Below are 81,115 nucleotides of genomic sequence, written 5' to 3' on the forward strand. Positions count from 1 at the left end.
CTCGTGGTCCGGCAACAGCTGGAGCGGAAACTCGTGGTCCGGCAACAGCTGGAGCGGAAACTCGTGGTCCGGCAACAGCTGGAGCACGGGGGGTTGGTACTAGGACACGGTGAGCAGGCGACAGCCTTGCGACGCTTGCAGGCCCAGCTGGGCGCTTGGACGAGGCGCCAGCTCCTCCGTGGTCCTGGCGGTGCGAGGACAATTGGGATCTCGGTAAGCGGCGGACGCACCCGTAGGCTGCGGTCCATGTCACGGCAGCTTCGGGTTTGGGTTCTTGTTCTCGCGATCGATGCCGCTGCGCTTGGCCTGGCGGCTCTGGTCCTCCCGCGGCTGACGGCTGTGGACGGGACCTGGCAGCTGCCATGGTTCGTCTTGGCCGTGGGTTTCTGGGCCGCCGAAGCGCGTGTCATCCATTTCCACTTCCGGCGTGGCGCCCACACGTTCTCGTTGAACGAACTGCCGTTGGTGATCGGGATGTTTCTCGCTGCGCCACTGGATGTCGTGATCGCCCAAGCGATCGGGTCTGCCGTGGCCCTGACCCTTCACCGACGCCAGCCGCCGGTGAAGCTCGCCTTCAACATCGGTTCATTTGCGCTGTCCTCGAGCGTTGGGCTTGGGGTCTTCCATCTCGTCGGCTCGGGCCCCTTGACCGACCCGGCTTGGTGGTTCGCCGCGTTCCTCGGCGCGGGTATCGCGAACCTCGTCGGCGTGTTCGCGGTGGCCGCCGCTCTCACCGTTTCGGAGGGCAGCCTGGGATTCCGCAAGCTGCGGCAGATGTTGGGCGTTTCATCGGTCGTCGCCGCCACGAATACGAGCGTTGCCTTACTGGGGGTCATCATCGTCATTGCCGAACCACGAGCGGCGTGGCTTCTGGTGGTCCCCGTCGCGACGCTCTTCTTTGGTTACCGCGCCTTCATTGGAGCGCGACAGCAGCACGAATCATTGGAGCTGCTCTACGAGTCGACCCGCATCCTGCAACGCACCCCGGAGCTTGACTCGGCGCTCGTTCAGCTCCTGTACCACAGTCGAACCATGTTCCGCGCAGAGCGAGCGGAAATCGTCATCTTCCCGTCGGATCCATCGGACGAGTATCTCGTCACGTCGGTGGCAGATGACCGGACGGCCATCATGGCCCCGGGCGATCCATCGATCTGGAAACCACTGCACCGGCACCTGGCAGATGATGGAAAGGCGTTCCTCCTCAACTCAACCGCCCTCGAATTGGGCGAAGGACGGGAGGTCCGGGACGCCATGATCGCACCTCTCGGCGCCGATGGCGGCATTGTCGGCGCTATGGTGGTGACCAACCGGCTGGGTGACGTCACCACCTTCACGGCCGAGGATCTTCGTCTGTATGCCACCGTAGCCAGCCATGCCGGAACGGCATTGGAGAACGGGCAGCTGGAGCGCTCGCTGACGAAGCTCTCCGTGCTCCAGGACGAGCTCAAGCACCAGGCGTTCCATGACGGCTTGACGAAGCTGGCTAACCGTAGTCTTTTCCGAGAGAACGTCGATGCGCGGCTGGCGGCGACCGTCCACGGCGGGCGGTCCGTGGTGATGTTCGTGGACCTGGACGACTTCAAGTTCGTGAACGACACGTACGGCCACGAAGCGGGGGATGCCATGCTCATCGAGGTCGCGAGGAGGCTCAATCTGTGCACGCGCGGGTCCGATCTCACTGCCCGCCTCGGGGGGGATGAGTTCGCCATCCTGGTGGACGACGGCGCTGCCCTGTCGAACGCCGAGCGGGTTGCGCAGAGGATTGCAGACTCCATCGGGCAGCCGTTCGTGCTGGGAGACATCCAGACGCATATGACCGCGAGCATCGGCATCGCGGCGGGATCGCAGGGCGACTCCGCTGAGGATCTCCTGCGCCAGGCCGACGTGGCCATGTACAGCGCCAAAGCGGCGGGCAAGGGTCGCTGGGCGATTTACAAGGCCTCGATGCTGAAGAGTGTTCGTTCGCGGCACGACGCTGGGAAGGAGCTCCGCCGTGCGGTCGACCTTGGGGAGTTCGAGCTACGTTATCAGCCCGTCGTCTCCTTGGAGTCTGGTGCGATCCTCGGCGCCGAGGCGTTGCTCCGATGGAATCACCCGACGCGAGGCGAGGTCGAGCCTGACGATTTCATCGCGGCCGCAGAGGAAGGCGCGATCATTGTGCCAATCGGGCGATGGGTGCTCGATGAAGCTTGCCGGCAAGCCGCGCGCTGGGGATCCAGCGATGAATCCGCGGCACCTTGGATTGCCGTCAACCTGTCCGCACGGCAGCTTCTGCATCCTACGCTGCCTGATGACGTACGCGGCGCAATCGCCAGATCCGGTTTGATGCCCGACCGTCTGGTACTGGAGGTTACTGAGAGCGTCCTGCTCCACGACGCGGAAGCCGCCATTGCGGTCATCGGCGAACTGCGGGCACTCGGGATCCGGGTGGCCCTTGACGACTTTGGTACCGGATACTCATCGCTCAGCTATCTGCACCGTTTCCCGATCGACATCCTGAAGATCGCATCGGGTTTCGTCGGTGTGGGCGACCCCAGCGACGCGCGCTGGATCCTGACTGAGGCGATCATTTCGCTCGGCAAGGCACTCGGCCTCCAGGTGGTCGCGGAAGGTGTCGAGCGTCGCGACCAAGTCCAACGCTTGAAGGCCGCTGGCTGCGAGCTGGCCCAGGGTTTCTTCTTCGCGCGACCGCTTCATCCGGACACCCTCGCAACGCAGTTCGCGCGTGATCTGGCTCAGCGCCTTGGCTCAGACCGCATGGAGCAATCCATAGCACCCAGCGCCGCATAGGACCGACAGGCCCAGCGGGATTCTCGCGAGGGAGGCCATGGGGCTACCCTGTGTCGGCCATGCGTTTCGCCCTCATGACCGAGCCCCAGCAGGGGCTCAGCTACGCCGACATCCTGGCCGCGGCCCGCGCGGCGGAGTCGGCGGGCCTGGAAGCCTTCTTCCGCTCGGACCACTACCGCGGCTTCCCCGGCCCGCCCGACCAGCCGAGCACCGACGCGTGGGCCACGCTGGCCGGACTCGCCCGCGAGACGACGACCATCCGGATCGGCGCGCTCGTGTCCCCGGTCACCTTCCGTGTCCCTGGCAACCTTGCCAAGGTCGTGGCCACCGTGGACGAGATGAGCGGCGGGCGGCTCGACGTCGGCATCGGGGCCGGCTGGAACGCGGAGGAGCACGCCGCGCTCGGCATTCCGTTTCCGTCCCTGCGCGAGCGCTACGACCGTCTGGAGGAGGCGCTTGCCATCGTCCACGGCCTGTGGACCGAGCCGGACGGCTGGGGATTCGACGGCCGTCACTGGCAAGTCCGCGACGCCCTGTTCCGCCCGCGCCCCACGTTCTCGGGACGGCGCCATCCCCATCTCATCCTGGGCGGCGACGGCGGGCCGCGCCAGGCGCGCCTGGTGGCAACCTACGCCGACGAGTTCAACCGGTCGTCCGCGACGCCGGAGCGGGTGCGGGACTCGTTCGGCCGCGTCCGCGCCGCCTGCGCGGCCATCGGTCGCGACCCGGACGAGGTCGTGTACTCAGCCATGGTCGGCGTGCTGGTGGCCGAGTCGGAGGGCGAGCTGCGCGAACGCGTGGCCGCTCAACTGGCGGCCTTCGGTGCGGATGCCGGCGCCGATGCCACGGCCTGGCTGGCCGAGCGGCGCGATCGGTGGATTCTCGGGACGCCGGACCAGGCGGCCGCGCGAATCCGCGAGCTGGAGGTCGCCGGGGCCCAGCGGATCATGCTCCAGGACTTCCTCCCCCGTGACCTGGACATGATCGCGCTCCTGGGACGCCTCGCTTCGGCCTGACCGGCCCGGGGACCGGGGCGCCGAGTTGGAGTACAGTACCCGCCACCGATCGACAGACCGCGGTCCGTCATCGGTCTGATGACAGCAATCAACGGGCGCGCCAGGGCAGCGCCAGCCCGAGAACGAGCTCTTGACAGGAGGAGTCGATGCCCGACTCCATGGCCGTGGGCGCCATTGCGCTCATCGCCGGCATCCTCGGCTTGATCGCCGGCTACGTCGTGCGTCGCCTGCTGACGGCCACCAAGGTCCGAAACGCGGAGTCGTACGCCGAGCGCCTGGTCGCCGACGCGCGGACCAAGCAGAAGGAGATCATCCTCGAGGGCAAGGACGAAGTGCTCCAGGTCCAGCGGGCGGCCGAGGAGGAAGCCCGCCAGCGGCGAACCGATCTGCAGCGCCAGGAACGGCTCTTGCTGGACCGATCCGAGGGCGTGGATCGCAAGGCCGAGTCCCTCGAGCGCCGCGAGGCGCAGGCCGAGGAGCGGGTTGGGGAGCTGGACGCCGAGAAGGTCCGCCTGGCGGCCCTCCGCGCCCAGCAGCTGACGTCGCTGGAGCACATTGGCGGCCTGTCCGCCTCCGAGGCCCGACAGGCGCTGATCCGCGACATCGAGGAGGAAGCGCAGGCCGAGGCCGCCCATCGCGTTCGGGAGATCGAGCGACACGCCACCGAGGACGGTGAAGAGCGGTCGCGGCGGATCCTGACCACCGTCATGCAGCGCATGGCGGCCGACCACACCTCGGAAGCGACCGTGACCGTCGTCCATCTCCCCAACGACGAGATGAAGGGCCGCATCATCGGCCGCGAGGGCCGCAACATCCGGGCCCTGGAGCAGGCCACCGGGGTCGACCTCATCATCGACGACACCCCCGAGGCGGTTGTCCTGTCCGGCTTCGACCCGGTGCGCCGGGAAGTGGCCCGCATGGCGCTCGCTAAGCTCATTGCCGACGGCCGGATCCACCCCGGTCGGATCGAGGAGACCGTCGCCAAGTGTCGCCTGGAGATCGAGGTCGTCATGCGCCAGGCCGGGGAGCAGGCCGCCTACGACGCGGCCGTGCCGGGCCTGCATGCCGAGCTCATCCGCCTCCTCGGCCGCCTGAAATACCGGACCAGCTACGGCCAGAACGTCCTGAACCACTGCATCGAGACCTCGCGCCTGGCCGCGATGCTGGCCGCCGAGCTGGGCGCCAACGTGGCCGAGGCCAAGAAGGGCGGCCTGCTGCACGACATCGGCAAGGCGGTCGACCACGAGGTCGAGGGGCCGCATGCGCAGATCGGCGCCGACATCGCGGCGCGCTTCGGCGTCCTGGCGACGGTCTGCAACGCTATCGCCGCCCACCACCAGGAGGTCGAGCAGGAGTCGATCGAGGCCACCGTGGTCCAGATCGCGGACGCCATCAGCGCTTCCCGCCCCGGGGCCCGAGGCGAGGCCCTGGACAGCTACATCAAGCGCCTCGACGACCTCCAGCAGATCGCGCTCAGCTTCCCGGGGGTCGAGCGCTGCTATGCCATCCAGGCCGGTCGCGAGGTGCGCATCCTGGTCCATCCCGGCGAAATCGACGACAGCGCCTCGTCGCGGCTGGCGCGAGATGTGGTGCGCAAGATCGAGGAGCAGCTCCAGTACCCCGGCCAGATCAAGGTCACCGTCATCCGCGAGACGCGCGCCGTGGATTACGCCCGATGACCGATCGCGCCGCGCGGATGCGGTGCCTGGTCATCGGCGACATCATCGGCAAGCCCGGCCGGCTGGCCATCGAGCACGCCCTGCCGGACCTCCGCGCTGAGCTGGACCTGGACATGGTCATCGCGAATGGCGAGAACGTGGCCGCCGGCGCCGGGCTGACCCCGTCCCTGGCCGAAGAGCTGCTGAGCTCGGGGATCGACGTCCTGACCAGTGGCAACCACATCTGGGACAAGCGCGAGATCTACGATTACCTCGACACCGATCGGCCCGTGCTGCGCCCGGCCAACTACCCCGACGACGCGCCGGGACGGGGCTGGCTGATCCACCGCCTGGCGGACGGGGAGCCGGTGGCGGTCATCAACCTCATGGGCCGGGTATTCATGAACCAGCTCGACTCGCCGTTCACCCTGGCCGACGCTCTCCTGGATGGGGCGGCCGAGCCGCTGCCGGCCCTGCGCTTCGTCGACTTCCACTGCGAGATCACCTCCGAAAAGAACGCCATGGGCTGGCACCTCGACGGGCGCGTCACGGCCGTGGTCGGCACCCACACCCACGTCCCGACCGCCGATGCGCGGGTCCTGCCCGAGGGCACCGCCTACATCAGCGACGTCGGCATGACCGGTCCCCGCGACTCGGTCATCGGCTTCCGGCTGGACACCGTCCTGCCTCGCTTCCTCCGCCACCTGCCCACTCGGTTCGAGGTCGCGGAGGGCCCGGTGAGCCTCAACGCGGCCCTGATCGAGGCCGATCGGCAGACCGGTAAGGCGATCAGCATCAGCCTTGTCCAGCGCCTGGTCGAGGTCTGACCGATCTGACCGATGGGCAAGCTCATCTACTCCCTGAACGTGTCGCTCGACGGGTACGTTGAAACGCCCGACCACAGCCTGGACTGGGCGTCCGTCGATGATGAGCTCCACGCGTGGTTCAACGATCTCGCTCGGGAACTCGATGCATCCCTCTACGGTCGACGGATGTACGAGCTGATGGCGGGGTATTGGCCGACCGCGGGATCCGACCCAGCGGCAACCGAGGTCGAGCGCGACTTCGCCCGGATCTGGATCGAGACGCCGAAGGTCGTCTTCTCGTCCACCCTTCCTTCGGTCGAGTGGAACAGCCGGCTTGTGCGCGGGGACGTTGGCGACGAGCTCGCGCGGCTCCGTACCGAGTTTGACCGCGATCTCGACGTCGGCGGCCCGACCCTGGCCTCGGCGTTCATCCGGCGAGGGCTGGTCGACGAGTATCGGCTGCTCGTCCACCCGGTCATCCTTGGCGCTGGCACGCCGTTCTTCCCGGCGCTCGAGGACCCGATCCGCCTCCGGCTGACCGAAACACGGACATTCGAATCGGGCGTCATCTACCTGGGCTACGCCGCGGCGTAGCACCTGGAAAACCGATCACGGCACGCCCCACCAAGCGACGGAGGCCGCCGCAGCCGCTTGCCGCGGTGGTGGGACCGACCGCAGCGGGCAAGACCGATCTATCTCTCGCCCTCGCCGACCGGGTGAGCTGCGAGATCCTCGTCGCCGACTCGCGCCAGGTGTACCGCGGCATGGATGTCGGGACGGCGAAGGTCGGCGAGGCGGGTCGGCGGCGCGTGCCGCACCACCTCTTGGACCTCGTCGATCCGTCCGAGCCATTCACCGTCGCGCAGTGGGCGGAGCGAGCCCGGACCCTGATTCCGGAGATCGCCGCTCGCGGCCGGCTCCCGCTGGTCGTCGGCGGCACCGGTCTGTACGTGATGGCGCTGGTCGATGGCTTCGACTTCGCCAGCCAGCCCTGGAGCCCCGAGGTCCGTCGCAGGCTCGCTGATGAGCTCGAGGCCGAGGGTCTGAGGGTGCTGGCCCAACGGCTGGGCCGCCTGGACCCGGCCAGCGCGGCTCGGACCGACCTGCGCAACCCGCGCCGGGTGCTCCGGGCCCTGGAACGGGCCGAGCTCGCAGGTGCGGCCGCCGCCGACACGGTCGGGGCGGACCCATACCCGGGAATGACGGCTCTGCTCGGCCTCCGGCGACCGCTGACCATCCTGGACCGACGGATCGGGGAGCGGGCGTCGGCCATGTTCCAGGCCGGTCTGCTGGACGAGACCCGGGCTTTGCTGGAGCGTGGCCTCGACCCTGCCTTGCCCGCGCTCACCGGCCACGGCTACGCCGAGGCGGCCCGCCACCTGGCGGGGGAGTGGAGCCTGGAGCTGGCGATCGAGACCACGGCCCGGCGTGTCCGACGCTACGCCCGCCGCCAGCTCAGCTGGTTCCGGCGCGATCGCCGCGTGCTGTGGATGGATGCCGGGGATCAGCCCGCCGACGATCCGGAGCTGGTTCGGCAGGGGAGCGAGCTCCTGAATCGGCTCCTCGTCGGCTAGGATGGCCGCCAGATGATCGCCGCCTGGACTCGATGAGCCGATCCGCCACGCGCACGGTGGAGGTCGCCCCGCCCATCGAGCGCGCCTTCCTGGTCGCCCTCGAGTCTCCGGCTGCCGAACGCTGGCCGGTCGAGCGTCGCCTGTCGGAGCTGGGCGGCCTGGCCGTGGCCGCGGGGGCCGAGGTGGTGGGCAGCACCAGCCAGCGCCGCACGCGCCCCGACCCTGCCTGGTACCTCGGGAAGGGGCGAGCCGCCGATCTGGCCGATGAGAAGGCGATGACCGGATTCAGCGTGCTCGTCGTCGACGATGAGCTGAGCCCCGCCCAGCAGCGGAATCTGGAGACGCTCCTGGACGGCAAGGTCCTGGATCGCAGCGCCCTGATCCTGGACATCTTTGCCCGCCACGCGCGGACCCGGGAGGGCCGCCTCCAGGTGGAGCTGGCTCAGCTCGAGTACCACCTGCCCCGGCTGACCCGCCTGTGGACCCACCTGTCGCGGACCGGCGGCGGGATCGGGACCCGGGGTCCAGGGGAAAGCCAGCTCGAGACCGACCGCCGGCGCATTCGGGAGAAGATCCATCGGCTCCGCGGCGAGATCGGTGCGGTCAAGCGCCACCGGGCCACTGCGGCTCGGCGGCGGGACCGGTCGGAGATCCCGGTCGTGGCCCTGGTGGGGTATACGAATGCGGGCAAGTCAACCCTCCTGAACACGCTGGCCGATGCCGATGCGTTCGTGGCCGACATGCCGTTCGCGACCCTGGATCCGACCTCGCGTCGGATCAGCCTGGATTCGGGACGCCACGTGGTCCTGACCGATACCGTTGGTTTCATCAACAAGCTACCGCACGACCTGATCGACGCGTTCCGGGCCACGCTGGAGGAGGTCCTGCGTGCCGACCTGCTGCTCGAGGTGGTGGACGCCTCGGACCCCGACTTCATCGCCCAGCAGGCGACAGTTGGCGCCGTCCTGGCGGAATTGGGCGCCGGCGACAAGCCCCGCATCCGGGTCTTCAACAAGCTCGACCGCCTCAATGGAGCGGTGGAGCGTGCCGGCCCCCAGCCATCCGACGAGGACGTGGCCTACGTGAGTGCCCTGACGGGGGAGGGCTTGGCGGCGCTGCGCGAGCGGATCGCGACCGCCCTTCGGGGCCCGCTAGTTGATGTGGATGCGGTTGTGCCCTATCCGCGTGCGGAGCTGGTGGCTCGCGCCCGTCAGGCAGGCGAGGTGACCGAACGATTCACTGACGACGGCGTGCGCATCGCCGGGCGGCTGCCGGCCACACTGGCGGGCGAGGTTCGGGCCGCGGCTATCGCACGGCCTCGAGCGCGGAGGAAAACCCCCGTCAGCGGCTGACGGCGCCCTGCTGGTTCGGGGTGATGCGATTCGCTGCCAGGGCCTGGGATAGCCGCTGCTGGTGGCGATTCAGGAGCTCCACACCGGCCACGGTCCAGGCACCGGTGATGGCCAAACCCAGGCCGTAGCCTCCCGCCAGGTCCGCCCAGTCGAGGTCGGTCGCAATCGCCAGCACCACGCTGGCGACGCCCCAGACGAGGGCCAGCCAGCCGCCGACTCGCATGACGTCACGTCGCTTGCTCATTTGCCAGCAGGCTAGGTCCGGCCGTGGATCGCGACCATGACCCGGTTGGCCTAGTACGGGAGGACCCTTAGTCCTCTCTTCTACCGCTTCCGCAAAGAGAGGTTATGTTGCGTTGACCTCGCACGAGGTGGCCCTTACTCGCCGTTGGGGATCTGGACGCCGAGGGTAATCGCCGCGGCAATGGCTGCGACGGCTAGGGCCAACGATTCGGTCGGGTCAATTGCCGCGTCGCCGCCGAGGGCTTGGAAGATTGGCCATGGCAGTGCACCGAAGATGACTGGAGCGACGGTCCAGGCCATGACCAGGGACGTTGGCGCCACCGCTCCGGGAAGATTCAGGGCGCGGGTGGCAACGCCGGTGAGGAGGCCGAGGAACGCGGCGAGCAGCAGGATGAGGATCACGGCAGGCTCGGGGGCCGCACCGGAGCCTTGAACGAGGCGCACCAGGCCCTGCTGGATGACCGCCACCAGCCCAGCCAGCAGGATGGTCAGCAGGACCGCTCGGGCTCCTCTCATGACGTCTCCCCCGCCGGGCGAGCGTTCAGAGAAGCGGCTATTTCAGCGGCAATCTTGTAGCTGGTTCCAATCCCCAAGGTGATCACGGCGTCCCCCGAACGCACATGGTCGGAAACGTATCCAGCGGTCTCGTGGGTATCCCCCGTCGCGATGGCGGGCACCGCTGACCGTTCCTCGATGGCATCGGCCAACTCCTCGGAGCTCACGATGGTGATGTCCGGATCGCGGGCCGCAAAGACATCGGCCACCACGACCTCGTCCGCGGATCGAAAGGCCTCTGCGTAGTCATCGAACATCGCCCGCGTGCGGGCGAAGGTGTGGGGCTCGATCACGGCCCACAGCCGCCGGCCACCCACCCGCTGCCGCGCCCCGGCGAGCGCGGCCCGCACCTCGGTCGGATGGTGGGCGTAGTCGTCGAAAACGAGCACCCCGGCAGTATCCGCGATCAGCTCAAGGCGCCGAGAGGCCCCGCTGAAGCCCTCCAGACCGCTTTTGAGGGCCTCTGGGTCGATTCCCAGCTCGCGGGCCATCACGAGCGCACCAACCGCATTCAGGACGTTGTGCGCGCCGGCCAGGCGCGATCGGTACCGAAGGCCGAAGAGGTCGAAGCTGGTGCCGTCCCGATCGAAGCCGACGTCGGTTGCCGCGTTATCGGTTCCGGCGCCGTATTGAATCAGGCGGCCGTCCCAGCCGTCCAGGTGTTCCAGCACCGCATCGGTCCCTCGATCCTCCGCCAAGGCCACCAGGAGCCGTCCCCCAGCCCGCTCGTCGGTGCTCATGCCTCCCAGGAAGCGTGCGAACATCTCGAACACCGCCTCCTCGTCGGCAAAGACGTCGGGGTGATCCATCTCGATGGTCGTCAGCAGGACTGCGGCGGGGTGCAGGTGGAGGAAGTTGCCGTCATATTCGTCGGCCTCGGCCACGAACTCCGCTCCCCCACCGGCCAGCGCCGAGGCGCCCCAGGCCGGCACCAGGGCGCCAACTTCGACCGTCGGATCGCGTCCGGCGTCGACCAGCAGGTGACCGAGGAGTGCGGTGGCGGTGGACTTGCCATGGGTGCCGGCCACGGCCACCCCGAGGCGACCCCGCTCCCCCATCAGCTCCCCAAGGATGGCCTGCCAGGGGACGACCGGGATGTCGCGATCGCCGGCGGCGATGAGCTCGGGCAGGTCGGGCTGGAGGCGGAGCGCGGCGCTCACGGCCACTCGGTCGACTCCCTCCAGGTGAGCCGGATCGTGCCCGGTCGCAACCGCCACGCCGAGTGCGGTCAGTGGCTCCGTGTAGGCCGAGGGGCCAGCAGCATCGCAGCCGTCAACCTGCGCCTTGGCGTGCGCCGCGAGCAGGGCCGTCCCTGCGGCCCCGGCGCCGGAGATGCCAATGACGTGGATCCGCTCGCCGGGCCGAACCATCAGCCGGCTTCGATCTCTCGTATCGCCAGCTCCAGGGCGGCCAATGCTGCCTCGGCCTTGTTGCCCTCGCGGTCGCGGGTGTACACGTGACGCTCCACGGTGGCCGGATGACCGCGCCGGCACGCGGCCACGAAATGGAGGCCGATCGGCTTGGCCGAGCCGTCGGCATCCGGGCCGGCGATGCCGGTCACGGCCACGGCCAAGTCGGTATCGAATCGGCTCCGCACACCTTCCGCCATGGCCTCCGCCACCTCGGCGCTCACCGCGCCATGGGCGGCGATCAGGTCCTCCGGGATCCCCAGCTGCAACGACTTGGCCAGGTTCGAATAGGCGATCACCCCGCCCACGTAGTAGCGGCTGGCGCCCTGAACCATCGTGATGGCGTGACCGATGAGCCCCCCCGTGGACGACTCCGCGCTGCTGAGCGTCCATTCCCCGGCCACGAGCGCCGCGGCCAGGCGGTTGGCAGCTGCGGCGAGGTCACGGTCTTCAGGTGCAGTCATCGGGCCTCAGTCATCGGTAGTTGATGAACTGGAGGGCGACCGGGTAGTCCAGCGCGCGCAGGTCAGCGATCACGGCCTGGAGCAGGTCCTTCTTGGGCGCCGACACCCGGAGCGCGTCACCCTGGATCGAGACCTTGACCTTGGGGAACTGCTCGCGCACGTGCCGCGAGAGCTCGCGGCCCTGGTCGGCGTTCAACCCTTTTCGAAGGCCGATGACCTGGCGCACGGTGCCCCCCGCGGCAGGCTCCAGCTTGCCCCAGTCGAAGATCTTCAGTGAGAGTCCGCGCCGGACGGCCTTGGTCTGCACCAGGTCCTTGACCGCCGCCGCCCGGAACTCGTCATCCGCGACCAGCGTGACCTCGGCCTTGCCCAGCTCGAGGGTGGATTTGCTTCCCTTGAAGTCGTACCGGGTCGCGATCTCGCGCCGGACCTGGTCGAGCGCGTTGACCAGCTCCTGCTGGTCGAAGTCGCTCACCACGTCGAACGAGAAGTCGGCCATGCGTCGTTATCTTGCCGTATCGGTTCGGTGCTTATGGGGCCGGCGGCGACGGCGAACCGAGGCCTGGACTGCCGCTGGGCGCCGGTGACTGGGGGTCCAGGGTGACCGTGATGGTGCGGCGCACCTGGTCCGACGATCGCCCGGTGACAGGATCGGTTGCGACCAAGGTGATCACGTTCGAGCCGGGCACAAGCTTGACCCGGATCGTGAACAATCCGCTGGCGGACGCGGTGGAAGTGGGGTTCTCGCGCAGCCCATCCACCGCGATCTGCGCGTCGGGAACGGTCTCCCCGCGTACCACGTACGAGGTGCCGGCGTAGGCGGCCAGGTCAGTAGCCGGATCGGTCACGGTCAAATCCGGCGTGGCGGCGAAGGTCAGGAACTGGTAGGCCAGGTAGCCCACGAATGCGACCACGAGCACAATCAGGCCGGCCGTGGCTATCCGGGTGGGGGTGAGGATCAGGGCGCCGCCGCGACGGACATCGATCGGGCGAAGCGGGGTGATAGCCGCCCGCGGGGCATCCTCCGAGGTGGCCTCCAGCCGGTAGAGGTCAAGGCACAGCTCGGGGTTCAGGCCAAGGTATAGGGCGTAGTTGCGGACGAAGCCGCGGGTGTAGACGGGGCTCGGGAGGTCCCGATAGTCACCCTGCTCCAGGGCAATCAGGTAGCGGGTCCGGATCCGTGTCTCGCGCTCGGCGCGGGCCAGGTCCCAGCGCTTGGCCTCGCGGGCCGCCCGGAGCATGTGCCCCAGGGTGCGGCCGCCGTGGGTCATGCCTCATCCTCACCCGGCCCGATCTCCCCGCCCCACCCGTCGGGCGTCATGAGCACCTCGCGGAAACGGCTGCCGTCAGCCGGACCCACGATGCCCCGATCCTCCATCTGGTCCAGGATGCGGGCCGCTCGGGCGTATCCGACCCGCAGCCGACGCTGGAGCAGCGAGGCCGACGCCTTGTCCGAGCGGCGGACGACGTCGATCGCCTGCCGCAGCAGCGGGTCGGCATCGGCGTCCTCGCCCGCTCCATCGGCGCTCCGGCCATCTCGCTTGGCGGCCGTGATCTCGGTCCGGTAGCGGGGCGCGCCCTGGGCCCGCCAGAAGCGGGCCAGCTTCTCGATCTCGGGATCGGTGACCAGGACGCCCTGGAGTCGCACGCCACGCGGCGAGTCGATCGGCAGATACAGCATGTCGCCGCGGCCCAGCAGGTCCTCGGCGCCGACCGCGTCCAGGATGGTGCGGCTGTCCACGCCGCTGGTCATGGCGAACGCGATGCGCGACGGGATGTTGGCCTTGATCAATCCGGTGACGACCTGGACCGATGGGCGCTGGGTGGCGACCACCAGGTGGATGCCGGTCGCCCGCGCCAGCTGGGCGATGCGGGTGACGGTGGCCTCGACCTCGTAGGCGCTCATCATCATCAGGTCGGCCAGCTCGTCGATGATCACGATGATGTACGGCATCCGCGCCTCGTCGGCGCGCAGCTCGGCGTTGTAGCCGGCGATGTTGCGCACCCCGCGCTGGGCGAACTCGTGGTAGCGGCTCTCCATCGTCCCGACCGTCCACTTCAGGGCGTTGACCGCCTTGTCGGTGTCGACGATGACCTCGGTCAGCAGGTGCGGCAGACCGCGGTACTGCGCCAGCTCGACGCGCTTGGGGTCGATGAGGATGAGCTTCACCTCGTCAGGTCGGTTGCGCATGACGAGGGAGCAGATCAGCGCGTTGACGCACACGCTCTTGCCCGATCCGGTGGCTCCGGCGATGAGCAGGTGCGGCATGCGCGACAGGTCCGCGGCCACCGGCTGGCCGGCCACGTCCTGGCCCAACGCGAAGGCCAGGTCGCCCTCGCTGGCGATCTGCTGGAACGCCTTCGAGCCGAGGACCTCCTTGAGGGTCACCAGGTCGAAGGCCGCGTTCGGGATCTCGACCCCCACGTAGGGTTCGCCGGGGATGGGCGCCTCGATCCGGATCGAGCGGGCGGACAGGGCGAGTGCCAGGTTGTCGGCCAGCCCCTGGATCCGCGACAGCTTGATCCCCGGCTCCACGTCCAGTGCGTACTGGGTCACGACGGGGCCTTCCTGGATGCGGGCGACCTTTACGCCGATATCGAAGCTGGACAGCGTTTGGCGGATGAGCTGTCCCTTGGCCGTGAGGTCCATCTGCGCCGGACCGTTGCCCGGCGCATCGGCCAGCAAGCCCAAGTCGGGCAGGATCCAGCTCTGGGCCGCCCGTTCGAGTGCCGCGTCGGCCGCCTCCCGCTCCCCCACCTCGGCCAGGTGGGCGGTCTCGCCGGATTCCAGCTCACCGTGGGTCAGACTCTCGTCGTCCAGCACCGCCACGCCCCCGCCGGGCAGCGCGCCCGCCCCGGCCGTGGCAAGTGCCGGCTCGGGACGTTGTCGCCGGAGGATGACGGGCGGCTCGTCCGGCGCCGAGCTCCGCGCGGGAGGCGACATGCCCGGCCCCGTGGCTGCCCGGGCGCTCGCGGCCGCGGCGGCCGCCGGTCCGACCTCCCGACCATGCGACCAGGCCGCGAACACGTCCCCGATGGTCATGTTGAAGAACAGGAGGAAGCCCACCACCAGGAGCAGGAACAGGACGATGGCCGCGCCCGCGCTGCCGAGCAGCACGACGAGCGGGGCACAAACCAGGGTCCCGATGACGCCTCCCCCATCCCCCGTCGGGACGACGGCGCCGGGGCCGCCTACCGCAAGCTGGAAGATCCCCTGCAGCGACAGGGTGACGAGGACCACGCCGAGGGCCGAGATGATGCGTTCGGTGGGCACCGAGCGCATCCAGAGCATCAGCGCGAAGAGCAGCAGCAGCGCGGGCGCGAAGAAGAACCCCCACCCGAGCAGGGTCTTCAGGAAGTCGCGCCACAGGGTCACCCCGGCCGCCGCGTCCGGCGTGGCCAGGGCCAGGAGCGACACCAGCGCCAACACGACGAGGGCCAGAGCGCCCACCTCGCGAACGACCCGGCGGCTGATGCGGAGGCCTGTGTTGGCGGCCCGTCGAGCCCGTTTCTGGCGGCGAGACCGCGACCTCGATCGTGCCTTGACCATCGGGGCTCAGACCTCCAGCACGATGGGTAGGATCATGGGGCGGCGGTGCGTCTTCTCGTAGAAGAAGCGGCTCAGGACGTCGTGGATCTTGGTCTTCAGGTAGCCCGGCTCCGCCCCATGCCCGTCTCCCCCCTTGTTCAGCTCCGCGGCCAGATGTGCCCGAGCCTCCTCCAGCAGCGGATCATCCGCATCAGGCAGGAAGCCGCGACCGATGAGGTCCGGGCCGCCGACCGTGCGTCCGGTGGCCGTGGCCACCGTCAGCGCGACCATGACAACCCCGTCGCTGGCCAGTGCCCGGCGGTCGCGGAGGATGACCCCGTCCACGCCATCCACCGCTGCCAGGCCGTCCACCAGCACTGCACCCGCCGTCACGCTCCCCGCCAGGCGGGCCACGCGACCGTCGAATTCGACCACCTGGCCATTCTGCAGGACGAAGATGCGGTCCACCGCCACGCCGGCTCCCTCTGCCAGCAGGGCGTGCTGGACGAGCATCCGGTACTCACCGTGGATCGGGATGAAGTGGCGTGGTTTGGCAAGGCCGAGCATGAGCTTCAGCTCCTCGCGCGAGCCGTGGCCCGACACGTGGCAGTGGGTGACAGGCTCGTAATGGACCATCGCCCCTTCCTTGAAGAGGTTGTCGATGGTCCGGGCCACCGCTTCCTCGTTGCCGGGGATGGGCGAGGCGGACACGATCACCGTGTCGCCGGGCACGATCGTGATGCTCCGATGGTCGCGGCTGCTCATCCGCGTCAGCCCGGACATCGGTTCGCCCTGGGAGCCGGTGGTCACCACCACCAGCTGCGATGGATCGATGCGCTCCAGCTGGTTCTTGGCGACCACCGTCCCGTCCCGCCCATCGAGATACCCCAGCTCGGTGGCGATGGCGGCGTTCTGCTCCATGCTGCGCCCCAGCAGGACGACCTTGCGTCCGTGCTCGGCCGCGGCGTCGATGGCCTGCTGGACCCGCCCGATGTTCGAGGCGAAGGTGGCCATTATGACCCGCCCCTCGGCCGCCCCGATCAACTGGCGCAGGGACTCACCGACGGTCGCCTCCGACAGCGTGTAGCCGTCACGCTCGGCGCGGGTCGAGTCGGACAGCAGGAAGTCGACCCCCTGGCGCCCCCATTCGGCGATCAGGCCCAGGTCGGCGCGCGTCCCGTCGGGCGGGGTGTGGTCGAACTTGAAGTCCCCGGTATGGATGATCGTGCCCCGCGCGTGGCGGATCGCGAAGCCGACCCCACCCGGGATCGAGTGGTTGACGCGGAACGGCGTCACCCGGAAGGCGCCGACCGCGAACTCCGTTCCGGGCTCCACCTCATGCAGGGTGGTGGCGCCCATGAGCTTGTGCTCGCGCAGCTTCCCGGTGACCAGGCCGATGGTGAGCTTGGTGGCAAAGATCGGGGTGCCGGACAGGCGAGGCAGGACGTAGGGCAGGCCGCCGGTATGGTCCTCGTGGCCGTGGGTCAGCAGGATGCCGCGCACCGCGTCGCGCCGCTCGGCCAGGTACGTCGCATCGGGGACCACGAGGTCGATCCCGAGCATCTCGGGCTCGGGGAAGGCCAGCCCGCAGTCGACGACCACGATCTCGTCATCGGCTTCGATGGCGGTGATGTTCTTGCCCACCTCGCCGACCCCACCCAGGGGAATGATTCGGAGCGTGCCTGGCATCGCGTCCTCTAGAACAGTGTCATCTGTCGGTCATCGTCAACTCGGCTGAGCACCGGCGGTTGGGCCGAGGCCCTGGGAGCACTCTCTTCCCGCTCCGCCGCGAGAGCGTCGCGGGCTGCCAGCAGCGCCGCCGGCAGGCCACGGAAGTCGCGCGCCAGCGTCTCTCGGAGGGCGGACGACCGCAACGCGGCAGCCGGATGGTACATCGGCAATACGAACCGACCGCCCGCCCGCCGCAGCCGCCCATGCGCCTCGGAGATGCGCGCCCCGGGCAGATAGCGCTGCAGGGAGTGCCGGCCAAGCGTCACCACCAGAACCGGGTCCAGGGCGTGCTCCTGGCGGTCGAGATAGGGCGAGCAGGCTTCGATCTCCGACGGCTCCGGGTCTCGGTTTCCCGGCGGCCGGCACTTCACCACGTTGGTGATGAACACGTCACTCCGCTGCCAGCCAATCGCGTGCAGCAGCTCTTCGAGCAGCTGCCCGGCCGGGCCCACGAAGGGCCGCCCCGTGGCGTCCTCGCGCTGGCCCGGACCCTCCCCCACCAACAACACGTCGCTGATCGCGTTCCCCTCGCCGGGAACGGCGAGCGTGCGCCCGGTCGCCAGCGGACAGCGGGTGCAGGCCCGGACCTCGGCCGCTACCGCGGCGAGATCGGCCTCCCCGCTCATCGGGGACGCCGGTGCCTACGAACGCTCCGTGTCCGCACCGGCGCCGGCAGGAACGCCCGAGCGTGCCATGTGCCGCTCCATTGCCGCTCGGCGGCTCAGGTTGACGCGGCCCATGCGGTCGATCTCGGTGACCACCACCATCAGCTCGTCGCCGATGGCCACCACGTCCTCGACCCGCGCGACGCGGAAATCGGCCAGCTGGCTGATGTGGACCAGGCCCTCCTTGCCGGGCAGGATCTCGACGAAGGCCCCGAAGTTCATGATCCGGGTCACCTTGCCCAGGTATTCCTTCCCGACCTCGACGTCGCGGGTCAGGCCCTCGATCCAGCGGACCGCCTTCTCGCCGGCCTCGCTTGAGACGGCGGCAATCTGGATCGTGCCGTCGTCCTCGACGTTGATCTGGGTCCCCGTCTCGGCGGTGATCTGGCGGATCACCTTGCCGCCGGCGCCGATGACGTCGCGGATCTTGTCGACCGGGATCTTGATGGTCGTGATTCGCGGCGCGTACGGGCTCAGCTCGGATCGGCTGGCGCTGATGACGGCCGTCATCTTGTCCAGGATGAACAGCCGCGCGGTGCGGGCCTGTTCCAGGGCATCGCGCAGGATCTCGGTGGTGATGCCCTGCACCTTGATATCCATCTGCAGGGCGGTGACGCCCTCCGCGGTGCCGGCCACCTTGAAGTCCATATCACCGAACATATCCTCCTTGCCGGTGATGTCGGTGAGGACCGCGTAGCGGTTGGTGTCCGGATCGGTGATCAGGCCCATGGCCGCCCCGGCCACGGGGGCCGAGATCGGCACACCTGCGTCCATCAGGGCCAGGGTGCTGCCACACGTGCTGGCCATGCTGGTCGAGCCATTCGAGGACACGACTTCGCTGACCACCCGGATCACGTACGGGAACTCGTCGACCGGCGGCAGGACCGGCAGCAGGGCGCGCTCGGCGAGGGCACCATGACCGATCTCGCGCCGGCCGGGGCCCCGCATCGGCTTGGACTCGCCGACCGAGTACGGCGGCATGTTGTAGTGATGCAGGTATCGCTTCTCCGTCTCCGGCGAGATGGTGTCCAGGCGTTGGACGTCGCTGGACGGACCCAGGGTCGCGATCGTGAGGGCCTGTGTCTGGCCCCGGGTGAACAGGCCCGACCCGTGGGTCCGGGGCAGGATGCCGACCTCCACCGAGATGGGCCGGATGGTGGTCGTGTCGCGTCCGTCGATGCGGATGTTCTCCGACAGCACCAGCTCCCGGACGGTGGCCTTGGTGAGCACGTCCATCAAGGGTGAGCCGATGCCGTGGCGGCGCCGGAGGTCCTCCAGGGCCTGGCCCTGCTCGGCCCGGTTGTAGGCCTCGCGACCGCGGCGCACCTCGGCCGCGATGTCGGCCCGAATGGCGTCCAGCCGTTCGACGAGGCCGGTGGTCAGGCTGATGAACAGCTCGGCCGTGGCCTCCGCGTCGGGCATCGCCCGATGAGCGGCACCGTGGTCCTTGCCGAAGATGAATCGCATGAGGTCCGCCAGCTTGTAGCTCCCCGCGTCGGGGTACAGCTGGTAGGCCAGCTCCAGCGTGTCATAGACAGCGCTTGGCTCCCAATGGACGTCGTTGGGGAGATGGCGCAGCACGAACGGCAGGTCGAAGCTCACGTTGTGGGCCACGACCGGCGCGTTGCCGACCCATTCGACGAAGCGCGGCAGCACCTCGGCCGCGGTGGGGGCCTTGGCCACGTCCTCGTCGGTCAGGCCGTGGACCTGATGGCCGATGATCGAACGACCGGGGTTGACCAGTGATTCGAACCGATCGACGACCGCTCCGTCGCGAACCCGCAGGGCGGCGACGTCGACGATGTAGCCGTGCTCCGGCTTCATCGAAGTGGTCTCGAGGTCGAGGATCACGAACTCGGTGCCCGGGCGGGCAAGCGCGCTTCCGAGCTTTGGGATGGACTCCGCGCGCGGGCCGAAGAATGGCGTGCGCTTGGGCGCGCCGGCGCTCGACACCAGCTTGTCCTGGAGCTCGATCGACTTCTGGAGCTCGGCGTGCCCCCAGGTGATGGCCTCGAGCATGGTGGCTTCGGGCAGGATCTTCGCGCCGGCCTCGACCATCATGATCGCGTCGCGCGTGCCGGCCACGACCAGGTCGAGCGTGCTGTTCTCGAGCTGGCTGTTGGTCGGGTTGGCCACGAACTGGCCATCGATGTATCCCACCCGGACCGCTCCGACGGGCCCCATGAATGGGATCGGGCTGACCGACAGGGCCGCCGAAGCGCCGTTCACGGCCAGGATGTCGGGGTCGTTTTCCTGGTCAGCCGACAGGACGGTGAGGACGACCTGAACGTCGTTCTTGTAGCCCTTCGGGAAGAGAGGGCGAATCGGGCGGTCCGTCAGCCGCATGGCCAGGATGGCGGCCTCGGACGGGCGCGACTCGCGCTTGATGAACCCGCCGGGGATCTTGCCCGCGGCGTACATCCGCTCCTCGAAGTCCACGGTGAGCGGGAAGAAGTCGATCCCCTCGCGGGGCTCGGCCGAGACGGCGGTGGCCAGCAGCACGGTGTCTCCGTAGCGGACCAGGACCGCTCCATCGGCCTGCTCGGCAAGCTTGCCCGTCTCCAGTGAGAAGGTTTGCCCGCCGATCTCTGTTTCAACCTTGATAGCCAAGGAAATCCTCCAATATGGTGACGTGTCCGGCGCGGCCAACCCAACCTGGGTGGCGCGGCTCGGAGGGGGTGCGTCGCGTCCGACGCGAGAGTGGGTCGACCCGGCGTGGCCGGGTCACGGGGTGAATGACGACGTTACCGGCGCAGGCCGAGACGGCCGATCACCGCGCGGTAGCGATCCACGTCCGTGCGGACGAGATACGCGAGCAGGCGGCGGCGCTGGCCGACGAGCTTGAGCAGCCCGCGGCGCGAGGCGTTGTCCTTGGGATAGCTGCGCAAATGCTCCGTCAGTGACTTGATCCGCTCGGTCAGGAGCGCGACCTGCACTTCGGGAGACCCGGTGTCGCCATCATGCGTTGCATAGTCGGTGGCGACGGCGACCTTCGTAGCCGGGTCGAGCGGCAAATGTTCCTCCACTTTCAATCTGTCGGTTCGTTGCATCGTATCAGACGATCCCGGCCAGCGCCGCCCGGGCCGCGACCTCGTCGCGCTGCATCTGGACTGTGAGCGCCGCCGCGGAATCAAACCGCTGCTCGTCGCGGAGCCGTGTCACGAGCTCGAGGCGTAGTTCTTGGCCGTAGAGATCGCCGTCCCAATCGAGGAGGTGCGCTTCGACGACAACATCGCCCTGGTCGTGGAACGTAGGCCGACGCCCGACGCTAACCAGCGCGCCCGTCGGGCTTGGGCCGGTCGGGCCGGCTGCCACGCCGGCGTAGATGCCGAGCGAAGGGAGCGCAGGGCGGTACCCGAACGCCAGGTTCGCGGTTGGATAGCCCATGGCTCGCCCCCGCCCGTCGCCGCGAACGACCTCACCGGTCAGGGCAGGGCGGCGCCCGAGCAACCGGGTGGCGTCCCGAACATTGCCTTCGGCCAGGACGCGGCGGATTCGACTCGACGAGATTGGTCCGTCATCCATCTCCGGCTCGATCACGACGACGTCGAACCCATGGTCGGGGCCGATCTCCATCAGCCGCTGGGGGGTGCCGGCCCGGTCGCGGCCGAACGCCGTGTCGGGGGTCATCACGAGGGCCACCGTCCGCAATCCCGGCGCAAGGGCGTCAAGGAATGCTTCGGGCGGCATATCCCGAACCGATGCATCGAACCGGATGAGGATGGCCTCCACACCCGCATGCCGGATGCGACTCAGGTTCTCGGACAGTGGCGCCAACCAGTCCACGGCGTGGCCGGGGCGGATGACTTCGATCGGTGGTGGGTCGAAGACCAGCGCCACCGGCCCGGCGCCCCGAGCGGCGGCGGCCTCCCGCACGGCCGAGAGCAGAGCCCGATGTCCACGGTGTACGCCATCGAACACACCCAGCGCCAGGGCCACTGGGCCGGTTGAGTCCCGAGCCGCGACGTCGGCGAGCGTCAATACCCGGTCGGCTGAAGGGTCAGTCATGCCGACGGCTCGGCCAGGACCTTCTGGGGGTGCAGGACCCCGTCGGCGAGAAGGCCCACGCCCAATACGCCCGATGGGCCGCGGACCAATACTCGCCCATCTCCGGACCACGGCAGCTCGCCGCCATTCCCGAACCGGCGGGCCTGCTCCTCGTCCAGCGCGAGTTGAGGCAGGTCCACGAGCTGCTCGAGGGGAACCAGCGCCTGGTCGAGCCGGCCCTCGCGCGCCAGTGTCTCCAGCTCCGAGGGTGTCCGGGCGTCACTCGCCGCAAGCCCGGCCGCTTCGGTGCGCCGCAACGCACGCAGGTAGCCGCCGCACCCCAGCTGCTCACCGAGGTCGCGGGCAATCGAACGCACGTAGGTTCCCGGGCCAGTCTGCAAGTCGAGGTGGAGGTCGAGCCACCCGTCCCCCGCCGTGACATCGAGGAGGCGCAGGGCATGCACCGTCACCTCCCGCGTTGGCAGATCCAGGGCGCTTCCGCGACGGGCCGCGCGGTGGGCCGTTCGGCCACCCTGCTTGCGGGCGGAGAAGGCGGGCGGGCGCTGCTGGAACGTGCCCACGAACGCACCCAGTGCGGCTTCAGCCGCGTCCACGCCGGGCGGAGGCCCGCCCGCCTCGAGAGGCCCCTCCCCGTCATCGGTCCGCGACCGGAACCCCAGCCGCACGACGGCGTCATAGCGCTTGGGCCCAGCCGTCAGCTCCTGGCTCAGCCGGGTGGCGCCGCCGACCAGGATCGGGAGCACTCCCGAGGCCAACGGATCCAGCGTACCGGCGTGACCGATGCGTTGCATCCCGCTCAGGCGGCGGACCAGGCCGACCATGTCGTGGGATGTGGGCCCGACCGGCTTGTCGAGGTTAAGGACGCCGATCATCGGCGCGTTTCAGCTCACGCTCGCATTCCGCCAGCACGCGGTCTCGGGCCACGCCCAACGGCGCGTCGACCGTGCAGCCGGCGGCGCGCGCATGCCCACCACCCCCGAATGCGGCTGCGACCGCCACCGCATCGGCCCGTGCCGAGGTCCGGATGCTGACCCGGGTGACGGCTGGTCCCTGCTCCTTGAACAGGAGGACGATGTCCGTGTCGCGGGCCAGTCCCAGCAGGTCGATGAATCCTTCGCTCGCGTCGAGCGAGGTGCCGGTCTCGGCCATCATGGCCGCGGTCAGGGCGGCATGGACCACCCGCCCCTCGCTGGCCGTCGCGACGCCGGCCAGTGCACGGCCCCATAGGGTCAGCGTCGTGAACGGTTTCTCGGCGTAGATGGCCCGGTGGATGGCCGCCAGCGATGCCCCGGCTTCGACCAGCGATGCCGCCACGCGTAGCGTGCGTGGGGTGACGTTGGGGTGGGCAAACGTGTGGGTGTCATTGACGACCCCGGCCAGCAGGACCGTTGCCAGCTCCGGATCCAGCTCGACGCCGAGATCGGGCAGCAGGAGCGTCACCATCTCACAGGTCGAGGCCGCGCCCGGGTCGACCATGTTGACCGCGCCGAACCCGGGGTTGCTCACGTGATGGTCGATGTTCACGATCCGCGCCCGCGCGAGCCAGTCGGCGTGGTCGGTCGAGATCCGTCCGACCCGAGCCAGGTCCCCGGCGTCCACGATCACCGCCACGTCCGGTTCGAGCGCGGGCGCGGTCCGCACCTCCGCCACGCGCGGCAGGAACTGGAGGTAGGGCGGCACCGGGTCGGCCATCACGACCTCGGTCGGGATGCCGTATCGCTCCCCCACCATGCGGATCGCCAGCGCGGCTCCCAGCGTGTCGGCGTCCGGGTTCTCATGACCGATGGCCGTGATCCGCTGCGCGCCGCGCAGGGCGGCGACGACCTCCTTCATCGGTCTTTGTCCTCGGCGGCGTCCAGGTCGCGGAGCAGCTTGAGGACCCGATCGCCGTCCGCGATCGATTCATCGGCCCGGAACACGAGACGCGGGATATGCCGGATGGTGAGGCGTTCCCCCAGCCGGTGCCGAAGCCAGCCGGCGGCATCGGTCAGGGCGGTCAGGGTCTTCGCCTGGTCCTGGTCAGGCCCGTACACCGAGACCCACACGCGCGCCTGGGTGAGGTCCGGCGCGGTGTCGACCCGGGTCACGGTGGCGAACCCGACTCGCGGGTCGTTCATCTCGCGCTGCAGGATCTGCATCAGCTCGGCGCGAATCTGGCTGTCCAGGCGGTCGGTGCGCTGACTCACCGGGTTCCCGTCCCCTTCCTCAGGCTCAGGCGGACGCCTCCGACACCATCTGGAAGCACTCGATCACGTCGCCCTCGGCGATCTCCGGCGATCCTGCCAGCCCGATCCCACACTCGAATCCGGCCGCCACCTCGCGGATGTCGTCCTTGAACCGCCGCAGCGACTCGATCCGCGTCTCGGTGACAAGCTGGCCGCCCCGCATGAGTCGAGCCTCGGCGCCGCGCAGGATCCGGCCGTCGAGGACGTACGAGCCGGCCACCTGGCCCGCCTTGCCTGCCTTGATCACCTGCCGCACCTCGGCGTGACCCTCGATCTGCTCGACCTGCTTGGGGGTCAGGAGCCCCTGGAGGGCCAGGCTGATGTCATCGGTCAGCTTGTAGATGACCTCGTACAGGCGGACGTCGACGCCGGAGGCCTCCACCGCCCGCTCGGCACCGGGGTCCAGCTTGGTGTTGAAGCCGACCACCACCGCGCTCGACGCGGCGCCCAGCACGACGTCGGACTCGTTGATGTCCCCGGCCCCCTCGCTCAGGATGTTGATTCGGACCTCCCCGGTGCTGAGCCGATCCAGCGCGTGGCGGATGGCCCCCAGCGAGCCCTGGACATCGGTCTTCAGGATCACGCGCAGCTCCTTGACCTCGGCGGCCTGGATCTGGGCGCTGATGTCCTCGAGGCTGGTCGGGCCGCGTCCGTCGCCGCCGGGTCCGTGGCGCTCCACGACCTCGGCAGCGTCGCGGGCCGCCTTTTCGTCGGCGACCACCCGCAACTGGTCGCCGGCCTCGGGCAGGTCCTGGAGCCCGAGGATCTCCACCGCGGTGGCGGGCTCGGCCTGGCGAACGCGGCGCCCGGCTGCGTTTTGGAGGGCCCTCACGCGTCCATACGTCTTACCCACGGTCACCACGTCGCCGACCTTGATTGTGCCGTTCTGGACCAGCACGGTGGCGACGTTGCCCCGGCCCTTGTCGACCTTGGACTCGATGATCGTGCCGTACGCCTCACGATTCGGGTTGGCCTTCAGGTTCTGGAGGTCGGCGACCAGGCCGATCATCTCCAGCAGGTGATCCAGCCCGGTCCCCTGCTTGGCCGAAACCGGGACCGCGATCACGTCGCCGCCGTACTCCTCGATCAAGACTCCGATGTCGGCCAGCTCCTGCTTGACCCGATCCGGGTTGGCATCCGGCTTGTCGATCTTGTTGATGGCCACGATCATCGGCACCCGGGCGGCACGGACGTGGTCGATGGCCTCGCGAGTCTGGGGCATGACGCCGTCGTCGGCGGCCACCACGATCACCGCGATATCGGTGACCTGTGCGCCCCGGGCGCGCATGGCCGTGAAGGCCTCGTGGCCCGGCGTGTCGAGGAACACGATGCGCCGGTCGCCGTGGACTGCCTCCGAAGCGCCGATGTGCTGGGTGATGCCGCCGGCCTCGCGAGCGACCACCGCCGTGCTGCGGATGGCGTCCAGCAGGCTCGTCTTGCCGTGGTCGACGTGACCCATGACGGTCACGATCGGGGCGCGGGTGACCAGGTCGTCGGGGGCGTCCTCGCCCCAGGGCGTAATCCGAACACCGTCCTCGGCGGCGGCGCCCGGCGCGACGAGCTCCTGGGCATCGGCCGCGGTCTTCTCGGCGGCTCCCCGCTCGACCAGCTCGTAGCCCAGCTCGGCCGCCACGAGTGACGCGGTGTCGTAGTCGATGGACTGATTGATGGTGGCGAAGATCCCGTTGCGGATGAGCTCGCTGATCACCGCCGCGGTGCTGATGCCGAGCGCCTCGGCCAGGTCCTGGACCACGATCGAGGTGCCGATCTCCACCGGCCCGCTGGGGCGCGGCAGAGTCGGGGTTTCGACGCTGGCGCTCGTCGACTCGCGACGGCGCGGGGGCCGTGGGCCGCGGCGCTGCTGGGTATACCTACGAGGCGGCATGGGCTCCGCCGCTCAATCCGAGGGCGCGGGCAATGGCCTGGTCCCGTCCCGCGCTCGCCTGGCAGGCGGGATCGGCGCAGACGTACGTTCCCCGCCCTGGCATGCGGCCCGACGGGTCGGTCACCGCCAGCCCGTCCGCGGTGCGCACGACGCGCTGCATCTCACGCTTGGTCCGCACCTGGCGGCACACGGCGCAGGTCCGCTGCGGCTGACGGTCAGGCCGTCGCTTTGGCATCTTCGTGGCCTTCCGTGGCCTCCGCACCCGCCGCGCCTTCGGTGCCGTCCGCAGATGACGGAGCGACGCGCGCTCCGCCGGCGCCGGCCGCCGCCACGCCCGCGTCGGAGCGGATGTCGATCCGCCAGCCCGTCAGCTTGGCCGCCAATCGGGCATTCTGGCCTTCGCGGCCAATGGCCAGCGACAGCTGGCGCTCGGGGACGATGACGTTGGCGATCCGGTGCTCCTCGTCGATCCGCACCTCAATGACCTCGGCCGGAGACAGCGCCTCGGCCACGAACTGCGACGGGTCCTCGTTCCACAGCACGACGTCGACCTTCTCGCCGTTCAGCTCGGCCACGATGGCCTGGATCCGGGTCCCGCGCTGCCCCACCGCCGCGCCCTTGGCATCCACGCCCGGCTGGCGGCTTTCGACCGCTACCTTGGATCGACTCCCGGCCTCGCGCGCGATGCCGCGGATCACCACTGATCCGTTGTAGATCTCGGGGATCTCCATCTCCATCAGTCGGCGCAGGAACCCTCGGTGCGTGCGGCTGGCGACCAGCACCGGGCCTCGCGTCGTGCGGCGCACCTCGAGAACGAACACCTTGAGGTGCTGTCCGATCCTGTAATGCTCGCCCGGGAGCTGCTCGCTGACGGAGAGCACGGCCTCCACCCCCCGGCCCATGTCGAGGACGACGGCCGATTCAGTGGTGCGCGTCACCACCCCGGTCAGGATCTCGCCCTCGCGGCTCACGTACTGGTGGTAGACCACGTCTCGCTCCGCCTCGCGCAGGCGCTGGCGATACACCTGGCCCGCGGTCTGGGCCGCGATCCGGCCCAGCTGGGCCTGGGTCACGTTCTCGGGGATCCGAACGCGCCCGCCCACGCCGACTCCAGGCTCGATCTCGATCGCCTCGGACACGGTCTTCTGAAGCTCGGGATCGGTCACCTCGGTGTCGCCGGCGACCACCTCGTACTCGCGGTAGACGCTGATCTCTCCGGTCTCAGGGTCGATCTTGACCACCACGTTCTCGGGTGCTTCCGCGTTGCGCCGGTAGGCAGATTCGATCGCCTGCTCAAGCGTCTGGAGCAGGATGTCCTGGGGGACGCCCTTCTCGGCATTGAGCTGCAGCAGGGCGCCGATGAAGTCGCGGTTCACGCTGGCACCTCCCTGCCGGGCGAAAAACAGGACGTGGGCTCGCAGACCGACCCACGTCCTAAATAAACAGCTGTATCGGTTTGGTCCGCACCGGTCGCAAGACCGTCAGCGAGTATACCAGCGCCCTCGTGGGACGCCAATTCCGCAGGCCTCTAGCGGAAGATCAGGTATAGGGCGATTCCCACGACCAACGTCAGCCCGATCGCGCCCACGATCAGACGGCCCGCCCACTTGGAACGTCTGAGCACGGCTCCCTCCCAGGCCCGAAAGGGCCCCGTAACCGACTGGTGAGTGGCCTGGCTCTACGTTACCCGCGCGACCCGGCCGGGCGTTCTTGTACATCGCAACTCGAGGGGAGTCCATCCTGTGAACCGAGTCATCCCGTTCGCACGTCCATTCCTGCGGAGGCTGCCGCTCGTCATCGCGAGCGCGGTCATCCTGATCGTCATCCTTCCCATCCTGGCGCTTACCGCGGCCGGTGGCCTCGGGGGAAGCATCGAGAGCGTGATCCGATGAAGCGCCTCATCCGGCTCCTCCTGTTGGCGTCGCTGGCGTCCTCCATCGTCATCGTGGGGCCAACCTATGCGGCCGAGGCCACGCAGGGCACAGCGCGCCGTAGCGGCATGGACCGCGCAGCCTGTCGCGACCTGATCGACAGCGTCTTGAGGTCAGATACGCGAGACGACATCAAGCAGGCGGTCCGCAAAGCCAGGGACAGTGACTGCTGGACTGAGCTATCCAGCAGCTGGGCGCAGGTGAGCGCCATTGGAGTCCCGGCGGTTGCCGCGGCGATCACCTGCGGGACTTTTCAGGGCAACTTCGGTGTTGGCATCGCTGGCATCCAGGTGGCCACCAGCCGGACACGGATCGGGGTCTGTTCGGACGGCTACCGATTCACGAGCATCCCGGAGCCGCCCTACTGCTACGTCACATCAATTCCGGCTTATTTCGGCGGCGCTCAGCCACCGGATGGGTGGTGCGGCTACTGGTATCACAGCAGCGCCAGGACGGTGATGACTACGGGCAACAACTTCTGGGTTTCGGCCTACGCGATCCCGTGGTGGAAGCGCTTCGGCTGGATGCGCTTCGACCTCAGGGCAGCTCCGCTGTCTGCCTACTACCTTCGTGGGTTCTGCTGCTATTAGGGCTCGATCGCTCCCGACCTGGCTCAGCGGGAAAGGGGCCGCCGGCCATCCGTCGGCGGCCTCATTCCGTGCTCAGATCAGCTTCCCCGGAGGCGGGAGATGTCCTGGATCGAGACTCGGACCAGCCGCGCTCAGGATGCGGGGTTGAGCGTCCACCAGCGTCCACCTGTACCACCTGAATCCCAGCGCTCGGTGGTACAGCGGTTGGTACGCGCAGACCTCCGTGACGATACCCGTTCCGTCAGCGAGGACGATCGTCCCGCGCCAGGACCCGCTTGCGCATCCGAATCGCGCTGGGGGTCACCTCGACCAGCTCGTCCGCGGCGATGAACTCGATAGCCGACTCCAGGGTCATCGGCCGTGGAGGCGTCAGCCGCAGCGAGTCCTCGGGGCCGTGGGAACGGACATTGGAGAGCTTCTTCTCCTTGGTGGCGTTGACGTCCATGTCGCCGCTCCGGGCGTTCTCGCCCACGATCATCCCTTCGTAGACCTCCTCCCCCGCGCCGATGAGGAGCTCCGAGCGCTCCTGGAGGTTGAACAGCGCGTAGGCGGTCGACGAGCCGGATCGGTCGGCCACCAGCACGCCGTTGGTGCGGTGGGTCACCTCTCCGGCCCACGGTCCGTAGCCCTCCCCGATCTGGTGCAGGAGCGCGGTTCCCCGCGTCTCGGTCAGCAGCTGTCCGCGATACCCGATCAGGCCGCGGGTCGGGATGATGTACTCGAGGCGGACGCGGGCGTCCGCGTCGGTGGTCATCTGCTCCAGGCGGGCCTGGCGGGCAGCCAGCGCGGTCTGCACCGCACCGATGTAGTCGGGCGGAATGTCGACGGTGATGCGCTCGTAAGGCTCCTCGGTCTCCCCCTCGACCGTGCGGAGGATGACTTCTGGGCGGCTCACGGTCAGCTCGTAGCCCTCGCGCCGCATCTGCTCGATCAGGACCGCCAGCTGCAGCTCACCGCGGCCTCGGACCTCGAACACGTCCTCGGTGGCGGTCGGCGCGAATTCGATCGAGACGTTGCCCAGCACCTCCTTCTCGAGGCGGGAACGGATGTGTCGCGTGGTCAGCAGCTTGCCGTCACGGCCTGCGAGCGGCGAGGTATTCACCCCGAAGGTCACTCGCAGCGTCGGGGCGTCCACGTCAAGCCGCGGGAGGGGCCGCGGGTCGGCCGGATCGGTCAGGGTGTCGCCGATGGTGACCTCTGGCAGGCCTGCCACCGACACGATGTCGCCCGGTCCGGCCTGGGCGATGTCAACCCGGTAGATCCCGTGTGCCGTCTGGAGGGCGGTCACCGAGCCGGTGAGGGTGACGATCCGGCCGGGCTCGACCGCGCCGGCGGTATCGGCGGCTTCTTCGCGGACGACGGTGATCCGCTGGCCGATTCGAATCGTCCCGTTGCGGATGCGGCCGACAGCCATCCGTCCGACGTAGTCATTGGCCGACAGGTTGGTCACGAGCAGCTGGAGCGGATGCCCATCGGTGTAGATCGGTGGTGGAGTGACCTCGGTCAGCACGTCAAGGAGCGGCCGCAGGTCCGTCCCAGCTTGGGATAGATCACGCGTGGCGGTGCCAGCCTTGGCGTTGGTGTACACCACGGGGAACTCGATCTGGTGCTCATCGGCCCCCAGGTCCATGAACAGCTCGTACACGTCGTCGAGCACCTGCGCTGGCCGTGCATCGGCGCGGTCGATCTTGTTGAGGTCCACGATGACCGGCAGGTGGCGCTCCATCGCCTTGCGCAGCACGTAGCGGGTCTGGGGCAGCGGGCCCTCTGAGGCGTCGACGAGGAGCAGGACCGCGTCCACCATCAGGAGGGATCGCTCGACCTCGCCGCCGAAGTCGGCGTGGCCGGGAGTGTCCACGATGTTCAGACGGACTCCCTGGTAGTCAACCGTCGTCTGCTTAGCCATGATCGTGATCCCGCGCTCACGCTCGAGATCCATCGAATCCATGACCCGGTCCACGAGCGTCTGGTTGGCGCGGAACGTCCCCGTCTGGCGCAGCATGGCGTCGACCAGGGTGGTCTTGCCGTGGTCGACGTGGGCGATGATCGCGACGTTGCGCAGGTCGCTGCGCACCGAGGTGGCCGGGAGCTCAGTGGTCAGGGGCACGCCCGAAGCCTACCCGGTCCCCGATAGATCCGATGAGCGACCTTCAGACCAGGCCTGCGGCTCCCTAGGAGCGGCTCCCGACGCCCTGAGCGGACTGCAGGTCAGCGGACCGGGCTCTTTTCGTTGGTCGGATCAGCTCCCCGGAAGGCGGGAGATGTCCTGGATCGAGATCAGGATGACCAGGGCGATGAGCACCACGAACCCAGTGAAATAGATCAGGGCCTCCCGTTCGGCTGACAGCCGGCGGCGGCGGACGGCCTCGATCAAGACGATCATCACCCGCCCGCCATCCAGGGGCGGGAAGGGCAGGACGTTCAGGACGGCCAGGTTGACCGACAGCAGGCCGATGAAGAACAGCTGGCTGACCAACGGGGCATCCAGAAGCCGCCCGGTCTGCTGGGCGATGCCGATCGGGCCGGCCACGTCGCCGGTCGACGGAGCGAGGCCGAGCATGCCGGCGATAGCCCGCGCCAGTCCACCCGGTATCTCGGCCGCCACGCGGCCCGCGGTGATCGTGCCCTGGGTGAGGGCATCGATCGGCCCATCGGCGGCTGGTGCGCCCATCCGGACGTCATCGGCCTCCCATGCGAACCCAACCGCGCCTTCCCCGGCCCGCTGCTGCTCCTCGGTAAGCACGCGTGGCGTGACCTCGAGGTCGATGGCCTCGCCGTCACGGGTGACCTGCAGGATGACCGGCTCGCCTGCATGGCTGCGGACGTACGCGGTGAGCTCAGTGGACAGCTCGAACGTGCGCCCGTCCACGCCGGTTATTACGTCCCCCTCCTCCAGCACGCCGTCTCCGGGGCTGCCGGCCTGGACGCTGGTTACGGTCAGCGGTCCGTGGTATTCGGGAGTCGGCTGGCTGAAGGCCAGCGCGAACAGCAGCGCTCCGGCCACGAAGTTCATCAGGACCCCGGCCAGGAGCACCGCCAGCCGAGTCGGGATCCGTTTCCGGCTCAGCGCGCCCTGCATGACCTTCTCGATGGCCGCCTCGGACAGGCCGCGCTGCCGAAGCCGCTCAACCTCGATCTCGCCGTCCTCGCCGAGGAGGCGGACGAAGCCGCCGAGCGGGATCCAGTTCAACGAGTAACGAGTGCCTCGGAACACGACCGAGGCGATGCGAGGCGGAAACCCGACGCCGAACTCCTGGACCGCCACGCCGGCCCACTTGGCAACCGCGAAGTGGCCGACCTCGTGGACCAGGACCAGGACGACGATCAGCGCCAGGAAGGCGAGCAGGGTGGGCAGGAAGTCCATTTACTGACCTGCTCCCAGGCCCAAGTCACTACTCAATGTGCCACGCACCTCGGCGTCCAGGTCGGTGATCTCCTTCATCGAAGGCTCAACGGCGGTCCCCCACCGGTCGACGGCTCGCTCGAGCGTGGTTGCGATGGCCGGAAACGGGAGGGCACCAGCCAGGAATGCGGCAACCGCCACCTCGTCGGCCGCGTTGAGCACCGTCCCGCGATTGCCTCCGGCTTCGGCGGCAGCGCGCACCGCGGCATAGGCCGGGTACCGGGACGGGTCCAGCGGCGCGAAGACGAGAGGCTCCCACGCCTCCGGCGGCGCGCTGCGGGCCGGGCTCGCATGCCGATCCGGATACGACAGCGCGAACTGGATGGGCAGGCGCATGTCCGGCAGGCCGAGCTGGGCCTTGTACGACCCGTCGACGAACTCCACCAGGGAGTGCACGACGCTGCCGGGGTGCAGCACGGCAGCGATTCTAGGGTACGGCAGGTCATACAGCCATCGGGCCTCGATGGCCTCGAAGGCCTTGTTGACCAGGGTCGCGGAGTCGATCGTGATCTTGGGCCCCATCTGCCAGGTCGGGTGAGCCAGCGCCTCGGCGGGCGTCACGTTTGCCAAATCGTCCGCCGGGCGGTCCCGAAACGGTCCGCCGCTGGCGGTGAGGATGAGACGCGCGACGTCCGCGAGGCGTTCCCCGCGCAGGCACTGCCAGATGGCCGAGTGCTCGCTGTCAATCGGGCGCAGCCAGTCAAGCGGGTCCTCCCGGTCGGCCAGCACGGCGCGAACAAGGTGGCCACCGGTCACCAGTGTCTCCTTGTTCGCCAGCGCCACCCGGCGCCCGGCTTTCAGGGCTGCCAGCACGGCGGGAAGGGCGGTCATGCCGGTAGTGGCGACGACCACGATGTCCACGCCGTCAGCGGTCGCGAGCTGTTCGAGCCCACCATCCGCCCAGCGTTCTGCGGCCAGCTCCGCGGGACGGCGATCGGCCGACCAGGCCAGCGCGTGCGGCCACTCACGTATCTGGGCGTCGAACGCGGCATCAGCGTGGCCGGACGCCAGGGCGCGCAGCTCGTACCGCTCAGGTGCGGCCCGGACCACCTCGATCGTCTGGGTCCCGATCGATCCGGTCGAGCCGAGCAGGGCGATGCCGGTCACGGCGCTATCCACATGCCTCCGAGCACCACGGCGAAAGCGATCAGAGTGGGCGCCGCGAACAGGAGGGAGTCCACCCGGTCGAGCATCCCGCCATGCCCCGGGAAGAGATGGCCGGAGTCCTTCCGGTCCGCGGCCCGCTTGAGGAGCGATTTGGCGAGGTCCCCGCCTTGGCCAATCGCGGCCGTGACGGCTCCAGTGAGCAGCCCGATCAGCACCGGCAGACCGACCAGCAGCCACCCCAAGGCGGCCGTCACGAGTGCCGCCACCACGATGCCACCGGCATAGCCCTCGACCGTCTTGCCCGGGCTGACGAGCGGATGGAGCTTCCGCCGACCGATGGCGCGGCCGACGAAGTAGGCCCCCGTATCGCAACTCCATACGAGGCCGAACAGGACGAAGAGCCACCCGGTCCCCGCTTCCCAGCCGAGCGCCCCGAGGGCGCTGTCGGGCGTCCCATCCACAGGCGCCAGGTGCCCGACGACGGCCAGCATCGGTCCGAGGATGCCGAGCCAGGCAACGGCGAACACCGAGACCATCCATGCCTGCAGACCGATCCGAGGGTCCGCATTGCGCAATGCCGCGCCGGCGAGACCGATGACGGCGAAGACGAAGATCGCGAGGGGCAGACCGAAGGGCAGAACCTGTACCGACGTGCCCAGGAAGGGCGAGGTCGCACCTGCCTGAAGACCGATCAGCGCGCACCCGGCGACCAGCAGACCCGCGGCGTAGGTGACGGCGCGGGGCACCGCCCAGCCAGCCGCATTGAGCAGGTCGACGGCCTCGCCGAGGGCCAGGGCCACGACCAGGAGAACGCCGAGGCTGAGCCACGGCTCGCGGAACCAGGCGATGGCTAGGACGATCGGGGCCAGGACGATGGCGGTCAGGACGCGGGTCCGCAGCATGCCGTCAGCCCCCGAACCGCCGATGACGGCCCGCGTACTCCTCCAGCGCGGCGTCCAAGTCGGCCGGAGTGAAGTCGGGCCACAGACGATCCGACACCACCAGCTCAGCGTACGCGCCCTGCCACAGCAGGAAGTTGCTGGTCCGGTGCTCTCCCCCGGTTCGGATGATGAGGTCCGGGTCCGGCTGTCCAGCGGTGTACAGCTGCGCGGCCAACGCCGGCTCATCGATCTCGATGGCGGGCACACCGGCTGCCACGAGCGCCCGGACGGCATCGATGATCTCCGACCGGCCCGAGTAGTTGAACGCGATGTTCAACCGCATTCGGGCGCCGTCCCGCGTGCGTTCCTCCGCCTCGCGGATGGAGCGCTGCACATCCGACGGTGCCTCGTGCAGCCGGCCGATGACCTGGACCGATACCCCCTCCTCGATGAGCTCATCGGTGTGCTGACGCACCGCGCTGTCCACCAGGGAGAACAGTCCGTTGACCTCCGCCTCGGTGCGGGTCCAGTTCTCGCGGCTGAACACGTACAGGCTCAGGACCTCAATCCCGCGATCGGGAGCGTGCTTGACGACCGGTCGAATCGCTTCCACGCCCTGGACATGACCGGCGATGCCGGGCAGGCCACGCGCCGCCGCCCAGCGGCGGTTGCCGTCCATGATGATCGCGACGTGACGCGGGCCCTCGGATTCCGACAGGCGGTCAGACCTCCATGATCTCCGTCTCTTTGCGTTCGCCGCGGGCCTCCGCCATCTCGACGAAACCGTCTGTGAGCCGCTGGAGACTCTCGATCTCGCGGCGCTCCTCGTCCTCGCCCAGGCTTCCCTCCCGGAGGGCCTGCTTCAGCTCGTCCGCTGCCTCGCGGCGAAAGTTCCGGATCTCGACCCGGGCCTCTTCCAGACGGCGACGAACCTGTCGCACCAGCTCGTGGCGCCGCTCTTCGGACAACGGGGGTACGTGCAGCCGCACGACGGTCCCATCGACGTTCGGCACCAGGCCGATATCGCTGCGCGTGATGGCCTTCTCGATGGCGGGCAGCGCCCCCCGGTCCCAGGGCTGGATGACGATGAGATGCGCGTCGGGCGTCGAGATGCCGGCCAGCTGGTTGAGCGGCGTCGACGTTCCGTAGTAATCAACCGCGATCCGCTCGACCAGGGCCGTCGAGGCCCGGCCGGTGCGGATGCCGGCAAAGTCGCGCTCCATGGCTTCTACCGCGCGTTGCATCTTGGGCTCGATCGTGCGCAACGCCTCGTGGCTCACGCCGGCACCTCCTCGCTGATCAGGGTCCCAATCGCCTCCCCGCGCAGGGCGCGCAGGATGTTGCCGTCCACAGTCATGTTGAACACGACGATCGGCATCCGATTGTCCATGGCCAGGCTGACCGCGGTGGCGTCCAGTGCCTGGAGTCGATCGGCCAGCACCTCGGTGTAGCCAATCTGCGCATACAGCCGAGCGTCTGGCTTGTGCTCCGGATCGGCGTCATAGACCCCATCCACGCGGGTGGCCTTGAGGATCACCTGGGCCCCGATCTCCACCGCCCGCAAGGTCGCGGCGGTATCGGTCGTGAAGTACGGGTTGCCGGTGCCAGCGACCAGGATCACGAGCCGGCGCTTCTCCAGGTGCCGGATCGCCCGGCGCCGGATATACGGCTCGCAGATCTCGTTCATGGCGATGGCGCTCATGACCCGGGTTGGCGCCCCGGCCTGCTCCAGTGCGTCCTGCAGGGCAAGCCCGTTCATCACCGTCGCCAGCATGCCCATGTAGTCGGCGGTCGACCGATCCATCCCGGCCGAGGCCGCCGCCAGGCCGCGGAAGATGTTGCCTCCGCCGACCACGATCGCGACCTGGATCCCATCGGCGTGGGCCTGGGCGGCCTCCCCCGCGATCCGGCGCGCGACCTCCGGATCGATCCCATACCGGCGCTCGCCCATGAGCGCTTCGCCCGACAGCTTGAGCAGTGCCCGTCGAGGCCCGTCCGCTCCAGCCGCCGGCTGCGGGCTCATGCGCTGGGCCGGAGGGGTTCCAAGTCAGGGTCGGGCGCGGTCTCCCCCACCGCCATCCGGGCGAAGCGAGCGACGCGGATGTTCTCCCCCAGCAGGCCGATCTTGTCGGTGATGAGGTCGCCGATCCGCCGATCCGAGTCGCGGTACGGCAGCTCGAGCAGACAGACCGATTCGAACCACTTGTCGAGCTTGCCCTGGACGATGTCCTCCGCCCGATCGGCGGGACCTCCGCCAGCGGCGGCCTCCACCGTAAAGCGTTGCCGCTGGGCATCCACGATCTCGACGGGCACGTCGTCCCGCGCGACCCACTGCGGGGCCAGCCCGGCCACCTGCATTGCCAGCTCGCGGGCCAGCTGCTGGAAATCGTCGGTGCGGGCGACGAAGTCCGTCTCGCAGTTCAGCTCGAGCAGGACGCCCAGGCGCGACCCGTGATGGATGTAGCTGGCGATCACGCCTTCGCGAGCCACCCGGTCGGCCTTCTCGCGGGCTGTGGCTAACCCCTTTTGGCGAAGGAAGGTCACCGCCGCGTCGAAATCGCCGCCCGACGCCTCCAGCGCTCGCTTGCAGTCCATCACCCCGGCGCCGGTCTGCTCACGCAGCGCCTTGATGTCGGCCGGGCTCACGAGAGGTTTGGTGTCCATGGTCACGCCGGTTCCTCGACCACGTCCTCGACCGGCTCGCCATCCAGGCTGTCATCGAACTCGATGCTGGCCGCCCGACGGGCCCGTGCGCGCCGCTCGGTCTCTTCGTCCTCCTCGGGCTCGGGCTCGAAGACCAGTGCCTCGCCCGAGGCCAGCGCGGCGCTGTAATCCGCGTCTGGGCCCAGCGCGGCCTCATCCACCGGCGGCAACGCCTCGACCTGTTCCATCTCTTCATCGATGCGGGCCTGGCGCTCGGCCTGTCCGGCCAGGCAGGCATCGGCGACCAGGGCGGACAACAGACGCACCGATCGGATGGCATCGTCGTTGGCGGGGATCACCCAATCGACGAGGTCCGGGTCGCAGTTGGTGTCGGTGATGGCGACCACCGGGATCTCGAGCCGGCGCGCCTCGCGGACCGCGATTGCCTCCCGATGGGGGTCCACTACGAACACGGCGCCCGGCAGCCGGCGCATGCGGCGGATGCCGCCCATGGCCTTGTTCAGGCGCTCGATCTCCTCGGTGAGCTTGCCGGCTTCCTTCTTGGTGAGCCGTTCGAACTCGCCCGCTTCGCGGCGAGCCTCGAGTGCCTCGAGGCGCTGGATGCGGCGCTTGATGGTCATGAAGTTGGTCAGCAGACCGCCTAGCCAGCGCGTGTCGACGTAGTGCTGCCCTGCGCGGGTGGACTCTTCGCGCACCGTTTCCTGGGCCTGCTTCTTGGTGCCCACGAACAGGACCGACTCGCTGCGCCGGGTCGTGTCACGCACGAACTCGAGCGCGGCGTCGAGCCGCGACACGGTCTGGGCGAGGTCGATGATGTGGATCCCGTTGCGCTCGGCAAAGATGAATTCGCGCATCTTGGGATTCCAGCGGCGGGTCTGGTGTCCGAAGTGGACGCCCGCCTCGAGCAGCTGCTTCATGCTGGCGGCAGCCATGGATTCCTCCGGTTGTCGTCCTCGGCTTCCGTCAGCTTCGCATCGGTCGACCCGCTCGAGAGTGGGCACCGTGGACCTGCGAATCGGGAGGCCTGTGAGATGGATCGTCCGGCTCGGTACACCCGGGCCGGATCTGGCGCGAGTATAGCAGTCGCGGATTCCACGCCCCTCACCGTCCCCTGAGCGGCCGACGAGGCGCACGCAACGGTACCGAAGTACCCCGCACCCCACCACAACGGCCATTGAACGCATCCAGTCGAGCGTCGAGCATCCGTTCGCTGACGCCCCTGGAGGAATGGATGCTTCGATTCGCGCGTACCCGACGTTCCGTCGCCCGCAGCGTGCTGGCGGTGGTCCTGCTGACGTCGGTAGCGACTCCCGCGGCCGCAGGGGACGACCTCATCGTCCAGCGCGGTGACACGTTGTGGGACATCGCGCTGGAGCATGGAACGACGGTCGACGCCCTGGTGACACTGAACGGGATTTCAGATCCGTCGCTCATCCGGATCGGGCAGCGCATCGTGCTCCATCCTCCGTCGGCCCCTTCGTCGCCGCCACCGGCCGCCCCCGCGCCCTCCGCGCCCGCCATCCACGTCGTCCAGCTGGACGAGACGTTGTGGGGCATCGCGGTCCAATACGGAACCACGGTGGCTGCGCTGGTCGAGGCGAATCAGATCTCCAACCCGTCGCTCATCCGGATCGGCCAGACGCTGGCCGTTCCGCAGCTGTCGCCTCTGCCGCCACCGCCGGCTGCTGAGCCGCCACCCCCGGCCCCCGCCCCCACGGCGGAGCACGTCGTCCAGGCAGGCGAGACGCTGTGGGCCATCTCACGCCTGCACGGCACCACGGTCGAGGCGATCGTGGATGCGAACCTGCTGGCCAACCCGTCCTTCATTCGCACCGGTCAGCGCCTGGTGATCCCCGGCGCACCGGCATCCGCTCCGGCTGCCGTCACGAACTCGAGCATGCCGCCCGACATGGCCGCCAAGGTCGCGCACCGGACCGAGGCGCGCGGGATCCTCCTCGAGGCAGCGAGTGAGTTCGGCGTCCCGGGCCCCTTCGTCCTGGCCGTGTCCTGGCACGAATCCGGCTGGCAGTCGGGGGTGGTATCGAGTGCGGGCGCGGTGGGGCTCATGCAGCTCATGCCCGACACGGCTGACTGGGTGGCGGACTCCCTGCTGCACGAGGTGGCCGCCATCGACGATCCGCGTTGGAACGCGCGCGCCGGCGTCCGTCTCCTTGCCTTCTATATGGACCGATACCAGGGCGACAGGGCGAAGACCCTGGCCGCATATTTTCAGGGCATGGCCTCGGTCGACCAGATCGGCGTCCTGGTGTCCACCGTTCCATACAGTGACAGCATCCTGACCTTGGAGCAGATCTTCAGCCGCTGAGGACAGGTCACCAGGCGTCGACAGCCGGCACGCGGGTCAGCCGCCACGTTCGAGGGCGCGGCCCGGGGACGACGGCCACCAGGTCGACGCGCAGACCGTCATGCGGGATAGCCTCGCCGCGCGCAAACGCCACCAGGGCGGCACTCACCCGTCGGAGATGCCGGGGACGCATCGACGCGACGGCGTCGCCGGCTCGACCGGTGCTCCGGAGCCTGACCTCAACCGCGACCAGACACCGATCCGGGTCGAGGGCAACGAGGTCGATCTCGCCCTCCGAGGAGCGATGGCGGGCCGCCAGGATCCGCCATTCCTGAGCCGTCAGCCAGTCGGCAACCGCTCGCTCCGCGGCACGCCCCAGCTCATGACGAGGATCGGGCATGGCTCAGTCGTCGCTGGGTTCGAACGCGGCCTCATCAACCAAGGGGAAGTCCGCGAACTCCAGGTCCAGCGGCAGCTGGACGCCGGCCAGCAGCATTCGGATGGGCGCGAACGAACGACGGTGCCACGCGCAGGGCCCTTCGCGGATGAGGGCCGCGTAATGCCGGCGCGTCCCGTAGCCCTTGTGACGAGCGAAGCCGTAGCCCGGGAAGTGGGCGTCCATCTCGTCGCAGATGCGGTCACGCGTGACCTTGGCCACGATGGACGCGGCGGCGATGGAGGCCGAGATCGCGTCTCCGTCAATGATCGCGCGCTGCGGGTACGCCACCTCGCGAATGGTCAGGGCATCGATGAGCAGGTGATCCGGTGTTCGGGGGAGATGGGCCAGCGCCTCGCGCATGGCCAGCCGCGTGGCCTCCAGGATGTTGATCCGGTCAATGACCTCGACCTCCACGCAGCCGACGCCAATCGCATCCGCGCGGGCAACGATCTCTTCGTACAGCGACTCGCGGCGTGAGCGGGCGAGGACCTTGCTGTCCCGCAGGCCCCGGATCCGGGGACGGGCCGGCAGCATGACGGCCGCCGCCACAACCGGCCCGGCCAGCGAGCCCCGGCCGACCTCGTCCAGGCCGGCGATGCTCCGAAAGCCCGCGCGTCGCAGCTCGTATTCGTGGCCCAGGTGGGCGTCGCGGGGTCGGTGGACGGGGCGCCGGCGAGCGGTGAGGGCGGAGGCCCTGGCGCTCATCAGGTCAGCGCGTGGGGCGGCGCTCGCGGAGGGTGGCAGCCTTGCCGATCCGGCCGCGGAGGAAATAGAGCTGGGCGCGACGGGCGATACCGTGGCGGACGACCTCGATCTTGTCGACGCGAGGAGCGTGGACCGGGAACGTGCGCTCCACACCCACGCCACTGCTGATGCGGCGCACGGTGATGGTCTGATTCAGGCCGCCGCCGCGCATGCGCATGACGGTTCCTTCGAAGACCTGGATCCGCTCGCGGGTACCCTCGACGACCTTGACCGATACGCGCACGGTGTCACCGGGCGCAATCTGCGGCACGTCGCGGAGCTGCTCACGTTCCAGCTCCTGGATGGGGTCCATGCTCGCGATCCTCGCTTACGACCGGCTTACCGCCGGATTGCCAGCTGGGGCTGACGCAACGACGCGACCGCCGGAGCGGCCGCGAACGAAGCAGGAGTATAGCAGCCGCCAATCCGCGCCAACAGGGCGGGGCTCAGTCATTCGGCCGCCGGGTCGCGGGATCGAAGGCGCTCGATCTCCTGTCGATCCGCATCGGTCAGGGGCGCCTGGTCGAGCAGGTCGGGACGGCGTTCGAAGGTGCGGCGCAGGGCCTCCTGGCGGCGCCAGGCATCGACCTGGCCATGGTGACCGGACAGGAGGATGGACGGCACGGGCATGCCCTCGAACTCCTCGGGGCGGGTGTACTGCGGATGCTCCAGCAGGCCGCCTGCGAACGAGTCGCCGGCAGAGGACGCGGGGTCGATGACTCCCGGCACGAGCCGGCTTACGGCGTCGATGACGACCATGGCTGGCAGCTCCCCGCCGGTCAACACGTAGTCGCCGATGCTCACCTCGCGGTCCACCAATGCCCGGACCCGCTCGTCGACCCCTTCATATCGGCCGCACACCAGCGCCAGCCGGGACTCGCGTGCGAGCTCACGAGCCAGCCCATCGGTCAGACGTTCGCCGGCGGGGTCGAGGAGGATCACCGGGACGCCCGCCGCGCGGAACGGTCCGATGGCCGCGGCAAGCGGCTCCGGCCGCAGGATCATCCCCGCTCCCCCGCCATACGGGGTGTCGTCAACGGTTCGGTGCCGACCGAGCCCGTGCTCGCGCAGGTCGTGCAGCTCCACCGCCACCACGCCCCTCTCGATGGCGCGCCCCAGGACACCGCTGGCCAGGACCGGGCGGAACAGCTCCGGGAACAAGGTGATCACGTCGATCTGCAGGCTGGGCGCTGGAGCCACGGATCAGACCTCCTCCAGCCAGGCGGACGGGTCGCGGATGGTCATGCGTCCGCCGTCCAGGTCGATGGCCAGCACGATTGATCGGAGCGCAGGGACCAGCAGCTCGGCGTCCGGCCCGATCACCCGGTACACCTCGTTGGCTCCTGCGCGGAAGACCTCCTCCAACCGGCCGAGGACCTGTCCCTGGGGGTCAACCACCTCGAGGCCCTCGAGCTCATGCCACCAGAAGGTTCCTGTCGGGAGCGGGGCAGGCGGTTCGGTCGCCGTGAGATGTCGGCCGATGAGGGCGGTCGCCGTTGCGTGGTCGGAGATTCCCTCGAGGCGCAGGACAGGACCGAGGCGCGAGGTTCCGACCTGCGTGATCCGCCGGGAAGCCTTCTCACCCTCGACCACGAGGGCAGCGCCCACGATCAGTCGGTCCGGCACGTCCGTCAGCGCCATGACCCGCAGATCTCCCTCCAGGCCGCGGACGCCCATCACGCGGGCGACCGCCAACGGCTCACTCGTGGGCGACGATGTCGAGCTCGACATGGCGGCCGTCCCGAGCGCCCATGACGCGCAGCAGGCTCCTGATCGCGTTGGCGATCCGGCCATCGCGGCCGATGACCCGACCCATGTCCCGCTCGTCCACGACCAGCGTCAGGGTGACTTCGCCCTCACCCTCCTCGACGTCGACCTCGACCGCGTCGGGATGATCGACCAGGGAGCGTGCGATGTACTCCAGGAATGCTTTCATGCCTCGGCCTGCTCAGTCTCTTCCGCGGGCTCTGCCGCTGGTTGCGCAGTCTCTGCCTCGGGTTGCGCAGTCTCTGCCTGGGGTTGCGCCGTCTCTGCCTCGGGTTGCGCCGTCTCTGCCTCGGGTTGCGCCGTGTCTGCCTCGGCCTCGACGGTCTCAACGTCGGCCTCAGCCTCGGTCTCCGTCGCAGGTTCTCCCGCGGCCTGCTCAGTCTCCGCCGCGGCCTCTGCCGTGCTCTCTGCCGTGGGCTCCGGGGTGGTTTCTGCGGTGACTTCAGCCGTCTCGGGGGGCGTCGTTTCCGCCGCCGTTTCAGCCGCCGTTTCAGCCGCGGACTCGCCGGCTGGCTCAGCCACGGCCTCAGCGGCGGGCTGCTTCGCTCGTGATGCGCGTCGCGGCTTCGCGGTCGCACCCTCCGCAAGGGCCGGAGCGGGCTTCCGCTTCAGCACGGCCCCGGCCACCGCGATCTTCATCAGCCGCTGGACGGCGGCCGAGGGCAGCGCACCCCGAGCCATCCAATTCGCGATCCGCTCGTCGTCCAGCTTGACCGTGACGGGATCAGTGAGCGGGTCGTAGAAGCCCAGGATCTCAAGCGCGCGCCCGTCACGCGAGCGCCGACTGTCGATCGCGATGACGCGATATGAGGGCCGCCTGGTGGCCCCCACGCGCGTCAGCCGGATGTGAACGGCCACGTGGTGGTTCCTTCTGTCTCTGAGGACGTTGCGTGACGCTGCGGCAGGATGCCATGAGGGGCTGACGAAGAGCCGAGCGCCGCGACAGGATAGCGCGTCTGACCCGAACCGGCGATCACCGACCAGGCAGCCGCGGCGCTTGTCCGGGTCGTGCCCCGGCACTTCCGAGCTGGCGAACGAGCTTCTGCATCTCCTCGAACTGCCGCAGGAGCCGATTCACGTGGGCCACGCTGGTTCCGCTCCCGGCCGCGATGCGGCGCCGACGGCCGGCCTTGATGAGGTGCGGCTCGCGGCGCTCGGTTGGCGTCATGGAGTCGATGATGGCCTCCACCCGCCGCAGCTCCCCGTCGTCCACGGCGGCCTGCGCCGCGCCGGCAAGTCCCGCCGCGCCGGGGACCATCTGGAGCAGCTGACCGATGGGTCCCATCCGCTTCACCTGTTGAAGCTGGCTCCGAAAGTCCTCCAGGGTGAACCGCGACTCAAGGATGCGTTGGGCCGTTCGCTCGGCCTCCTCGCGGTCGACCCCTTCCTGGGCCCGCTCGACAAGAGTGACGATGTCCCCCATGCCCAGGATGCGCTGCGCCAGGCGATCCGGGTGGAAGGCTTCGAGCGCATCCATGCCCTCCCCGGTCCCGACGTAGGCGATGGGCACGCCGGTCACGCTCCGGATGCTCAGGGCTGCACCGCCCCGGGCGTCCCCATCCATCTTGGTCAGGATCAGGCCGGTGAGGGGCAGGCTGGCGTGAAAGGTCTCGGCCACGCGCACCGCCTCCTGCCCCGTCATGGCATCCACCACCAGCAGCGACTCGGTCGGCTGGAGGGCGCTGACGAGGCCTTCCAGCTCGGCCATCATCGGCTGGTCTACGTGCTGGCGCCCGGCGGTGTCCACGATGACCACGTCCGCTCCGCCGCCGCGGGCGGCGACCAGGCCCGCCTCTGCGATCGCCGCTGGAGGTGTCCCGGTCGGGCCGGTCACGACCTCGACCCCCACCTGCTCCCCCAGCTGGACGAGCTGTTCCACGGCGGCTGGCCGGTAGACGTCGGCCGCGACCAGCAAGGGCCGATGGCCGTCGCGTCGCAGGCGGACCGCGAGCTTGGCGGCCGATGTCGTCTTGCCCGATCCCTGCAGACCGATGAGCAGCACCACAGCCGGGTCAGGTGGTCCGATTCGAAGGACGTGTCGCTCCCCGCCCAGGATCCCCACCAGCTCCTCATGCACGAGCTTGACGACCTGGTGGCCGGGCCGGACGCCGTCGAGGATAGCCGTGCCGATGGCGCGCTCCCGAACGCGGGCGACGAAGGTTTTCACGACCCGGAAGTGCACGTCGGCTTCCAGCAGCGCCAGGCGGACCTCGCGCAGGGCCGCGTCCAGGTCCGCCTCGGTCAGCCTCGCCTGACCACGCAGGCGTGCGGCGATGGCCTGGAGGCGAGCCGACAAGGTTTCCAGCATCAGATGCTCCGGGTCACGGTCAGGCTGCCAGCAGCCAGTCGAGATAGGCGTCCGGGTCGAACGGCGCGAGATCGCTGAGGTCTTCGCCGAAGGCGGTGAAGACGATGGGGATCCCAAACTGATCGACGACGGCCAACGCCACCCCACCCTTGGCCGTGCCGTCCAGCTTGGCAAGCACGATCCCGGTCACCCCGGCCTGGGCCAGGAAGGTCTCCGCCTGGGAAAGCCCGTTCTGCCCCGTCGTGGCATCCAGCACGAGGAGGACGTGACGTGGCTGGTCAGGTCGTTGACGGGTGATCACGCGCCGCACCTTGGCCAGTTCGGCCATGAGGTCACGGGCGGTCTGCAGCCGCCCGGCCGTATCGACGATGACGACGTCTGTCCCGCGGGCCACGCCTGCCGCCACCGCGTCGAACGCCACCGCCGCCGGGTCGGCCCCCGCGCGCTGCGCAACGACCCCGATGCCCAGGCGGTCGCCCCACAGCCGCAGCTGCTCTACGGCGCCCGGGCGATAGGTGTCAGCCGCGGCCAGGAGCACGCTCCGACCCTCCTTCTGGAAGCGGGCAGCCAGCTTGGCCGCAGTCGTGGTCTTGCCACTCCCGTTGACGCCCACCACCAGTATGACCGCCGGCGGTGGGCCAACCTCGAACGGTTGGTTCGGCACGCGCCGCAGTCGCTCCCCGAGCTCGGCCGCGATCGCGGCATTGGCCGACACATCGCCGCGAGCGGTCCGCTCCCGCGCCCCGACGACGATCTCGGCCGCCAGGCGCGGACCGAGGTCGGCCGCGACGAGCGACTCCTCCGCCTCTGCCCACGCCGCCTCATCCGCGGCGCGATCGGCTCCCAGGGCCGCCCGCAACCGCGCGCCGAGGCCCGAGCCGACTCGCGACATCGCCGTCATCGGTTCACGCGCTGCGACGGTCAGGCGCTGACTTCAACCGGCAGATCGGCCAACCGAAGCGATAGGACCCGGCTGACGGCCGCATCGGTCATGGTCACCCCGTAGATCGTGTCCGCGGTCTCGATGGTGGCCCGGTTATGGGTGATGACCACGAAGTCGATCGTCTGGGCCAGCCGCCGCAGGGCATCGGCGAAGCGGGTGATGTTGGCCTCATCCAGGGCCGCGTCGACCTCGTCCAGGATGCAGAACGGCACCGGGTTCACGCTCAGCATGGCGAACAGCAGAGCGACGCCGGCCAGGGCGCGTTCCCCTCCGGAGAGCATGGCCAGCCGCTGGAGTCGCTTGCCCGGGGGCCGCACCGCGATCTCGATCCCGCCCGGGGCTTCGCTTTCCGCGTCCTCGGTCAGCTCGAGGGTGGCACTCCCGCCGGCGAACAGCAGCTGACAGTATTCGTCGAACCGCTGCCCGATGGCGGCGAAGGCCGCCTGGAACTGCTGGCCGATCTCCAGGTCCAGGCGAGCAATGAGGGCCTCGGTGGATTCGGCAGCTCCCCGCAGGTCCGTCTCCTGGGCGCTCAGCTCCTCCAGCCGGGTCGACAGCTCCCGATGCTCCTGGATCGCAAACGGGTTGACCGATCCGATCTGCTGCAGGGTGCGCCGGGTCTTGCGCATCTCATCGGCCAGCTCGTCATCGGCCAGGTTCTCTGGGGTGGGTCGATCGTCCTCGCCCGCGGCCTCCGCGCCTGCAGGCTCGGGCAGTCCTTCGAGCGAGAGCTCGCGCTCGCGATCCAGCCCGGCCAGCGCTTCGTCCAGCCGCGAAACCTCGGCCACGACCTCCTGCCGAGTGCCTTCGAGCTCCGCTAGGCGGCCACTTCCCCCGCCGCGTTGCCGCTCGGCGTCCAGAAGCGTCTCCCGCTCCGTGGCCCTGGCTTCTTCGGCGCGCGACCGCGCGTCCGCCGCCGACTCCTCCGCCGCCCGAGCGGCCGTCAGCGTGCTTGTCGCCTCCGCCAACCCGGTCGCCAGGCCCTCCCGCTCCGCGGTGAGGCGGGCGAGCCGCTGTTCCAGCTGATCGACCCGCTCGGCATGACGTGCGTCCGTGGTGCGGCGGTCCACCGTCTCTGAATCCTGGGCATCCGCGGCCAGCACGGCGCGATGCCACGCGTCCCGAGCCGCGTCTCGTTCCGCGGTCGCCGTGTCGCGCCGGGCACGCGCCTCGAGCGCCGCCGCCTCAAGTCCGGCAAGTTCCCGTTCGAGGTCGGTAGGGAGCACGGGAATGGCCAGCGTCGCGGGGAGGGCTGCCAGCTCCGCGACCAACGCGTCCCGCTCGTCGTTCACGCGCGCGAGTCTGCCATCCGCCGTGGCCGCTTCCTCGTCCGCCCGCCGCCGGCCGATGCGCGCGGCGTCGACTGCCGCCAGTGCGGCATCGGCGGCGGAACTGGAGCGCTGGAGCGCGGCGTTGGCCGTCGCCTGCCGTTCGCGGGCGGCGCCGAGGTCGGCCTCCAGGCGCGCCGCGTGGCTGGCCAGTTCGGCGCGCCGGGCGGCGCGGCCGGGCGGAGCTCGGAGCTCACCGGCTCTGCCGCGAACCGTAACCACTCCACGCGCGTCAGCCAGATCGCCGGAAAGCGTGACCGCCGCCCATCCGTCGGGGAGGCGCGGCCATCCCTCCAACAGGGCCTCGATGCCGGGCGCGACCACGGTCCGATGCAGGACGTCCGGCGCGACGCGCTCCCCCAGCACCTCGGCCAGGGTCTGGGTCGCGCCCACTGCCCCCAGGGCCGCCTCGCGCCCCGGCGGCATGCCGTTGGCCGGGCGCACGAGATGCGCATCGCCCGAGGTGTCGGCCACCGCCGCGTCGGCTCCCGGCCGCCATAGGAAGGCGCGCTCGACGTCACCCAGGACGGCGGCCACCGCCAGCGCCACGCCGGGCGGAACCGGTCGGAGCCCATCACGCAGGGTCGTCCAGCCGTCCGCCCGGAGGCGCTCGACCAGGTCGTTGGTGGCGTCGTCCCCGGCCGCTTCCAGCTCGGCCAGGTCTGATTTGATGCGGGCTGCCCGCTCCTCGAGCTCGGCCAGCGCCACGCCGGCACGGGTCGCCTCCGCGGCGGCCGTCTCGCGTTGCTCGGCGGCCAGCGTCATCCGAGCCTCGGCCCCTTCCAGCTCCACGGCGGCCACGCGGAGTACGTCGGCCAGCCCGGCGACGGTCGCGCTGGCCGCCGTGAAGGCCGTTTCAGCCGCCGTCCGCTCCCGCTCGAGGCGCTCGCGGCGCGCGGCGGTGACCGCAGCGCGCTCGGCGGCATGCCCCGTTTCCGCCAGCCGGTCGGCCTCGCGTCCAAGCAACGTGGCGAGGGCCTCCTCGGCCGCGAGGAGCTCCCTGTCAGCCTCCCGGGCCCGCTCCGCGGCCTCGTGCCATAACTGCTGTGCGGCAGACGCGCTGTCGCGAAGGGGGTCAGTCCGTCCAGCGCTCGACGGTTCTCCGGCGATCGGTTCCTCGGCGGTCAGCTCGGTCAGCTCGCGCCCGGCCCGATCGGCCTCCGCTGCCAGGTCCAGGTCGCGCTCGACCAGGGAGTCATGCCGCCCCTCGGCCCGGATCACCGCCTCGCGGGCCGTCTCCCAGTCGGATGACGCCTGGCCGCTCGCGCGTTCACCGGCCCAATAGCGCTCCTCGGCTTGCTCGACCGCCTGGCGGCCGGTGGCCTGAGCCGCCCGCTCGGCTTCGATATCCGCCGTCACGGCCGCCGCGCGACGACGCGCTTCGCCCAGGCTCGATTGCAGCACCTGGCCCCGGCGGGCATGGTGCTCGAGGACGAGTGCCCGCGCCCGGCTTCCGAGGCGGTCGTGTGCCTCCTGGTGCTCGGCTTGGAGGGCCAGCCGCCGAACCTGGGGCCGCAGCTCGCGGACCAGGTCCGAGACCCGGGTCAGGTTGTCGCGGGCCTGGGCCAGCCGCGAAAGCGCCTCGTTGCGCCGGACCTGGAGTGACTTCACGCCGGCCGCTTCTTCGAACAGCTGGCGCCGTTCGTCCGGGCGCAGGGACAGCGCCGCATCGACCGTCCCCTGCCCCACCACGACCAGCTCGTTGGCCCCCAGTCGCCCGGCGGCGAGCAGCTCGACCACGTCGCGCAGCCGTGCGCGGGACCCGTTGATCAGGTACTCGGGATCTCCGGACCGGTACGCCCGGCGCGTGATGGTCACCGACTCGAACTCGATCGGCAGCCAGCCGTCGTGGTTGTCGAGGGTGAGGGCAACCTCGGCCATGCCGATCGGCCGACGTGCCTCGGAACCGGCAAAGATCACGTCATCCGCGCGCCGGGTGCGGAGTGACCGGTTCGACTGCTCGCCCAGCACCCAGCGGATCGCGTCGGCCATGTTGCTCTTGCCGCTGCCGTTGGGCCCGATGACCGCGGTGACCCCGGGCTCGAAGGTGAACCGAGTTGGCTCGGCGAAGCTCTTGAAGCCGTGGAGACGGAGCTCCTGCAACCGACTCATGGCGTCCCCGCGGCCAGGTGGTCGAGGGCGGCCTGTGCGGCCTGCTCCTCGGCCCGTTGCCGGCTGCTGCCGTTCCCGGTTCCCAGGGACTCGGTGCCGACCACGACCTCCACGGTGAACTCCTGGGCGTGCGCTGGTCCCAGCGATCGGACCAGCCGGTATGAGGGACGCGTGCCGTGCTGTCGCTGGCTCCACTCCTGCAGCCGGCTCTTGGCCGATTTCGGGGTGTCGGCATCCGAGGGTGCCAGAAGCGACGCGAGAAGCGGTGCGAAGGCGGCCTCGGTCGCCTCCAGGCCCTCGCTGAGATAGATGGCCCCGACCAGGGCCTCGAACGCACCCGCCAGCAGGGACGGGCGTCGCGCGCCGCCCGCCTCGACCTCGCCGCGGCCCAGGAGGAGGTGCTGGTCGAGGTACAGGTCCCGGGCCATGCCGGCCAGCGCGGCCCGGTTGACCATGGCGGCGCGGTGGGCGGTCAGGCGCCCCTCATCGGCCCCCGGAAAGCGCGCATACAGCAGGCGGCTGGCGATGAGGCCCAGCACGGCATCCCCCAGGAACTCGAGGCGCTCGTTGTTGCCGGCCACCAGGCCCGGGTTCTCGTTGGCGAACGAGGCATGCGTGAATGCCTGGCGGATGGCGTCCGGGTCATGAAGGGCGATGCCGAGTTGCTCACCCAGTTCGTGGATGGTGGGTGAGGTCACGGGGAGAACCTACTGCTGGCGTTCCTCGATGTACTCGACGGCATCGGAGACCTTCTGGATCTTCTCGGCATCCTCGTCCGAGATCTCCATGCCGAACTCTTCCTCGAGGCTCATGATGAGCTCGACCAGGTCAAGCGAGTCGGCGTTCAGGTCCTCGACAAATGCCGCCTCCGGCGTCACATCGGTTTCTTCAACGCCGAGCTGCTCAACGATGATCTTCTTGAGCCGGTCGAACGTGGTGCCGTCGGTCACCCTTCGTCTCCCTCAGGTGTTGATCTTACCGCGCTTCGGAGGACGCCTCCGACGAGTCGGGCGGCCGAGTCCCCGGCGTAGGTTTGAGCGAGAGACACGGCGTCCCGGATCGTCCCAGCGCTCGGAATCGCGGCGGAGTATAGCACCTCAAACAGGGCACTCCGGAGGATGGATCGTTCGACTCGGCCGAGCTCCGAGATGGGGATTCGCGGGGCCCGGGCGGCGATCTCGGCGTCCAGCGCGGCCTGGTGCCGGACGACCCCCGACACGATCGCGCGAGCGTGCTCAACCAGGGCAGGCTCGGTCCCCCAGTCGGCCGCCAGGCGCTCGACCGCAGGCCCCGCCTGCTGGCGCGGGAACTCGGCCTCGAAGAGCGCCAGCAGGGCCAGGCGGCGGGCCCGCAGCGACGCCCGCTCGCGGCGTGCCACCCTAGGGTGCAGGTTCCACGGGTACGGCGGTCTTCTCCTCGGCCGCAACCCCGAGCGGCGCCTCGCCGAACAGCCCCGGGTGGCGGCGGCTCCAGTCCGCGATGACGGCCGGCATGTCCACCGCTGCCGCCTCGGAGCCGACGCGGATCGCGTTCTCGACCATCCGCGCCTTGGCTCGCCCATGGGTCACGATGCTCACCCCTCGCACGCCGAGCAGGGGTGAGCCTCCGAATTGCTCGTAGTCGAACCGATGCCGGAGCCGATCGATCCCGGGCCGCAGGGCCAGGACGGCCAGCGGCGCCACGAGGCCCCGCAGGAGGTCCTCGCGGATGGAGCGAAAGATGTACGAGGTCAGTCCCTCGGTGAGCTTGACCATGACATTGCCGACGAACCCGTCACACACCACGACGTCGGCCACGTGACCCGCCAGGTCGTGGGGCTCGACGTTGCCAACGAAGTGCAGGTCGGACGCCCGCAGGCGGACGTAGGCCTCGCGCGTCAGGGCATCCCCCTTCTCGGGCTCCTCCCCGATGTTCAGCAACGCGACCCGTGGCGACGCCACGTGGAGGACACGCTCCGCGTAGAGCGACCCCATGGCCGCGAACTGGACCAGGTTGTGCGGCTCGCAGTCCACGTTGGCCCCGACGTCGAGGAGCACCAGCGGGCCGGACGGGGTCAGGAAGTAGGCGGGCAGGGCCGGCCGGTCGATCCCTTCCAGGCGTCCCAGGCGGAAGATGGCGGCGGCCATGGTCGCGCCGGTGGAACCTGCGCTGACGACCGCATCGGCCTCGCCGTCCCGGACCAGGTCGGTGGCCACCCGGATCGAGGACCGACGGCGGCGGATGGCGGCAGCCGGTGACTCCCCCATCCCGACCACCTCGGGCGCGTCGACGAAGGAGACGCTGGCTGGCTGGCCGCGCCCGAACTCCGCCACTTCGCGCTCGATGCGCGGCACGTCGCCGACGAGGATCACCTCATCGGCATGCGTCGCGGCGTAGTTGATCGCTCCCCGAACCACCTCGCGCGGGGCGAGGTCGCCGCCCATCGCGTCGACCGCGATGCGCATCCGGCGGCGGCTAGCGGCTGCTCTCGGTCGGAGTGGGCGCCGGCGGGGGCACCACCTCGCGGCCGTTGTGCCAGCCGCAGGTCGGACACACGGTGTGGGCGCGCTTCAGCTCGTGACAGTGGTCGCACTCGACCAGCGTTGGGGCGCGCAGCGCCAGATGGGCGCGCCGTTCACCCTTACGCGACTTCGAGACCTTACGTTTGGGGACGCCCACGCGGCACTCCTGTTGGACCTAGGTTGAGGACGCCGCAGTATAGACGCGGCCTGCTCCGGTCACCACCGCCTCACTCGGAGGGTGGCTTCCAGTCGGCAAGGGGCGCCAGCCGCGGATCGATGGAGGCTTCCGCATGCTCGTGCGCCCCATCCTCGAGTCGCCGTCCGCACACCAGGCACAGACCGCGGCAGTCTGACCGGCACAGCGGATGCATGGGCTCCGCCAGCAGCAGCTCATCGGTCAGGACCTGGGCCAGGTCGAGCTCGTGGTGGGAGTCGATGCGCGCCACTTCGGCGTCAGCCGGCCCGATGACCAGGCCCGCCCCGGTGGTGGGATCGACGCTGGGCAGGAATTCCTCGCGAATCACCACCTCGACCGGTTCGTCGAATTCGTCGAGACACCGGATGCACGTCCGACGGGCCAGCGTCCGAACCCGCCCATCGACCACGATACCCCGATTCGTGCGCAGCAGCCGCAGGCTGCCCAATAACCGCCGTCCGCCAGGCGCGGTGGGATCGGTCCAATCCAACGGGCCAAGCTCGACGGTCCGCCCTGCTCCAGCGGGCTCGCGCAGCAGACCCGCCACGCTGAGGCGGGTCACCCCGATATCGGCGTGCCGACTGCGCGTTCCGGTTCGGGCTGGATGGGCACGGCGTCGAGCGTGCCCGATCCCCGCCGCTGGTCGAGCATCTCGATCCCGTGCTTGATGCTGGTCAGCGCCTTGGTGACCTCCCCCTCGAGGCGGATCAGGACGCCGGTCGCGTATTCGTCGGCCCCGTGTCTGACGTCGCCGGCTTCGCGGTTGGCCTGTTCGAGGATCTCGCCGGCGCGCTGCTGGGCCAGCCGGACCAGCTCGCGCTCCTCCAGCATCTGAGCGGCCTGCTCTTGGGCACGCGCGATGATCGCGTCCCCTTCCTCGCGGGCGTGCTCGACGATCCGGCCTGCCTCCCCAGTGATGCGCTGGGCCTGCCGGACCTCCTCGGGCATGGCGACCCGAATCTGGTCCACCAGCTCGAGCACGGCTCCCTGGTCGACGACCACGTTGTTGGTGAGTGGGACCCTCGTCCCGGTGGCGACGAGCGCTTCCAGTCGCTCGACGAGGAACAGGATGTCCGTGACGATGACCTCCGTCGGCGGTTGTCGGCGATTCTACACCGGGCCGCGGATGTCGTACATCGTCATACCGACCGCTGGCGACGCAGCGCCGCATCCACGCCGGGTGGGACCATGGGCGAGACGTCGCCCCCGAACGCCGCCACTTCCTTGGCCAGGCTGGATGACACGTAGCCGAACTCCAGCCCCGTCATCAGGAACACGGTGTCGATGCCGGGCGCCAGGCGCCGGTTGGTGTGGGCCATCTGGAGCTCGGCCTCGAAGTCGCTGATCGCGCGCAGGCCGCGAATCACGAAGGCCGCCTGGTGGCGCTTGGCGAACTCCACGGTCAGCCCGTCGAAGGCTTCGACCACGACCGATGGGCCTAGGTCGGCGACCTCGGCCACGATCAGGGCGACCCGTTCCTCCACCGAGAACAGGGGGGTCTTGCGCGGGTTGCCCAGGACGCCGATGACGAGCCGGTCGAACACCGCCGCCGCGCGCCGAATGACATCCAGGTGGGCATTCGTGATCGGGTCAAACGAACCGGGGAAGACGGCGACGCGGGTCATCACTCCTCCTCCAGGAAGGTCAGGGCCGTTTCACCGAAGCGCCGGTTGCGGGTCGGGGACAGCCGCAGTCCGGACGGCATCGGCGTGCGCCAGAAATGCTTGACTACCACCAATCCCCCGGGCGCCAAGTGCGGGATGAGCCGCTCGAGCGGCAGGTCGAGTGTACGCTCCGCGTAGGGCGGATCGAGGATCACGACCTCCCATGCCGGGTCGGTGGCCGTGGACAGGAACGCGAGCACGTCCGCGGCGTGGACGTCGGCTCGGTCGCCGAGCTTCGTTCGCTTCAGGTTTTCCCGGATCGCGGCCACGGCGGCCCGGCCACGTTCCACGAACGTCGCGCTGGCGGCTCCCCGGGACAGCGCCTCGATCCCGACCGCTCCGCTCCCCGCGTACAGGTCCAGGACGCGCGCATCCAGGATCCGGGCGCCGATGCTCCCGAACAGCGCTTCCTTGACCCGATCGCTGATCGGACGGGTGAGCCGGTCCTTGGGGGCGACCAGGAGCTGGCCCCGGGCCGAGCCGGCAATCACTCGCATCCCCGCGGCCTCAGGCCGCGTCGCCGGAGGGGTCCGGCGGGGCGAAGGCGCGTTGCTCGCGGACCAGCTCGGGCCGCCCCGTCAACGTGGGATCGGAGCCGACCAGCGAGCGGGCCAGGGTCCGTGCGCGGCCCGCCAGCTCGAGGTGGCGGGGATCGAAGAGGGACGCCACGCGCAGGGGTGGGAGCCCGGACTGGCGCGTGCCCAGTACGTTGCCCGCGCCCCGCAGCTCGAGGTCAGCTTCGGCGATCGCGAAGCCGTCGCTCGACCCGCGGACCACCTCGAGCCGTTGCCGCGCCACGTCATCGACGGCATCCGACACGAGGATGCAGAAGGACCGATGCGGGCCGCGCCCGACGCGGCCGCGCAGCTGGTGCAACTGGGCCAGCCCGAAGCGATCTGCGTCCTCGATCACGATGACCGCGGCGTTGGGGATATCGATGCCGACCTCGATCACGGTCGTGGCCACCAGCACGTCGGTCACCCCGCCCGCGAATCGCTGCATGGCCGCTTCCCGCGCGGTCGCCGGCTGCTGACCGTGGACGAGGTCGATCCGGAGGTCCGGCAGCGCGGCCCGAATCCGTTCCGCTTCAGCCTCGGCGGACGCCGCGGTCAGCGCGTCACTCTCCGCGATGAGCGGCACCACGACGAACGTCTGCCGGCCGGCGCGCGCTTCCTCGGCGATGAATGACTCGATTTTCGGCAACGCAGACCGGTCGCGCAGCTCGGTCCGGATCGGCTGCCGGCCGGGCGGTGAGTGGCGGAGGGTGCTGATGGCCAGGTCGCCGTAGACCGTGAGCGCCAGCGTGCGCGGGATCGGCGTCGCCGTCAGCGCCAGCATGTGCGGCTCGAGGTCCGCGGCCTTGGCCTGCAGGGCGGCCCGCTGGGCGACCCCAAACCGGTGCTGCTCGTCCACGACCGCCAGCCCCAGGCGCTGGAACGTGACGCCCGCGCTGATGACGGCGTGCGTCCCCACCACGACGTCAGCCTCGCCTCGGCCCAGGCGGCGGTGGATCCTGCGCTTGTCGGCGGCCGGCAGGGAGCCTGACAGGAACTCGGCGCGCACCCCGAGGGCCTCGAGCAGGGGGGCCAGCCCGTCGTGATGCTGTCGGGCGAGGATCTCGGTGGGGGCCATCAGCGCCCCCTGCCAACCACCCCGGCACACGACGGCGAGGGCGACCGCCGCGACGGCCGTCTTGCCGGAGCCGACGTCGCCCTGCAGGAGACGCCGCATGGGCTCGTCGCCGGCGAGGTCGGCCGTGACCTCGGCCACCGAGCGGGACTGGTCGGCGGTGAGCCGAAACGGAAGCGCGTCGAGGATCTCGGCCAGCGTCTCGACCGACACCGTGATGGGCGGCGCGCGCCGATGCGACCGGGCGGCCGCCGCCTGGGCCAGGGTCAGCTGGAGGCCCAGGAGCTCGTCAAACGCCAGGCGGTCGAGCGCCGGCTGGAGGTCCGCCATGTCGTCGGGGAAATGCGCCGTCCGGATGGCGAGCGCCAGATCGACCAGGCCGACCCGCTCCCCCGGCCGCAGCGGGTCGACCACCGCCGGCAGGCACCGATCGAGGACACGGGCCAGCAGCTCGCGGACCCGGCGCAGGGTGACCCCACCCACCAGCCGATACACGGGCACCACCCGGGCGGTGTGAACCGACTCGCGGGTGGCCGGCGAGAACTCGGGATTTGCGAACTGCATCCGCCACCCCTGGGCGGCGACCTTGCCGCTGACCACGATCTCGTCGCCGGCCCGCAGTCGGCGCTCGATGAAGCGCCGGCCGAACCAGATGGCCTCGGCGCTGCCCGAGGCGTCGGAGAGCTGGGCAATGGTCCGCGGCGGGCGCCGACCGAATCCGGGCTCGGAGCGGATGTCCTCGACGCGCACGCGTGCCGACTGCTTGTGTCCGGGGTTGAGGTCGGCCAGGCGACGCAGGTCGCTGAAGTCGTCGTAGCGGAACGGGAGGTACAGCAGGGCCTGGCGGGGGGTGTGAATCCCGAGCCGGATGAGCGTGGCCAGGCCGCCGGCCAGCTCCGGCAGGACCTCGCGGATCGGTTGGTCGAGACGCTCCGAAGTGACGGCCCGCGGCGGGATCCCGGTTCGGCGAGCGGCGGTCGCCGAACGCCGCGGACCCGATTGCATGGCTCGATCGTAGCGTGCTAGCATCGGTCCAGTCCGGCTGCCCGTCGGTGTGGGCGCCGGCTTCTTGGTGAGTGGAGGCCGAATGGCCCGCGTCTGCGACATCTGTGGCAAGCGACCCATCACCGGCTGGAACGCGCAGTCGGTGGGAATGAACCGCAAGCGCGCGGGGCGTCGCTGGTTGCCGAACCTTCAGAACCTGACCGTGGTCCGCAACGGCCAGCCGGTCAGCGTGCGCGCCTGCTCCCGCTGCCGGCGCACCTCCACCAAGGCCTAGCTGCCGAGGTCCCGAGCCGAGTCGATCAACAGGGTGAACGGTCCATCGTTCACCAGCTCGACCTCCATCGCCGCCCCGAAGCGGCCGGTCGCCACTTCCGCACCCGCCTCCCGTAAGCGCGCCACGAACCGCTCGACCAGCGGCTCCGCGACGGCAGGCGGCGCTGCGGCGGTGAATCCCGGGCGGCGACCGCTGCGCACGTCGGCCAGCAGGGTGAACTGGCTGACGACCAGCAGCGTGCCGTGGACATCGGCCAGGGAGAGGTTGGTCCGACCGGCGGGATCCTCGAAGTAACGCAGCCCGATCAGCTTGGCCGCCATCCGATCCACCACCTCGGGACTGTCATCGGTGCTCACCCCGACCAGGACCACGGCCCCGTGTTCGATCCGCCCTGCCTCTACGCCAGCCGCCCGCACGCTGGCGCCTGACACGCGCTGAACGACCAGCCGCATCGACCTACGGCGAGCCCGACGGGGAGCTGCCGGGCGGCTCCGGGACATCGGCCGCCGTCACGAGGGAATAGTCCTCGCCCTCGATCGGTCCGCCCAGCGCGTCCTCGGTGAACTCCGCCGCGGCATTCCAGATCATCCAGCCCGCGGCCCCGTTGTCGGCCAGCGCCTGCATCTCGGCCCGGACGTCGGCGGCGGTGTAGGCCCGGAACGACCCGTACCCGAAGTCCTGGATCCAGGGCCGAATCCGGAGCGGGAGGCCGACGGCCTGCTGGTTCATGATCTCCAGGGTGCCATCGATCATCTCGTACGGGTGCTCGTTGGGTTCGGCAATGTCGAATACGCCCGCGTAGTAGTGGCTCGGATAGACCATGGGGCTGAAGTAGTCGACGTAGGGCATGATCACCTCCGGTCGCTGCCCGATCCCCTGGTCGTCGGTGGCGATGAAGCTGATCGGGAAGACGTCGGCGGCCAGGAAGGTGCGGCGCCAGGCGAGCTCATCGGAGATGACCCGCATCACGCGCTGGATGGTCGGAAGCCGGAAGGACTGGGTGTGCGGCAGGTTGGTCTGGGCCAGCTCGTACGGCCCGTCGCTGTAGAACCGGATGTAGTCCAGCTGCACCTCGTCGAAGCCGCGCTCGGCCAGGTCCGCCGCGATGGCCGCCACGTACTCGGCCACACCCGGGTTCCCGGGGTCGAGCCACACGCCTCCGCCCCAGTCGGTCCACGGCTCGCCCGTTTGCACGTTGCGGACCGCCAGCTCGGGCCGCGCCACTCCGAGCGTGTTGTCCTTCATGACCACGACCCGGGCGATGGTGTAGATCCCCCGCTCCTTCAGGGCGGGCAGAAGCTCCTCGAGCGTGAACACCGGTGAGGTCATGATCGCTCCGCTATCCTGGGCCTCGGCCAGGTCGGTTGCGTAGTAGAGCCACCCGCCAGTCTCCTTGACGTCGATGACCATGGCGTTGGCCTCCGTCCGATCGATGAGGTCCAACATGGCGTCCAGCCGGCCCGCGCCCTCGAACACGGCCGACGGCGCATACAGGGCGCGTGCCCGGAACGTGGGCAACGTCATGTCCTTCTCCATCTCGTCGTCGGCGGCAATGACGCCCAGCCGATAGCCGGGCGCCTTGTAGATGAGCGTCCCGGTCTCGGGCACGCCGGACAGGGCGTAGCTCCCGTCCTCGCCCGTTCGAACCCCGGCCGCCTGACCCTCGACGAACACCCGGGCGCCGACGATCGGCGTGCCGGTCTCGTCACGGACGGTGCCTCGCACCGTGTTGTTGCGCAGGCCGATCGAGACGTCCCCGTCGGGCGGGACGGTCCCCGATCCGGGGTCGAATCCATCGGCCTCCGCGATCACCTCGCTGCCCGCCAGGGCGCTGACAGTGGCGGTCCCCTCGGATCCGGTGGTCGCCTCACTCTCGCCCACCGCCACCCGCGCCCCCGGCACCGGCGTTCCGGTGACGGCGTCCTCCACCCTCACCGTGAGCGGGCGTGGGGTCGGCTGAGGGGTGGGCAGGATCGGGATCGCGCCACTGCAGGCCGCCACCACGGCCAGGCACAGCACGGCCATCGCCGCGCGGCCAGGTGCGCGGCCGCGAGTACCGCGGTTCACGCGGGCATCCGGGCCAAGGCGCGGAAGCGTTCGACGACCGGCGCCAGGTCTCCGCGCTCCTCGTACAGGGCCGACCCGACCACCAGCACGTCTCCACCGGCTCGATACGCGGCCTCGATCGTTTCCAGGTTGACCCCTCCATCCACCGCGATCGGCAGGTCCAGGCCCCGACGGGTGGCCTCGGCGGCCAACGATTCCAGCTTGGGCAGGACATCGGTCAGGAACGGCTGGCGGCCAAAGCCTGGGTGCACCGTCATGACCAGCAGCAGGTCGATGCGCTCGAGATAGGGATGGACCGCCTCGGCCGGCGTCTCGGGGTTCAGCGCCAACCCGGCCTGGCGGCCGGCTCGCTGAATGACCTCGATCACCGCGTCGGGGTCGTCGGCGGCCTCGACATGGAAGACGATGACGTCACTGCCGGCGCCCACGAAATCGGCGGCGTAGCGCAGCGGATCCTCGATCATGAGGTGGGCGTGGAACGGGATCGCCGTGTGGGACCTGAGCGCGGCCACGACCGGCGCCCCGAACGAGATGTTTCCCACGAAATGCCCATCCATGACGTCCAGGTGGATGGAATCCACGCCCCCGGCGGCCGCCCGAGCGACTTCCTCCCCCAGACGAGCGAAGTCGGCGTTCAGGACGCTCGCCGACAGGTGCGGCGCTCGGCGGGTCATGACGTGGGGACCGTCACGCGAGCACGAGCTCCCTCTCGGGCTGCGGCCGCAGCGAGCGCCGGGCGAGCTGGGCGTGGAGCTGCCCACAGGCGGCTTCGATCGAGCGGCCGCGAGTGTCGCGCACGGTGGTCGCCACCCCGGCGTCCCGCAGGATGGCGGCAAAGCGGTCGATCCCGGTCCGGGGCGTGCCGAGCCACGGCGCGGCCGGGGTCGGGTTGAGCGGCATGAGGTTCACGTGGCACAGCCACCCGCGAGCCAGTTCGGCCAGGTGACGCGCCTCGTCCGGCGCGTCGTTGACCCCGTCGATCATGACGTACTCCAGGCTCACCCGGCGGTGGGTCCGGCTCGCGAAGCGGCGCCCCGCGTCGAGGACCGCGGCGATCGGCCACTTGCGGTTGATGGGCACCAGCTCGTCGCGGAGCGCGTCGTGCGCGGCGTGCAGGCTGATGGCCAGGTTGACCTGGGGCAGCTCATCGGTCATGCGGTTAATGCCGGGGACAACGCCCGAGGTGCTCACGGTCAGGTGACGAGCGCCGATCGCCAGGCGCGTGGGATCGTTCAGGTGCCGGACCGCGTCGAACACCGCCTCGACGTTGAGCAGGGGCTCCCCCATCCCCATGAACACCACGTTGAGGTGGCGATCGGGGTCGATCGTGCGGGCCCGCGCCCGGCGCCACCACAGGACCTGGTCCACGATCTCGGCCGCGGAGAGATGGCGCCCGAAGCCACCCTGCCCGGTGGCGCAGAACGGGCAGCCCACCGCGCAGCCGGCCTGGCTGGAGATGCAGATCGTGGTCCGGGGCGCCGATCCAGCACGCCCCGGGTAGCGCATCAGGACCGACTCGATGCGTTGTCCGTCGGCGAGCTCATGGACGGCCTTCTCGGTCAAGGCCCCTTCGGTGCCGACCACCTGCGTGGCCCCGATGCTCGAGAAGCGGAATGCCCCGGCTAGGGCCGCCCGCAGACGGCGCGGCATATCGGTCAGGTCGTCGAAGCCCTGGGCGCGGCCGGCGGCCACGCCGGATGCGACCTGGCGCGCACGGTAGGCGGGCTCGCCCCGGGCAGCGAACCAGGCAACCAGCTGATCTGTCGCGACCTCGCTGATGGCCGGCAGCGGCTCAGCGGGGTGAGGATCAGTCACGACGACCCATGACCAGGCTCAGGTAGTACAGGAACGTCAACATCGCCGTCAGGGCCGCCGCAACGTACGTCCAGGCCGCCGCCTTCAAGACCGCGCGGGCGCCGTCCTGGCGCTCCCCGGTCATGCCCAGGCCCTCGACGAAGGCAAGGGCACGCCCACTGGCGCCGATCTCGACCGGGAGCGTGATGAGCGTGAACCCGAACGCGATGCCGAAGCCGATGAGGCCGACCACGGCCAGCCCGGTCAGGTTGAGCCACAGACCGGCAATGATCAGCCACGGGGCCAGCGACGAGCCGAAGTTGGCGGCCGGCACGATGAAGGATCGCGCGGTCAGCCACCGGTCGCGCTGCCGATCCTGGAGGGCGTGTCCAACTTCGTGGGCGATCACCGCGGCCGCGGCCACGGACAGCTGCGGACCGGCCGAGACCGCGTCACTCCCCGCCACCGTCTGGCTGACACGCAGGATCTTCGCGCGTGGGTCGTAGTGATCGGTCAGCTGGCCGGGCGTGGGTTCGATCTGGACGTTGGTCAGGCCCTGCCGGTCCAGGAGCCGGCGAGCGAAGTCGTATGCGCCCAGGTTGATCCCGGAATCGACCTTGGACCAGCGTCCGTACGTGGAGCGGACCCGCCAAGCGGCCCAGCCGCTGATCGCGACCATGACCACCAGCAGAACAATGTACGTGGGGTCGAATATGAACATCGGTCAGGTGCCACCTCCAGGCGCCGTGGGCGAGTATACCCAAGGCGGCCGGCACCGCCCTCAGGGGCCGAATGGACCCGCCCGTCAGTCGGGCGCCGCGTCCCCGCCCAGCAGGACGTGGTCCCGGCTGAGCCCGTTGCGCCAGGCGTCCGCCGCCATCGGTGGCCGGCCCTCGGGCTGCACGGTCTCCAGGGCCAGGGCACCCAGCCCGCAGGCGACCATCGGCGGGGTGCCGGGCAGCAGTGAGCCAATGGGAAGGCCGGGCAGGCCGCTGACCGGGTGCGCACGGCGAATGTGCAGGCGCCGCCCGTCGAGAGTGGTCCAGGCCCCCGGCCAGGGCTGCAGGGCGCGCACCTGGCGGTCGATCGCCTCGGCGCTCCCTCCCCAGTCGATCCATCCATCGCGCCGCGTGAACTGTGGTCGGTACGTCGCCTGCGACTCGTCCTGCTCCTGGACATCGAGGCGGCCCGTCGCCCAGTCGGCCAGCCGCGGCGGGATGACCTCGGCCGCCAGAACGCCCAGCCGCCTTTCCAGCTCGGGTGTTTCCTCGCGCCCGGAGAGCGGAATCCGCCACTGTCCGACCAGCGGCCCCGCGTCGAGGCGCTCGACCATGATCATCAGGCTGATCCCGGCCTCCGGGTCCCCGGCCAGGATGGTGGAGGCCACCGGGGCCGCACCCCGGTGGCGAGGCAGGAGCGAAGGGTGCACGTTGAGCGGGGGTCGCGGCGCCACGGCCAGCAGATCGGCCGGGACGAGCTCGCCGTAGGCGACCAGGAGCAGGCCATCGGGTCGAAACGCCGCAATCGATTCGCGCGCCTCCGGCGAACGGAGCCGCGGCGGGGTCAGCACATGCATCCCGTGCGACCGGGCGGCGTCCGCCACGGGTGCCGCCCGCTCGTGGAGTCCGCGGCCCGCCGGGCGGTCCGGGCGGCTCAGGACCAGGACCTCGTCTGCCAGCTCAGGAAGCCGTTCGAGGAGCGGAACGCCGAACGCGCCGCTTCCCAGAAACGCGACCCGGCCCAGCACTAGATGCTGGCCGCCGCCTCTTCTTTCACCGTCTCGGAGGCCTCGCTCACCCGGACCAGCTCTTCGAGCGATTCCAGGTAGTCGATGTACAGGGCCCCGTTCAGGTGGTCGATCTCGTGCTGGAGCGCCCGCCCCAGAAGCTCGTCCCCCTTGACGCGGAATTCCTTGCCATGTCGGTCGCGGGCCTTGATGGTCACCTTCTCCGCGCGCTCGACCTCGGCCACGAATCCGGGGATCGAGAGGCAGCCCTCCCAGTCGACCACGCTTCCGGATCGGCGGACGAGCTTCGGGTTGATGAGCTCGGTGATCTTGCCATCGATCTCGATCACGGCCACCTGGAGCGGAACGCCGACCTGGTTGGCGGCCAGGCCGATGCCGGGCGCGTCTCGCATCGTCTCGAGCAGGTCGTCCAGGAGCCGATGGAGGGAGGCATCGAAGTCGGCGACCCGCTTCGTCTTCTCGCGCAGCGTCGGCTCGTCGGCGGTCAGGATGCGGCGGACGACCATGCCCGCATTGTAGAGGAGCCGGTGTGGAGGCTAGAGCAGGGACCCGGGATCGACGTCGATGCCGATGCCCGCCGGCACGCGCTCCAGTGAGGCCGCTCGGGCGTCCTCGGTCGCCGCACGGACGACGACCTGCCACCGCCAGCGGCCGGCCCGGCGCGGAACCCAGGCCGGCACGGGGCCCAGGACGTCGACCCCCGGGCCGGCGACCGCGGAAGCGGCGGTATCGGCTCGGACCTCGCCGCGCCGGCGATCGGCATCCGCCACCAGCAAGCGGGCCAGCCAGCCGTAGGGCGGATACCCGAAGGCCTCCCGTCTGGGCAGCTCGCCATCCACGAACGCGTCCACGTCGAGCCGCGCCGCGGCCCGGATGGCCGGATGGTCGGGCGCGTAGGTCTGGATCACCACCTGCCCGCTGAGCGGGCCGCGGCCGGCGCGCCCGGCCACCTGGGCCAGGAGCTGGAACGTCCGTTCCGCCGCGAGGTAGTCCGGCAGATGCAGGGTCACGTCGGCCGCCACCACCCCGGCCAGCGTGACCGACGGCAGGTCCAGGCCCTTGGCCGCCAGCTGGGTGCCGACCAGGACGTCGACGCGTCCCGCGACGAAGTCGTCGTAGATGGACTCGAAGCGACGCCGGGCGGCAACCGCATCGGAATCCAGGCGAGCCACCCGCAGCTGAGGGAACCGGGACCGCACCTCGGCCTCGACGCGTTGGGTACCGGCGCCGAAATAGCGGATCCGCGGGCTGTTGCAGTTCGGGCAACGGGTTGGGAGGACTGCCGTCCGACCATCGTGGTGGCAGCGCAGCTCGGCGGTGGCCAGGTGGTGCACGAGCGGCATCAGACACTCGGGACACCGCAGCGGCTCCCCGCAGTCGCGGCACAGGACGAAGGTCGCGGCGCCGCGCCGGTTGATGAGGAGGATCGCCTGCTGGCGGCCTGCGGCCAGCCGGGCGAGGCCATCGGTCAAGGTCTCCGACAGCACTGACCGATTGCCCGCCGCCAGCTCGGCGCGCATGTCGACGATGGTCACCCGGGGCGCCGCGCCGACCCGACGGGTCGCGAGGCGCACGCGACGCGCCGCGCCGGTCCGCACCCGGTACACGCTGACGACATCGGGCGTGGCGGAGGCCTGCACGACCCGCGCACCGGTCAGGGCGGCGCGCTGGCCGGCCACCCATCGGGTGTCATAGCGAGGGGTGCGATCGGCCTTGTAGCCCGTATCGTGGGCCTCATCCAGGACCACCAGCCCAAGGTTCCGGAGCGGAGCAAAGATCGCGGATCGGGTGCCGACGACCACCCGCGCCTCCCCGCCCATGATGCGGATCCATTCGTCGTGCCGCTCCCCGGCCGAGAGCCCCGAGTGGAGCACCGAAAGTGCCGGTCCCGCCGTCGCGTGGAGGCGGTCCGCGATCTGCGGGATCAGGGTGACCTCGGGAACGAGCACGATCGCATCCCGGCCGGCGGCGAGGGTGTCCTCCACGGAGGCCAGGATGACGTCGGTCTTCCCGGATGCGGCGACGCCCTCGAGCAGCAACTCCCCGCCGGGGGCGAGGTCCGCGATCGCGCGGATGGCGGCGGCCTGCTCGGGCGCCATGTCCGCAGCCGCGGTCTGGCCCGGGGGCCGATGACTGAGCGGGTCGCGCCGGGTCGTCAACCAGTCGAGATCAACCCACCCGGCGGCTTCGAGGCGGCGGGTGGGTTGCAAGAGCGACGAAGCCGGGCGGGCCAACCGCGCGCCGAGCTCGGCCAGTGATAAGGTCTCGCCGGGTCCGACGGCGTCGAGCAGCGCCCGCTGGAGCGGCCCGGAGACGGGACTTCCGGGCGTTCGGCGGCGGCGAACCACGTGGATCCGTCGCGGCCCGGCTGCCGGTGGTCGCAAGCGCCACGCGGCGCGGAGCGCACCCGCTCGTCGGCGACCCTCGAGCCAGCGGGGCGACACGTCATCGGCGAGGCGCCGCAGCTGGCGCTCGGTGAGCAGCGTCCCGACCTCCAGCTCGCCATCGCCCGCCTCCCCGTCCCCCGCACCGGCAGCGCCCAGGGCGGCGGGCTCGAGGACCTCCCACCGCCGCTCGAGACGCGACTCGAGGCCCGGCGGCAGCATGGCGGCCAGCGTCGTCCCGATCGGGGCGCGGTAGCGGATGGCGATCGCCTCGGCCAGGGCCAGCAGGTCCGGAGTCAGCAGGGGGTCGGAGACGATCGACTCGACCGGCAGCGGGGCGTCGACCGAATCCGGTTGGCCTGCCAGTAGGTAGCCCAGCGCCAGGCGGCCACCATATGGGACGAGCACGAGCGAGCCGGGCTCGGGTGTCGTCCCGCGCCCCAACCGGTAGGTGAACGTCCGCTCGGGCCGGTCCGCCTGGGCATCCACTGCGACCCGGACGAGCGTGCCGTCGTCCGGAGCGGGCATCAGGAGCCGTTCACAGGCGCACGCGGCGCGGTGGGTCGCGGCGCGCCTGGGCCTGGATGACCTCCCATATCCGCTCTGCCGCCTCTTCGACGTGGCCCGTTTCGTTCACGACGATGTCGTCGTAGTCGGTGGCTGCCGCAATCTCGGCCGCTGCGTTGTGGCGCCGCAGCGCCTGGCTGGCTGCGTCTTCCGATCCGCGCTTCGAGAGGCGGTCGTTGAGAACGTCCATCGAGGGCGGCATGACGAAGATCAGCAGCGCATCCGGCACCCGGCGCCGGACCTCGCGCGCGCCCTGGGGGTCGATGGTCAAGATGGCGTCGCGACCCGCGCGCAGGATGCCGCGGACCTGGTCCAGGGGTGTCCCGTACCAGTGCCCGTGGACTTCGGCGGCCTCGAGCAGCCCGTGCTTGGCCTGCAGCCGTTCGAACTCGTCGGTGGTCATGAAGTGGTAGTGCACGCCGTCGATCTCGGCCGGGCGGCGGGGCCGGGTCGTCGCGGTCACGATGGGCACGACCTGTGGATGGCGCCGTGCCAGCTCGGCCACGATCGTGCTCTTGCCCACCCCCGACGGGCCGCTGACCACCACCAGCATCGGGTTCGGGAACGCCATCCGCTTGCTCATCGAGTCGATGCCTCCGCCACGACCTCGTCCTGGACGGCGGCCCCTGAACCCACCGGCAGAGCAGCCGCGGTGATACCGCTGGCGGCCAGGCTGGCCGCCAGGTCTGGGGGCAGCTCGCTCCAGGCTTCCAGTCGGGCGCCATCGCTCGGTCGGGCGAATGCGAGGCGTGCCGCGTGCAGAAATTGGCGCCGCAGCTCGCCGGGCCCCACGCCTCCGCCATATCGCAGATCCCCCGCGATGGGCAGCCGCAGGTAGGTGAGGTGGGCCCGCAGCTGGTGCGTCCGCCCTGTCTGTGGCTGCAGGCGAAGCAGCGTGTAGCCACCCCCGCTGCCGATGACCTCGTAGTCCGTGACGGCCGATCGGCCGCGCGCGACAACCGCCATCCGCTGGCGGTCACGTGGGTCTCGTCCGACGGGCGCCTCGATCCTGCCGAGCGCCGCGGGCGCCTCACCGCGGACCAGTGCCACGTACTCCTTGTCCACTTCCCGCTCGCCGAACTGCCGCATCAGGGCGGCCTGGGCGGCATCGGTCTTGGCCACCACCAGCAGACCGGAGGTGTCACGGTCGAGCCGATGCACGATGCCGGGTCGGCCCACCCCGGCGATGGAACCCAGCGACTCCTTGCGCGAGGCAGCCCGTCCCAGCAGGGCGTGGACGAGGGTCCCGGTCGGGTGGCCGGCGGATGGATGCACGACCATGCCGGCCGGCTTGTCGACCACGAGCACGTCGTCGTCCTCGTAGACGACACGGATGGGGATGGCTTCCGGCACGAGGGTCGGATCCGGCGGCGCCGAAAGCGTGATCCGGAGCTGCTCCCCGCCCGTGAGCCGATCACTCGCCCGCCGGGGGCGGCCATCCACCAGGGCCCGGCCGTCGCCGAGCAGCCGTTGGGCGTGCGCGCGTGAGATTCCGGCCACGGCGGCCACTGCCACGTCGACGCGTCCGGCGGGGGCGGGGCCTTCCAGGATCCGCTCCCCGCTCGCGATCATGCGGCGCTGGCGGCGGCGCGCCGATCGAGGACCGACAGGAAGAGGACCAGGCCCAGGATGCCGACCACGACCGATGCATCGGCCACGTTGAAGGTCGGCCAGCGGAGGGTCCCGATGCCCACCGACACGAAGTCGGGCACTGAGCCGTCGAGCACGCGATCGGTGAGGTTGCCCAGCGTCCCACCCAGCACCAGGCCCAGGAGGGCTGCGGCCAGCCCGCCACGCACCCGCCCGGTCAGATGGACCCACGCGATGGCGACCAGCGTCGCGACGCCGACCGCGATGAAGAAGATCCCGCCACCCTGGAGCAGGCCGAATGCCGCTCCCTGGTTCTCGGTGTGCCAGATTTGGACCAGGTCCCCGGCCACCGGGACCTGCTGCCCGAGGTCGATGTTGGCCACCACCCACGCCTTGGTCAGCCGATCGAGCAGGTAGACGACCGCGGCGGCACTCAGGAGCAGACCCGTCTGTGCCCACGGTCGTCGCAAGGGGGAGTCGCTCATGGCCTTCGAGCGTACGCCATCACTCGGCCCGACGCAGCGCCAGCCCGATCGTCGCGCCGTCGAGGGTCAGCTCCTCGCGGGCAGTGGCGTCCGGCAGCTCCGCCGTCTCCCCCACCTCGAGCGCGACTGCGAGGGTCTCGGCTGCCAGCCACGGCCGGTGCGGTGCGAGCTGCTTGGCCACGTCCGCAGGCGCGGAAACGGCGACCACGATGCGGTCGCTGATCTCCAGGCCGGCCGACTTGCGCAGGTTCTGGAGCCGATGCGCGACCTCACGGGCCAATCCCTCGGCGGCCAGGGCGTCGTCGACCTGGGTGTCGAGCGCAACCAGCACCTCCCCGTCCTCGGCCATCTCATGGCCGGCGCGGGCCTGGGCCGTGAGCTCGAACTCGTCGGGCGCCAGGGTCACGCCGCCCGCCACCGCGCCGTCATCGGTCAGGTGCCAGTCACCCGATCGCACCGCGGCCATGATCCGGGCCACGTCCTGACCATGCCGCGGGCCGATGACCGGCAGGAGCGGATAGAGGGCGCGGTCGACCAGTTCGGCGTCGTCGGTGATGAGCTCCAGCTCCTTCACGTTGAGCTCGTCCCGGACATGGGACTCCAGCTCGGCCCCAACGGCCGGCTCGGATGCCAGGGCCCCGGCGGCGGACGTCGGCAGCCGAACCCGCATCCGGCGCAGCGGCTGCCGGGTGCGGATCCCGCTCGCGGCGCGCGCGGTACGGCCCAGCCCCACGACGCGCCGGGCGAGCGCGACTGATTGGTCGGTGGCCGTATCGCGACGGCCCCGCGAGCTCGGGTAGTCGCTCAGGTGCACGCTGTCAGGCCCGGCCGGGTCGACCGCCACCACCAGGTTCTGCCACAGCGCGTCAGCCAGGTGGGGAACGAAGGGTGCGAGGAGCTGGGTCAGAGTCGTCAGCACCTCGTGCAGGGTGGCGTAGGCGGCGCGCTTGTCAGCGTCCAGCTCTCCCTTCCAGAAGCGGCGACGGTTGCGCCTGACGTACCAGTTCGACAGCTCGTCGACGAATGCCTCGAGCCGGCGAGCCGCGCGCGCCGCGTCGTACGCGTCCAGATCCGCGCGGACGTCCTCCACCAGCCCATCCAGGCGGGACGCGATCCAGCGATCGAGCAGCGCCCGGCTGCCCTCGCCGTCGTCGGCGGCGCCGGGGACCCATCCGTCCAGGCGGGCATAGGTCACGAAGAAGCTGTAGGTGTTCCATAGCGGCAACACGAAGCGCCGAACGACCTCGGCCCCCGAGCTGTATCCGAAGTTCACGTTGACCGATGGGTTGGCGGCGGCATACAGCCAGCGCATGACATCGGCGCCGATCTCCTCCGCGGCGTCGTCGAACCAGATCGCGTTGCCGCGGCTCTTGTGCATCTCCTCGCCGTGCTCGTCGCGGACCAGGGCATGGCCGAGCAGCGTGCGCGTCGGTGGCCGGCCGGTGAGCACGGTGGACATGGTGAGCAGCGCGTAGAACCAATTGCGGAACTGGCCCGGGAACGATTCGGTGATGAAGTCGGCCGGGAACCAGGCGGCCCAATGCTCGGGGTCGTCCGTCCAGCCCAGGGTCGAATAGGCCACGATGCCCGCGTCGAGCCACGGGTTGCCCACGTCGGCGATGCGGCGCGCCCGTCCATCGCACGTACGACACGCGATCTCCACCTGGTCGATCCACGGGCGGTGCGCCGTGTGGCCGTCGAAGGCATCCCAGCCGGCCACCGCGCGCTCACGGAGCTCCTCCCTGGACCCGATCACCTCCCACGCCTCGCAGGACTCGCAGACCCAGAACGGCAACGCCAGGCCGTAGTAGCGCTTCTTGCTGATCATCCAATCCCGCATGTTCCGGAGCCAGTCGAGCTCGCGTTCCTCCAGGCCGATGCCCTCCGGCAACCATCGGACCTGGCGGGTCACTTCGCTGATCTCCTCGCGCAACGGGTCCATGGCAATGAACCACTCGTCGACCAGCCTGAACAACAGCTGCGTGCTGCAGCGCCAGCACACCGGGTAATGGTGGGTGAACGTCTCGCGGGCCACCAGGAGGCCCTTGGCCGCAAGGTCGTCGGCGACCGCCGGCGCCAGGTCATCTGCCTCTTCGGCGGTTGCGCCCGCGAACCGCCCGGTCTGCCATCCGTAGCCGTCGCGGAAGACCCCGAACTCGTCGATCGGGTCCAGGACCGCCAGCCCGTCGCGCTGGGCCAATGCGAAGTCCTCCTGGCCGCAGCCGGGGGCGATGTGGACGATGCCGGTCCCTTCGGCGTCCGAAACCTCGTCCCACGCGATGACTGCGTGCGCCACGCCGGCCTGCACGGGGAGCTCGTCGAACGGTCCGCGATACGTCAGACCCAACAGGTCGGCGCCGCGCGCCTCGCTCAGAACCACGGCGGAGGGAGCCAGTCGGGGGCGCGAACCCCGGCTCAGCCACCAGCGGTCGCCGTCCGCACCCTCGACCAGCTCGTACGTCAGTTCGGGATGCACCGCGGCGGCCACGTTGCTCGACAGGGTCCAGGGGGTCGTGGTCCACACCAGGAGGGACTCGCCCTCGTGGCCCGGGCTGGTCAACGGCAACCGGATGGTGAGCGACAGGTGGCTCAGCTCCCGGTAGCCCTCGGTCGCGATCTCCATGTTGGACAGGCCGGTGCCACAGCGCGGGCACCACGGCATGACGTCATGGCCGCGGTACAGCAGCCCGCGCTCGTGGCATCGGCGCAGGAACTGCCAGATCGTGTAGTTGTTTTGGTCGGAGTTCGTGTAGTAGGAGTGGTCCCAGTCCATCCAGTAGCCGAGCCGCCGGCTCTGCTCGGTGATGCGCTGGGCGAACGTCTCGACCCTCGCCTTGCACAGTTCGACGAAGCGGTCGATTCCGTAGGCCTCGATGTCACGCTTGTTCGTGAAGCCGAGCTCGCGCTCCACCTCGACCTCGATCCATAACCCCTGGCAGTCGAAGCCGTTCTGATAGCGCTGGCGCTCGCCGAGCATCGTGTGATAGCGCTGGTACAGGTCCTTGTAGGTCCGGCCCCACGCGTGGTGAACGCCCATCGGGTTGTTGGCGGTGATCGGTCCATCCAGGAAGCTGAATCGCCGTTCGGCGCGCTCGTTGCGCACGAGGTACCGCTCCGGCGTGCGCTGCCGGCGCCAGATCTCCGCCATCTCGCGCTCCAGCGCGGGCACGTCGAGCGAGCTGCTCACTGGCTTGAACACGGCGGTCGCCATTCCTCCAACCACACACGAATCCCGCCCCGATCGTGCCGGGACGGGATCAACTCCCGCGGTAACACCCGCGCTCTTCGATTGGCGCCGATGGTCGCAGCCGTCGGCGCCGATTGTCAATTTCAGTCAGCCGATGACGGACCGGGTCACCAGCAGGAGGGCCACCAAGGCCGCGACCGAACTCAGGCCGGCCAACCGCGGCCATCGGCCGTGCGCAAGAAAGATCGCCAGCGCGGCCACCGGTCCGCACAGCAGCAGAGCGGCGGCCAGCGGGTCGAGCCCAGACTGCCCGGGCGTCGCGCCGGTGATGAGCGCCAGGAGCCAGCTGAAGAGCGCGCCCACGAGCGGGGTTCCGATCAGGACGAGACCGGGCGTCAAATCGGGGCGCGCCACGCGGCGAGCCATATCCCGCGACGGCCGCCGGCGCGGGATGACGCGCGGGAAGGTCCTCGACGGCGCAGACGGCGTGGCCGTCGCTGTTGCAGCGGTTGCAGCGGTTGCAGCAGCCGGAATCGCCGATACCGCGGGAACCACGGCCGATGCGACCGAGGAAGAAACGACCGCGGCGGACGCGACCGCGGGGATGGGCGCGGGGACGGACGGCACCACTCTCGTGCCAGCAGGGGTCAGGGCCGCCACGCTGGCCGTGAAGCTGGCAGCCGCCTGCTCCTCGCGAGCCCCGGTGATGGCGGCGCGGCGCTCGCGGGCCAGCCGGTCCTCGAGCCACATGCGCTCGATCCCGGTCAGCGGCCGGGGCTGTGTCGCCCGTTCGAACACCGGCGCCGGCTGGGGGGCAGGCATCGGTTCGAAGGCCGGTGTCCCTCTCAAGGCGGGTGGTCCTCGGAAGGCGGGCGGCCCTCGAAATGCGGGTTCGAGTGCGGGTGCGGGTTGGAGAGCTGGAGCCGTGGTGGCCATCGGGGGCACCGGTACTCGCGGAACGGCGCCCGACGGGATGGCCATCGGCCGGAAGCCCGGCGGGGCGACCTCCGGCGGTGCGCCGGCCGCCGAGATCCGACGCTCGGCGCGCGTCTGCGCCGCCGCCCGTAACGCGGCCACGAAGTCCGCTTCTGAGGCAACGGCGACCGCCACGCGGCCTCGCTCAGTAGGCACCAGGATGACGGCGGGGGTCACGGCCAGGCGGATGACCTCAACTGCCTCGCCGGCGGGAAGCGTGGCTCGCCCCACCGCCCAACCCAGCGAGCCGAGGCGCACCCTCAGGTTCACCTTCCGCGGCCCGGCGGTCGCGACCCGGTTCATGTCTCCCCGCACAAGGTGATAACGCCGGTCAGTCCCCACCCCCCTCAGGTGGAGGTAGTCGGGCTCGACCATCAGCCGGAGGGACAGGATTCGGATCGCCAGCCCCAGCCCGATAAACCCGACCACTCCGCCGGCCACCAGGAGCGCGACCATCGGCGCTGCGCCCACGATCACCCCAAGCGCACCAGCCGCCGCTCCGACCATAACGAGCAGTGCCGGAGCGGCCAGCATGCGTCTCGGATCGCGGGCCAATTCGACCCGGGCCAATGGTGCGGCGGAGAGACTCACGCCGGGTGCCTCGTGCTGCCCCTCGTACCGTGCGGCGCCGGGGCGGTCAGTAGACCGGGGTCAGCCAACCCCGGTAGGTGTCGGACCGACCCCGCACCGCGTCGAAGTAGATCGTGTGCAGCCGGCGGGTGATCGGCCCCGGAGCGCCCTGCCCGATCGTCCGGTTATCGATCTCGATCACCGGGGCCAGCTGGGCGCCCGTGCCGCACAGGAAGACCTCGTCTGCCTGGTACAGCTCGGTGCGATCGATGACCCGTTCGACCACGCCGATGCCCAGGTCGCCGGCCACCTCCATGATGTGGCGGCGGGTAATCCCCTCCAGGATGTTGTCGGTCACCGCCGGGGTGACGAGGGCGCCGTCCCGGACGATGAACAGGTTCTCGGCGCTGCCCTCGCTCACGTGCCCGTCCTGGGTCAGCATGATGGCCTCGTCGAAGCCGTTGACCTGCGCCTCGGACTTGGCCAGCGCCCCGTTGACGTAGCCGCCGGTGATCTTGCTCCGGGCCGGAATGGCGTTGTCGTCGTTCCGCCGCCAGCTGCTGACCTGGGCCCGGATGCCGTTTTCGGTGTCGATGTACTTGCCGAACGGGAGCGTGAAGATGACGAGGTCCGTCTCGAGGTTGTGGAGGCGGACGCCGACCGCTTCGGTGGACTTGTACAGGATGGGCCGGATGTAGGCGTCCTCGCGCATTTCGCTCCGCCGCAGGATCTCGAGCGTAATCCCGATCAGCTCCTCGGGGCTGTGCCGAAGCTCGAGCTGGAGGATGGGCGCTGACCGATGCAGGCGCTGAAAATGGGCGAGGAGATCGAGGCCGTAGAGCTGTTCCTGCTCCGGGTTCCAGTAGGCGCGGATGCCCTCGAACACGGCGGTCCCGTAGTTGAACGCATGCGTCGTGACGCTGATCCGGGCCTCGTCCAGCGGAACCAGCTCTCCCCGGAAGTACGCCCATAGACCAACCGTTGAGCGGGGGTGGGGATGCACGCCAGTCGAGGACTCCTGCTTCAGCACGGCAATCTCCTCACCGGCCGGGCCGCGTGGGCGGTACGAGGTCTCGGCACCGGCGGAGAGTATACGCCGGCACTCCTATCAGCCCCCACCGGGCGGGAAGAGCACGACCGCCAGGATATAGAGCACGTAGATCGGTCCACCGATGAGCAGCCAGGACCCCCGGAGGCGGTGCGTTCGGAGCATGGGGCCAAGGATGAGGAGCGTGGCGAGGATCGCGGCGCCCGCCGAGGCGAACGACAATGCGTTCTCGGCGTTGAACGTCCAGCTCGTGAACAGGATCCCAATCGCGGTCGGGAAGCAGGCCTGGAAGACCATCGCCCCGGTGATGTTGCCCATCGCCAGCGTGTCCTTGCCTTTCCGAACCCACAGCACGCTGTTGAACTTCTCCGGCAGCTCGGTCGCGATGGGCGCCACGATGAGCGCGAAGAGACGCGCGTCAAACCCGATCGCGACCGAGGCGTGCTCCAGGGCACCCACGAACACCTGCGCTCCGAGCACGATGCAGCCCAGGGCGACCAGGGTCTGGGCCACGATGATCCACAGCCGCGGCATGCCGTGGCTCTCGAGCTGCCCGGCATCCTCAGGAAGGTGGGTGTCCGCCCCACCCTTTAGGCCCGGCAACCGCGTGGCGTGCAGGCGCGCCAGCTCGGGCGCCTCCCCGTCGCCGCCCCCGCGGAAGTGGGCGCGGACGTAAAACACGTAGATCCCCGTCAGCAGCACCACCGCGAGGTAATCGGCCCAACGCCACGCCTCGGGCAGGAACGCCGCGCCAATGGCGATCCCGTAGGCGACGAGGAAGAACACCACGTCCTGCGCCATGACGTCCACGTTGACGGTCATGTCGGAGGCCCGCCGGCCGCGGCGGGCGAAGGCCAGGATGGCGAGCCCGGTGATGAACATGGCCAGGGTGGCCAGCGTGAACGGCGCGCCGAGAATGGCGCCCACGCCGACCTCCTCCGAACCAACGCTCGCTACTCCGCCGGCGAGCACCGGACCCACGATGGCAATCACCGGAATGAGCGTTTCGGGGAGTGCGGTGGCCACCGCGGCCAGGACGCTGCCAACCGCCCCCTCCCCCAGGTTCAGCCGGTGGCCGAACCACTCGATCCCGTTCGTGAAGAGCTCGGCACCGATCAGGATGATGGCCAGCGAGAAGACGAAGAGGATGACGTCCATGCCGAAGCCTTGGCCCTCCGCCGACGCTCAGGCCGATCGCGCGGTCAGGGCCGGAGGTGCTGGGGAGCGATGGGCAGTAGCGCGACCTGGCGCGCGCGCTTGAGGGCCACCGTCAGCATGCGCTGATGGCGGGCGCAGGTCCCCGTCTTCCGCCGTGGCTCGATCTTGGCACGCTCCGAGAGGTAACGCCGCAGGCGGTTGACCTCCTTGTAATCGATGGCGTCGACCTTGTCGACGCAGAAGTTGCAGACCTTGCGGCGGCGCCGGTCACGGTAGTAGTCCGATGTCTCGCGGCGTCGGGGTCGGGCTGGGTTGGGCATGCGCAATCAGTCCTCGGGCGGTTCAGAACGGAATATCGTCAAGGTCCACGCTTTCCGACGCGGCACCCTCGCCGGCCGCAGCAGGAGCGCCCCTCGGGACGGCCGCCGGCGGTGCGTCGCTGGCTGCCTCACCGATGCCGAACGCCTCGCCCGGATCGCGGCGCTCGAGGGAGACGACGCGGGCAAACCGAATCTCCACCGAGGTGCGCTTCTGGCCGTCATTGCCCTCGAACTCACGGACCCGCAGCTGACCTTCGGCGAATACCTTGTTGCCCTTGCGGAACTGCTCGGCGGCGCGCTCAGCAGCCTGGTCCCACAGCTCGACGCGGAACCACTGCGTCTCCTCCTGCCATTCCCCGTCCTGGCCGCGATGTCGGTTGTTGACGGCCACCCGGAGGTTGGTCACCGCCTTGCCGCCCGGCGTGTAGCGCAGCTCGGGGTCGGCTCCCAGGTTACCGATGATCATCATCTTATTGAGCGTCATTTCGCCACCTCCTCTGGCGCGTTCACGTCCACTTCCTCGGCGTCCAGCTCGAGCTCATGCACATCCGGTGGCGGCCCCACGTTATCCCCGTCGACCTCGGCCGAGACGCCTTCGTCAGCGCCTCCCGCGGCACTCTTGCGGGGCTCGAGGACGACGACCAGGTGGCGGAGGATCTCCTCGCTGATGAGCAGGCCGCGCTCGATCTCCCGTACCGCGGCCGGCTCGATGTCGAAATGAATGAGGAAATACGAGGCGTCCCGGTGGTGCTGAATGGGATAGGCGAGGCGCCGCTTGCCCCACGGCGAGATCTTGCTCAAGCCGCCACCGGCGTTCACGATGGCGCGCGTCACGCGCTCGACGGCCGCCTGAAGCTGGTCGTCCTCCAGGTCGGGCCGGAACAGGAGCATGAGTTCGTATCGGCGCACCGGCCGGATCTCCTCTCTCTGGGTTTGCGGCACTCGCCCGGGGCGGTGCGGCAGAAAGGGTCTAGAAACACGCCGACCTCCGAAAACGGAGGCGCCGGATCAGTATAGCCCAGCCCAGCGGTCCCACGCTGGCGTCCGAGTCGGTCCGCGTCTATCCTGATGCCCCTTTTTGCCAGTGAGGCTCCTGTGTCGCGTCGCCCCGTCATCCTGATCTGCGCCCCGGACGAAGAACTCCGAGCCGCTCTGCGCGCCGCTCTGAGCGCCTCGGACCAGGAGGTTCGGGAGGTCACAACCCCGACCGAGGCGGTCGCGGTCCTGGGTGGCGGTGGCGTGGACCTCGTGATCGCCGAGGGCCTGATCGCGTCGGGGGCGATTGGCTCGCTCCGCGCGGCGCGTCGGGATGAGAGTGTCCCGATCCTCGTCGTCGCGCCGCCGGGGGACGTGGAGGCGCGCATCGCCTTCCTGGAGGCGGGAGCGGACGACGTCATCGAGACCGGCTTCGCGCGCCGCGAGCTGGACTCACGGGTCCGCGCCATGTTGATCCGGGCCGGCGCGGTGGCTCCCGACCCCACGACCCCGGGCACCGGGCAGCTGATCGCGTTCTTCTCGCCCAAGGGCGGCGTGGGGACGACCGCGCTTGCCGTCAACTGTGCGGCCCTGCTGCCCAGCGGCGGTTCCGGAGAGGTCCCCGGCGCACGCGTGGTTCTCGTCGACCTCGACCTCCAATTCGGCCAGGTGGCCACCCACCTCAACCTCACCCCCAAGCTCGACTTCGCCCGCCTTGCCGACGATGACGACGCCCGAACGGATCCCGAAGCGCTGGCCGGCTACCTCACGCCGCACGGCTCGGGACTCATGGTCCTCGCGTCGCCCACCAGCCCCGACAGCGCGGCCCGGATCAGCGTCGAGGCGGTCGAGCAGGTCATCGGTACCCTCCGCTCGGTGTTCGACTTCGTGGTCGTGGACTGCGGCACCCGGCTCGATCCCCGCACCATCTGGGTTCTCGAGCAGGCCCAGGCCAATGTCTTCGTCGTGTTCCCCGAGCTTGGCGCCCTGCGGGCGATGAACGACCTCATCCACTTCCTGGGTGAAGCGGCCATCCTCCAGGGTCGGACCCATTTCGTGGTCAACCACGTCGCGGCGCGCGAGCTGCTGAAGACTCGGGATGTCGAGAACCTGCTGCGTTCGCGGCCGACCGCTGAGATCCCTTTCGCCGACGTTGACATGAGCCGGTCGGTGAACGAGGGCACTCCCATCGTCCTGTCCAAGCCCAGCTCGCCGGTGGGGCTCGCCATTCAGCGCCTGACTGCAGCATTGGTGGGGGCCGAGCTGCGCTCCACCTCCAAGCCCAGCAAGGAGCGGCGCCCGCTCTTCAGCCGCGGCTAGCGGCCGCCGGGGCTACCTGGCGGCTTCTTCGGGGTGTAGTGTCCTTCGGGATGGCGCCTTCAGCGCCGGGTCTCCAAGCTCAATGAACGGGAGGTCGAGAGATGCGCGGTGGCGTAGGAATCATCGGCGTGATCATCATCGTTCTGGTGATCCTCTGGCTGGTCGGCGTCATCAAGCTATGAGGAGCGCCGCGTAGCGTTTGTCGCCGCCACCGCGTCCTAATCGGCCGGCCGCAAATCAATAGCCCGAAGGGGCCTAATCACTAGATGCCCCGGCCCATGCAAAACACACGCCGGATCACGGTCAACGCGAAGGGATAGTTCAGGAGTTTTCGGCCGCCCTCGGCAAAGGCCTGAAGGCCGAGAATTCCCGTCTCGACTTTCTCCACCTGAACCTCGGTCACACGCACACCACGCGGGTCGCGGGATTGCTCGGCGAGCGCGGATGGGAGCTAGTGTCGCATGCGCTCCTGACGGGCAGGCACGAGTACTGGGCGTTCAAGAGGGAGATCGGCGCCGCCTGACTACCAGAGTCGGCTTCCAACGCCCACCCGGGCTACCGCGGTTCGCCGGACGTCGAATCGCGGGAGGTTCGCCGGGGCGAGGTTTGCGGGACGTGGTATGGATGCCCGGCTACCGCGGGTCCCGAGAGGTCGGATGACAGGGAAGTCCGCCGGGGCGAACCCCGTGGGCCCAGGTCGAGTGGGACCATCGTGTCGCTGGCCTCGGGATGGCACGACCGGGTAGTCTGCTTGCGATGGGAAAGATCCCGATCCGCCGCTCCCTCGTCGTCTCCCTCGTCCTGACCAGCAACCTGGTCCTCGCGGCACCGGCGGCCGCCGCGACCGTCCCCACGGGCTTTACCGACACCATCGTCGCGAGCGGGATGCCGAACCCAACAGCCATGGCGTTCGCGCCCGATGGCCGGCTGTTCGTCGCGCAGCAGGGCGGTGCCCTGCGGGTGATCAAGAACGGGTCGCTGCTCGCGACGCCGTTCCTGACCGCGACGGTCAGCTCGTCAGGCGAGCGCGGGCTGCTGGGCGTCGCCTTCGATCCCGACTTCCCTATCAACCAGTACGTGTACGTCTATTACACGGCGACGACCCCGGCCATCCACAACCGGGTCAGCCGGTTCACCGCCAACGGTGACGTCGCGGTGCCGGGGAGCGAGATTGTAATCCTCGATCTCCCCAACCTCTCGGCGACGAATCACAACGGAGGTGCGATCCATTTCGGGCCCGACGGCAAGCTCTACGTCGCCGTCGGCGAGAATGCCGTTTCGTCCAACTCCCAAACCCTGGCCAATACCCTCGGAAAGCTGCTCCGGATCAACCGCGACGGCTCGATCCCGACCGACAACCCGTTCTACGGCTCGACCAGCGGCGTCAACCGGTCGATCTGGGCGATAGGCCTTCGGAATCCGTTCACATTCGCGTTCCAGTCGAGCACGGGTCGGTTGTTCATCAACGACGTCGGGGCGGGCACGTGGGAGGAGATCAACGACGGAATCGCGGGCTCGAACTACGGCTGGCCGGCGTCTGAAGGTCCAACGAGCACGCCGGGGCAGCGCGGGCCCGTCTTCGCTTATGGCCATGGCAATGGCCCGGTTGACGGGTGCGCGATCGCCGGCGGCGCCTTCTACAACCCCGTCGCCGTCCAGTTCCCGGCGTCCTTCGTCGGGAGCTACTTCTTCGCCGACTTGTGCGCCAACTCGATCTATCGGATCGACCCGGCCAACGGCTATGCGATCAGCACCTTCGCGACGGGGATCGACTCGCCGGTCGACCTGCAGGTCGGACCTGACGGCAACCTCTATTACCTCGCCCGCGGAAGTGGAGGCGTCGTGGGCCGGATCGCCTACCCGACCAGCCCGCCGCCGCCGACAGAGACCACGTTCGTCGCGGTCAGCCCGGTACGGGTGCTGGACAGCCGGTTCGGGACCGGGCTGTCGGGCGCCTTCGCGGCCGGTGTGCCCCGGTCCTGGCAGGTGGCGGGCGTCGACGGGTTGCCGGCCGATGCGGTGGCGGTAACCGGCAACGTCACGGTGACCGGCCAGACAGGGGCTGGCTGGGTGACCGTGTCTCCAACTCCCAGCATCAACGCCTCGCCGTCGACGGTGAATGTCCCGGTCGGCGACACCCGGGCCAACAACGTCACGATCGCGCTCGGGCCCGGCGGCAGCCTGTCGGCCGTATATGCGGCGGCGCCCGGGCGGACGTCCCAACTCATCTTCGACGTGACCGGCTACTTCCTCGCCTCGAACGCCGGGGCCACCTACCGGCCGCTCGCGCCGGTCCGCAGCCTCGACACCCGGTTCGGGAACGGGCTGAGCGGGACGTTCGCGACCGCCGTGCCACGGACCTGGCAGGTCGCCGGCCGCAACGGCATCCCGGCGGGCGCGGTGGCGATCACCGGGAACGTCACCGTCACCGGCCAGACGAGCGGCGGCTGGGTGACCGTGACCCCGGACCCGGTCGGCTCGCCAGCCACCTCCACCCTGAATTTCCCGGCCGCCGACACGAGAGCCAACGGGCTTACCGTGGCGCTGGGATCGGGCGGGACGCTCAGCGCGGTCTACCACGGGAGTTCGGGCGCGTCGACCCATCTGGTCTTCGACGTGACTGGCTACTACCTGGCGGATCTCGCCGGGGCGCGATTTGTGCCGCTCGTCCCGGGCCGCGTGCTCGACAGCCGCTTCATCACCGGACTGGCCGGGCCGTTCGTCTCAGGGACCCCCAGGGTGCTGACCGTCGTCCCGGGCGGCGCCGTCCCGACAACCGCGGCCGCGATCACCGGCAATCTGACCGTCGTCAACGCGCGCTCGGCGGGCTGGGTCGCCCTGACCGAGCAGCCGACCGCCAGCCCGGGCAGCACGTCCACCCTGAACTTCCCGGCCGCCGACACGAGAGCCAACGGGATCACCGCGCCACTGTCACCAGCTGGCACTGTCGCTCTGATCTATGTCGGGACGAGCGGCACCACCACCGACCTCATCCTCGACGTCACCGGCTACTTCCACTAGCAAGATCGAGGCCCGCTTTACCGTCGCCGGCCAGCCGAGCGAGCCCCGTGCCCTGTTGACCGCCACCGAAGAGGCGAAGATCGCTGCGCTCGTGAAGAAGCCGCGAGCTAGGCGGCGGCACCTGGCCGAGGCCTAACCCAGCCTTGCGATCGCTTCGTCGGTCGATACGACATCGGCGAATTCGTCGTGGAGGCTCGCGAGACTCGTGCGGTGGATCAGGTCGGCGGGGAAGACCTCTCCGTCCGGTCCTTCCCGATCGAAGGTTGCACACGAATCGCCGACGACCCAAGTCTCGAATCCGAGGTTGCCCGACATCCTCGCCGTGGTTGACCCACAGTGGTCGGTTGTCAGTGCTGCGATCACGACCGTGGTGGCGCCCGCTGCGCGAAGCCGCTCTTCCAGATCGGTTCCGATGAATGCGGAGTTGACTCCCTTGGTCAAGACCGGCTCATCCGCCAGCGGCATCGCTTCCGGCTTGAACTCGAACCCGGGGTCACCCTCGTTGAAGAAGTGCCACTCGGGGTCTGTCTCGCGATGTCGAACATGGATGACCGGCGCGTCCGCGGCCCGCCAAGCTGCGAGCAGCCGCGCGACGTTCCCTTCCGCGCCGGGGTTGTTCCGCTTTCCCCATACCGGGTCATCGAATGCTCTCTGCATATCGACTATCACTAGGGTCGGTTTCTCGGGCATGTCGAAACCCTATGCGTAGGGCGCTGCCGCCGCAATAGCGAGCGGCTTGCTCGGGTCCATTTCCTGACGCTCGGCCGATCCCGCCTGCACGCATCCAGAGCAACGCATGCAGCTCAGCGAACCGAAGCCCGAACTCGGCGTCGGCCCCGTCCGGGGCTCGTTGCCACGTGACACCTGGGCGTCAGCCGATGCGGATCATCTTCTTGTTCACGAACTCGTCGGCGCCGAAGCGGCCGAGCTCGCGGCCCGAGCCCGAGCGCTTGATGCCGCCGAACGGCAGCTCGGCGCCGTCGGCGAGCACGACGTTCACGAACACCATGCCGGCCTCGATGCCGTCGGCGACGCGGAGCGCCTGCTCCTGGTCGGTGGTGTAGACGTACGAGCCCAGGCCGAACGGGGTGTCGTTCGCGATGCGCACGGCGTCGGCCTCGTCCTTCGCGCGGTACACCTGCGCGACCGGGCCGAAGAACTCCTCCTTGGAGGCGGGGTTTTCGGGAGTGACATCCGTCAGCACGGTCGTCTGGAAGAACGCGCCGTCGCGGGTGCCGCCGTGCACGAGCGTCGCGCCGTGCTCGATCGCGCGCTTGACCTGCTCGTCGACGCCCTCGGCGGCCTTCAGCGAGGACAGCGGGCCGAGCGCCGAGTCGGCCGACGTCGGGTCGGTCGCCTCGATCTCGGCGATCTTCGCGCTGAACTTCTCGAGGAAGGGCTCGTACAGTTCGTCGGCGACGATGAAGCGCTTGGCCGCGTTGCAGGACTGGCCGCTGTTGTCGAGGCGGGCGTCGACCGCGTTCTGCACGGTGGCGTCGAGGTCGTCGGTCGAGAGCAGGATGAAGGGGTCCGAGCCGCCGAGCTCGAGCACGACCTTCTTCAGGTGGCGGCCGGCGATCTCGGCGACCGCGGCGCCGGCGCGCTGGGAGCCGGTGAGCGAGACGCCCTGCACGCGCGGGTCCGCGATGACCTGCTCGATCTGGTCGTGCGAGGCGTAGATGTTCACGTAGGCGCCGGCCGGGAAGCCCGCGTCGAGGAAGATCTGCTGCATCGCGGCGGCGGACTCGGGGCACTGCTCGGCGTGCTTGAGCAGGATCGTGTTGCCGATGATGAGGTTCGGGCCGGCGAAGCGGGCGACCTGGTAGTACGGGAAGTTCCACGGCATGACGCCGAGCAGCACCCCGAGCGACGAGCGGCGGATGACCGCCGAGCCATCGCCCGCGAGGAGCTGGATCGGCTCGTCCTTCAGGAAGTCCGCCGAGTGGTCGGCGTAGTACTCGTAGATCGCCGCGGCGAAGTCAGCCTCGCCGAGCGCCTGCTTGATCGGCTTGCCCATCTCGCGCACGATGAGCTCCGCCAGCTCCTGGCGGCGCTCGGTGTGCAGTTCGCTGACGCGGCGGATGAGGGCCGCGCGCTCCTCGACCGTGGTCGACTTCGACCAGGTGCGGTGCGCCTCGTCGGCTGCGGCGATCGCGGCCTCGAGCTCGGCGTCGGTGATGGTGTCGTAGGTCTTGACCGTCTCGCC

The 81,115-nt window shown here is 69.8% G+C and carries 81 protein-coding genes and 1 pseudogene; 13 read left to right on the forward strand and 69 right to left on the reverse strand.

The genetic code is table 11. The annotated features are described in order from the left end of the window. Positions 1–249: 249 nt before the first annotated feature. The gene (locus AABM41_04935) at positions 250–513 is read right to left on the reverse strand and encodes a hypothetical protein (protein MEK6191657.1); all 264 of its coding nucleotides are present in this window, start codon (positions 511–513) and stop codon (positions 250–252) included. Between the two features lie 195 nt (positions 514–708). On the opposite strand from AABM41_04935, the gene AABM41_04940 reads away from it, so the two are divergent. From AABM41_04940 to hflX, 7 genes are all read left to right on the forward strand, one after another. Beyond that, on the forward strand, positions 709–2,790 hold the full coding sequence (locus AABM41_04940; protein MEK6191658.1) for an EAL domain-containing protein: 2,082 nt from the start codon (positions 709–711) through the stop codon (positions 2,788–2,790). Positions 2,791–2,849: 59 nt separating this feature from the next. After that, a complete protein-coding gene (locus tag AABM41_04945) occupies positions 2,850–3,806 on the forward strand; it encodes a TIGR03560 family F420-dependent LLM class oxidoreductase (GenBank protein MEK6191659.1) in 957 nt (318 codons plus the stop codon). A 146-nt stretch (positions 3,807–3,952) separates the two neighbouring features. Further along, a complete protein-coding gene (gene rny / locus AABM41_04950) occupies positions 3,953–5,485 on the forward strand; it encodes a ribonuclease Y (GenBank protein MEK6191660.1) in 1,533 nt (510 codons plus the stop codon). Beyond that, entirely contained in the window at positions 5,482–6,291 is an 810-nt protein-coding gene (locus AABM41_04955) for a TIGR00282 family metallophosphoesterase (protein MEK6191661.1), read from the forward strand. The genes rny and AABM41_04955 overlap by 4 nt, the downstream gene beginning before the upstream one ends. A gap of 12 nt (positions 6,292–6,303) precedes the next feature. Further along, positions 6,304–6,864 (forward strand): dihydrofolate reductase family protein, encoded by a 561-nt coding sequence (locus tag AABM41_04960; protein ID MEK6191662.1) that lies wholly within the window; start codon positions 6,304–6,306, stop codon positions 6,862–6,864. A gap of 68 nt (positions 6,865–6,932) precedes the next feature. Next, positions 6,933–7,844, forward strand: a complete 912-nt coding sequence (gene miaA / locus AABM41_04965) for a tRNA (adenosine(37)-N6)-dimethylallyltransferase MiaA (GenBank protein MEK6191663.1) — start codon at positions 6,933–6,935, stop codon at positions 7,842–7,844. A 32-nt stretch (positions 7,845–7,876) separates the two neighbouring features. Then, entirely contained in the window at positions 7,877–9,196 is a 1,320-nt protein-coding gene (gene hflX / locus AABM41_04970; GenBank protein ID MEK6191664.1) for a GTPase HflX, read from the forward strand. Here the strand turns inward: hflX and AABM41_04975 are convergent. The 18 genes from AABM41_04975 to nusA all read right to left on the reverse strand — a co-directional run bounded on the left by AABM41_04975 (position 9,186) and on the right by nusA (position 27,286). Continuing rightward, entirely contained in the window at positions 9,186–9,440 is a 255-nt protein-coding gene (locus AABM41_04975; protein ID MEK6191665.1) for a hypothetical protein, read from the reverse strand. The genes hflX and AABM41_04975 overlap by 11 nt on opposite strands. 134 nt (positions 9,441–9,574) lie before the next feature. Continuing rightward, positions 9,575–9,955: a hypothetical protein gene (locus tag AABM41_04980; protein MEK6191666.1), complete on the reverse strand. Its 381-nt coding sequence runs from the start codon at positions 9,953–9,955 to the stop codon at positions 9,575–9,577. Further along, entirely contained in the window at positions 9,952–11,364 is a 1,413-nt protein-coding gene (gene murC, locus AABM41_04985; protein ID MEK6191667.1) for a UDP-N-acetylmuramate--L-alanine ligase, read from the reverse strand. The genes AABM41_04980 and murC overlap by 4 nt, the downstream gene beginning before the upstream one ends. Continuing rightward, positions 11,364–11,867, reverse strand: coding sequence for a CinA family protein (locus tag AABM41_04990; protein ID MEK6191668.1), 504 nt, complete (start codon positions 11,865–11,867; stop codon positions 11,364–11,366). The genes murC and AABM41_04990 overlap by 1 nt, the downstream gene beginning before the upstream one ends. Before the next feature lie 10 nt (positions 11,868–11,877). Further along, a complete protein-coding gene (locus AABM41_04995; protein MEK6191669.1) occupies positions 11,878–12,366 on the reverse strand; it encodes a YajQ family cyclic di-GMP-binding protein in 489 nt (162 codons plus the stop codon). Positions 12,367–12,397: 31 nt separating this feature from the next. Continuing rightward, positions 12,398–13,138, reverse strand: a complete 741-nt coding sequence (locus tag AABM41_05000; protein ID MEK6191670.1) for a helix-turn-helix domain-containing protein — start codon at positions 13,136–13,138, stop codon at positions 12,398–12,400. Beyond that, positions 13,135–15,417, reverse strand: coding sequence for a DNA translocase FtsK 4TM domain-containing protein (locus AABM41_05005; GenBank protein ID MEK6191671.1), 2,283 nt, complete (start codon positions 15,415–15,417; stop codon positions 13,135–13,137). The genes AABM41_05000 and AABM41_05005 overlap by 4 nt, the downstream gene beginning before the upstream one ends. 6 nt (positions 15,418–15,423) lie before the next feature. Next, entirely contained in the window at positions 15,424–17,085 is a 1,662-nt protein-coding gene (locus AABM41_05010; protein ID MEK6191672.1) for a ribonuclease J, read from the reverse strand. An 8-nt stretch (positions 17,086–17,093) separates the two neighbouring features. Further along, positions 17,094–17,753, reverse strand: a complete 660-nt coding sequence (locus tag AABM41_05015; protein MEK6191673.1) for a uracil-DNA glycosylase — start codon at positions 17,751–17,753, stop codon at positions 17,094–17,096. A gap of 15 nt (positions 17,754–17,768) precedes the next feature. Continuing rightward, positions 17,769–20,396 carry a polyribonucleotide nucleotidyltransferase gene (gene pnp / locus AABM41_05020; protein MEK6191674.1) on the reverse strand — a complete coding sequence of 876 codons (2,628 nt, stop codon included), beginning with the start codon at positions 20,394–20,396 and terminating at the stop codon, positions 17,769–17,771. 140 nt (positions 20,397–20,536) lie between these two features. Beyond that, positions 20,537–20,806, reverse strand: coding sequence for a 30S ribosomal protein S15 (rpsO, locus tag AABM41_05025; protein MEK6191675.1), 270 nt, complete (start codon positions 20,804–20,806; stop codon positions 20,537–20,539). A 40-nt stretch (positions 20,807–20,846) separates the two neighbouring features. Continuing rightward, entirely contained in the window at positions 20,847–21,800 is a 954-nt protein-coding gene (gene ribF, locus AABM41_05030) for a riboflavin biosynthesis protein RibF (GenBank protein ID MEK6191676.1), read from the reverse strand. Further along, positions 21,797–22,672, reverse strand: a complete 876-nt coding sequence (gene truB, locus AABM41_05035) for a tRNA pseudouridine(55) synthase TruB (protein ID MEK6191677.1) — start codon at positions 22,670–22,672, stop codon at positions 21,797–21,799. Before truB ends, ribF begins: the two co-directional genes overlap by 4 nt. Beyond that, complete coding sequence (locus tag AABM41_05040) at positions 22,656–23,633, reverse strand: bifunctional oligoribonuclease/PAP phosphatase NrnA (GenBank protein ID MEK6191678.1); 978 nt, start codon at positions 23,631–23,633, stop codon at positions 22,656–22,658. The genes truB and AABM41_05040 overlap by 17 nt, the downstream gene beginning before the upstream one ends. Further along, positions 23,630–23,986 carry a 30S ribosome-binding factor RbfA gene (gene rbfA / locus AABM41_05045; protein MEK6191679.1) on the reverse strand — a complete coding sequence of 119 codons (357 nt, stop codon included), beginning with the start codon at positions 23,984–23,986 and terminating at the stop codon, positions 23,630–23,632. Before rbfA ends, AABM41_05040 begins: the two co-directional genes overlap by 4 nt. 25 nt (positions 23,987–24,011) lie before the next feature. Beyond that, positions 24,012–25,910, reverse strand: coding sequence for a translation initiation factor IF-2 (infB, locus tag AABM41_05050; GenBank protein ID MEK6191680.1), 1,899 nt, complete (start codon positions 25,908–25,910; stop codon positions 24,012–24,014). Beyond that, entirely contained in the window at positions 25,897–26,145 is a 249-nt protein-coding gene (locus AABM41_05055; protein MEK6191681.1) for a YlxR family protein, read from the reverse strand. The genes infB and AABM41_05055 overlap by 14 nt, the downstream gene beginning before the upstream one ends. After that, positions 26,126–27,286 carry a transcription termination factor NusA gene (gene nusA, locus AABM41_05060; GenBank protein MEK6191682.1) on the reverse strand — a complete coding sequence of 387 codons (1,161 nt, stop codon included), beginning with the start codon at positions 27,284–27,286 and terminating at the stop codon, positions 26,126–26,128. Before nusA ends, AABM41_05055 begins: the two co-directional genes overlap by 20 nt. Before the next feature lie 366 nt (positions 27,287–27,652). Between nusA and AABM41_05065 the strand changes: the two genes are divergently transcribed. Continuing rightward, positions 27,653–27,802: a hypothetical protein gene (locus AABM41_05065; protein ID MEK6191683.1), complete on the forward strand. Its 150-nt coding sequence runs from the start codon at positions 27,653–27,655 to the stop codon at positions 27,800–27,802. After that, a complete protein-coding gene (locus tag AABM41_05070; protein ID MEK6191684.1) occupies positions 27,799–28,431 on the forward strand; it encodes a hypothetical protein in 633 nt (210 codons plus the stop codon). The genes AABM41_05065 and AABM41_05070 overlap by 4 nt, the downstream gene beginning before the upstream one ends. Before the next feature lie 241 nt (positions 28,432–28,672). Here the strand turns inward: AABM41_05070 and typA are convergent, their stop codons facing one another. The 9 genes and pseudogenes from typA to rpsB form a co-directional block, all read right to left on the reverse strand. After that, positions 28,673–30,538 (reverse strand): translational GTPase TypA, encoded by a 1,866-nt coding sequence (gene typA, locus AABM41_05075; protein MEK6191685.1) that lies wholly within the window; start codon positions 30,536–30,538, stop codon positions 28,673–28,675. A 132-nt stretch (positions 30,539–30,670) separates the two neighbouring features. Beyond that, on the reverse strand, positions 30,671–31,795 hold the full coding sequence (locus AABM41_05080; protein ID MEK6191686.1) for a M50 family metallopeptidase: 1,125 nt from the start codon (positions 31,793–31,795) through the stop codon (positions 30,671–30,673). Beyond that, on the reverse strand, positions 31,796–32,941 hold the full coding sequence (gene dxr, locus AABM41_05085; GenBank protein ID MEK6191687.1) for a 1-deoxy-D-xylulose-5-phosphate reductoisomerase: 1,146 nt from the start codon (positions 32,939–32,941) through the stop codon (positions 31,796–31,798). Further along, positions 32,938–33,843 (reverse strand): phosphatidate cytidylyltransferase, encoded by a 906-nt coding sequence (locus tag AABM41_05090; protein MEK6191688.1) that lies wholly within the window; start codon positions 33,841–33,843, stop codon positions 32,938–32,940. The genes dxr and AABM41_05090 overlap by 4 nt, the downstream gene beginning before the upstream one ends. 4 nt (positions 33,844–33,847) lie before the next feature. Then, positions 33,848–34,540, reverse strand: coding sequence for a polyprenyl diphosphate synthase (uppS, locus tag AABM41_05095; protein ID MEK6191689.1), 693 nt, complete (start codon positions 34,538–34,540; stop codon positions 33,848–33,850). 4 nt (positions 34,541–34,544) lie between these two features. After that, the gene (frr, locus tag AABM41_05100; GenBank protein MEK6191690.1) at positions 34,545–35,102 is read right to left on the reverse strand and encodes a ribosome recycling factor; all 558 of its coding nucleotides are present in this window, start codon (positions 35,100–35,102) and stop codon (positions 34,545–34,547) included. Further along, positions 35,099–35,845, reverse strand: coding sequence for a UMP kinase (pyrH, locus tag AABM41_05105; GenBank protein MEK6191691.1), 747 nt, complete (start codon positions 35,843–35,845; stop codon positions 35,099–35,101). The genes frr and pyrH overlap by 4 nt, the downstream gene beginning before the upstream one ends. Further along, positions 35,842–36,486, reverse strand: coding sequence for a translation elongation factor Ts (gene tsf, locus AABM41_05110; protein MEK6191692.1), 645 nt, complete (start codon positions 36,484–36,486; stop codon positions 35,842–35,844). Before tsf ends, pyrH begins: the two co-directional genes overlap by 4 nt. A gap of 257 nt (positions 36,487–36,743) precedes the next feature. Further along, positions 36,744–37,418 (reverse strand): annotated as a pseudogene (gene rpsB / locus AABM41_05115) (30S ribosomal protein S2). Between the two features lie 299 nt (positions 37,419–37,717). On the opposite strand from rpsB, the gene AABM41_05120 reads away from it, so the two are divergent. Further along, positions 37,718–38,812 (forward strand): LysM peptidoglycan-binding domain-containing protein, encoded by a 1,095-nt coding sequence (locus tag AABM41_05120; GenBank protein ID MEK6191693.1) that lies wholly within the window; start codon positions 37,718–37,720, stop codon positions 38,810–38,812. A 7-nt stretch (positions 38,813–38,819) separates the two neighbouring features. Here AABM41_05120 and AABM41_05125 read toward each other — a convergent pair whose 3' ends face one another. The 20 genes from AABM41_05125 to recG all read right to left on the reverse strand — a co-directional run bounded on the left by AABM41_05125 (position 38,820) and on the right by recG (position 55,427). Then, positions 38,820–39,191: a YraN family protein gene (locus AABM41_05125; GenBank protein MEK6191694.1), complete on the reverse strand. Its 372-nt coding sequence runs from the start codon at positions 39,189–39,191 to the stop codon at positions 38,820–38,822. Positions 39,192–39,194: 3 nt separating this feature from the next. Beyond that, positions 39,195–39,935, reverse strand: coding sequence for a ribonuclease HII (locus AABM41_05130; GenBank protein ID MEK6191695.1), 741 nt, complete (start codon positions 39,933–39,935; stop codon positions 39,195–39,197). 4 nt (positions 39,936–39,939) lie between these two features. After that, positions 39,940–40,287 carry a 50S ribosomal protein L19 gene (gene rplS / locus AABM41_05135; protein ID MEK6191696.1) on the reverse strand — a complete coding sequence of 116 codons (348 nt, stop codon included), beginning with the start codon at positions 40,285–40,287 and terminating at the stop codon, positions 39,940–39,942. A 137-nt stretch (positions 40,288–40,424) separates the two neighbouring features. After that, positions 40,425–41,156 (reverse strand): tRNA (guanosine(37)-N1)-methyltransferase TrmD, encoded by a 732-nt coding sequence (trmD, locus tag AABM41_05140; GenBank protein ID MEK6191697.1) that lies wholly within the window; start codon positions 41,154–41,156, stop codon positions 40,425–40,427. Positions 41,157–41,177: 21 nt separating this feature from the next. Continuing rightward, on the reverse strand, positions 41,178–41,669 hold the full coding sequence (gene rimM, locus AABM41_05145; GenBank protein MEK6191698.1) for a ribosome maturation factor RimM: 492 nt from the start codon (positions 41,667–41,669) through the stop codon (positions 41,178–41,180). Between the two features lie 4 nt (positions 41,670–41,673). Continuing rightward, on the reverse strand, positions 41,674–41,910 hold the full coding sequence (locus tag AABM41_05150; protein ID MEK6191699.1) for a KH domain-containing protein: 237 nt from the start codon (positions 41,908–41,910) through the stop codon (positions 41,674–41,676). Next, a complete protein-coding gene (gene rpsP, locus AABM41_05155; protein MEK6191700.1) occupies positions 41,907–42,599 on the reverse strand; it encodes a 30S ribosomal protein S16 in 693 nt (230 codons plus the stop codon). Before rpsP ends, AABM41_05150 begins: the two co-directional genes overlap by 4 nt. Before the next feature lie 115 nt (positions 42,600–42,714). After that, positions 42,715–44,049, reverse strand: a complete 1,335-nt coding sequence (gene ffh, locus AABM41_05160; GenBank protein ID MEK6191701.1) for a signal recognition particle protein — start codon at positions 44,047–44,049, stop codon at positions 42,715–42,717. Positions 44,050–44,068: 19 nt separating this feature from the next. Continuing rightward, on the reverse strand, positions 44,069–44,941 hold the full coding sequence (ftsY, locus tag AABM41_05165) for a signal recognition particle-docking protein FtsY (GenBank protein MEK6191702.1): 873 nt from the start codon (positions 44,939–44,941) through the stop codon (positions 44,069–44,071). 29 nt (positions 44,942–44,970) lie between these two features. Then, entirely contained in the window at positions 44,971–48,432 is a 3,462-nt protein-coding gene (smc, locus tag AABM41_05170) for a chromosome segregation protein SMC (protein ID MEK6191703.1), read from the reverse strand. Further along, a complete protein-coding gene (gene rnc / locus AABM41_05175; protein MEK6191704.1) occupies positions 48,429–49,130 on the reverse strand; it encodes a ribonuclease III in 702 nt (233 codons plus the stop codon). Before rnc ends, smc begins: the two co-directional genes overlap by 4 nt. Before the next feature lie 9 nt (positions 49,131–49,139). Then, entirely contained in the window at positions 49,140–49,382 is a 243-nt protein-coding gene (acpP, locus tag AABM41_05180) for an acyl carrier protein (protein ID MEK6191705.1), read from the reverse strand. Beyond that, positions 49,379–49,810 carry a transcription antitermination factor NusB gene (locus AABM41_05185; protein MEK6191706.1) on the reverse strand — a complete coding sequence of 144 codons (432 nt, stop codon included), beginning with the start codon at positions 49,808–49,810 and terminating at the stop codon, positions 49,379–49,381. The genes acpP and AABM41_05185 overlap by 4 nt, the downstream gene beginning before the upstream one ends. A 1-nt stretch (position 49,811) precedes the next feature. Continuing rightward, positions 49,812–50,876, reverse strand: a complete 1,065-nt coding sequence (gene plsX, locus AABM41_05190; protein ID MEK6191707.1) for a phosphate acyltransferase PlsX — start codon at positions 50,874–50,876, stop codon at positions 49,812–49,814. 10 nt (positions 50,877–50,886) lie between these two features. Beyond that, on the reverse strand, positions 50,887–51,090 hold the full coding sequence (gene rpmF / locus AABM41_05195) for a 50S ribosomal protein L32 (protein ID MEK6191708.1): 204 nt from the start codon (positions 51,088–51,090) through the stop codon (positions 50,887–50,889). 70 nt (positions 51,091–51,160) lie between these two features. Then, entirely contained in the window at positions 51,161–51,691 is a 531-nt protein-coding gene (locus AABM41_05200; GenBank protein MEK6191709.1) for a DUF177 domain-containing protein, read from the reverse strand. Beyond that, a complete protein-coding gene (locus AABM41_05205) occupies positions 51,688–52,131 on the reverse strand; it encodes a hypothetical protein (GenBank protein MEK6191710.1) in 444 nt (147 codons plus the stop codon). Before AABM41_05205 ends, AABM41_05200 begins: the two co-directional genes overlap by 4 nt. Before the next feature lie 137 nt (positions 52,132–52,268). After that, positions 52,269–52,754, reverse strand: a complete 486-nt coding sequence (gene coaD / locus AABM41_05210) for a pantetheine-phosphate adenylyltransferase (protein MEK6191711.1) — start codon at positions 52,752–52,754, stop codon at positions 52,269–52,271. Further along, positions 52,754–53,290: a 16S rRNA (guanine(966)-N(2))-methyltransferase RsmD gene (rsmD, locus tag AABM41_05215; protein MEK6191712.1), complete on the reverse strand. Its 537-nt coding sequence runs from the start codon at positions 53,288–53,290 to the stop codon at positions 52,754–52,756. The genes coaD and rsmD overlap by 1 nt, the downstream gene beginning before the upstream one ends. A 10-nt stretch (positions 53,291–53,300) precedes the next feature. Further along, positions 53,301–55,427, reverse strand: coding sequence for an ATP-dependent DNA helicase RecG (gene recG / locus AABM41_05220; protein ID MEK6191713.1), 2,127 nt, complete (start codon positions 55,425–55,427; stop codon positions 53,301–53,303). 82 nt (positions 55,428–55,509) lie between these two features. On the opposite strand from recG, the gene AABM41_05225 reads away from it, so the two are divergent. Next, positions 55,510–55,701, forward strand: coding sequence for a bL28 family ribosomal protein (locus tag AABM41_05225; protein ID MEK6191714.1), 192 nt, complete (start codon positions 55,510–55,512; stop codon positions 55,699–55,701). Here AABM41_05225 and dtd read toward each other — a convergent pair. From dtd to rpsF, 18 genes are all read right to left on the reverse strand, one after another. Continuing rightward, a complete protein-coding gene (gene dtd, locus AABM41_05230) occupies positions 55,698–56,153 on the reverse strand; it encodes a D-aminoacyl-tRNA deacylase (protein MEK6191715.1) in 456 nt (151 codons plus the stop codon). The genes AABM41_05225 and dtd overlap by 4 nt on opposite strands. 4 nt (positions 56,154–56,157) lie before the next feature. Next, entirely contained in the window at positions 56,158–57,768 is a 1,611-nt protein-coding gene (locus tag AABM41_05235) for a putative glycoside hydrolase (GenBank protein MEK6191716.1), read from the reverse strand. Next, positions 57,765–58,442 (reverse strand): ribulose-phosphate 3-epimerase, encoded by a 678-nt coding sequence (rpe, locus tag AABM41_05240; GenBank protein ID MEK6191717.1) that lies wholly within the window; start codon positions 58,440–58,442, stop codon positions 57,765–57,767. Before rpe ends, AABM41_05235 begins: the two co-directional genes overlap by 4 nt. Before the next feature lie 13 nt (positions 58,443–58,455). After that, a complete protein-coding gene (gene rlmN, locus AABM41_05245) occupies positions 58,456–59,583 on the reverse strand; it encodes a 23S rRNA (adenine(2503)-C(2))-methyltransferase RlmN (protein MEK6191718.1) in 1,128 nt (375 codons plus the stop codon). Next, complete coding sequence (locus tag AABM41_05250; protein ID MEK6191719.1) at positions 59,576–60,283, reverse strand: zinc metallopeptidase; 708 nt, start codon at positions 60,281–60,283, stop codon at positions 59,576–59,578. Before AABM41_05250 ends, rlmN begins: the two co-directional genes overlap by 8 nt. Before the next feature lie 84 nt (positions 60,284–60,367). Next, a complete protein-coding gene (locus AABM41_05255) occupies positions 60,368–61,309 on the reverse strand; it encodes a methionyl-tRNA formyltransferase (protein MEK6191720.1) in 942 nt (313 codons plus the stop codon). Continuing rightward, positions 61,309–61,815 (reverse strand): peptide deformylase, encoded by a 507-nt coding sequence (gene def, locus AABM41_05260; GenBank protein ID MEK6191721.1) that lies wholly within the window; start codon positions 61,813–61,815, stop codon positions 61,309–61,311. Before def ends, AABM41_05255 begins: the two co-directional genes overlap by 1 nt. Before the next feature lie 30 nt (positions 61,816–61,845). Beyond that, complete coding sequence (gene priA, locus AABM41_05265) at positions 61,846–64,221, reverse strand: primosomal protein N' (GenBank protein MEK6191722.1); 2,376 nt, start codon at positions 64,219–64,221, stop codon at positions 61,846–61,848. A 10-nt stretch (positions 64,222–64,231) separates the two neighbouring features. Further along, positions 64,232–64,843 (reverse strand): guanylate kinase, encoded by a 612-nt coding sequence (gene gmk, locus AABM41_05270; GenBank protein MEK6191723.1) that lies wholly within the window; start codon positions 64,841–64,843, stop codon positions 64,232–64,234. Beyond that, on the reverse strand, positions 64,840–65,832 hold the full coding sequence (locus tag AABM41_05275) for an RluA family pseudouridine synthase (GenBank protein MEK6191724.1): 993 nt from the start codon (positions 65,830–65,832) through the stop codon (positions 64,840–64,842). The genes gmk and AABM41_05275 overlap by 4 nt, the downstream gene beginning before the upstream one ends. After that, entirely contained in the window at positions 65,829–66,335 is a 507-nt protein-coding gene (gene lspA / locus AABM41_05280; protein MEK6191725.1) for a signal peptidase II, read from the reverse strand. The genes AABM41_05275 and lspA overlap by 4 nt, the downstream gene beginning before the upstream one ends. Positions 66,336–66,354: 19 nt before the next feature. Next, on the reverse strand, positions 66,355–69,546 hold the full coding sequence (ileS, locus tag AABM41_05285) for an isoleucine--tRNA ligase (GenBank protein MEK6191726.1): 3,192 nt from the start codon (positions 69,544–69,546) through the stop codon (positions 66,355–66,357). Between the two features lie 123 nt (positions 69,547–69,669). After that, a complete protein-coding gene (locus AABM41_05290; protein MEK6191727.1) occupies positions 69,670–71,088 on the reverse strand; it encodes a hypothetical protein in 1,419 nt (472 codons plus the stop codon). Between the two features lie 46 nt (positions 71,089–71,134). Beyond that, positions 71,135–72,097, reverse strand: coding sequence for a branched-chain amino acid transaminase (locus AABM41_05295; protein MEK6191728.1), 963 nt, complete (start codon positions 72,095–72,097; stop codon positions 71,135–71,137). A gap of 78 nt (positions 72,098–72,175) precedes the next feature. Beyond that, positions 72,176–73,273: a sodium:calcium antiporter gene (locus tag AABM41_05300; GenBank protein ID MEK6191729.1), complete on the reverse strand. Its 1,098-nt coding sequence runs from the start codon at positions 73,271–73,273 to the stop codon at positions 72,176–72,178. Between the two features lie 44 nt (positions 73,274–73,317). Next, positions 73,318–73,593, reverse strand: a complete 276-nt coding sequence (rpsR, locus tag AABM41_05305) for a 30S ribosomal protein S18 (protein MEK6191730.1) — start codon at positions 73,591–73,593, stop codon at positions 73,318–73,320. Between the two features lie 22 nt (positions 73,594–73,615). Further along, positions 73,616–74,077, reverse strand: a complete 462-nt coding sequence (gene ssb / locus AABM41_05310) for a single-stranded DNA-binding protein (GenBank protein MEK6191731.1) — start codon at positions 74,075–74,077, stop codon at positions 73,616–73,618. Then, positions 74,074–74,502: a 30S ribosomal protein S6 gene (gene rpsF / locus AABM41_05315; protein MEK6191732.1), complete on the reverse strand. Its 429-nt coding sequence runs from the start codon at positions 74,500–74,502 to the stop codon at positions 74,074–74,076. Before rpsF ends, ssb begins: the two co-directional genes overlap by 4 nt. Positions 74,503–74,688: 186 nt before the next feature. Here rpsF and AABM41_05320 point away from each other — a divergent pair, with 186 nt between their 5' ends. After that, entirely contained in the window at positions 74,689–75,888 is a 1,200-nt protein-coding gene (locus tag AABM41_05320; protein MEK6191733.1) for an AAA family ATPase, read from the forward strand. Positions 75,889–76,150: 262 nt separating this feature from the next. Here the strand turns inward: AABM41_05320 and AABM41_05325 are convergent, their stop codons facing one another. Further along, entirely contained in the window at positions 76,151–76,291 is a 141-nt protein-coding gene (locus AABM41_05325; GenBank protein MEK6191734.1) for a hypothetical protein, read from the reverse strand. A 353-nt stretch (positions 76,292–76,644) separates the two neighbouring features. On the opposite strand from AABM41_05325, the gene AABM41_05330 reads away from it, so the two are divergent. Further along, entirely contained in the window at positions 76,645–78,909 is a 2,265-nt protein-coding gene (locus AABM41_05330) for a PQQ-dependent sugar dehydrogenase (GenBank protein ID MEK6191735.1), read from the forward strand. Positions 78,910–79,041: 132 nt separating this feature from the next. On the opposite strand, the gene AABM41_05335 is transcribed toward AABM41_05330, so the two are convergent. Beyond that, entirely contained in the window at positions 79,042–79,599 is a 558-nt protein-coding gene (locus tag AABM41_05335; protein MEK6191736.1) for a cysteine hydrolase family protein, read from the reverse strand. 181 nt (positions 79,600–79,780) lie between these two features. Beyond that, the coding region (locus AABM41_05340) for an NAD-dependent succinate-semialdehyde dehydrogenase (GenBank protein MEK6191737.1) at positions 79,781–81,115 on the reverse strand (1,335 nt) is incomplete at its 5' end.

The organism is Chloroflexota bacterium (assembly GCA_038040195.1).
GTDB lineage: Bacteria > Chloroflexota > Limnocylindria > QHBO01 > QHBO01 > DASTEQ01.

Excerpts from the sequence above, each read along its gene's own strand:
- gmk (MEK6191723.1), bottom strand. The coding sequence starts at position 64,843 with ATGAGCAAGCGGATGGCGTTCCCGAACCCGATGCTGGTGGTGGTCAGC.
- smc (MEK6191703.1), bottom strand. The coding sequence starts at position 48,432 with ATGAGTCGGTTGCAGGAGCTCCGTCTCCACGGCTTCAAGAGCTTCGCC.
- AABM41_05015 (MEK6191673.1), bottom strand. The coding sequence starts at position 17,753 with ATGAGCGGGGAGGCCGATCTCGCCGCGGTAGCGGCCGAGGTCCGGGCC.
- recG (MEK6191713.1), bottom strand. The coding sequence starts at position 55,427 with ATGCAATCGGGTCCGCGGCGTTCGGCGACCGCCGCTCGCCGAACCGGG.
- ffh (MEK6191701.1), bottom strand. The coding sequence starts at position 44,049 with ATGCTGGAAACCTTGTCGGCTCGCCTCCAGGCCATCGCCGCACGCCTG.
- rpsR (MEK6191730.1), bottom strand. The coding sequence starts at position 73,593 with ATGCCCAACCCAGCCCGACCCCGACGCCGCGAGACATCGGACTACTAC.
- AABM41_05070 (MEK6191684.1), top strand. The coding sequence starts at position 27,799 with ATGAAGCGCCTCATCCGGCTCCTCCTGTTGGCGTCGCTGGCGTCCTCC.
- hflX (MEK6191664.1), top strand. The coding sequence starts at position 7,877 with ATGAGCCGATCCGCCACGCGCACGGTGGAGGTCGCCCCGCCCATCGAG.
- AABM41_05080 (MEK6191686.1), bottom strand. The coding sequence starts at position 31,795 with ATGGACTTCCTGCCCACCCTGCTCGCCTTCCTGGCGCTGATCGTCGTC.
- rplS (MEK6191696.1), bottom strand. The coding sequence starts at position 40,287 with ATGGACCCCATCCAGGAGCTGGAACGTGAGCAGCTCCGCGACGTGCCG.
- rsmD (MEK6191712.1), bottom strand. The coding sequence starts at position 53,290 with ATGCGAGTGATTGCCGGCTCGGCCCGGGGCCAGCTCCTGGTCGCCCCC.
- AABM41_04975 (MEK6191665.1), bottom strand. The coding sequence starts at position 9,440 with ATGAGCAAGCGACGTGACGTCATGCGAGTCGGCGGCTGGCTGGCCCTC.
- ileS (MEK6191726.1), bottom strand. The coding sequence starts at position 69,546 with ATGGCGACCGCCGTGTTCAAGCCAGTGAGCAGCTCGCTCGACGTGCCC.
- AABM41_05225 (MEK6191714.1), top strand. The coding sequence starts at position 55,510 with ATGGCCCGCGTCTGCGACATCTGTGGCAAGCGACCCATCACCGGCTGG.
- rny (MEK6191660.1), top strand. The coding sequence starts at position 3,953 with ATGCCCGACTCCATGGCCGTGGGCGCCATTGCGCTCATCGCCGGCATC.
- dtd (MEK6191715.1), bottom strand. The coding sequence starts at position 56,153 with ATGCGGCTGGTCGTTCAGCGCGTGTCAGGCGCCAGCGTGCGGGCGGCT.
- AABM41_05330 (MEK6191735.1), top strand. The coding sequence starts at position 76,645 with ATGGGAAAGATCCCGATCCGCCGCTCCCTCGTCGTCTCCCTCGTCCTG.
- plsX (MEK6191707.1), bottom strand. The coding sequence starts at position 50,876 with ATGCGCATCGCGGTCGACGCGATGGGCGGCGACCTCGCCCCGCGCGAG.
- AABM41_05335 (MEK6191736.1), bottom strand. The coding sequence starts at position 79,599 with ATGCCCGAGAAACCGACCCTAGTGATAGTCGATATGCAGAGAGCATTC.
- AABM41_05000 (MEK6191670.1), bottom strand. The coding sequence starts at position 13,138 with ATGACCCACGGCGGCCGCACCCTGGGGCACATGCTCCGGGCGGCCCGC.
- infB (MEK6191680.1), bottom strand. The coding sequence starts at position 25,910 with ATGCCGCCTCGTAGGTATACCCAGCAGCGCCGCGGCCCACGGCCCCCG.
- AABM41_05120 (MEK6191693.1), top strand. The coding sequence starts at position 37,718 with ATGCTTCGATTCGCGCGTACCCGACGTTCCGTCGCCCGCAGCGTGCTG.
- priA (MEK6191722.1), bottom strand. The coding sequence starts at position 64,221 with ATGCCCGCTCCGGACGACGGCACGCTCGTCCGGGTCGCAGTGGATGCC.
- rpe (MEK6191717.1), bottom strand. The coding sequence starts at position 58,442 with ATGACCCGCCGAGCGCCGCACCTGTCGGCGAGCGTCCTGAACGCCGAC.
- AABM41_04995 (MEK6191669.1), bottom strand. The coding sequence starts at position 12,366 with ATGGCCGACTTCTCGTTCGACGTGGTGAGCGACTTCGACCAGCAGGAG.
- AABM41_05150 (MEK6191699.1), bottom strand. The coding sequence starts at position 41,910 with ATGAAAGCATTCCTGGAGTACATCGCACGCTCCCTGGTCGATCATCCC.
- ribF (MEK6191676.1), bottom strand. The coding sequence starts at position 21,800 with ATGACTGACCCTTCAGCCGACCGGGTATTGACGCTCGCCGACGTCGCG.
- lspA (MEK6191725.1), bottom strand. The coding sequence starts at position 66,335 with ATGAGCGACTCCCCCTTGCGACGACCGTGGGCACAGACGGGTCTGCTC.
- AABM41_05275 (MEK6191724.1), bottom strand. The coding sequence starts at position 65,832 with ATGATCGCGAGCGGGGAGCGGATCCTGGAAGGCCCCGCCCCCGCCGGA.
- AABM41_04955 (MEK6191661.1), top strand. The coding sequence starts at position 5,482 with ATGACCGATCGCGCCGCGCGGATGCGGTGCCTGGTCATCGGCGACATC.
- AABM41_05250 (MEK6191719.1), bottom strand. The coding sequence starts at position 60,283 with ATGTTCATATTCGACCCCACGTACATTGTTCTGCTGGTGGTCATGGTC.
- tsf (MEK6191692.1), bottom strand. The coding sequence starts at position 36,486 with ATGGACACCAAACCTCTCGTGAGCCCGGCCGACATCAAGGCGCTGCGT.
- def (MEK6191721.1), bottom strand. The coding sequence starts at position 61,815 with ATGGTCGTCCGCCGCATCCTGACCGCCGACGAGCCGACGCTGCGCGAG.
- coaD (MEK6191711.1), bottom strand. The coding sequence starts at position 52,754 with ATGACCCGCGTCGCCGTCTTCCCCGGTTCGTTTGACCCGATCACGAAT.
- AABM41_05130 (MEK6191695.1), bottom strand. The coding sequence starts at position 39,935 with ATGAGCGCCAGGGCCTCCGCCCTCACCGCTCGCCGGCGCCCCGTCCAC.
- AABM41_05055 (MEK6191681.1), bottom strand. The coding sequence starts at position 26,145 with ATGCCAAAGCGACGGCCTGACCGTCAGCCGCAGCGGACCTGCGCCGTG.
- murC (MEK6191667.1), bottom strand. The coding sequence starts at position 11,364 with ATGGTTCGGCCCGGCGAGCGGATCCACGTCATTGGCATCTCCGGCGCC.
- pyrH (MEK6191691.1), bottom strand. The coding sequence starts at position 35,845 with ATGAGCCCGCAGCCGGCGGCTGGAGCGGACGGGCCTCGACGGGCACTG.
- AABM41_05090 (MEK6191688.1), bottom strand. The coding sequence starts at position 33,843 with ATGCTGCGGACCCGCGTCCTGACCGCCATCGTCCTGGCCCCGATCGTC.
- ssb (MEK6191731.1), bottom strand. The coding sequence starts at position 74,077 with ATGACGCTCAATAAGATGATGATCATCGGTAACCTGGGAGCCGACCCC.
- AABM41_05040 (MEK6191678.1), bottom strand. The coding sequence starts at position 23,633 with ATGAAGGAGGTCGTCGCCGCCCTGCGCGGCGCGCAGCGGATCACGGCC.
- AABM41_04990 (MEK6191668.1), bottom strand. The coding sequence starts at position 11,867 with ATGACTGCACCTGAAGACCGTGACCTCGCCGCAGCTGCCAACCGCCTG.
- AABM41_04960 (MEK6191662.1), top strand. The coding sequence starts at position 6,304 with ATGGGCAAGCTCATCTACTCCCTGAACGTGTCGCTCGACGGGTACGTT.
- AABM41_04945 (MEK6191659.1), top strand. The coding sequence starts at position 2,850 with ATGCGTTTCGCCCTCATGACCGAGCCCCAGCAGGGGCTCAGCTACGCC.
- AABM41_04980 (MEK6191666.1), bottom strand. The coding sequence starts at position 9,955 with ATGAGAGGAGCCCGAGCGGTCCTGCTGACCATCCTGCTGGCTGGGCTG.
- truB (MEK6191677.1), bottom strand. The coding sequence starts at position 22,672 with ATGATCGGCGTCCTTAACCTCGACAAGCCGGTCGGGCCCACATCCCAC.
- ftsY (MEK6191702.1), bottom strand. The coding sequence starts at position 44,941 with ATGTCGCGAGTCGGCTCGGGCCTCGGCGCGCGGTTGCGGGCGGCCCTG.
- AABM41_05300 (MEK6191729.1), bottom strand. The coding sequence starts at position 73,273 with ATGGACGTCATCCTCTTCGTCTTCTCGCTGGCCATCATCCTGATCGGT.
- AABM41_05005 (MEK6191671.1), bottom strand. The coding sequence starts at position 15,417 with ATGGTCAAGGCACGATCGAGGTCGCGGTCTCGCCGCCAGAAACGGGCT.
- AABM41_05125 (MEK6191694.1), bottom strand. The coding sequence starts at position 39,191 with ATGCCCGATCCTCGTCATGAGCTGGGGCGTGCCGCGGAGCGAGCGGTT.
- AABM41_05010 (MEK6191672.1), bottom strand. The coding sequence starts at position 17,085 with ATGCCAGGCACGCTCCGAATCATTCCCCTGGGTGGGGTCGGCGAGGTG.